This window comes from Bacteroides fragilis NCTC 9343 (genome assembly GCF_000025985.1).
Lineage (GTDB): Bacteria > Bacteroidota > Bacteroidia > Bacteroidales > Bacteroidaceae > Bacteroides > Bacteroides fragilis.
In genome coordinates this window covers 230,687-346,029 of the sequence record NC_003228.3, presented here as the reverse complement: position 1 = coordinate 346,029, position 115,343 = coordinate 230,687, and the positions used below count along the sequence as shown (strand labels likewise).

Here is a 115,343-nt window from a genome sequence, read left to right as displayed (position 1 = left end):
GGGGTCGTTCTCGAACTTCAAGAGCAGGGTACGCGAACGCTCTTCCCACAATTTCTCCGGCTGAGGTTCTTCTTTCCCGTTCACACAAACCCGTATCGGCTGTTTAGGGAGCAATATCCTCGAAGCGTTAGTCGTATGCAACGGGCTCTTGGCTACAAACGAATAACTTCGTTTTCCTGCCTTTTCATCGTATATCCTGGAAGCACCGCAAAGCACTTTCGCCTTTGCCCGTCCCGAAATCCGTTTGACATTATATAAGTAACCTTGTTCGCCCGGACGAATCACCTTATGTGTCAATACCGGAAGATCCTTATCAAACAGGTCGATATACACCCCCGAAAGTTCCATCGGAGCATCCGATACACTTTCGTCCAATACGGCAGCAATGGTATATGGTCCCCGTTCGAGCAGGAAACTGTTTTTCAGTTCTACTTCTTTCCCGGCACTCTTTCTGTAAGCAGCCGAAACCGCATCGAAATATTGCCAGTCATTTCCGCTTTTCAGCACAAAGTGTTTCGGATCTTCACGTATAACGGTCACCATACCTTTTCCACAAGGGTAAGTTCCGGCAGCAGGTACTCTGTCCAGTCCCAGTTTCTCGAACAAATGTTCCGAAGGAGCCTTATATTGATTTCCGTTGGAATTCCACCATTCAAGCACCGACTGATAAGGATCGATATCTTCGCCGCAATAGATCAGCGCTCCGCCTTTTCTCACCCAGTCTGCCAGAAAATCATGATATCGGGGTTCCATCGGTTTCATGTTCGAATAAGACATTACAAGCACCTTCAGCCCCTTGAATGTGTCGCCGAACGGAGTATTCTCCATGTGTACCAACTCCACCGGTATTCCTCTTTTCAATAACGGCAGGGTCTGTCCATAGAAACTGCTGAATTGCGGATCGTCATAGCCATCATGACCGGGGAAACGCTGAAACATCAGCGAATTTGCCATCAGTACCCCGATGCCGTGCGTACCGCTCACCTGAGTTTCCGAAGTCCGTATGTCGTTCAGCGTATTCACCATAATCTGCATCTGTGTGGAGTAGTCACGCGGAATACGTTCTTTCCGGTCTGTTCCCGCTACTTGGTACAGCCCCTGATAAATACGGTCCGGCCAAGGCATCACTTCGTATGTGTCTACCGCCGGATACATCAGTTGGGCGGCAAAAGTAGCCTGGTAATTTATTTTATAATCGAGCCAGTCTTTCGCCCGGTCCTCGATGGGGTCGGTCAGGAAGTACATCTTGCGGTTTAACGGGGCTGTCATCGATTTCATACATCCATATTCAAGAAAAGCATTCTCAAATACCCGTTCTTTCTTCACTCCGTCATAATAGTTCGGTTCGCGGGCGGTTCCCGTCCAGACCTGCGCGATATACCCATCCACACAATCCAGCGAAGCCAGGCTCGCTTCGGGACTTACGATCTGCCACGATGTATAGTTGACAAGTGAATGTGTAGGCACAAAGCACTTCACATCCAGTCCTTTCGATTTGCCGTACGTTTTGGCATACGTGAATATCTGATTAAGCGCGTTGTAGTACAGATAATATTTCAGTTTATTCGATAAGTAGGTATTCTCAGGAGATTCATGTTGAGCTCTCCACGGGAATCCATAATATTTTTGCCATTCGGATTTGAAGGCTTCACTGTATCCGCCCCGCATCCAAAATTCCGGTTCTTCCAGATAAATAGAAGTAATGCCCGCATCGATCACCCGTTTGATCTGCTTCTCCTGCATGTAACGGATGAAACTCTCAGTAGGCACAATATAGGGAATCAAGTGCCCGTGCGCAATCTCCCGCCCCTCGCGGTCGCGCTGGCCCTCTTTGAGGTGATCTTTCACCCCATCCCATTTTCCAAGAAAATAATCCTGATAATCTCCCCAGGCTACCCCTGTCATAAACTCGGCCCGGTATCCTTTGTCTCTCCACGATTGAACGCGTTGCTCAAAAGTAACGCCTTTCTTATCCAGCGTTCCGTATACCATCACGGCATCGGCACGCACATCTGTTTCCGGTTTCCACGACTCTGCTGTCTGGAAATTCGTTTTTGTGCCTGTGGCGGTTTGAGAATAGACGCCGCCACAGGCCAAAAACAAACCAATCAAAACTAATACCCTCTTACTCATGTGTTTGTGTTGTCACGTGTTTGTGTTGTTATTTGAATGGAGAAATCACTTGCATCAGTGCGGGACATCCGCTGGCATCATAGCTTTCCATCACACCTGTCGGGCAGGGTTTGGCTGCATCCTTGAATGTCACATTACGGTTTACATCCCGGTTGTTCCACGCCACGTCTATGTTGTGACGAAGCCAGTCCATATATTGGGGCTGATTGCCATCTTCTATCAGGCGAATGATGTACTGTGCAAAGATGGCAGCATAAATTCCCTGTTCCACTCCATTTTTGAACGGAAGCAATCCATCGGCATCACACATCTCGTTGCGGACGTAGTCGGCAGCCAGAACGGCATCGTCCAGATAAGCTTTCTCGCCGGTTGCTTTGTACAGCATCACGGCCGAACCGATAAATGTAGCCTGATTATAAAGTTGGGTTGTCCAGTCTATGTCCATACCGTTCTGTCTCTGGAAATGATAGTGCATATTGTCTGCTATGCGGCCTTTCTCCTTGTCGAAAAAAACATCCCTCGACCATGCATATACACTTTTTGCCTTTTCCAGATAATCGGGATCTTTGGTTACATTATAAAGAGTCATGGCGCCCACCGTAGTCGGATAGTTGATGCAAGCCATCTTTCCATCGTGCTTGAAGTTCCACCACAGGCCCCCCCTTTCTTTATCATACGACTCTTTCCAGACATGGTAGAATCCCGAAGAGGCATGTGCCAGGTATTTCGGGTCATTCGTGATTTCGTAAGCACGTGCCAGCGAAATAATCCACCACATCATATCATCATAAATAAACCATTCGATTTTATTGTCCCAATTGTATTTATCATATTGTTCGTATCCTCCCTGATACACCTCTTCTATCAACCGGCGATATTTAGGAGCCTTCGTACGTTTATACGCGTTCATAATCATATCCCAATAGATAGCCTGTACCCAGATGGCAGCTCTTCCTTTCATATCCGAAGATATGGCATACAACTTCATATCCGGATTATAAAAAGTAGAATGAAAAGCATCCATCGCCGTCGTCGCGTCTTTCTTTGTAAAATGCTTCAGGTTTCCGTCTGCGGGCTGATGTGCCCATGCCATTGCATTGGGAAGAAGTAATAAGATAGCTACTATGATCAGTACTTTGTTTTTCATGTTTTTGCCTCAGATTTTAAATTTTCATGTTACAAAGATTGGGGAAATATTGGAGAAAGGAGGATAATTATTATTCAATAAATAGCAAAAACTGACCAAAAACGGGGGATAAACCGATTACTATCAATAATGGAACATATGTAGCAGGCTTTTGACCGAAATTTGTCCATTCCATCCGTAAGGTCAGGAAACATCCGGTAATATTAAAAGAAATCATTTGTGGTTCTCACGGCTGAGGATGTGGCATCATTCACCACAGAGCCACACAGAGTTCCACAGAATCTTCCGAAACCGGACGTCTCTCATACGAAAAATGGTTCTTCTTCAAATTTGGTGGTAAATTCTTTATTTCTTTATTTTCAAGTTGATAATTGTCCTTTTTGCTTGCTTTAATAAGAAAAAACAGACACCGGCTGAATAAGATAGCTCAAGTTTCGGAAGTGAGTTTACGCCGTCTGAACCGGTATCTTCATCTTTATACCTTTTTTCAATTAACATTGTTAACGCCTTTTGCAAGTTGGCAGGTTCTTGTGCGCAAATAACAAGTCTTTTGCATTTAAAGAACTTCTTATTCACATCCAAAGAACAAGCTTTAACTCTGTGTTAAAACAAAGCTTTTGAGGACAGAAATCTTACTTCTTAAAGATATTGATTTTCAGATGGTTTAGTCTAAGATTAGCTTCTTCACCTCACGGATGGACTCTTCGGGCGAAAGCCGGGATACTTCCTTTTTTGTCAACTATAAAAGAGGGCTTACACGTCCGAAAACTGAATTAGATTCCATGAGTAAAAGAAAGCTTACCACCAAATTTGAAGAAGAACCATTTTGTTTTTCTCTATTAATTAGTTGGAAATGGTGCGATCTTTACTTCGTCCTGTATACCCGGGCCCATGAGTCCGGGTGCCTGTGCCCATGAATCCACGTACTCGGGCACGGCAGCCCGGGTACGCGGGACAAGATAAAGATTACGGAATAAGACGTAATATACAGGTATCCATACCATTAGAAGTAGGTAGCATACTGATGTTTACTCCCTTATTTGTGCCGGATAACAGGTGCTTTTGCTTGCAACGACGGTGTATCACCCTCTACAACAGGCCACCCTTTTTTCCAGTTTACACGGTCGAGCATCAACACTCTTCCTTCAGGATTGGCCACACTGACAGCGTGATAAAACACCCAATCCGCTCCTTTATCATCTGTTACGATCTCCGAGTTGTGCCCGGGACCCACGAATGCTTCATTTTTATCAATCAGCACTTCATGATGATTCTCCAGCATCGATTCCCCTTTTTTATCTACATAAGGGCCAAATAAGTATTTCGACCGCCCCACCACTGTGGTATACGTACTCTTTAATCCTTCACAGCAACGACCGATAGAGGCAAACAAATAGTAATAGCCTCCCCGTTTGTGAATATAAGTTCCTTCATAGGCTGTGCCTGCCACCTGCTGTGGTTTCATTCCTTCTTTCAGGGAGAGCCCGTCATCACTTAGTTCTGCTCCATAAATGCCATGAAAACTTCCCCAAAAAAGGTATTTCTTACCACCATCTTCTATATAGAAAGGATCGATACAATTCTGAATCCCTATTTCATTACTCCGGAACAGTTTTCCATGATCGGTAAAAGGTCCCTCAGGTTTATCTGCCGTAGCCACACCAATCCCGCAGGTCCACTCTCCACCCCAAACAGACATGGAGTAATACATCACATACCGATCACCGATTTTATTTATATCCGGTGCCCAAAGATTTCCTTTCGGCTCAAATGTAGGGCGGGTTTCATTGGTAAAAGCCGTACCCACAAAGCTCCAGTTTACCATATCTTTCGATCGGTGAATAGGAAGATTTCTGATATTTTCCGTTGCGTACAGGTAATAATAACCATCATCTGCCTTGATAACCGTAGGGTCGGGAAGGCTGTAATTAATAACGGGGTTGGAATACTGCTGTGCAATGGAAGGAACACAGAAAGAAAAAACAGTAAAAAGGGAAAATAAAAAGAATTTCATATCATTACAATAAAAAGATTACCTTATTTAAAGCTTTTAAAATGTAGGCAAAATAAGGGGAGTATCTCATTTATATTAATTTATTTTTAAAATACAGTCATATTTACAAACCATTATTATCTCTTAAGGAACCCACTTTAAGTCATACATTCTTGTTTCATATCGTTTAGTACCACTACTAGAACTTTCCCCATTATAATCAGCTTCAATCAAAAAACTTTCGGTCGTAGCTTCAAACTCAAAAGTGGAACTATCATCCATAAAGAAGTTTTCCGTATAAACAGGTAAGCCATTTGCACGATGGTCTATTCTAACATGTGAGCCCCGAATAACTGAAACTCTAATTGTTTTATTATTGATCAATTCTACTGATTGAATAATACCACTACCAGCGCCAGTAAGCAAAACTAATTGATAACCACTAAATTCCGTTTGCTCAATGCTAGAAACAATAGCCTCTACTTCTTCATTTTTCGATGTATTTGCCATTATATCTGTCATACTTGCAAATATTAATATTCCAATAAAATAACTTTTGTTCATAATACAATTATTTTAAGAGTTAATAAAAAGTTTATTTAAACAGAAAGGGTGCCAGGAAACCCGACACCCTCCCCACATTAAACATTGATATGAATTATTTCAGTCGGATTACTTTAGAGTAAATACCCTGATCAGAGCCTTTAGGCCAGATGCAAATACGACCGAACAATGTGCCTCTTTTCAAAGCAGTTTGGAACATACTATTATCCGTATAGTCTCTTGTGGCAAAAGTGTATAATTTACCTGTTTCATCGTAAGCATCCAAATTATCAGTTTCATCATAACGGTCTACATTATGTTCTGCATCATTCACAAACTGAGTAGTACTTAACATGAAAAATACCCGGTCAATTCCTCCACCTGCAACTTTTTCTACTTTAAAAGATGCATTTACCTTATTACCTTCTAAGGTCATCTGTGCATCTCTTACCAGATAATAAGGAGTAACTTCAACATCCTGCACTGTATTGCCAGCAACAGTTACATTGATAGTATCACGCCCTTCAGAAGTCCAAGGGCCATTTCCACTCTTTGTTATCATCTGATATTCACCATCAAACAAATTAGCAGAATACATACCATCTTGATTAACATACACATTAATAGGATCGTGTTTAGCATAACCATGTTGATAAAGCTGTAATTGTACAGCTTCATTGCCACGAAGTTGCAATGCTTCACCATTATACATCACACGACCTGTCAACATTGACTCAGGAGCGTCATAGTTGTCTTTCATACAACTGGTAAACATCATCGCTCCTAACAGCAATACTGAAAAAATCTTTGATATTGTTTTCATTGTCTCTTCTAATTTTAGATTATTGATACGGGTTTTTAACCAATTTCGGATTATTATTAATCCAACCATTGTCGATTTCTGAATAATACTGAACATCAGTACACTTCAGCGGTTTACGCCATAAATCTAATGTCTGCATATTCTTTTCTACAAATACCCATTTACCATTATTAGCATCCCCATCTGCAACTACACGGTAAGGCCATAAGCCAAGACGCTGTGCTGTACGATCATTTTCATTTCCAGTCCAAATATTATCAGCTTCCATCCAACGTTTCAAATCCCACCAACGATGACCTTCAAATGCAAATTCCACTTGATACTCATGCATAATTTTCTGGTGATCGATAGAAGTTAGAGACTGAATACCAGCACGTTCACGAACGGCATTGATATATTTCAGAGCTTCTACATCACTGTTATTACGACTCAATTCCCAAGAAGCCTCAGCAGCAATCAAGTAAGCTTCCGAAATGCGGAAATATACATTCCACATAGCTGATTTTGTACCTTGAGTACCGGCCAAAGGAGTTTTATCCAGATATTTACGAACGAAAAATCCTGTACGGTTAATTTCACGTTCATTACCTCCGAACGGACCATTATTGGCAGTAATCAATCGTCCTTGGGCATCCGTTTCATTTCTACGACCTGTTCTTTCTACCCATTGACCATTTACTTTGTTCAGTTGTCCAGCCTGTAATTCTATTAATTTTCCATCAAAAGTGGAGCCCGGTAAAAGAACTGTAGCCGCCAAACGTGGATCACGGTCTGCAAACAAATCCATCGGATCATCAAAGAATTTAGGATCATCTAATGTACCTATATCGAACTTTGCAGCTTTACCACGTTCTGATTCCGTTGCATCTGTTGATTCATAAGCCTCAACCAAATTCAATAATACAGACATTCTATCACTGCCAGTATCCTGTTCGATACTTTTAGGTAAGCAATTCTTTGTAAATTCATGACCATAGCCAGGAGTAGCATAGTCTCGTGTCCAAATAACTTCAGTATTACCACTTTTCTCACAAACTGCTTTAAAGAAGTTATCAGCCAAAGCTTCTGAAGTTTTATCAGCAGCTAACATCAATCTATATGGAGAAGCCGTACCATCTGCAGCTCCTTCGATAACCTCCTTTGCAGCAGCTAAAGCTGTACGATAATAGCCTTCTGCTTTATCTGCGGGTATACCTACTTCACCACCAGCAGTCCTCAATTGAGGATGTTCGGCCACCGTATTGTATGTAGCTAATGACGCTGCCGTAATTGCTGCACGTGCTTCCAACATTTTTGCTACCCAATAGTTTGCACGAGAATTATTTTTATTAGTCTGCTTACTCATCATAGCAGCCGCTTCCTGACACTCCTTAATAATGTAGTCATAAGTTTCAGCTTCAGTAGAGCGGGGAACCTGAATTGTAGTAATATCCATACCACCGGTATAGTCAAATACATCATCTCCTACAATTGGAATACCACCTAACCCACGGGCAATACAAAAATAAGTCCAAGCACGAATATAGCGAACTTCACCTTCATAAAGTCTCTTAGTCTCCTCATCTACAGCAGTAGATCCTTTAATGCCCTGTAAGAATTGATTCAAATTACGAATCAATGTATAGTCATAAGGACGCCATTTATTTCTGTCAATATTCTCCTCACTATTGTTATCATAATGAATAGCCTCATCCAGCATAAAATAATCTTCTACTGCTTCATTACGTTGTCCAAAAGTGATACGGCCATAAAAGTTAGCCAGAACAGATTTCACCAACGCCGGGTCAGCATACACCTGATCTTGTGTCATAATGTCGTTTGGCTTCGTATCCAGAAAGCCATTACAGCTACTCAACGATAATACTCCTGCAGCAGCAAGAGCCATTAAAAAATATCTGTTTTTCATTGTTTACTTAAAATTTGAGATTAATACCTAAGTTAACCACACGCATCGTCGGATAGTCCAAACCATTTGAATCGATGCACTCCGGATCCATAAAAGGTATATTACTGATAGAGAACAGGTTGGTTCCAGACACATATAAACGCAAATTACTGATACCAGCTTTCGCAACAATCCGTTTGGGCAAAGTATAACCAAACTCCAGATTACGCAGCTTAATATATTTCACATTATGCAGCCAGAATGTACTCTTATCATAAGCACTTGTTTCTTCATTATTCAAACGAATTAACGGATATTTTCCGGGAATCAACTGGCTGTCTGCATCCCAGATATCTGCCAGATGCCAAGCATCTTTAAATACCTCTTCCGGACTGTTACCATCATTCTGGAACGGACGAGCCGTTTCATATTGCTGTTGCCATGATGTCATACCCGAACCCGTCCAGTCCATTGCCAAATCAAAACCTTTCCAGCTTGCCGACAAATTAATACCAAAGTTGAGTGTAGGAGTACTATCACTACGGTAACCGATTGGACGCTCATCCATATAGTTTATTACACCATCACCGTTGACATCCTTATACATAATATCACCCGGAACAACTGTCTTGTTTCCTTTTCTATCGTTATCTATCGGATAAGTAGCAATCTGTTCCCAACTTGTAAAACGGCCAACAGCTTCATATCCCCAATTTACATAACCAACACGATGCCAAATACTGTTACGATAAACATCCCAAGAGTTGCTATGACGTGTATCATATTGTTCCCAATCCCAGAAACGTGAATAAGTCATATTAGCACCAACGCTATAATTGAAATCACTAACATGATCGGTCCAGTTTACCATTGCATCAAAACCAACATGTTTGTCCGATCTCAAATTTTCTTTTGGTAAAGAGAAACCTGCTTCATTTGGAATCAACACGTCATAACGAGATTCAGGAATTCCATCGCGAATACGCTGGAAGAAGTCTACCTGAGCATTCAAACGGTTATTAAAGAAGCCCATATCTACACCAATATCCAGGATCTTAGATTCCATCCATGATAAAGTTTTATTAGGTAAACCACGAGTCTCAGTTCCAACAACCCAATCGCCATCCAATACAGCACCACCGTTATTGTATTTATAACCAGGCAGGTAATCGAATGCAGCATAATCACTCACATTATCATCTCCAACCACACCGTATGAACCACGTATCTTCAAATTAGAAAACACGTTGGCAATCTTACTTTCTTTCCAGAAATTTTCTTCAGAGATTCTCCATCCCAAAGAGGCAGAAGGGAAGAATCCCCAACGATTTTCCGGTTTAAATTTCCAAGAACCATCCCAACGACCAATTAATTCGATCAGATAACGATCAGCAAAACTATAATTGATACGTCCTAACCATCCCATACGAGCTTCCGTATTGTTACCAGTATCATTATACTCCACAATCTCCTTAAAACGAATCAGATCCATACCGTTGGCAACCGGAACTGAATGTACCCATGATTTGGGGCGCTTACGTTGTGTAGCCTCAAAAGAAGCAACAGCATTGATAGAATGATTACCGAACCTACGATCAAAGTTCAACTGGAAATTAGCAAATTGATCCTCTACCTTCTCACGATTACGTTCGCGATAAGGATTATCCATAGCAGCCGTTTCATAATACTCACCCGTTTTTTCATTGTATCCATACAATTTGAATGTGTATTCCTGATTATCCAGTTCATTGTAAGCATAATAATAGCCCAACATACCTTTAGCCTTCAATCCTTTCAGGATTTCATATTCAGCAGTTGTTTGCATTTGAAGGACACGCCATACATCAGATACTTTACCACTGGTATCATAATTTAAAAGAGCAAAGTTTGTTTCTTTCTGGTCAGAGACAAGTTGTGGGTATAAAGGATTGTCGTTGGCATACGGACGCTTTGTAGGCTGATTCTTCATTGTTGCAAAACGAGGCAACCATGTATCATCCGCACCCGGAACACCCGGATGGTGACGATCTTCAATACGTCCATTCATCGTAGCACCAATCTTGAAACGATCAGAAATATTCATATCAATATTCATCTGGGCATTTGTACGTCTGAATCCACCGTAACCACGTACAGTCGCTTCTTGATCGATATGAGAAACTGCTACATAATAATTAGCCTTATCGGTACCTCCTGAAAGATTCGCACTAATATATGATTGAGGAGCAGTAATCCAAATATAGTCGCTCCAATCAAAACCCTGGTAGTTTTTCTCAGTACCGGCCATCCATTTTGCATATTCCTCTTTGTTGTACCTGCGATCATTGTCCGCCTTTTTAGCCCAAGTTTCTGCAGAGACATAAGCGTTCACATAATCTTTAGTCTTAGCTGGCTGAACATAACGTGAATTATGCTGCCAACCATAGTAAGCATTAATAGATACGGAATTCTTCGAATTACGCTGTCCTTTCTTTGATGTAACCACTACTACACCATTGGCAGCGCGCACACCATAAATTGCAGCAGAGGCATCTTTCAATATAGAGATAGATTCTATATCGTTAAAGTCCATGTTATTAAACTGTCCATCATCAGATACAACACCGTCAATTACATACAATGGAGCACCCATATTACGTATCTGTAGTTGTGTAGAAGCACCCGGACGTCCATCATTCTGACGGGTATTGATACCTGCTATTTTACCAACCAATGCACCTGATGCTGTTGTTGCATTGGAACGTTCAATGTCAGTAGAAGCAATTGCAGCAACGGCACCCGTCAGTGTTGCCTTTTTCTGTGACATACCGAAACCGGTAATAACGACTTCATCGAGTACTTTTGTGTCTTCCTTTAGAATAACTTTAACTGTGTTTGATGCGCCTACGTTTACTTTTTGTGTTGTGTAACCAATAAATGAGATTTCAAGTGTAGCTTTAGGGCCGACACTCAGCGAGAATTCACCGTTCATATCGGTGATGGTACCAGTTGTACTCCCCGGCTCTTTTACGTTAGCACCAATTACCGCTTCGCCATTGGCGTCGATAACTATACCCTTTACGGTCCGTTGTTGTTGAACGGAGTTCACTGCCAATACAGTTTCTGTTGCCGGGTTTTCGGCGCTAGCGAAACTGTAGGCACTTGGCAAAAGCGAAAAGGCAGCCATACAAAGTGGTATGCGCCACATTCTGCTACGACTTGCGAGCCAAAACATTTGTTCTTTTTTACGCATAGTACATAAATTTAAAAAACAGGTTCTATAAATCTTTAATGTATAAAAGCATCGTTATGGAAATAATCCTCGGAATATAAGACGGGATGTATTTCATAGTATAGCTTTTACGGTTTCGAAACATTGCAAAGGAAAGTTATTTTTAACTAATAAGACGATAATTTCCGTTCAATAAACAACAAAATCTGTTCTTTTCAACATTTCAATCCCCCTCACAGAGCTCTAAAAGCACATCTGAACAGATTCTGCTATTTATTGAACAGTATTTTTCATCTCCTTTCTGCGAATTTGGTCACCTTTGTATAATTCCTCATTTATTAATTAAATAATGTATTAAGCAAACATGAAATTACACATTGCTATGCTGGCAGCTACCCTGCTGTTGTCCGGAGGAGCCTCGTACGCTCAAGGGAACAAACAGGAGAAAAAGGCGAAAGCCTACATGGTGGCAGATGCCCATCTGGACACTCAGTGGAACTGGGATGTACAGACTACCATTAAAGAGTATGTATGGAACACGATCAACCAGAACCTGTTTCTGCTGAAAAAGTATCCGAACTATGTATTCAACTTTGAAGGCGGAGTGAAATATGCCTGGATGAAGGAGTACTATCCTGCACAATACGAAGAAATGAAAAAGTACATCGGGGAAGGCCGCTGGCACATTTCCGGAAGTAGCTGGGATGCAACGGACGCTCTGGTACCTTCGACTGAATCGTTCATCCGCAATATTATGCTGGGACAACAGTATTACAGACAAGAATTCGGAGTGGAAAGCACGGACATCTTCCTGCCCGACTGTTTCGGATTTGGTTGGACACTGCCTACTATCGCTTCGCACTGCGGCCTGATTGGTTTCTCTTCACAAAAGCTGGACTGGCGTGTGCATCCGTTCTATGGTAAGAGCAAGCATCCGTTTACAATCGGCTTGTGGAAAGGAATAGATGGATCGTCTATCATGCTGGCACATGGATATGATTATGGCAGAAGATGGAACGACGAAGACCTTTCAGAAAACGAACAACTGAAAGAACTGGCAGGCCGTACACCACTTAATACAGTATACAGATATTACGGTACAGGCGATATCGGCGGATCACCGACACTGGCCTCTGTCCGTTCAGTGGAAAAAGGACTTCGCGGAAACGGTCCGGTAGAAATTGTCAGTGCAACCAGCGACCAGCTTTACAAAGATTACCTTCCTTATAAGAATCATCCGGAATTACCGGTATTCGACGGTGAACTGTTGATGGATGTTCACGGTACAGGATGCTACACCTCACAGGCTGCCATGAAATTGTACAACCGCCAGAACGAATTACTGGGAGATGCGGCCGAAAGAGCTGCCGTAACTGCCGAATGGCTGAATCAGGCCAAATATCCGGGAAGCACCATCAATGAAGCATGGAAACGCTTCATTTATCATCAGTTCCACGATGACCTGACAGGAACCAGTATACCGCGTGCCTATGAATTTTCATGGAACGATGAACTAATCTCACTGAAACAGTTCTCCAATGTACTGACTTCTTCCATTCATGGTATCGGCAGGGAATTGGATACACGGGTCAGCGGTATTCCGGTAATCCTTTATAATGCACTCGGATTTGCGGTTACAGATATTGCGGAAATAGAACTTGACCTTCCAAAAGCCCCCAAAGGGATAACGGTGTACGATGAAAAGGGCAAAAAAGTATCGGCTCAGCTCATTTCTTATACCGACGGAAAAGCACGCATCCTGGTAGAAGCAACAGTTCCGGCTACAGGATATGTGGTATATGACATACGCACATCAGGAACCGGTGCAAGCAACGTCTCGACGAACGTCAATACCTTGGAAAACTCTCTGTACAAGATTACATTGGATAAAAATGGAGATATCGTCTCTCTGACTGACAAAAAGAACGGCAAAGAGCTGGTGAAAGCCGGGAAAGCAATCCGCCTGGCACTCTTCACTCAGAACAAGTCATACAATTGGCCGGCATGGGAAGTGTTGAAAGAGACAACCGACCGTACTCCGGTTTCGATTACGGATGACGTGAAAATAACTTTGGTTGAAGACGGAACTTTACGTAAATCGCTTTGTGTCGAGAAACGTCACGGAGAATCTGTCTTCCGTCAATACATACGTCTGTATGAAGGTAGCCGTGCAGAACGCATCGACTTCTATAACGAAATAGACTGGCAATCGACCAACGCATTGTTAAAAGCCGAATTCCCGCTCAATCTTGAAAACGAAAAGGCTACGTACGACTTGGGTATCGGCAGCATACAACGTGGCAACAATACCGAAACAGCTTACGAAGTATATGCACAATATTGGGCCGACCTGACCGATCGTGACGGAAGTTATGGTGTATCGGTGATGAACGACAGCAAATATGGATGGGACAAGCCGGATAACCATACGATCCGCCTCACCCTGCTCCACACACCGGAAACACGCGGAGGTTACGCATATCAGGATCATCAGGATCTCGGTCATCATACCTTCACCTACAGCCTGATACCGCATCAGGGAGCCTTGGATAAACCTGCCACTGTAGAGAAAGCCGAAAAGCTGAACCAGCAACTGAAAGCCTTCCGTACGGAAAAGCACAAAGGAAATGTCGGAAAATCGTTCTCGTTTGTCGCTTCGGACAACCGCAATGTATTGATCAAGGCACTGAAGAAAGCGGAAGAAACCGATGAGTATGTAGTACGCGTATACGAAACCGAAGGCCGGAAAGCACAGAGCGCCACACTGACCTTTGCAGGGGAAATCATCAGTGCCAGCGAAGCCAACGGTACAGAAAAGACAATCGGCAATGCAACTTTCGAAGGAAACAAGTTGCAGGTAAACATCACTCCTTATTCTGTAAGAACTTACAAAGTACGCCTCAAACCATCGGGACGTGAGGCGTCTCCGATCGAATATGCCGCTTTACCGCTTGACTACGACCGCAAATGTGCTTCTTATAATGAATTCCGTGGAGAAGGCGACTTCGAATCGGGCTATTCTTTTGCAGCCGAACTTCTGCCGGACTCACTGATAGCCGGTCAGATCACTTTCCGCTTGGGAGAAAAAGAGATTGCGAACGGAATGACTTGTGAAGGTGATACCTTGCAACTGCCTGCGGGAAACAAATACAACCGTCTCTATATCCTCGCCGCCTCTACCGAAGGAGACAATCAGGCCGACTTCCGCATTGGCAAGCAGACCGCTTCATTCGTTGTACCTTCTTATACCGGCTTCATCGGCCAATGGGGACATAAAGGACACACCGAAGGATACCTGAAAGATGCTGAGATTGCCTATGTAGGTACACACCGCCATGCATCCAACGGTGATCAGCCTTATGAATTCACTTATATGTTCAAATTTGGTATGGATATTCCGAAGGGAGCTACCAGCGTAATCTTGCCCCGAAATGAGAAAGTGGTTTTGTTTGCTGCTACTCTGGTTGCCGAAAATGAACCGGCTACAACCGTTGCCGGCACTCTTTTCCGCACCAATAACGTAGGTAATGCAGCTACTGCCGGAAATGATGAAGAAGCAGTACGCGAAAATATCCTGAAAAGAGCTAAAATCATTGCTTGCTCCGGATATACCAACGACGAAGAAAAACCGGACTTCCTGCTGGATGGTAAAACGGATACAAAGTGGTGTGACGTTTCGCAGACTCCGAACTACGTAGACTTCGATCTGGGTGAAGCACAAAACATCAGTGGTTGGAAGATGGTGAACGCCGGACAGGAAAGTCACTCATACATTACCAATGGTTGCTTCCTGCAAGGTAAAATGAACCCGGGCGATGAATGGACGACTCTGGATGCTATCGACGGTAACCATGCAAATGTCGTTTCACGTCCGCTGAACTATGACGGAAAAGTACGTTACATCCGTCTGCTTGTGACTCGTCCTACACAGAGCACCGGAGGCAGAGATACACGTATCTACGAACTGGAAGTTTATAAATAAACAGAAAACTGTAAATTCAATGACAATAGTGGCTGATAGTTGGAATACTGTCAGTCACTATTATCTTTTTTCACTACCTTTGTTCATTATGAAAATACATTCAGCATTAACTATTCTTTGTCTGTTATGCACCATCCATTGCGCAGCAGCCCCACAAAAAGCCGTAAGCGATACTCTTTTGTCAGCCCGGTTCAACCGGTATGCCCGTGAAAATCCGATAGAGAAATTATATCTGCATCAAGACCGTACCAACTATTATGCCGGAGAAACCATTTGGTTTAAAGTGTATCAAACACTCTCTTCCTCAGCAACCGAAGCCAGCAGGATTGTATACATAGATCTGTCAAATAGTAAAGGAGAAATTGTAAAACAAGTCAAGTATCCTTTGGCAGACGGAGCAGCCTCCGGTAGCCTTTCGATCCCGGAACATCTACACGCCGGCCATTATCAACTTCGTGCCTATACCCGATGGATGCAGAATTTTGATCCGGAGTTTTTCTTCCATCGTGAACTAACGATTTATGGAAATTCAGAAAAAGACAACATTCCCCAGCAGACAACAAAATTTAAACTGAGATTCTTCCCGGAAGGAGGAAATCTAATCAATGGACTCACCTCCCGAATAGCATTCGAAGTAGTGGATGCCAATACCGGAAAAGGGGTTCAAACAGAAGGGGTCATACTGAATGCCCATGGAGACAGTATCCGTAAATTTGCTACCAGTCACTTGGGCAAAGGAAGTTTCTTTTTCATCCCACAGAAAAAAGAAAAATACATTGCCCGTCTGGCAGGAGATAACACAGACTTTAAAATACCTTCGATAAGCGAGCAGGGGTTTGTGATGACTGTTAAACACCTGAAAGAAGCATTACGTATCTTATTGACTCAAAATATTGGCCCTTCAACCAAAAACTCGGTTTATTCACTTATCCTCCATCAAGAAGGACGGTTGATTGCCGTACTACCCGTCGATGGTTCGCAACCGCGTACACTTTTCGATTTGCCTTTAGATAAACTTCCTACGGGCGTCTTCACACTAACCCTGATCGATGAAGACTATCATGCCTATTGTGAAAGGCTGGTATTTACTCACTTTCCCGAAACACTCAACCTAAAACTTTCATCTACTATTTCGGTACAAGAAGGACATCGAAAAATGTCGGTGAATATCCGTAGTACTGATAAGAAAGGAATTCCCCAACCGGGTTCTTTCTCGCTGGCAGTTGCACAAACTTTTTTAGAGCAACCAACGATCCGTGACAACTTCAGTACCTACTTATTTCTTAGTAGCAACCTGAAAGGGCAAACGGAACAACCATTAAGCTACTGGAATCCGGAAGATACTGAAAGCCTGTCTAAAATAGAACTGCTATTGCTGACACAAGGATGGCGACGCTACTCACTTGAAGTTTTCAACCAGCCCGACAATCTCCCCCGATATCCTATGGAACAATCTCTCATCCTATCAGGAAAAGTGGAAAATATAAATAAACAGAAGGCTAAATCTGTTGAACTTCAGGCTATCCTACGTCAAGATTCACTCAAACAATTTATTACCTGTCCGTTGGATGGACAAAAACGTTTCAGCCTATCGGGAATCTCTTTTGAAGGAACAAAGGAAGTCATGCTCTCAGCCACCGACAAGAATGGGAAAACCTATCCGATCAAACTTGATGATTCCATTCCGGTTCCATCGGTGAAATATATGCCTTCTCCTTTTGCACCTGATAGTTCTTTTCATGTACAATGGGATATTACCAAGTCCTACATCCCCCAAAAGGAGATTGACAAACAGCTATTCGAATTAGGAGAAGTGAAAGTAACCGCACGAAAAAAAGATCCGATTGAAAAGCGGCGTCCTTATAGTGAAGGATTCGTGAAAACAAGTACTCAAGTGAAAGCAAGCAACAGTTTTGGAGATGTCCGTCAATTACTGAGAACAGTGCCCGGCATCACCATGGTTCCTAATCCGGATAAAACAAAGAGTAACTTACAGTATGCCCACATCAACGGACTTCCCGGAGGAACAGTAGCTGCCTTGGTACTGGATGGGTATATTGCCAAAGATCCTGAAGTTGTATATAGCATGGAGGCATCCAGAATCGAACGGGTAGAAGTCCTGCAACAGACGTCCACTCAGTTTGGAGGATTTAGCAGTTATGGAGGCACTATCGTATTATATAGCCGTCCGATACAAGGAGAAGTTATAGCAACGAATAATAAAATCTGCCAGTGGATAGGTTATAACCAGACAAAAGAATTTTATACTCCTACTCTTTCCGATCATTCATTCTTCGAACATTCGGAACAAAGAAATACACTGTACTGGAATCCTACAGTAAAAACCGACAAGGAAGGTAGAGCACAAGTATCCTTCTTTCTAAACGATCAGGAGAACGGAGAATACGTGATTCATTGTGAAGGCTACTCGGAAGAGGGATTGATTGGTACGGACTTCCGGGTTACAGAGGTGCCGGAACACCCTTGACAGCCACTTCATGCTTAAACCGACACCAACTTAAGTAGAACAGACAGGCAACATAACATCTCTTGGAAAGAAAAAAGGGTTGTATCCAAGCAAAACAAGCTTTTGATACAACCCTTGATAATAAACCCTAATTATATACCGGTTCTTATTACTTCTGCATTTTATCCATTAATACCTTCATCCAATAACCACCGATCACGGAACGTGCCTTGAAGCCGACAAACTTACCGCTATCGGTATGATGCCAGTCGCTCAGCGGAACACGTGATACGGTTTCATTAGCATACTTATATACCGGAGAAATAAATTTCTCGAAAGTAGCCTTATCAGAAGACATGGCAGCAGTCCACATAATCCAGTCGGATTTAGTATATTCCTTGCGGGAATCCAACGGAAGTCCATAAGGGTTTTGCAGTTTGGTCTGATAATAAGAAATTTCTTTCTCAATCACATTATTGGGGAAAAGGTTCAGATTCCACATCTTGTCCCAAACCATATTGTACTTCTGGCTCCAGGTATTCTCACGGTCGAATGCCAGACGATAATGATCACCCTCACGAGCCATTTGTTCCCATTTGGTAGCCATTGCTTTGGCTTTGGCAGCATATCGGTCGGCTACATCATCCATACCGAGCATACGGGCCATTTCACTGTAGGCAGCTACACCCATGATCGCTTTTACCGAAAGGTTGGCGTTATGTGCCCAGTGTCCGGCAAAGTCATCAGTACAGAGTTGGTTCTCGGGATCTTGTCCGTATTCCGCCAGATAATCAGTCCAAATGGTCAGTAAATCCCAATACTTCTTAGCATAGTCGGCGTTACCTTCTACCTTGGCAATAGCAGCAGCCAGGACTACCATATTTCCACCTTCTTCAATCGGCATGTCACCACCGTATACCTGTCCGTTAGCAATAGGATAAGTTCCCAGGTCGTGAGCCGGGAAAGGCTTGTTCCAACGTCCGCTGGCACTATATTCAAAGATACTGGTCATCATGCCTTTCTGCAATTCGGGGTTATAAGCCAGGAAGAGCGGAGCAGACGGATAAGTCAGGTCGACAGTATTGATACAACCGTTACTATTGTTCTCTTTAGAGAAGAAGAGCAAGTTACCATCCGCATCCTTGAACAGCTTATGGGCGGCAATCACCTGACGGTAAGCCAATGCACACAGTTCAGAGTATTCTTTGCCACCTGCTTTTTCTGCATCGTTCAGAATCATTTCGTCGTAAGCACGGCAACGTTCCATGACAGACGCATAGTTTGCTTTGGCACGCTCAAAGGCATCGAAGATGCTTACCTTACCATCATGCTTCCAGTAGGCCATGCGAGGTTGATAGAAGTATTCGATAGCATAAATATCATCGTAACCCAACATCAGGAAGCCGGATTTGCCATCGGTACCTACTTTACCCAGATCGTCAGTATAGGCCATAGCCGGCATCTGGTCGGCACGACGGGTCACGCACTCGGCTTGTGTAGGCAACAAAGAACCCTTGGTAACAAACTCGTTCTTCATGCCATAATAGTTACCCAGGCTAACAGCTGTATTGGCACCTATATTTCCTGCCAGATAAGCATATCCCCAATCAATACAGATACCGTCTCCTTTTCGTGCAAGGATAGGCTGGTCGATAGTCCCTGCCTGTACATAATTGATACCGTTACGGCGGATCACTTTCGAACGGGTAGGTTGCGTCAGTTCATTAATGGCAAGCTGCGGAGTGGTCTCCACATACATCTGCACATCATGTTGCTTTTTGTCCAGCGAACGAACGCGATAAGAAATATAATTAACGGGAGTAGACAACAAATCGAGGTCGTCCATCATCAAAGGTGCGGTAAACACCAGGTCCAGTTCCACCGGACCGCAAGTAAACGTGTAGTAAGTTTGTGTGGGGAGTACGCTTACCGATTTCTGGACGGCTGCCGTCTCAAAACCTGTCGTCTGTTTGTTCAGGCGATAAAGGCCGAAATCTACATAAGCACCTCCTGTTGTGTTGTGACAGTGTGCGGCAAGTACGTTTTTTCCTTTTTGCAGCTTCTTCTTGGCTGCATCCGATAGTTCGAGTAATACGTCGTTGTTCCATGAATAGTCTGTAGCAACCAGCTTTTCACCATTCAGGTAGAGTTCGAATACATCGTCGTGCGAATATTTCAGATAGATGGTTTCTCCGTTCATATCATCGTTAATCTGGAAATCGCGGCGAACCCAGATGTCCGGAGTAGTCCAGCGAGTATGGACACGAGGCATATCGGGAGTACCGAAAGCACCTTGTCCCTCTTTCCATCCGGCAGCATTGAACGAAAGGGCGTTCCATCCCGCAGCCGGCTCATCGAAAGTATAACTCCCCTGCCAGGTATCGGTATCGGTCATGGGTACAAGGGTTTCAAGATTCAATTTATCTTTCCCCATAAAGCGGTAAGTCTTCCCGTCTACACGGATAGCACCCAACAAAGGATGTTCCGTTCCGGTCCAGTGCATAGTGCTGCTTTCGTTCAGCGCATCTGTGGGCGACCAGATGGACAGATAGGGGTCGGAAGTGATGAGAGGCACCGCCGGCGCACGCAAAGCAACATTTCTACTTGCCTTATACAGGTCGGCTGCCTGCGCATTGCACAGCATACCGACTGCTAAAGCCATTGTGAATAGTTTTTTCATTATTTTATTTATTAGTATGTTTCAATCTAAATAGTATCCTTCAACAATCTTTACCTTAATCAAAAACCTGTGTACCTATCGACACCCTACTCTAATCACTTATTTAAAGAATTGCATATCTTTGTATTGATAGCTTTCACCTGAGCTTCATTCACCTTAATCACTTTACGGTCGTATGTCATCAGTCCGTTCACCTCCATTTCTACATCCGTAGTCTGTGTATAGACAGCAGCTGAGAAACCTCTTGAAATCAACCGATACAGTTCATTGCCGTATTCAACGTATTGTTTGGTTACTTCTTCGGGTGAATTAAACTTCACGTATCCCCAGTTGTGGTTCGGTTCCCAAAGATGTTCATTCAGTGCCAGGCCGATGCCGCCATATTCACCTAACACGGTAGCACGTCCGGCATCGTAGAAGTCAAGTGACGGATTGGGATAATGATGCAAGTCAAGAATATCACCGCAAGGGAAGTGATTACCGCCACTTGCCGGGTTCACCAAGCGTGAAGGATCATACTTCTTTGTCCATGTCGCGATATCTTCAGTCTTGAACTGTCCCCAACGCTCGTTAAACGGAACCCATACACCGATACAAGGATAGTTGTACAGATAATCCATGATTTCCTTCCACTCTTTGCGATAGATCTGTTCCGACTCCTCGCTACGATTCAGTTCATTGCCGGTGAAGTAGTTGTACATCTGCCACTCCGGTTCACGGTCGCCGTTCGGCATATCCTGCCATACGATGATACCCAGTTTATCACAGTGCGTATACCAACGTGCCGGTTCCACCTTCACGTGTTTACGGATCATGTTAAATCCGAAGTCTTTGGTTTTCTGAATATCATAAACCAACGCTTCGTCTGTCGGAGCTGTATACAGTCCGTCGGGCCACCATCCTTGATCGAGAGGACCGAACTGGAACACATCTTCATTGTTCAGCTGCAAACGTACAATTCCGTCCTTGTCACGGCGGGTAGAGTATTTGCGCATAGCTGTATAGCTATCTACTTTATCGGTCACTTTACCATTGCTCAACAGGGCAATCTGCATAGAATAAAGAGTCGGAGAAGCAGGACTCCACAGTTTGGCATCAGCAGGCATCTGAATGTCAATAGTCTGGCCGTTCAATCCTTTTCCGGTAGCAACCAGCTGTTTACCATCGAAAACCTTTACCTCGACAACTTCCGAAGGACAGCTGGTACTGGTAGTAACGTCCACTGTGAGTTTCTTACGGTCGATGTCCGAAGTCGTACGAACATTAGTAATATGACGTTCGGCCACAGGCTCCATCCAGACAGTTTGCCAGATACCGGTAACAGCCGTATACCAGATGCCTTCCGGACGGTTTACCTGTTTGCCACGAGGCTGAGGTCCGCGATCTGTCGGGTCCCATACCTTCACAACAAGTTTATTGTCTCCTTTAGTAGCCAAAGCAGCCGTAATATCGAGTGAAAAAGGAGTAAATCCTCCGGTGTGTTGTCCCACCTTAATGTCATTGACCCAAATATCAGCTTTCCAGTCTACAGCACCGAAGTTCAGCATCACTTTTTTACCTTTCCAGGAAGCGGGTACTGTGAAAGTACGCTGATACCAGAGTTCTTTGTCGGGGCCGACTTTCTTACCAACACCCGAAAGGCTGGACTCTATGGCAAAAGGAACCAGAATCTGACCTTCGTAAGCTGAAGGAGCAGCTCCTTTCTCGGTGATGGCATAATTCCACAAACCATTCAGGTTCTTCCACTCTCCCCGTTCCATCACCGGACGTGGATACTCGGGCAATACATTTTCAGGATTCACCTGCTCAGCCCACTTTGTCTTGATTTTGTCTCCTGCCGGTTTCCATTGTGCAAAAGCGGAAGTAGCTATCGACGCTGTCAGAACTGCAATTAAAATGCTCTTTTTCATTGTCTTCAAATTATGTTTAACCTATTAATGATGCAATACGATCCCCGGGACAGGTAGGCGGCTACCTGTCAGACTAAGGAAAAAATGTTCTAAATGACTATTTTATTTCAAAAGAGTACCCGAAGGTTTTGGCAAGGCAACCCCTGCACGAACCGGAATCCCTAAATCGGGCATTCCATGGGCATCCCATCCTATTTTTTGTATTCGCGGATTACGGGTTTCAGGACTCCCGGTGTCTCCATTGGTCACCTGACGGGCATGGTAAATCATATACCATTCAGTCCCATCGGGCGAGGGAACAAAGGAGAGTCCACCCGGACCATAAACTTCATTCTCCAACGATTGCTGAAATACCGGAACCGAACTCTTTGTCCAGGAAGCCGGATCTAACAAATCACTCTCGGCATCGGCAGTCAACATCCCGACACAGTAATAGGGTGACCACGAACCGCTGGCAGCGTAATATAGAATCAACGTCTTATTATCTTTCGAATGGAAGAACTGAGGCCCTTCATTCACATAAATGGGGTAAGCCGTACGGCTGCCATCCGGATTGACCCACTGCCGTTCCCATTCATACTCGGGTTTGGATATCAGGACACGGGGTGAATCGAGTGTCCACGGATCTTTCATCCTGGCAATATAGATACATTGAGTTTCGGCATTGGTTCTCCTTTTGGACCATCCGGACCAGGCCAGATAGCGGACTCCCTTATGTTCGAAAGTGGTGGCCTGTATCCCCCAATTCCATTCGGGATTGGTTATGATACTTCCTTTCATTTCGAACTTTCCCTCCATCGGGTCGGGTGAAGAGTTTTCAAGTACGTACAACTGGTGATTATCCGTATTGCCGTCGTCGGCTGCATAATATATATACCATTTATCATTGATATAGTGAATCTCCGGTGCCCAGAGATGACAACTGTTGGATGGATCCTGAGGCTTCCACACTATCTTGCAAACCGCATGAGCCATATCAGTGATATCGGACGTTTCCCAAAGCATGATCTTATCTTCCGTTCCATGGGTATAATAATACTTACCATTATGGAAAAGAGCACTCGGATCGGCCCCTTCCGGAAACAAAGGATTTACATATGTATCCTTTGCCGCACTTACCGACTCCTGTTTCTGTCCGCCGCTCTTGTTGCCACAACCGGCGCAGAAGAATAAGGTAGTAATAAATAGCAGGTAGATCTTTGTTTTCATAGCTTTCTGTTATTAAGATGCTACAAAGAAAAAACATTTTCGTTGAATAAAGGGATAAATACTGCTCAATAAACAAAAGAATCTGTTCTTTTTATACTTCTAATATTCACATAACCCGCATTTCGCATCGTATTGGTCAGTAATTGCTATTTATTGAATAGTTTGTGTCGCACATTTCATACAGAATTCACAAACTTTGTAGCATGATATCAGATGAAGCTACTGATTTGTATTGAAATAACCCCTAAATAATAACCATAAGTAAAAACACCCAAACATGAAAAAGATGAAAAGTCTGAAAGGAGGCTTGGCCGGAATCCTATTTACAGCCGGATTACTGGCAGCATCGTGTACTTCCGATCAATCATCGTCGGCAGTAACCATCGTGAACCGCCCCGACTGTACACAAACCAACGTAAACTATGTAGGAAACCGCTTGCCACTGAAACCGATGAATTTCATTAAACTGCCCGTCGGAAGTATTCAGCCCGAAGGATGGTTGAAGAAATATCTCGAATTACAGAAAGACGGTCTGACCGGTCACCTGAATGAGATCAGTGCATGGCTGGGCAAAGAGAATAATGCCTGGCTGACCAAAGGAGGAGATCACGGATGGGAAGAAGTCCCCTATTGGCTGAAAGGATACGGAAACCTGGCTTATATATTAAAGGATCAGAAAATGATTGATGAAGCTAAAGTATGGCTCGAAGGAGCATTCGCCAGCCAACAGCCCGACGGATACTTTGGTCCCATCAACGAGCGGAACGGAAAAAGAGAATTATGGGCACAGATGATTATGCTCTGGTGTCTGCAATCCTATTATGAATATTCAAATGACCAACGGGTAATCGACCTGATGACCAATTACTTTAAATGGCAGTTAAGTGTACCGGACGAACAATTCCTGGAGGACTATTGGGAAAACAGCCGTGGCGGAGATAACCTGTTAAGCGTATATTGGCTTTATAACCGCACAGGAGATCAATTCTTACTGGAACTGGCTGAGAAGATACACCGGAACACAGCAGATTGGACCCGCCCGTCGGCACTGCCGAACTGGCACAATGTAAACATCGCACAATGTTTCCGCGAACCGGCTACCTATTATATGATGACAGGAGATTCAGCCATGCTGAAAGCATCTTATAATGTACACAATCTGATACGCCGTACTTTCGGACAAGTACCGGGCGGTATGTTCGGTGCCGACGAAAATGCCCGCATGGGTTCTATCGACCCACGTCAGGGAGTAGAGACCTGCGGATTGGTAGAACAGATGGCTTCCGATGAATTGATGCTTTGTATGACGGGCGATCCGCTTTGGGCAGAACACTGCGAAGAAGTGGCTTTCAACAGTTATCCGGCTGCCGTGATGCCGGATTTCAAAGGATTACGTTACATCACTTGCCCTAACCAGACGGTCAGCGACTCAAAGAATCATCATCCGGGCATCGACAACCGGGGACCTTTCCTGGCAATGAACCCGTTCAGCAGCCGTTGCTGCCAGCATAACCACGCACAGGGATGGCCTTATTATGCCGAGCATCTGATTCTGGCTACTCCGGATAATGGTGTAGCGGCCGCCATGTATGCCGCCTGCAAAGCAACGGTGAAAGTGGGTGACGGAAACGAAATAACCCTTCACGAGCAGACGAATTATCCTTTCGAGGAAACCATCCGGTTTACGGTAAATACTCCGAAAGCTGTAAGTTTCCCGTTCTATCTGAGAATCCCTTCATGGACAGAGGGTGCAACTATCTTTGTTAACGGCAAAAAAGTAGCGGCTAACCCCGAAGCCGGACAATATGCCTGCATCAATCGCGAATGGAAAGACAATGACCAAGTAGAGATTCAACTGCCGATGCAACTTTCGATGCGTACATGGCAAGTGAACAAAAACAGTGTAAGCGTAGACTACGGTCCGTTGACAATGTCACTGAAAATTGACGAAGATTATGTGAAAAAGGACAGCCGCGCTACGGCTATCGGTGACTCTAAATGGCAGGAAGGCGCTGACGCCAGCCAATGGCCGACATACGAGATCTATGCAAAAACTCCTTGGAACTACGCATTGGTACTCGGTAAGAACGAACCTTTGAAAGACTTTAAAGTAGTACACAAAGAATGGCCGGCTGACAACTTCCCGTTCACGGTCGCAAGTACACCTATCGAGGTAAAAGCTATCGGACGCAAGGTTCCTTCATGGGTTATCGATCAATACGACTTGTGTAGCGAACTTCCTGAAATGGACGCTCCGAAAGGGGAAAAAGAAGAAATCACCCTGATTCCGATGGGAGCAGCCAGACTGCGGGTTTCGGCTTTCCCGAACACAAGAGAATAAAAGATACCCGGTGATAAACATTAATCGAAAGACACTCATGAAGAAAAAAAATACATTTACATATCTGCTCATCGGACTGGGCCTCTGCTTCTCTTCCTTGGGAAGCGGGCTCCGGGCCGATACCCCCGAGAACTATACCAACAACCGCTATCCATTGGTGCGCAAACCTTTGATGGAACTACCGTTAGGCAGCATTAAGGCAAAAGGATGGTTGCAGGAAATGTTGGTAAGGCAGAAAAACGGGGCAACCGGGCAAATGGACAAACTGTATCCGCTGGTGATGGGCGAACGCAACGGCTGGCTCGGCGGTGACGGTGATCAATGGGAAAGAGGACCATACTGGATTGACGGTTTACTTCCTCTGGCATATATCCTGGACGATGCGCAACTGAAAGCTAAAGTGCAACCTTGGATAGAATGGGCTTTAAAAAGTCAGCGGGAAGACGGTTTCTTCGGTCCGGCCAAAGACTATCCCGGAGAGGCCGGCATACAACGGGATAACTCTCACGACTGGTGGCCGCGTATGGTGATGCTGAAAATACTCCAGCAATATTATTCTGCCACGAACGATCAACGGGTCATCCGATTTATGACCGACTATTTCCGTTATCAACTGAAAACGTTACCGGAAAAGCCGCTCGGCAACTGGACTTTTTGGGCAGAGTTCCGTGCCTGCGATAATCTTCAGGCCGTATACTGGCTCTATAATATCACCGGTGATTCATTCCTACTCGATCTCGGCAAACTGATTCATCAACAAAGTTTCAGCTTTGTAGATATGGTGAACCGGGGAGACCTGAAACGTATCAATACGATTCACTGTGTCAACCTGGCACAAGGTATCAAAGAGCCTGTCATCTATTATCAGCAAGAGCCCGACAAAATGTATCTCGATGCGGTTAAACGTGCTTTTCGTGACATTCGCCAGTTCCACGGACAACCGCAGGGTATGTATGGTGGTGACGAGGCATTGCATGGCAACAATCCGACCCAAGGTTCAGAACTCTGCTCAGCTGTGGAACTGATGTACTCGCTGGAAAAAATGGTAGAGATCACGGGAGATATCGACTTCGCCGACCATCTGGAAAGGATTGCATTCAATGCACTGCCCACCCAGATTTCAGACGATTTTATGACAAAACAATATTTCCAACAAGCCAACCAGGTGATGGTATCACGCCACCGTCGCAATTTCGATCAGGATCACGGAGGAACGGACAACTGTTTCGGGCTGCTGACGGGATATCCTTGTTGTGCATCGAACATGCACCAAGGTTGGCCTAAATTCACCCAAAGCCTCTGGTATGCCACTCCTGACGGCGGACTGGCTGTTACGGCATACGCACCATCGGAAGTGACGGCCAAAGTAGCGGATGGGTGTACGGTAACTTTCAGTGAAGAAACCTACTATCCGATGGATGACAAAATAAGTTTCACCCTCCAATCAATGGACAAAAAACGGAAAGAAGTAAACTTCGCTCTCCAATTACGTATCCCGAAATGGTGCAAACAAGCCGGAATATCAGTCAACGGACAACTTCTTCAACATGCCGAAGGAGGCCGGATGGCCATTGTCAACCGCAACTGGAAAAAAGGGGACCGGGTGGAACTCCATCTGCCGATGGAAGTCACTGCCAGCACCTGGTATGAGAATTCGGTAACCATTGAACGCGGTCCGTTGGTATTTGCCTTGAAGATGGAAGAAAAATGGGAGAAGAAAGAGTTTGAAGAGCCGTGGTATGGTCCGTATTATTACTCAGTGACTCCTACCGAACCATGGAACTATGGATTGGTTGATTTCAATCGTAACAAAGCGAACGAACATGCCCGTGTAACGATTCATACGGAAAAGCAATCTTCCGTATTCCCCTGGAATAAGGAAAATGCCCCGATAGAAATACGGATGAAAGCAAGATTGGTACCTTCATGGAAACTTTACAACGAAATGGCAGGGCCTCAACCTTATTCTTTCTGTAGCGGAGGCGAAGGGCCGGAAACAGAAATCACCCTGATTCCTTATGGATGCACTACATTAAGAATAACGGAATTTCCGGTAGTGGGAGCCTCCCGATAGAGAGGTGAATAATCACTCCGAACCATTATAATAATAACTCAATATTCATACACAAGTCCTCCTTTCTCCCCTGCCTGCAAGTGGAGGGGAAAGAAGGACTCAAACACACAATTACAATGAAAAAACTTTTAGCAGCAGCAATGCTATTCATGCTGAACAGCTGGTCCTGTTTCAGTGCAGATACTCCGCGAGCGGAGTATCCCCGTCCACAGTTCGAACGGGAACAATGGCTAAACCTGAACGGGACCTGGACATTCGATTTCGATTTTGGTAAATCAGGAAAAGACCGCCGCCTGCAGTCGGCAGAGAAGTTTGATAAGAACATCACTGTACCCTTCTGCCCGGAAAGTAAACTTTCGGGAGTAGGCTATACCGATTTCATCGAACAGATGTGGTATCAACGCAATATTACCATCCCATCGGACTGGAATGGAAAAAAGATATTCCTGAACTTCGGTGCTGTGGATTATTGTGCGGAGATCTACGTCGATGGTAAATTCGTACAACGTCATTTCGGCGGTTCGTCTTCGTTTGCCGTAGATCTGACTCGCTATGTTACCCCCGGAAAGACTCACAATCTGGTGGTATTCGTACAAGATGATCTCCGTTCCGGACTACAAACCGGAGGAAAGCAATGCGGTAACTATTATTCGGGAGGCTGCTCTTATACCCGTACTACCGGTATCTGGCAGACTGTATGGATGGAAGCTGTCTCAACCGACGGTCTGAAGTCAGTATTCGTACGCCCGGACATCGACCAAAAACAGTTGATCATCGAACCGGAATTTTATAATGAATCGGCCAACACATTGGAAATCATCTTGAAAGACGGAAATAAAACCGTTGCCAAGAAAAGTGTAAATTGTGCCAACAGTTCGGTAGTAGTTCTGCCGGTGAAGAATATGAAACTGTGGTCGCCGGAAGATCCGTTCTTATACGATCTCGTTTATCAGGTAAAAGATGCCAAAGGCAACGTACTGGACGAAGTGAAATCATACGCCGGTATGCGCAAAGTGCACACAGCCAACGGACGTTTCTATCTGAACAACCAGCCTTACTTCCAACGTCTGGTACTCGATCAGGGATTCTATCCGGAAGGTATCTGGACAGCTCCGAGCGATGAAGATCTGAAGAACGATATCGTATTGGGAAAAGAAGCCGGTTTCAACGGGGCACGTCTTCACCAGAAAGTATTTGAAGAGAGATATTATTACTGGGCCGACAAACTGGGATACATCACCTGGGGAGAATCGGCAAGCTGGATGCTCGATGTAAACAAGGAGCTGGCTGCGCGTAACTTCCTGGGTGAATGGAGCGAAGTAGTGGTTCGTGACCGCAATCATCCCTCACTCGTAACCTGGACTCCTTTCAATGAAACCTGGGGTGGCGGTCCGGATGCTTATGTCCGCTTGGTACGTGACGTATACAACATTACCAAAGCCATCGACCCGACTCGTCCGGTAAACGACGCCAGTGGTGATAACCATGTGATAACAGATATCTGGAGCGTACACAACTACGAGCAGGATCGTGCTAAACTGACTGAACAGCTAAAAATGGAAGAAGGTAAAGAGCCTTACCGCAATGCGCGTGACAAGGACTTCCTGGCCGTTTACGAGGGACAACCTTACATGGTTGACGAATTCGGCGGTATCCCCTGGATGGCAGAGAAAGACCGCAAAAACTCATGGGGATACGGTGGTATGCCTGAAAATGCAGAAGCATTCTACAAGCGTCTGGAAGGTCAGATCGATGCTTTTATCGACTCACCGCATGTGACAGGTTTCTGCTATACTCAGCTGACTGACGTGGAACAGGAGAAAAACGGTATCTACTATTATGACCGTACTCCGAAATTGGATATGAAACGAATCAAAGCTATTTTTGAGAAAATAAAATAAAAGGAGTGCCTCCCTATAAGGGGACATTGCAGAAATCTGTTTACCTGTGATGGGATACTTTCATGAAAGGGAGGCTTTCAACTGTTATCTGCTATTTTATTATTTTGCAAATCAATAGTTGAGTCGTTGTCGGGTGTAGGGTATACAACCGGATAGTGGCCTGTAAAGACCGTACCCCCGACTCAACTACTGATTGCCATTATTTAAATACAAGTATGAGAAAATCATTCATTGCCCTCACCTTCCTGCTCGTTCCGGCTTGCCTGTCGGCACAGTTGGGAGGTAAAATCTACCTTCAGAGAGCCGATTCACTCCTTCAACGAGTACTGTCTCTTTATGAGGTAAAGAAGTATGGATTGCTGATGGAGACTTATCCACGGAATCCCAAACAACAAATTACATATACAGCCAACACCGGTTCGGAAGTTACTCAACAAGAAGTATCCTTCTTATGGCCTTATTCGGCAATGGTGTCAGGTTGCGTATCGCTTTATAAAACATCCGGCAACAAGAAGTACAAAAAACTGATGGACAAACAGATCAAGCCCGGACTCGACTTGTACTGGGATACCACCCGCCAGCCGGAATGTTATCAGTCTTATCCGGCCTTCGCCGGACAAAACGACCGTTACTATGATGACAACGATTGGGTAGCGATTGACTTTTGCGACTATTATGCCGTGACAAAGAACAAAGAGTACTTAAAGAAAGCCATCGCCCTGCACGACTACATCTACTCCGGGTGGTCGGACGAACTGGGAGGTGGAATCTACTGGTGCGAACAGAAAAAGGAATCAAAGAACACTTGCTCGAACGCACCTGCAACGGTTCTTTGCATGAAGCTCTACAAGTTGACCAAAGATAAAAAATACCTCGACCAGGCAATGGCAACTTACCAGTGGACACGCGATAATTTGCGCGATCCGTCGGATTTTGTCTATTGGGACAACAAGAACCTGCAAGGCAAGATCGGTTATGCCAAATATACGTACAACAGCGGACAGATGATTCAGGCAGGTGTACTGCTCTATCAGGCCACCGGTGACGAACAATACCTGAAAGATGCACAACAAACGGCCAAGGGATCTTACGAGCATTTCCTGAAACCGCAACCAACGGTAAAAGGAGAAATGAAGTTTTTCCCGTCTAGCCCATGGTTCAACGTCATCCTTTTCCGTGGTCTGAAAGCCCTTTACAAAGTTGACAAAAACGATACTTATGTAAAAGCTATGATCGACAATGCAGACTATGCCTGGCAGTACACCCGCGATGAAAACGGGCTGCTGAACAACGACTGGTCGGGCAACCGGAAAGACAAGTTCAAAAGCTTGCTGGAAAATTCCTGCATGATTGAACTGTACTCGGAAATCAGCGAACTCTAATATAGATTTACCACAGAGGACACGGAGTTGTAGCTTACTGTTAAACAAGTCAGCATATCTCAAAGAAGATTTCCTCTCATGCTCTCCGTGCACTTTGTGGTAAATTCACAACAGACCTGCACAAACCAATAATCTTACTAAAATGAAAGCAACTACCTCCTTGGCAACTTCTTGCCGCCGACTCCTGTTATGGGGAGTACTCACCCTTCAATGTCTTTTTAGCACCGCCCAAAAACGATTCACTGCCGATGTGGAACAACAAGCGGAAAAAATACTCTCACAAATGACCCTTGACGAAAAACTGTCTTATATAGGGGGTATCAATTGGATGTATACCCGTCCGCTGGAACGTTTCGGCATCCCCCGACTGAAGATGAGCGATGGGCCACAAGGGCTGGGAACACACGGGCCCTCTACTGCTTATCCGTGTGCGCTGATGCTGGCTGCCACCTGGAACGAACAATTGGCTACGGAATACGGAAGCGCCTTGGGTAAAGATTGCCGCGCACGAGGAGTACATGTCCTTTTAGGTCCTGCAGTCAACATTTACCGTGCTCCGATGTGTGGACGTAATTTCGAATATATGGGAGAAGACCCGTATCTCACTTCACGCATGGCAACCGGATATATAAAAGGCGTACAAGGGCAAGGGGTCATGGCTACCATCAAACACTTTATCGCCAATAACTCGGATTATGATCGTGATCATATCAGTTCGGATATTGATGAACGAACTCTAAACGAAATTTATTTCCCTTCTTTTCGGGCAGCCGTACAAGAAGCCGAAGTAGGTGCAGTGATGTCAAGCTACAATCTGCTGAACGGAATTTATACTACCGAACACCCGTGGCTGCTGAAAGATGTACTAAGACAGCAATGGGGCTTCAAGGGAATCCTGATGTCCGACTGGGGATCGACTCATCATTGCATCCCTGCCGTAAAAGGAGGGCTCGATCTCGAGATGCCTGCCGGAAGCAAGATGCAACCCGAAGAACTGAAGTACTACTTACGGACAGGTGATATCACAATCGAAACGATAGACGAAAAGGTACGCCACATCCTGCAAACTCTCCTTGCTTTCGGATTCCGGGAAACACAGCAGCCGGATACTCATATCCCACTGAAGAATCCGCAATGCGCCCAAACCGCTTTGAACGTGGCGAGTGAAGGCTTGGTATTGCTGAAGAATACCAACCAGATCCTTCCAATCCGCTCCGGCAAAGTGAAAACAATCGCTGTAGTAGGTAAAAACGCACAAGGATATGTTTGCGGAGGCGGCAGTGGTGAAGTACATCCGTTCCAATATGTATCCGTATTGGACGGTATACGCAAAGAAGCCGCCGAAAGAGACATCCGGGTAGAATATCTGGATGTATACGACTATTTACCGACTATTATTTTTACCGATACTGAAAGAAAGCAAAAAGGCTTCCGTGCTCAGTACTTCGATAACATGAATTTAGAAGGCACTCCGAAAGTGGAACAGACTGAGACGAAAATAAACTATTCCTGGTCGGGTGGTACGGGATTAAAAGAGATGCCCAAAGAGCAATTCTCCGTCCGATGGAATGGAACCATCTGTCCACAGGAAACAGATGAATACCTGTTCACCCTTGGCGGAGACGATGGATACAGACTATATATCGATGGAAAACTCATCGCAGACGAATGGCACGAAGGTGCTTTCCGCAATTCCACTTATCGTTGCATGCTGGAAGCCGGTAAAAAGTATGACCTGAAGATAGAATACTTCCAGAAAGGCGGAGGTGCTGCTGTCAATTTTATATGGAAACAGAAGAATGCCTCAAACAATTTATTCGTTGAAGCACTGAACCGAAACGACCTGGTAGTGGCTTGCATCGGATTCAACTCAGATACGGAAGGAGAAGGACGAGACCGTACCTTCGAACTCCCCGAAGACGAAGCACAATTACTGCAGAATACGCTGCAATCTAAACGTCCCGTAGTAGGTATCGTCAATGCAGGGGGCAATGTAGAGATGCAAAGCTGGGAACCTTCCCTGAAAGGACTACTATGGGCATGGTACGGAGGCCAGGAAGCCGGAACGGCAATCGCACGTACACTCTTCGGGGAGCTCAATCCTTCGGGGAAATTACCTATCACTTTTGAGAAACGATGGGAAGACAATCCCACTTTTCACAGCTACTACGATCCGGACGGAGACAAGCATGTAGAGTACGCCGAAGGTATATTTGTCGGATATCGTGGATACGATAAACTGAAACGGGAAGTACAATATCCATTTGGTTACGGATTGTCGTATACCCGTTTTAAACTTTCGGCACCGACTGTCGGTACTCCGAAAACGGACGGTTCGGTAACAGTCACCTGTAAACTCACCAACACCGGAAGAACGGCAGGCGCAGAAGTCGTACAACTTTATGTATCCAACAAAGATACGACAGTGGAACATCCGGAAAAAGAACTGAAAGGCTTCCGGAAAGTATATCTGGAACCGGGCGAAACAAAGAGTATAGAAATTACTGTTCCGGCAGAAGCATTCTCACATTATGATACGGGTAGCCGGAGATTTGTCATCGACCGGGGTAGCCACGACATCTTGTTAGGATTTTCTTCCCGGGATATCAAAGCAAAGATGTCGGTCGGGATTTCACGTTAAAATAGTCTAAACTTGAGCCGGACGTGTCTCCGTTCGTCCCAAAACGTGTTTAATTTGCAATATTGTTAAAACCCAAAGCCTATGAAACTCAAACATATCCCCTTACTCCTGTTGGTACTGACCTGCTGTCCGGCTTGTCAAAACAAGAAAGCTTCTGCCACTAAAGAGATTCCTTCCGAAGCTACTTATACCAATCCACTATTGGCAGTAGGAGCAGAACCATGGGCTGTCTTTCACGAAGGCAAATATTATTACACGCAAGGAGCCGAGAATAAAATTATCCTTTGGGAAACCAATGACATCACCGACCTGGAACATGCTGCCCGGAAAGAAGTATGGATTCCAAAAGAAATCTCCAACTCTTATCACCTCTGGGGACCGGAGATACACCGGATTGACGGGAAATGGTATGTTTATTTCGCAGCAGATGACGGCAACATGGACAATCACCACATCTATGTCATAGAAAACAGTTCTCCCAACCCGTTGGAAGGTGAATTTGTGATGAAAGGACGAATTAAAACTGACAAAGACGATAATTGGGCAATCCATGCCAGTACATTCGAGCATCAGGGTCAGCGTTATCTCATTTGGTGTGGATGGCCTAAGCGCCGGATTGAAACAGAAACTCAATGTATCTATATTGCCAGGATGGAAAATCCGTGGACACTCTCGTCGGACAGGGTGATGATTGCGGAACCGGAATATGAATGGGAACGTCAATGGATCTCACCTGATGGCAGTAAAACAGCTTACCCAATCCACGTCAACGAGTCCCCACAATTCTTTGAATCGAAGAACAAGGACAAAGTGCTGATATACTACTGTGCCAGTGGAAGCTGGACTCCCTACTATTGCATCGGACTGCTGACTGCTGATGCCGGAAGTGACCTGACCAATGCGGCATCCTGGAAGAAACAGGATACTCCTGTCTTTGAGCAGCAACCCGAAGACAGTGTTTTCGGACCGGGTAGTCCCTCTTTTGTCCCTACACCGGATGAAAAGGAATGGTACATGCTTTATCATGCCCGAAAAATCCCCAACGATGCACCGGGAGCAACAGACTCCCGTAGTCCCCGTCTGCAAAAAATAAGCTGGGATGCAAACGGGATGCCTGTTTTGGGAAAACCTTGCAAAGAAGGAACGCAAATTAAATAGTACAATCCGATTGATCTATTGTATACACAGTTATACATCCCCTCTTTGTCAATACCCTCTTTACTCTCCTTTCAGTTGATGGAAAAAGAGTAAAGAGGGTACTGATTGTTTAAGCGGTGACAGCCATCTATCCCCTGTAGTGCATCATATATCTTGGGATAATGCGGAGTCCGCACTTGTATCAATGATAATCTTTCGGCAATACTCCAAACTGAATCTTAAAGCATTTGGCAAAATAGGACGAAGAACTGAAGCCGATTTTCTCACACACTTCGGTTATGCGCACTCCGCTTTTCAGCAGCTCGGCAGCTTTATTCAAACGGATAGTCTTCAGGTAATCATTGGGCGGCATACCGGCCAAGGCCTTTATCTTACGATAGAAATTGGAACGGCTCATATTGAGTGACTCTGCCAGTGTATCAACGGAGAAGTTCTCGTCCGAAAGCTGTGCCTCGACTGCTGCCCGAACCTTAGCCATCAATTCACAATCTTTCTGAGACACAGAATATTCTACCGGGCTGATAGGGGCAGCCCCATTGCCACCTGATAATTCAGCCATCATTTTATGGAAGGCTTGACGCAGCTTCAGCAAATTCTCAATCTGCTTGCGTAACTGACGGATAGAGAACGGTTTTTCAATATATACGTCGGCACCACACTCGAAGCCTTCCACCTTGGCTTCCAGTGTCGTTTTTGCAGTTAACAGGATGACAGGTATATGGGAGTATTCAATGTCCGACTTAACTTTTGCCGTTAACTCCAGACCGTTCATCTCCGGCATCATCACATCACTGACAATCACATCCACTGTCTCGTTGGCAAGTACCTCAAGTGCCTGCCGGCCATTCTGAGCTTTCAAGACTTTAAACCAGGTACTCAGAGATTCCCGGGTCAGATTCAGCAAGTCGACATTATCTTCCACCAACAGAATGGTAAATTTACTGCCCGATAACTCGGTACCCTGTTCTTCGTCAGCCGCTTCCCGACCATCCGGTATCACTACTTCCGGTTCTTCGGATACAGCCTCTTCACCCCAAGGCAAAGTGAGAACAAAAGAGGATCCACCATATACACTATCTTCAAGGCTCAACGTACCATGGTGTGCTTCAGCCAGTGATTTGGAAAAAGCCAAACCGATACCTGTACCTACTGCTCCCGATTTTCCGTCTTTCACCTGGTAGAACGCCTCAAATACTTTCCGCTTTTCAACATCCGGAATACCCGGACCGTCATCACTCACCGAAACCCGGAAGCCTTCATCGGAAGAGACTAATTTGATATCGATACGGCTTTGGGCATATTTTACTGCATTACCTATCAGGTTGACGATAATTTTGCAGACCTTTTCACGATCGACCGAAGCAAAGATCTCGCCTTCCGGCAGATCGAGCATCACTGAGATGCCTTTCAGTTCGGCGGGACTCGTAAACTGGCTGTGAACATCACTTACCAATTGGTTGATATCACACTTCTTCAGACTCAACTGCACCCCACCATTTTCCATTTTTTGAAAGTCGAGCAACTGGTTGGTAATCCCCAAAAGGTAATTGACATTCCGGTCGATTACCGATAAGTACTTGGCATCCCGCCCTTCTCGTTTATCTTCCAATAGTTTCTCAAGAGGAAGCCGGATCAGACTCAGTGGAGTACGGATTTCATGCACCAGATTAATAAAGAAACTGATCTTCGACTTGTAGACCTCTTTTTCTTTCGTAGTCTGGTACTCTTCCATACGACGTTTGTATTTCTTCTTCACATGCCGGTTCCAATGCCAGCCTGCATAATAGGCAAGACCGAGGAGGAGAAGTGTATAGACACAATATGCCCATATAGTCAGCCACCATGGAGGCGTGACTACAATCAGCAAGGAAGTAGTCTGGTCATTCCATTTATGATCGTTGTTCGAACCCCGTACCTCAAACTCATACTTGCCCGGAGGCAAATTGGTATAAGAAGCCGTATTCTGTTCGGAGTTAATAACCCACTCTTTATCTACTCCTTTCAGGCGGTAAGAATAACGGTTTTTCAAAGGATCTTCGTAACTCAAGGCTACAAAGCTCACAGAGAAAGTATTATGTTCGTAAGGTAACGTTATGGTTTCCGCACGATAGAGGGGACCTTTCAGATGAAGAATATCCTGCACCAGCCGTTCATCCGTCGTATAAGGCAGGCGTATTTCGGTGATATATACGGAAGGGATGTACTGATTATCCATGAATTGATCGGGGACAAAAGAATTGAAGCCACTGATTCCGCCGAAATAGAGTTTACCACTTGCTGTTTTCAATGAAGATTGGGCTGTAAACTGATTGCCTTGCAGTCCGTCATTCACCGTAAATTGGCGGAAATGCTGCTTTGTGATCGGATTGATCGTTATCAACCCGGCATTACTGGATATCCAGAAGTCACCGGTCTTGTCTTGTTCAATGGAGTAGATGACCCGGTTGGGCAATATTGTATTATCCGGATCGAAATCAATAAATGTTTCGGTCTTCGGATCGAACGAACAAAGTCCGCCTCCATTGGTACCAACCCACATGGTACCTTTCAGATCTTCAAATAATGTAATTACGGAATTATTAGTGATGGTAGTCGAATCATTCCTTTCATGCTGGAAATGTTTCCAATGCCCGTTCCGGGTATTAAAACGAAACACACCGCTGTTGGATGTACCAATCCAAAGATTGTCGTACATGTCTTCCAGAATATCAACCACAGAGACCATTGACCCTACTGTGGTAATTGTCGAGAAATTGTCTTCCCGGGGATTGTAACGACACAGTCCCCAACTGGTTCCTACAAAAATATCCCCGCTTCGATCTTTATATACTGCCAGGACATCGTCACTGCAAATTGTGTTCGGAGTATCCTGCAGATGATTGTACGATTTCACATGGCCGGTCCGGAGGTCGAGTACCTTCAACCCTTCGGCATAAGTACCAATCCACAAACGCTCGCCATCCAACAACAAAGAACGTATGTCGTACTTCTTATCCACGCCTCCGCCTATCGGATAAGCGGTCAGTTGATGAGTGGAGACATCGAAGAAACACAACCCATCACGAGTACCCACCCAGATATCCCCAGCAGCATTTTCGCAAAAAGGACCTACTACTTTTCCGGCAGCCACACCTCCATCCCGATAAACAGGAGGATAATAATCGAATCTTTTAGTCGGTTTAGCCAGATAATTCACTCCTCCCAAATTAGTCAACACCCAGATTCCACCTTCTGCATCGCGCATCATTGCATTGATAGACTGGTCGCTCAAGCTTCTGGGATCTGACGGATTATCGATTCGTGAGAAGTTTTTATCATGTAAGTCAAAAAGGTAGAGCCCATTGTCGGTACCCACCAGAAGCTCTGTTTCCGAGTAGTTCAGCAGACAACGGATCGCACCGAAATTCAGATGGGATGCATTATAGCAGTCCAGGTTGCCGGTACGCTCGTTCAGACAGTACAACAAGTTGCTCCCCGCACCGAACCAGATATCACTCCGGATATCGAGCAAACAGTTGATACGATAATTATCGGGATTATTGCCGGCAGACAAAAGAGGATAGGATTGCAGGAATTTACCGTTTTCATCGAAGCAAAGCAAACCTTCCTGTAAAGAAGAGGCATAGATATGTCCAGAGTTATTCTCACAAACGTCCCATACGAAAGAGGTCTGAAGACTATTCTGTGTCAACACATCCGTTTGAGGATTATAAACAAATAATCCTTGTCCCAAAGTGGCAATCCAGATCAAACCGCTTTCGGACTTTATTATTTTCTTTATCTCACTACTGATAAAAACGCCATAGCGGGTCTTCTTATCAAAATAAGTGAAACGATCGTATTCACGGTCGTAGATATAAAGTCCCCAGTTGGTTCCGACCCATATATTGTGGTTCTCTTCCTCAAAAAGTGCCTGCACAAAGTTGTTCTCTAGCGAAAACTTATCATTCAGGACATTTCTGTAAACCTTGTTACCACGTCCGTTATAGCAATTTAAACCGTCGCTCGTTCCCAGCCATATAAAGCCATAGCTATCTTGCATGGCGCACCAGACTGTGTTATGTGATAATCCGTCTTCTACCTGATACTTCTTAAAAGAAAAATAGGAGAATGCCTGTAACGGTGTTATCCCAAAAGCAAATAAGGTAATTAGTAGAGTGATGATTCGCATGTGTTGTATTCATTTAAGATTAAAAAAACGACTTGTTGTTATGTATGTGCATAATCTGTCTGAAAGCATTTATCGGTTCAGCCATGGCTCCGGATTCAGTTTGTCCCTCTCCCTGCGCAACTGGAAATGAAGAACAGTCCGTCCATTGTCACTACCATCCGAGAAAATCGGACCGATAGCCTGCCGGGTCGTCACCGTATCACCGGATTTCACGGAAGCGGATGAAAGATTACAATATACCGAGATATAATCACCATGGCGTATCAGTACATTGAAAAGTCCGTTCAATTGGAACACGGCAGCCACTTTTCCATCAAAAATAGCACGGGCCTGTGCACCCGGTTTCCCTTGTATATCAATTCCTTTATTATCAAGTTTTACGTTACGTAATCCTTCCACAGCATATTGTCCGTAATGGCTGGTAATAATGTAGGGTCCCGTAATAGGCATCGGCAATTTACCTCTGTTACTTACAAAATTACCCGAGAGTTCACGGTCGGCCTTGCTCATGGTGAAACGTTCCAAAGGTTCTGCTTTCTTCTTTGCTGGAACCGTACCGCCTCCCGTCGAAGACGATTTACTTTCTTTGGCAGCTGCTTTCCGACGGGCCGCCTCTTCCCGGCGAGCTTCCTCTTCAGCACGCTTACGTGCACGTTCTATCTCTTCGGCAATCAGCTTATCAATTTTTGCATTTAGTTGGTTGGCCTCACGCCGTTTCTTACTAATCTCACTTTGCAATCCTTTCTGTTTCTTTTGCAAACCGGCAACGATCTCACGTTTTTCTTTTTCCTGTGCTTCCAGTTTAGCCTTTTCACCTTCCCGTTCGCGCAACAGATTTTCTTTAGCAACCTTCACCTGCTGAAGCTCTTTCTTTTTACGATTCACCTGTTCTTGCTTCTTCAGGATCTCCTCCCCCTGCAAACGCTGATAAGTGGCATACTCCCTCACATAACGAAGGCGACGATAGGTCTGCCCGAGACTTTTAGCAGAAAAGATAAACATCAACTTCTCCTCAACCGACTTATTCTTATACAAATACTGTACGGAAGATTCATACTTCTTCTTCTTATCCTTCAGATCCCGCTGGAGTCCCCTGAGCTGCCGCTCTAATCCGGCAATCTCTCGGCCTACAGCCTCCACATCATTGTTTATGGCAATGATATAGCGCTTTCTCTCCTCTATTTGTCCGGTAAGGACAGCAAGTCCGTTCAACTGGCTACCCACATCTTTCTTTGTGTTCTTCAGCAATGACTCAGTCTCCGCAATCTGTTGTTGCAGGGCACCACGTTTACTTTCCAGCTCTTTGATCAGTTTATTGGACTGAGCTGAAATCGTAGTTGTCAGACAAAGACAGCTTATCAGAATCAAAAGAAAGCGATTCATAGTTTCATCAGCATTTTTAGCAGATCCTCCAATGCTACTTGAGTGTATCTGGACGATACCTCAGTAGGTATTAATTCGAATTCGGCAGTCGAGAAATCAGATAGTCTCACCTTTGCCTTTTCCAGAGATGGAATTCCCAATTCACGTCCTGTGAGCTCCTTTTTCTCACCCGGAAGTGAAGCTTTGAACAAAAGTTTCTCCAACCGGTCAAAATCAGCATTCTCGGGCAGTATTCCCTTTAGCTCATCACGGGTTGCCCGCACATAACGTTTATTCATACGGTCAATCAGTAACACCTCATCCGGGGTAACTTCCATACGCATTACTTCCGAGCGGAATACCGGCATCAGGACAGATAACTGGATCCGTTCACCGCTTTTCATCTTCATGCTGCCGCTTACGGTCATACTGCCGTTTTTGTTGGGCACTGTCAGTTGCAGTTTAGATGACAGATAAGCCGGTTCTACCGGTGTAGTCTTGACCACCTTTGATGTTTTACAACCTGCAAGCAGAACTACCATAAGTAGCAAAGGCAGCAGGTAAGACTGTTTAATGACAGTTTGTTTCAACTTACTTCCTTTCATTCTGCAATGTATTTCTTTTTTTCTATTTTCTGTTTAAGTGTTTTCGATTCAGTGCCCAGTTCCAGTGCTTTCTTCCAATATTTCAAAGCACCTTCTACGTCACCGGTCATAAAATAGATATCCCCGCAATGTTCAAACACCACGCTGCTCTCTTCTTCCGGTTTGGTATTCTTGATGGCATCGTCAATATAGATACGGGCCTCAGCATAGTTTCCCTTCTCAAAAAGAATCCAGGCATAAGTATCCAGATAAGTAGCATTGTTCGGTGCGGCTTTTACGGTTTTATAGCTCATCTCCTCTGCCTTATCGAGATCTCTGCGCTCTACCGATAAATAATAAGCATAATTATTTAGTGCACCTATATTGGACGGGTTGTAAACCAAAGCTGAATCATACGCTGCATATGCCTCCTTCATCAACTTCTTGGTATGATATACATCACCTATAATTGTATAGAAATCGGAGACCATTTGCTTGTCACTCTCCGGAGTGACATGTTCTAGTGCTTTCCGGCTGACTTCCAGTACATCGTCCCAATGTTCGGCCTGATTATATGCAATAACCAGATAAAAATAAAACTCCAAGGCATCCGGAGTTGCCTCAATCCCCGGCTCACAGATCTTAATCACCTGCTCATAATCATTCTTCCGGATGGCGGAACCTAATAAAGTCATGCGTGCTGCTTTATTGGTAGGATCTATCTGTACTACTTGCTCCAATACCGGAATAGACTGTGCCTCCATTCCTTTGGATAGCAGATACTGTGCATAAAGCATCGGAATTTGCACATCATCCATATCCATCTGCATCATCCGGTCAAAGAGTCCGATAACCTGTGTACTGTCTTTTCCCTCCTGTTCGCTCTGGACGATAAACTGCCTCATCACATTCACCTTTGTATCCGAAGGAACTTTCCGGTTCAGTAGCAAAGTATCCATCTGTTGTTCAAACAGTTCTTTCTGTCCGGTCTGCTCGTAATACGAAGCCAATGAAAACAATGCCATCGGATTGTCCGGTTCTGCGGCAAGTACTTTCTTATAAGTATCATAAGCTTCCTGCTTCTTGCCATTCTGCATATAGACATCTCCCAGAATCACCTGATAGCGGTAGTCCATCGGATACTCATTGACCAAGCTCTCTATTTCTTCAAAAGCCTTTTTGTCGTCCTTCATTTGCAGATAGATACGAAACTTCTCCATGGTGATCTGCTCATTCTTTCCCGTTTTTTCCTCTATACGGTTCAGGGTAGAAATAACTTTACCATAGTCTTCCTTCTGATTATATAAATCGAGCAGGTTGAACAACGGATCTTGTTTAGCGGGAAAACGCGTTGCCATCTTTTCGAGTATTCCTATCGCTTTTTCTTTCTGATCCTGCTGTTGGTACAGACCGGCCAATGCCTGACTATACCAATAATTATCAGGGGCATAAGCGACTGCTTTCTCCAATGCCTCTTGTCCTTGCGGCGCTTGTTTAAGGAAAAGATAATACTGGGCAATCTCGTATAGAGCTGCCGAACCGGTCGGATTGATGGCCAGGCAATGCTGCAACAGGTCGAAAGCAGCCGTATACTCCTTTTTCACTTTCAGGCGCGATGCTTCAAGAAAGAAATAGTCATATTTACGTTGCTGCTCCGGAGTGAGATTTATTTCCTGAACGGCAACTTGCTCCGATTGTTTCTCCACCTTGCGGGATGAACCGCAGGAAGCCAACAGAAGCAGCAGCATTCCGAAAAGCAATTTATTTATTTTCATTTTACTACAATTATTGATTCGACCGAACATCTATCCTCTTCCGGTATGTCCGAAACCACCCGCGCCACGTTCCGTTTCGTCCAGTACCTCAACTTCTTTCCATACAGCTTGTTCGTGGCGCGCAATGACCATCTGTGCAATACGCTCCCCATCTTCTATGACAAACGTCTCAGCCGAAAGATTTACCAGGATGATGCAAATCTCACCACGGTAATCTGCATCGATGGTACCGGGAGAATTCAGCACAGTAATCCCTTTCTTCAAAGCCAGTCCGCTCCGAGGACGAATTTGCGCCTCAAATCCCTGTGGCAGAGCTATGAACAGTCCTGTAGGAACCAGGCATCGTTGCATGGGAGCCAAAGAGATAGGTTCGGAAATATTAGCGCGGATATCCATTCCTGCAGAAAGTTCGGTCGCGTATGCGGGAAGCGGGTGCTTCGATTTATTGATTACTTGTATGTTCATATTCAGTCTGTTTACTATTTAACGGGCGAAAATACGCAATTTGAGCCTAAAATTCATACTTTTGCAGTTAAATAATGTGCAAATACCAAATTGTAAAGATCATGATGGACTGGAAAAGATTGATTTCAGCTAAGCGTTTCGGCATGGAAGAGTTTCACGAAGAGCGTCAGGAAAACCGTTCGGAGTTTCAGCGGGACTATGACCGTCTTGTCTTCTCCGCCCCTTTCAGAAGGCTTCAGAATAAAACCCAGGTTTTTCCCCTTCCGGGCAGTATTTTTGTTCACAACCGACTGACACATAGCCTTGAAGTATCTTGTGTAGGACGTTCGTTAGGCAACGATGTATCGAAAGCGATCCTCGCCCGACAGCCCGAACTGCAAGACTCTTTCCTGCCCGAGATCGGTTCCATCGTCTCTGCCGCCTGTCTAGCGCACGACCTGGGTAACCCTCCTTTCGGTCACTCCGGTGAAAAGGCCATTTCTACCTTCTTTTCAGAAGGAAAAGGAGCTCAGCTCCAAGAGAAGCTCTCACCGATGGAATGGAATGATTTGACACATTTTGAGGGGAACGCAAATGCATTCCGATTGTTGACACACCAATTCGAAGGACGTCGGAAAGGTGGATTTGTCCTGACTTATTCAACCTTGGCCTCTATCGTAAAATATCCTTTTTCATCAAGCCTCGCAGGAAATAAGTCCAAATTCGGATTCTTCACCACCGAAGAAGAGGGATTTCGCCGTATCGCAACGGAACTGGGTCTTATTCAGCTCAGCGACCGTCCTTTAAAATACGCACGCCACCCGTTGGTCTATCTGGTAGAAGCTGCCGATGACATCTGTTACCAGATGATGGATATCGAGGATGCCCATAAATTGAAAATCCTCACTACAGAAGAAACCAAAGAACTGTTGTTAGCTTATTTCGCAGATGAACGCCAGACACATATCCGAAAAACGTTCGATATTGTCAAAGACACGAACGAACAGATCGCTTACCTCCGCTCATCAGTTATCGGGTTGTTGATAAAGGAGTGCACTCAGGTATTTTTAAATAACGAAACCGAAATACTTTCAGGAACTTTTGAAGGGGCTCTGATCAAGCATATATCAGAACGTCCGGGAAAAGCATACAAGCATTGTTCGGAGGTATCTTTCAGCAAGATTTACCGTTCACGGGATGTATTGGACATTGAGCTGGCGGGGTTCAGGGTTATCAATACACTCCTTGAATTGATGATCGATGCCGTCACTTCGCCGGAGAAGGCTTACTCACAGCTGCTCATTAACCGCGTATCGGGACAATATAATATAAAAGCGCCTGCACTCTACGAGAGAGTACAGGCGGTGCTCGATTATATTTCGGGCATGACCGATGTCTTTGCCCTGGATCTTTATCGCAAAATCAACGGGAACAGTCTTCCTGCGGTGTAACGACTTTCGGTGTGAAAACCTTATTCACCCCGGAAGTTATCTGGCAATCTTCCGGATCGTTTTTCACGAACGATTCGATATGACGCATCCGTTTCTCTTCAAGGATTTCGTCAACGGCAATCAGGATACCGGTCTCTTCTACATCTCCAAAACCGTAATTGATAGCCGTACCAAACATACGCATGGTCGGACTGAGACTCATATAAGCATTCACTAACGGTGGAATATTAAAACCGAGTTTACGGATCTCACCGTTAAGTATCCGGTAGTCATCCTTAAATGAATCTTTGCAGAAAATCCTTGCCAGTTCAGCCTCATCCGTCTCCATTTCCAGCGGTTTCATCGGAGTGATAAGTCCGTCTTTATCTCCAAAATGCTTCTTCAGGAAGTAAAGGATCATGTCTCTTCCCTGACGGTGGTAACTGGGATACATCGTTACTTTACCAAAGAAATATTTTACATTTGGCATCACAACCGTCAATGCCCCCAATCCGTCCCACAGATTATCCAAAGCAAATAGCCCCTTGCTCCCGGCACGGGTTGACTGATATTCCAATGTAACGAACGAACGCCCGAGTTCAATAGTGGTAGGCAGGAATTCCTTCACAAATCTATCCGAAAAATTGAACATGTGCGAAGTAGCAAGAACCGGAGCACCATGCTCGTCAAAACGCACATCCGTCCCCAGAATATACCGATAGCCTCCTAAAATTTCTTCTGCCTCAGGATTCCATACAATCAATTGTTTATACGGATTCTCCATCGTATCATACTCATCGATATCCATTGACAGCCCCGTACCGCCTCCTGCAGCCCGAAAGGCAATCTCACGCAGACGCCCGATCTCCCGCATAATATTAGGAGAGTCCTGATAAGTAATAATGTATATCTGATTATTACTCTTATTGGTCATACGCAATCGCTTGTCTTCAGTCAACTCAGCTATAATCAGCTCCTTGCTTACCGGTTCAATAACTTCTTCCATATACTTTGTTAGTAGTTGTTCCTTAATCTGTTACAGTTTATACACGATATCTTTCACATATTGTGCCCACTCTGCCGGAGTTTTCGACTTATCGAATGTTTGCCACGGAATGGGTTTTCCGAAAGTGACGGTGAATGTTTTATGGCGATTTTTCAGCATCTCGTCCGCCAGGTAAAGCATAGCAATATTAAACTTAATCCCCAGTGCCTTGCATAAATTAGCCAAATTATAAAAGAAATCAGAGTTACGCCCTTCAAAATGGACAGGAATCACACCGCGCTGAAACTGAACACTTTTTACGATAAATGTTTTCTTCCAGTCAAGATCGCGAATCACTCCGTTCTGCCGCCGGGAACAAAGTCCAGCGGGAAACATTATCAGTTGATCGTCCGACTTGAATCCGGCTTCTACCATCTTAGGAAAATCTTTTGCCTGTTTGCCTGTTTTATTAATAGGAATGCACAACGGTGCCAAGCCATGAAGGTTCATCAGCAAATCATTCACCAGATACTTCACCTTCCCATCGAAATGACGTCCCAAAATATATCCGAGAGAAACACCGTCCTGTCCTCCCAGCGGATGATTGGACACGAACGTATATAAACCGTCTTTCGGAATATTTTCCAGACCTTTCACCTCCAACTTTGCATCCAGAAACTCAAGACAAGCCCCCAGAAAATCGACTCCCACTTTATCTTTCGAATCGCGCAGAAAAACATTTAATTCTTCCTGATGTACAATTCTCTTCAGATAGGAGACGACAAACTTTGGTATGTACTTGTAGTGCTTCGGAGCTTTCGTCTGAAGTATCTTATCAATATCTATTAAAAATAAAGAGTCGTCAGCCATTCTTTTTAGATGAAATGATTGCGCAAAATTAACTGTTCTTTTTTATTAATCGCAATAAATCGGTAGAAAATACAGATTTTGTCCCATCAAAAAAGGGTAAAAGAGGTCGTTTATCAGAAAAAGAGGATGAAAAAAGAGAGGTGAGAAGGCTAATTATCAAGCAATAAAGAACGACACACAAAAGAAGACCATACCTGGGGACGGGATTTTCTAACTCCTCATCCGTCGGTATGGCCCCACTCATATTCAGGCTCAGGTATTCTATTTAATCATGGTGATGTTCATCATGGTGATGTTCTCCCTCTTCACCTCCTTCCACGCTTAACACAATATTACGTACTACATAAGTTTCATTGCCCGACTGATCTAAACAGTAAACCATCAGGTGATAGTTTCCCGGAGTGGCGTCAGCCGGTATTTTAATATCATGGTTATGTACGTATGCATCTTTCTGTCCGGCCTTATCCGTATAGGTCCTTTCAAATGTAAAAGGCTTGGTTATTCCTGCTTCCGATGCCCTGGTATGCGAATGACCGTCAAAGTTGTTGTGAATATTAATCTTATAGGAAGCAATCGCTTCATTATCGTGAAGATTCATCTCAAAATGTACTCCATGAGAACTTCCGATCCTTAATATAGCGCCTTCTTCAGGTTCCAGCAGATCAATGACGGGTTTTATCGTATCACCTTCGTCTTCTTTAGAGCATGACACGAACAGAAAAGAAAAAAATAAGATACTGATTATTGACAAATAATTTTTTGTTTTCATTTTAATAAACTTTTAAATGGTACTTTAATTAAAATCTGAAAGTTCCGTCCCGGTTCGGGGATTTCTACTTTCCGGTAAAAACTAAGATGATTAAAGTATTTGGCACCGGATAAATTCCGGGCTGATAAAGTCACCTCGACCCATATATCCCCTATCCGGAGGTTGGCAGATACTCCGGCATTCAACAGCTGCGCTCCGGGAGTGGGATCTTCATTTCGTGCCACCCGGTGTTGTGCGGCAATATGCTGTACCTCACCATAAATGCTGAACTCTTTATATCGCCACGTCAGTGTATTGCGGAGTGAAGCAGGAGGCGAGAAACTTAGAGGAATATGTTCATCGCAATTATAAGTATAGACATATTCTCCACTGACACGATAGTTAAAGTGTCGGAGGAAGTCAATGCCCACTGCAGCCTCACCGCCCGCAAACAGGGCTTCCGCACCGGTGTACCGGTAAATCTGTCCGGCATGGGGCAGTATCGACCATTCTCCGGTAGGCCGAAGAAAAATATAATTGCTGAACCAGCTGACAAATGGTGACAAACTTACCGACAACGGCCCATTTTCATAGGTATATGAAACATCAAACTGCCAACCGCGTTCGGAAGCAAGCGCTGCATCTCCCTGTTCATGCCGGAAAGTGCCGTGATGAACTCCGTTCGATGCCAATTCATTGGCTCCCGGCAACCGGAAGCTATGGCCGACATTTACCTGAAGAAGATGACCTCCGGAAGGACTCCATACCAACCCCAGTGAACCGGAATAATCGCCAAAATGGCGACGAACGGGGTAACTACGCCATTCATACTTCCGGATAAATTCATCACCATAACCCTGCTCCCGCAGATATATTGCCAAGTAAGGATCGGTATAAGCGGATGCATCTATCTTTCCGTAATCATAGCGAAGTCCTCCACTGAAGGACAGAGTGGGTCCCGGACGATAAGTGGTCATCCAGAAAGCCCCTGTGGTAAATCTCCGGTAAGCAGGCAAAAGAAATGAATAACCGGCAATCGTATTCCTCTGATATTGTACATCCCATCCTGCCGTGTGTTGCCATACGGCAGAAGCAAACAACTTCAGCTTAACAGCAGAACTATAAGTGTTCAACGTAAAAGCCAGTTCCTTATCCGGATCTTTGTCCGGTACAGGCTGAGCATCATAATGAGTATGAAACCGGCTCCACTCCTCGCGATGATTCTTCTGAAAGCCAATATCCCACGTCAGCGCCCATTTATCGTACAAAAGGCTCTGCCGGGTAGAAACTTTCAAGTGATTCACCTGGCTGTACGGAAGTTCTATGTTACGGCTGTCCCCGTCATCCTGCAAACGCGACACATCGGGAATGCCATGTGCACCGGGAAAGAACCCTGTTTTCTGAAAAACATTACTCACCCAATAAGAAGAGACATACCGTTCTTTTCTAAATCCGGCAGCCCAACTGACATCTCTCTCAAAACCGGCTGTATTTTTAAGCCTTCGGTGATAAACAGGCATACGTTGGGTGAGGTAGACAATAGTATCCGTCGGAATACGATAATCCCCAAAGTGTTGTTCCGAATACCTTGCCCAGGTATACCAGGCATCTTTTTTGATCCCAAGCATCAGTGAACCTCCCAATGTACCGTTGACGGATTTCCCCAACAAGCTCGCTTCACCGAATAACCGGTTACCCGCAGGCAATGGTAATGGAACAAGTTCAATAGCCCCTCCCATTGCATCACTACCATACAATAAGGAAGCAGGACCTTTGCGAATACTTACCTGACCGGCATTAAATGCATCCAGCTCGAGTCCATGATCGGCTCCCCATTGTTGTCCCTCCTGCTTAATCCCATTTTCTACAACCGAAATCCGGTTGAATCCCATTCCGCGAATCATAGGTTTAGAAAAGCCCGAACCGATATCCATGGAATGTACTCCCGGAAGTGTTCCAAGAGTTTGTATCAAGTTCCCTGTGAAGTGTTCACGCAGAAACTCTTTCCCTACCACCTCCATATGCCATGTGGAGTTCTTATTCTTCAGATGCTGATAACTCTCCGTCACCACCACTTCAGATAAGGACACGGCTTTCAGTGAATCGGGCTCTTGAGCATGCAAGGTAGAGATTAAACATAACCCTCCCAGCATACCCGAAAAAAATCCGATACGCATACTTAAATCGTCTTAGTTAAATAAAACAGAGTAAGAAGACAAACGGTAAATTAAATCCAGTCTGCCTTCGCAATTTAAACGATATGATAAAAAACAGGAGGAGGTCCGCGAAGATAATGCGGATAGAAAGCGATAGAAAGCTTTTTATCCTGAAAAGTTCCACTCTCCCATTTTACGTAAAGGGGCGTATAAGTCAGAAGAGTAGAAGGGGTTTCAATAAATGGAGAAAGCATAAACTGACAGATGGGACAAGTCTCACATGTGTGATGGGACTTTCCGGAATGTGCGTCTGTACAGGTTATCGAAGTTTCTTCGGAATGATTATGAAAAACCTTCACGACAGACAAGGGCATAAATGTCATCAGTAACATCCATGCAAGCCAAATCCTATGTCTAGTATTTCTCTTCACACCCATTCATATTTAAACCGACGCAAAGATAGAAAACCCAGCGTCCCAAAAACACCCAAAAACTATCAAAATACACCCAAAATCTATCATTTGACAGTTTTTACCCTGTTTAAAGCTTAATTTTCCCCCGTCACTGTCTAAAAAATGCCGTAAACTTGCATCATCGAAAAACAACGAATATTCACAATTTAAAAAGCAACGTTATGAAAAGTTTAAGCTTCAGAAAAGATTTAATTGGAGTTCAGGAAGAGCTACTTCGCTTTGCATACAAACTAACAACCGACCGTGAAGAAGCAAACGATTTGTTGCAGGAAACCTCTCTTAAAGCGTTAGATAACGAAGATAAATATACTCCCGACACTAACTTTAAAGGATGGATGTACACCATCATGCGCAACATCTTCATCAATAATTATCGCAAAGTAGTACGCGATCAGACTTTTGTAGATCAGACCGATAATCTTTATCATCTGAGTCTTCCGCAAGAATCAGGACTCGACAGTACCGAAAGTCGTTACGACTTAAAAGAGATGCACCGCATCGTCAATTCATTACCCAAAGAATATAAAGTGCCTTTCTCTATGCACGTTTCCGGATTCAAATACCGTGAAATAGCTGAGAAACTGGACTTGCCGCTCGGGACAGTAAAGAGCCGTATCTTTTTCACCCGCCAGCGTTTACAGGAAGAACTGAAAGACTTTAGACAATAGGCCACATGCATTGTCGATTTCTATAAATCATTTTAGTGCAGATTTTTAGTTGTGTATCAAGGAGCAGAAAGAGAGTGATTCCCTTTCTGCTCTTTTTATTATCCGGCATTTTTTAAACGATACTTCAATAACACAGGATTACTATCTTGATTAATGACCTCTCTCAAAGAATCAAACCCTGCTCTATATTTTTCTTTCACAGGAGAATCCGGAGACAATATAACATCGAACATCTGCATCAACGTGCTTACTGAATATAAGTCCTGCCAAATAAGCAAAACGAATCATTAAACCTAACACTTCAACTAATTAAACCTACACCTTCCTTGTATATCTCCATTATTTCACATACCTTTGTCTAAAATTAAGGTATTAAAACATCCGGATGTTATATATCAAAACACCCGGATGTTTTATATCAGAACATCCGGATGTTATCTATTAAAACATCCGGATGTTTTCAGATATAACTTATAGATGTTATATACCTATATAATAAGAGGCAAAAAGGAAATGTATTCATATTAAAAACCTAAAATACTAATGTCCATCAATTACGCAGTTACCAAGAAAGTAGACAAGAGCAAAGGTATCGCCAAAGAACGATATTATGCCACTACACGCGCTTTACAGAAAAAACCCGTAAACAGTGTACAAATTGCTAATCAACTCGCAGAAAGAAGCTCTCTTCAAAACGGAGACGTACTCTCTGCACTTACTCAATTATCGGATATTATTGCCGCTCACCTGAAGGAAGGGCGTACTGTTTCCATCGATGGATTGGGCAATTTCTACCCCAGTATCACCAGTGAAGCAGTGGACAAACCGGAAGAATGCACCGCCAACAAAGTATGGGTATCCCGTATTTGCTTTAAGGCCGCACCCGCTTTCCTGAACAATGTGCGGAAAACCGATTTTGTCAGCCTGCAACTTAAATACGGACGCAAGTCTGCAAAGTCACAAAACGGTTCCGACAAGGAGACAACCGATGTTATCCCCCACCAGCAAAGCATCTCTGAAGATTCTTCATTATCAGACGAATAAGCAATTAACAATCGGTTGAAAACTTCTCAAAAAGTTTTTGGTGGAAAATTGTGGGGAATTGTGGGGAAATACCTACTTTTACGGTCGCTTATTATAATAAGGTGAAATGATACGTTTTTTAGGCAATATTGAAGCAAAGGCGGACGCGAAAGGAAGAGTTTTTATCCCCGCCCAATTCAGACGGCAACTACAGTCCGGCTCTGAAGACAAGCTCATCATGCGCAAAGACGTATTTCAAGACTGCCTGGTGCTCTATCCGGAAGAGGTCTGGAATGAAGAACTGGACGAACTTCGGCAGCGACTGAATAAATGGAACGCCAACCACCAACTTATCTTCCGCCAGTTCGTCAGTGACGTCGAAATCATCACGATGGACGGCAACGGACGTATACTGATACCGAAACGCTATCTGCAAATCACCGGTATACAAAGCGACGTACGCTTTATCGGGGTAGACAATAAGATAGAAATCTGGGCGAAAGAACGTGCGGAAAAACTCTTTATGGAACCCAAAGCATTCGGAGCAGCCCTGGAAGAGATTATGAAAGAAGAACGGAGAACAACGAACAACGAGCTAAAATGAAAGAAGAAGAAACAACATATCACGTACCGGTACTGCTAAAAGAAAGTGTAGATGCCATGAACATATCTCCCGACGGGACTTACGTAGATGTCACCTTTGGCGGTGGCGGACATTCCCGCGAGATACTTTCACGGCTCGGAGACGGAGGACGCCTGCTAGGATTCGACCAGGACGAAGATGCCGAGCGCAACATTGTAAATGATCCGCATTTTACTTTTGTACGAAGCAACTTTCGTTACCTGCACAATTTTCTACGTTATCACGATATCGGAGAGGTAGACGCTATATTGGCTGATCTCGGCGTCTCTTCCCACCACTTTGACGACAGCGAACGGGGATTCTCTTTCCGCTTTGACGGGAAACTGGACATGCGCATGAACAAACGTGCAGGCATTACGGCTGCCGATGTGGTAAATACATATGAGGAGGAACGCCTTGCCGACATTTTCTACTTGTATGGCGAACTGAAGAACAGCCGCAAACTGGCATCTGTCATTGTGAAGGCACGCACCGGACAGAAAATAGAAACGATCGGTGAGTTTCTTGAAATCATAAAGCCTCTCTTCGGCCGCGAAAGAGAGAAAAAAGAGTTAGCTAAAATTTTTCAGGCACTCCGCATTGAAGTGAACCAGGAGATGGAAGCCCTGAAAGAGATGCTGATGGCCGCGACAGAAGCATTAAAGCCCGGAGGACGACTGGTGGTAATCACTTACCACTCACTGGAAGACCGCATGGTGAAAAACATCATGAAAACCGGCAATGTAGAAGGCAAGACCACACAGGACTTTTTCGGCAATTTACAGACACCTTTCCGCCTGGTAAACAATAAAGTGATCGTACCCGACGAGGATGAGATAACACGCAATCCCCGGTCGCGCAGTGCCAAGTTGAGAATAGCCGAGAAGAAGTAAGGGAACAGAGTGAAACAAGAGAAGTGAAATGGAAGATAAAGAAGCAAAAAAGAAGAAAAGCAACTCCCTGAAAAGTATTCTGGGAGGTGATATTCTGGCTACCGACTTTTTTCGCCGCCAGACTAAATTGCTGGTACTGATTATGGTGCTCATCATTTTCTACATTCATAATCGCTACGCAAGCCAGCAACAGCAAATCGAAATAGATAAGTTGAAAAAAGAACTGATCGACATAAAATATGATGCACTGACACGAAGTTCGGAATTGATGGAAAAAAGCCGTCAGTCGCGGATAGAGGATTATATATCGACCAAAGAAAGTGACTTGCAGACATCAACCCATCCACCTTATTTAATCAGTACGAAATAGAAGATGGCTGTAAACAAGAAAAATATAATGACCCGCTACTTCTTCGTCATCCTGTTGATGGGACTGATAGGAGTAGCCATTGTTGTCAAAGCAGGCATCACGATGTTTGCCGAACGACAATACTGGCAGGATGTGGCCGACCGTTTCGTCAAGGAGAATGTAACGGTGAAACCCAACCGCGGAAACATCATTTCGTCCGACGGCAAACTGATGGCCAGTTCGCTGCCGGAATACCGTATATATATGGACTTCAAAGCCGGTGGAGTAAAAAAAGACACCATGCTGATGAATCATCTGGACGAGATATGCGAAGGACTTCATAAAATATTCCCTGATAAAAGCGCTTCGGAATTTAAGACTCACCTTAAGAAAGGGCGCAAACAGGGAAGCCGTAACTATCTGATTTATCCGAAGCGTATTTCATATATTCAATATAAAGAAGCTAAACGCCTTCCGGTGTTTAACCTCAACAAATACAAAGGCGGATTCCATGAATTGGCTTATAACCAAAGAAAGAAACCTTTTGGTTCACTTGCCGCCCGTACGTTGGGTGACTTATATGCCGATACGGCCCAGGGAGCTAAAAATGGTATCGAGTTGGCTTTTGATTCTATCCTCAAAGGACATGACGGAATTACTCACCGGCAAAAGGTGATGAATAAATACCTGAACATTGTGGATATTCCTCCGGTAGACGGTTGTGACCTGCTTTCTACCATCGACGTAGGCATGCAGGATATCTGCGAGAAGGCATTGACCGATAAACTAAAAGAGCTGAATGCCAGCGTAGGTGTGGCCGTATTGATGGAAGTGGCAACCGGCGAAGTAAAAGCCATTGTCAACATGACGAAAGCCGGAGATGGCAATTATTACGAAATGAGGAATAACGCTATCAGCGATATGCTCGAGCCGGGATCAACATTTAAAACAGCTTCTATCATGGTGGCCCTTGAAGATGGCAAGATCACTCCGGAAGACGGTATAGATACGGGAAACGGTATCAAGATGATGCACGGTCGGCCCATGAAAGACTGGAACTGGTATAAAGGAGGATATGGCTACCTGACGGTTACGCAAATTCTGGAAGTATCTTCCAATATAGGAACTTCGAGCATTATCGAAAAATATTATGGAAGTAATCCGCAAAAGTTTGTCGACGGACTGAAACGAATGAGTATCGACCAGCCCCTCCAACTGCAAATAGCAGGAGAAGGCAAACCCAACATAAAAGGTCCTAAAGAGCGCTATTTTGCAAAGACCACTCTGCCATGGATGAGTATCGGCTATGAAACTCAGGTACCTCCCATGAATATACTGACATTCTATAACGCCATTGCCAACAACGGAGTTATGGTACGGCCGAAGTTTGTGAAAGCAGCCATTAAGAACGGAGAAATAGTGAAAGAGTATCCTACGGAAATCATCAATCCGAAAATCTGTTCGGAGCGGACCTTGAAGCAGATTCAGGAAATTCTCTATAAGGTGGTACACGAAGGTCTGGCTGCTCCGGCAGGTTCCAAGCAATTTGCCGTTTCGGGTAAAACTGGTACGGCACAGATCTCACAAGGTGCCGCCGGATATAAATCGGGACGGGTGAACTATCTGGTCAGCTTCTGCGGATATTTCCCTTCGGAAGCTCCGAAATACAGCTGCATCGTTTCTATACAGAAACCGGGACTTCCCGCTTCGGGAGGTTTAATGGCAGGTAGCGTATTCAGCAAAATAGCCGAAAGAGTGTATGCCAAAGATTTACGCTTGGACATCAGGAATGCAATCGATACCAATACAGTAGTGATTCCCGATGTAAAAGCAGGCGAAATGATAGAAGCAAGGCAAGTATTGGAAGGCCTAAATATCCAGACACAGGCTGAATTTAAGGCTAAAAAGAACAAAGAGGTGTGGGGACATGCACAGGCAGCCCCCAAAGCAGTAATCCTGCAGGGAAAAGAACAATTACGCAACTTTGTGCCCAGCGTAATAGGTATGGGTGCCAAAGACGCTGTATACCTGCTGGAAAGTAAAGGATTGAAAGTAACCCTGTCGGGAGTCGGCAAAGTAAAGAGCCAGTCGTTGCCCCAGGGAACTACCATCAAGAAGGGACAAACCATCAGTATCCATCTGAATTGATTATTATAGATTAAGGTATGAAACTAAAAGAGATTCTAACATCTATCCAACCGGTGAAAATTACCGGAAATCAGGATATCGAGATAACCGGGGTTGACATCGACTCCAGACAGGTAGAGTCCGGCCATCTGTTTATGGCCATGCACGGCACACAGACCGACGGACATGCCTACATTCCGGCAGCGGTTGAAAAAGGTGCCACGGCCATTCTTTGTGAAGAGTTACCTGCAGAACTTGCAGAAGGAGTTACCTACATTCAGGTTGCCGACAGCGAAGATGCCGTAGGAAAAGCAGCTACGACTTTCTACGGAAATCCGAGCTCAAAATTGGAACTGGTAGGCGTTACCGGAACAAACGGAAAGACAACGATTGCCACCTTATTATATAATACGTTCCGATACTTCGGCTATAAAGTGGGATTAATCTCCACGGTATGCAATTATATAGATGATGAAGCCATCCCTACCGAACATACCACTCCCGACCCGATCACATTGAATCGTTTATTGGGACGCATGGCGGACGAAGGTTGCAAATATGTTTTCATGGAGGTCAGTTCACACTCCATCGCACAAAAAAGAATCAGCGGACTGAGATTTGCCGGCGGCATCTTCACCAACCTGACACGCGATCATCTGGACTATCATAAAACAGTAGAGAACTACCTGAAAGCAAAGAAGAAGTTCTTCGACGATATGCCTAAGAACTCGTTCAGTCTGACCAACCTGGACGATAAAAACGGACTGGTGATGACACAGAACACCAAGTCGAAAGTATATACTTACTCTCTCCGCAGTCTGAGCGACTTCAAAGGAAGAGTACTGGAATCTCATTTCGAGGGGATGCTTCTCGACTTTAACAACCATGAACTCGCAGTTCAGTTTATCGGAAAATTTAATGCATCAAACTTACTGGCTGTATTTGGTGCTGCCGTATTGCTGGGCAAGAAAGAAGAGGACGTGCTGGTTGCTCTCAGTACGCTGCATCCGGTTGCCGGACGCTTCGATGCCATCCGTTCTCCACAAGGATATACAGCCATTGTAGACTATGCACACACACCGGATGCCCTGGTCAACGTCTTGAACGCCATACATGGAGTACTCGAAGGAAAAGGCAAGGTAATTACCGTAGTAGGTGCAGGCGGTAACCGCGATAAAGGGAAACGCCCTATCATGGCAAAAGAAGCAGCCCGGGCAAGCGACCGAGTCATCATAACTTCGGATAATCCCCGTTTCGAAGAGCCGCAGGATATCATCAACGACATGCTGGCAGGCCTGGATACTGAGGATAAGAAAAAAACGCTAAGCATCGCAGACCGTAAAGAAGCTATCCGCACGGCTTGTATGCTTGCAGAAAAAGGAGATGTAATTCTGGTTGCCGGAAAAGGACACGAGAATTATCAGGACATCAAAGGAGTGAAGCATCACTTTGATGATAAAGAAGTTTTAAAAGAGATTTTTTCATTGACTGTTTAAGCAGATCTGATTGAAACACCCCCGCTTATAAGCACCGGATGTTATTCAATCGAAAAGCGTAAATCGTCTAACCGTAAATAAAGTTATGTTATACTATCTGTTTGAATGGCTACACAAACTCAACTTTCCGGGTGCCGGAATGTTTGGGTACACCTCGTTCCGTGCATTGATGGCTATCATCCTGGCACTGCTTATTTCCAGTATCTGGGGAGATAAGTTCATCAATCTGCTGAAACGGAAACAGATCACCGAGACGCAGCGTGACGCCAAAATCGATCCGTTCGGCGTCAATAAAGTAGGAGTGCCCAGCATGGGGGGTGTCATCATTATCGTAGCAATCCTGATCCCCTGTCTGTTATTGGGGAAACTGCATAATATCTATATGATACTGATGCTGATCACCACCGTCTGGCTGGGATCTTTAGGATTTGCAGACGATTATATAAAGATATTCAAAAAGGATAAAGAAGGGCTTCACGGTAAATTCAAAATTATCGGTCAGGTGGGTCTCGGCTTAATTGTCGGACTGACTCTATATCTGAGTCCGGACGTAGTGATTCGTGAAAACATAGAAGTTCAGAAATCGGAAAACGAAATCGAAGTAATACATGGCACTCACGATCTGAAATCTACCCAGACCACGATTCCTTTTTTCAAAAGCAACAACCTGGACTATGCCGACCTTGTAGGCTTTATGGGAGAACACGCTCAAACAGCCGGATGGATTTTGTTTGTCATTATCACCATCTTTGTCGTGACAGCCGTGTCAAACGGAGCCAACCTGAATGATGGTATGGATGGTATGGCAGCAGGCAATTCCGCCATCATCGGACTAACGCTGGGCATATTGGCTTATGTATCGAGCCACATCGAGTTTGCGGGTTACCTGAATATCATGTATATTCCCGGAAGTGAGGAACTGGTAATCTTTATATGCGCCTTTATCGGAGCATTGATCGGTTTCTTATGGTACAATGCCTATCCGGCCCAGGTATTCATGGGGGATACAGGCAGTCTGACCATTGGAGGTATCATTGCGGTATTTGCCATTATTATTCACAAAGAATTGCTAATCCCGATTCTCTGCGGTATATTTCTGGTTGAAAACCTTTCAGTACTTCTGCAGCGCTTCTATTATAAAGCCGGAAAAAGAAAGGGTATAAAACAACGCCTCTTTAAGCGGGCCCCGATACACGACCATTTCCGTACTTCGATGAGTCTGGTAGAGCCGGGATGCAGCGTAAAGTTTACGAAGCCCGATCAGTTGTTCCACGAATCAAAAATCACAGTCCGCTTCTGGATTGTAACCATCGTGCTGGCAGCTATTACAATTATAACACTGAAGATTAGATAACAGAAGTGACGAGCAACAGGCTATGAGCTACAAGTGCCTGCCGCTAATCACAAAGTATGAACCTAAAACTTGTAGCATAAAGAAAAAGATCTATCGACGGATCGACAAATTCCGGTTGATAAATCGAAACCTAAAAATCATGAAAAGAATTGTAGTATTAGGAGCCGGTGAAAGCGGTGCGGGAGCAGCCGTTCTGGCCAAAGTAAAAGGATTCGATACTTTCGTATCGGATATGTCTGCTATCAAGGATAAGTATAAAACTCTCCTTGACGGCCATGGCATTGCCTGGGAAGAAGGCCGACACACAGAAGAACAGATTTTGAGTGCTGACGAAGTTGTGAAAAGCCCCGGAATTCCTAATGACGCCCCACTGATTCTGAGATTGAGAGAACAGGGCACACCTATCATCTCGGAAATAGAATTTGCCGGCAGATACACCGATGCCAAAATGATCTGTATCACCGGCTCGAACGGAAAGACGACCACAACCTCGCTTATCTATCACATTTTTAAAAGCGCAGGACTAAATGTGGGACTTGCCGGAAACATCGGTAAAAGCCTGGCATTGCAAGTGGCCGAAGAGAAACATGATTATTATGTAATCGAATTGAGTTCATTCCAGTTGGATAACATGTATAACTTCCGTGCCGATATCGCTGTATTGATGAACATTACGCCGGACCATCTGGACCGGTACGACCATTGTATGCAGAACTATATTAATGCAAAGTTTCGTATTACGCAGAATCAGACTTCGGAAGACGCGTTTATCTTCTGGAACGATGACCCTATCATCAAACGTGAACTGGACAAACATGGCATTCGTGCCCACCTGTATCCATTCTCGGCAATCAAAGAAGAAGGATCTATCGCCTATGTGGAAGACCATGAAGTAGTAATTACCGAACCGATCGCTTTCAATATGGAACAGGAACAGTTGGCCCTGACCGGCCAACACAATCTTTATAACTCTTTAGCCGCCGGTATCTCCGCCAACCTTGCCGGTATCACCAAAGAAGATATAAGGAAAGCGCTCAGTGACTTTCAGGGGGTAGAACACCGCCTGGAGAAGGTGGCACGCGTACGTGGCATTGATTTTATCAATGACTCCAAAGCAACCAATGTAAACTCTTGCTGGTATGCCTTGCAGAGTATGACTACTAAAACGGTATTGATTCTCGGAGGAAAAGACAAGGGAAACGATTATACGGAAATAGAAGAACTGGTACGGGAAAAATGCTCGGCACTGGTCTACCTGGGATTGCACAACGAAAAGCTTCATGAGTTTTTCGACCGTCTCGGACTCCCTGTAGCCGAAGTACAGACCGGCATGAAGGATGCCGTAGAAGCGGCTTACAAGCTGGCGAAAAAGGGCGAAACAGTATTGTTGAGTCCATGTTGCGCCTCCTTTGACCTTTTCAAAAGCTATGAAGACCGTGGCGAACAGTTTAAGAAGTATGTAAGAGAATTATAAAAATCAGAGTCCTGAGCCATAAAAGGTTCAGGCTCCGAAGAGCTAAAAACTTAAAGCAGTGGATCTATTAAAGAACATATTCAAAGGTGATAAGGTAATCTGGATTATTTTCCTTTGCCTCTGCCTCATCTCTATCATAGAGGTGTTTAGTGCTGCCAGTACGCTGACTTATAAAAGTGGCGACCACTGGGGACCCATCACACAACATTCCATCATCCTGATGGTAGGTGCGGTCGTAGTGGTCCTGATGCACAACATCCCTTATAAGTGGTTTCAGGTGTTTCCGGTTTTCCTCTACCCTATTTCGGTAGTATTGCTGGCTTTCGTAACTTTGATGGGAGTCATCACAGGTGACCGTGTGAACGGAGCCGCCCGCTGGATGAGTTTTATGGGGTTACAGTTCCAGCCTTCAGAACTGGCCAAGATGGCAGTAATCATCGCGGTTTCTTTCATTCTATCCAAAAAGCAGGATGATGAAGGGGCCAATCCGAAAGCTTTTAAGTATATCATGATACTGACCGGACTGGTATGTATGCTTATCGCTCCTGAAAACCTTTCGACAGCTATGCTGTTGTTCGGAGTAGTAGTATTGATGATGTTCATCGGACGTGTTGCATTCAAGAAGTTAGCCATGTTATTGGGCGGTCTGGCATTGGTTGGCTGTCTGGGAGCAGTATTTTTGCTGGCCATACCGAAGGATACCGATATCCCGTTCCTCCACCGGTTTGACACTTGGAAAAGTCGTATTACCAACTTTACGGAGAAAGAAGAAGTTCCGGCAGCCAAATTCGATATTGACAAAGATGCCCAGATAGCTCATGCACGCATTGCCATCGCTACCAGTAACGTGATAGGTAAGGCACCGGGAAATTCCATTCAGCGTGACTTCCTGAGCCAGGCATTCTCCGATTTCATCTTTGCCATTATCATTGAAGAGTTGGGGCTGGTAGGAGGCGCCTTTGTAGTCATACTCTACATCTGGCTATTGGTCCGGACAGGCCGAATCGCCCAAAAGTGCGAACGTACATTCCCGGCATTCCTCGTCATGGGTATTGCCTTGATGTTGGTATCACAAGCCATATTGAACATGATGGTAGCCGTCGGACTATTTCCTGTAACAGGACAACCTTTACCGCTAATCAGTAAAGGAGGTACAAGTACACTGATCAACTGTGCCTACATTGGCATGATACTGAGTGTCAGCCGCTATACCGCTTATCTGGAAGAGAAAAAAGAAAATCCTGCTCCTCTGCTCACCCAGAGTGAAGGAAATGAGACGATTGCAAGCGAGGCACAGACTGCGGCCGAACCTACAGCAGAGGTTTTAAACAGTGATGCTAAATTTGAAGAGTAATATGAATAAAGAAAATAATAAAGAAGGACAGGGTGATGCCTTAAGAGTCATCATCAGCGGTGGTGGTACCGGAGGGCATATCTTTCCGGCCGTATCCATTGCAAACGCCATAAAAGAGTTACGTCCCGATGCACAAATCCTGTTTGTAGGAGCCGAAGGCAGAATGGAAATGCAACGAGTACCGGATGCAGGCTATCAGATTATCGGATTGCCTGTAGCAGGATTCGATCGTAAACATCTGTGGAAAAATGTCGCCGTATTATTAAAATTGGTACGCAGCCAATGGAAAGCACGAAACATTATCCGGCAATTCCGTCCTCAGGTAGCAGTAGGAGTAGGCGGATATGCAAGCGGTCCTACTTTAAAAATGGCGGGAATGATGGGAGTACCTACTTTAATACAAGAGCAGAATTCATACGCCGGAGTAACCAATAAACTATTGGCACAGAAAGCACGAAGAATTTGTGTGGCGTATGACGGAATGGAGAAATTCTTTCCTGCCAATAAAATCATTATGACAGGTAACCCGGTACGTCAGAATCTGCTGGCGGAAAAACCGGAACGTGAACAGGCTATTCGTTCTTTCGGGCTGAATCCGGAAAAGAAGACCATTCTGATTTTGGGTGGAAGCCTGGGGGCACGCACCATCAATAACACATTGATTGCGGGATTGCAACTGATTCGCCGGACTACAGACGTGCAGTTCATCTGGCAAACGGGAAAGATTTATCATCAACAAGTGACAGAAGCTGTAAAAGCAGCGGGAGAGATACCCAATCTGTTTGTAACGGACTTTATCAAAGATATGGCTGCCGCTTATGCTGCTGCCGACCTGGTTATTTCACGTGCCGGTGCAGGGTCTATTTCCGAGTTCTGCCTGCTGAATAAGCCCGTTATCCTGGTTCCGTCTCCTAATGTGGCAGAAGACCATCAAACCAAAAATGCTTTGGCTTTGGTGAATAAACAAGCAGCCATCTACGTAAAGGATGCGGAAGCAGAAAACAAACTATTACCGGTAGCACTGGAAACGATCGCCAATGCCGAGAAGCTGAGCGAACTCAGTGAAAACATTGCACATCTGGCTTTACCGGATTCTGCTGTCGTTATTGCAAAAGAAGTTATAAAATTAGCGCAACAATCATGAATATAGAAACGATTCAATCTGTATATTTTGTCGGGGCAGGCGGTATCGGAATGAGTGCCCTCGTCCGCTATTTTCTTTCTAAAGGAAAAGTAGTGGCAGGCTATGACCGTACTCCCAGTGAACTGACTCAACATCTTATAGAAGAAGGAGCACAGATCCATTACGAAGAGAATATCGATCTCATACCGGAGGCTTGCAAAGACAAAGCTACCACATTGGTAGTCCTGACCCCTGCCGTACCTCAGGAACATGCCGAATTAACTTACTTCCGTGATAATGGATTCGAAATACAGAAACGTGCACAAGTACTGGGCACCATTACCCGTTCCAGCAAAGGACTTTGTGTAGCCGGCACACATGGTAAAACCACTACCTCAACGATGACGGCCCACTTGTTTCATCAGTCACATGTAGGTTGTACTGCTTTTCTGGGAGGTATTTCCAAAAATTACGGAACGAATCTACTACTCTCTTCAACCAGCCCTTATACGGTGATTGAAGCAGACGAATTTGACCGTTCATTCCATTGGTTGTCTCCTTATATGTCTGTCATTACCGCAACCGATCCGGATCATCTGGATATTTATGGCACCGAACAGGCTTATCTGGAAAGCTTTGAACACTACACCACACTGATTCAGCCCGGAGGAGCACTGATTATCCGCAAAGGCATTTCCCTACAGCCGAAAGTGAAAGAGGGAGTGAAGATGTATACTTACTCACGTGACGAGGGAGACTTTCATGCTGAGAACATTCGCATCGGAAACGGAGAAATCTTCATTGACTTCGTAGGGCCTGACATTCGTATCGACAACATTCAGCTAGGAGTACCGGTAAGTATAAATATAGAGAATGGTGTCGCTGCGATGGCACTTGCCCACCTTAACGGAGTCACACCTGAAGAGATCAAACAGGGAATGGCCAGTTTCCGGGGTGTGGACCGCCGGTTCGACTTTAAAATCAAGAATAACCGGATTGTATTCCTGAGTGACTACGCACATCATCCATCCGAGATTAAACAAAGCGTGATGTCCATGCGTGAGTTGTACCGGGACAAAAAGATCACTGCGGTTTTTCAGCCACACCTCTATACCCGTACCCGCGACTTCTACAAAGATTTTGCCGACAGTCTGTCTTTACTCGATGAAGTGATACTGGTAGATATCTATCCGGCGCGCGAGCAACCTATTCCGGGAGTAAGCAGCCGGCTGATATATGACAACCTACGTCCGGGTATTGAAAAAAGCATGTGCAAGAAAGAAGAAATACTCGATGTACTGAAAGCAAAACATATCGAAGTATTAATTACATTGGGAGCAGGAGACATAGACAACTATGTTCCGGGTATTTGTGACTTATTGTCCCGAAGAATGGTTCCTTCGGACAATTAATTTGTAAATCGTCAAAACAATAAATTTCCTTATGATAAAAAGAATTCTTCTGACCATCGTCATGTTACTTCTCATAGCCTACCTTATAGCAGCTGTGACAGTGTTCAACGACAAACCTGCCCATCAGGTATGCCGTGACATGGAATTAGTGATCAAGGATACACTCAATGCCGGTTTCGTTACCAAGAACGAGGTGGCTGCCATCCTGCAGAAGAAAGGCATTTATCCCGTTGGAAAGAAAATGGACCGGGTACACACCAAAACATTGGAAAAAGAGTTGGATAAACATCCACTCATCAATGAAGCTCAATGCTATAAAACGCCAAACGGCAAAATTTGCGTGGAAGTAACCCAACGCGTACCGATTCTCCACATCATGAGCAGCAACGGTGAAAACTACTATTTGGATAACAAAGGAAAAATGATGCCGCCCGATGCAAAATGCGTAGCACACCGGGCAATTGTCACCGGAAATGTAGAAAAGTCGTTTGCAATGAAGGATTTATATAAGTTTGGTGTATTTTTGCAAAACAATCCGTTCTGGGAAGCCCAGATTGTACAGATTAACGTGCTGCCCGGAAAAGAAATCGAATTGGTTCCCCGGGTAGGCAATCATATTATCTATTTGGGTAAACTGGAACATTTTGAGGATAAACTGAAACGCTTGAAGACCTTTTACGAAAAAGGGCTCAACCAGGTGGGATGGAATAAATATTCGCGTATCAGCCTGGAATTTGGAAATCAGATTATCTGCACAAAAAAGAAACAATAATTTGTAAACAGCTAAACGTACCTTTGTGTTAAAGAGATAAGTCTATAATACGAAAGGGAATAAAATAGGATTTTATATGGCAACAACAGATTTTATCGCCGCTATTGAACTGGGTTCATCGAAGATAGCCGGTATAGCCGGAAAGAAGAATAGTGATGGAAGTATACAGGTATTAGCTTATGCCAGGGAGGATTCGTCTTCTTTCATCCGGAAAGGAGTGATCTATAATCTGGATAAAACGGCACAAAGCCTGACTTCAATCATCAATAAACTGGAGGGGGCTCTCAATAACTCAATTGCCAAGATCTATGTGGGTATCGGCGGACAATCGCTCCGTACGGTGCGCAATGTGGTAAGTCGCGATCTTGAAGAAGAAACTATTATTTCTCAGGAACTGGTCGACTCAATCTGTGATGAGAACCTCGAGATACCACTGATCGATATGGATATACTGGACGTTGCTCCACAAGAATACAAAATAGGAAACAATCTTCAAGCCGACCCTGTCGGTGTAGCCGGAAGCCACATTGAAGGGCGTTTTCTGAATATTGTAGCACGTGCTTCGCTCAAGAAAAATCTGGAACGCTGCTTCGAACAGGCTAAAATAGAAATAGCAGACCTATTGATCTCACCTCTGGTTACTGCCGATGCAGTACTGACGGAAAGTGAAAGACGCTCCGGCTGCGCACTGATCGACTTTGGTGCCGACACATCTACCATTTCCATTTATAAGAATAATATCCTCCGCTTCCTCACTGTGCTGCCGCTAGGAGGAAACAGTATTACCCATGACCTCGTCTCTCTTCAGATGGAAGAAGAAGAGGCCGAACGTTTGAAAATCAGATATGGCAATGCTTTCTACGAAGAGGAAGAAGGCGAAGAACCTGCTACTTGCCAATTGGAAGACGGAAATAGAACGATAGAGTTAGGTAAACTGAATAATATCATCGAGGCACGTACCGAAGAGATTATCGCGAACGTATGGAATCAGATTCAACTTTCGGGATATGACGACAAACTTCTGGCCGGACTCATCATCACCGGAGGGGCCGCCAACCTGAAAGACCTGGACGAGGTTCTACGCAAACGGAGTAAAATAGAGAAGGTGAGAAACGCACGTTTCGTACGCAATACCATCCATGCAGACGAAGACGTTGTGAAGAAAGACGGTACACAAAACACCTTATTCGGACTGCTTATTGCGGGCAACGAAAACTGTTGTTTATTGGAAACACCCGCTCCACAGCCGCATATACAACCTCAGCCCCAGCCCGAACCGGTGAACATGTTTGAAGAAGACGAAAGTCTGAAGGAACAGGAAGCCGCTGCCCGCGCTGCCAAGAAGAAGAAAGAAGAAGAAGAGAAAAAGCGGAAAGAAGAAGAAAAGCAACGCAAGCTGGAAGAGAAGAAAAGAAGGGAAGAAGAGAGAAGAAATAAACCTAACTGGTTTAAATCGACTTTCGACAAACTCTCTAATGAAATTTTCTCTGACGAAGATATGAAATAAAGTGATAATTCATAATACAATATAATATGGACGAGATAGTACAATTCGATTTCCCTACAGATTCACCGAAAATCATCAAAGTGATTGGTGTAGGAGGTGGTGGAGGTAACGCCGTCAACCACATGTACCGGGAAGGCATACACGACGTAACATTCGTTCTCTGCAATACCGACAACCAAGCATTGGCTGAGTCTCCCGTACCGGTCAAACTGCAACTGGGACGTTCCATCACACAAGGACTCGGTGCCGGAAACCGTCCGGAGCGTGCACGTGATGCTGCCGAAGAGAGCATCGAAGACATCAAAACTCTGCTGAACGATGGTACCAAAATGGTGTTTATCACTGCCGGAATGGGTGGAGGAACCGGAACCGGAGCCGCTCCCGTCATCGCCCGTATCGCTAAAGAGATGGACATCCTGACTGTCGGAATCGTTACCATCCCTTTCATTTTTGAAGGCGAAAAGAAAATTATTCAGGCTCTGGACGGTGTAGAACGCATCGCACAACATGTAGATGCTTTGCTGGTGATCAACAACGAACGCCTGCGTGAAATCTACTCCGACCTGACTTTTATGAATGCATTCGGCAAGGCAGATGATACGCTATCAATCGCAGCCAAGAGCATAGCCGAAATTATCACCATGCGAGGTACGGTCAACCTGGACTTTGCAGATGTGAAAACGATTCTCAAGGACGGCGGTGTAGCCATCATGAGTACCGGATTCGGCGAAGGAGAAAACCGTGTGACCAAAGCAATAGACGATGCACTGCATTCACCTCTGCTCAATAATAATGATATTTTCAACGCCAAGAAGGTAATGCTGAACGTCTCCTTCTGTCCTGCTTCCGAATTGATGATGGAAGAAATGAACGAAGTACACGAGTTCATGAGCAAATTCCGCGAAGGTGTGGAAGTGATCTGGGGTGTAGCTATGGACAACTCACTGGATACGAAAGTAAAGATCACCGTATTGGCTACCGGTTTCGGTGTAGAAGACGTACCGGGCATGGACGACCTGCACGAAAAACGCAGTCAGGAAGAAGAAGAGCGACAGTTGCAACTGGAAGAAGAGAAGGAGAAGAACAAAGAGCGCATCCGCAAAGCATACGGTGAAAGTGCCAGTGGAATCGGAACACGCAATCTGCGTAAACGCCGGCATATCTATCTCTTCAATGCAGAAGACCTGGATAACGATGACATCATCGCCATGGTAGAGGACTCTCCTACTTACTTACGCGACAAAACAACTTTGGGTAAAATCAAAGCAAAAGCCGCACTGGAAGAAGAGATAGCAACAGAAGAGGCTATAGATGACAGTGGAGTTATCACATTTTAATTAAAGTAAAATATCGAATCATTAACCCGGATTTACCAATTGTAAACCGTAAATCGTTAAATCATAATAACATCATGGATTTATTCGAAAGAGTCAGCGAAGACATTAAAAACGCAATGAAAGCGAAAGATAAAGTAGCTCTCGAAACTCTCAGAAATGTAAAAAAGTTCTTTTTGGAAGCTAAAACAGCTCCGGGAGCTAATGACACCCTTACAGATGCAGATGCACTGAAAATCGTGCAAAAACTGGTAAAACAAGGTAAGGATGCCGCAGAAATATATATAGGACAAGGTCGTCAGGACTTAGCTGATGCAGAATTGGCTCAGGTGCAAGTTATGGAAACTTATCTGCCTAAGCAGATGAGTGCCGAAGAATTGGAAGCCGCACTGAAAGAAATTATTGCTGAAGTAGGTGCTACCAGCGGCAAAGACATGGGAAAAGTAATGGGAGTCGCTTCTAAAAAACTGGCAGGATTGGCCGAAGGACGCGCGATCTCAGCTAAAGTAAAAGAGTTATTGGGATAAGTCTCAAAACAGAAATACTTTCTACCCCCGGATGCAAGCCAGACTCGCATCCGGGGTATTTTGTTTATGGCTTGTCTATAATATATATCCCTCCAATATGCATGAAGCACTAATCAAACAGCTCCTTCAATACATCCAGTGATTTCAGTATAGGAAAATCGGGAAGATGCAACCGGTAATATTCATTAATAATAGCCAGACAACGGGCTCTTTCTGTGCGGTTCATTCCAAAAAGATGCATGGTTTCATAATTCATACGCATCAACTGCAACAACCGTCCGGCTTCATCGGGCTGTATATAAGAAGAATGCAGTTGAGGACGAACGGACGTAAAAGTGGCATTCAACATATCAAAATAGTCACCCGCATGATAATCGTCCAGGTTGGGGTACAGCCCCAAAAAGCGTGAAAGACGCATCAGAAATACCAGATGGAAATTAGCAAAACTAATCTTACAGGTATCCAACCATAATATAGAATGTTGTAAATAGGCAAACAACGGACGGTTCTCAGCCTCCTCACGAATGGCACGATAAAGAAATTCAGCGAGAAAAAGAGCGATAGCCGATTTAAAAGGATCATAGGGAATAGAAGTAAAGGGACTGAAAGATTTGGCCTCCTTAATTCTAAAAAGTGAAGTATTCGGTCTGTAATCTGCCTCAAATTCGATTAAAGCCAATGGTTGAAACAACACCGATTTGACAGTAGCCTTCTTAGAACGAGGCACGGTGACCAAAAAGGACGCACGCCCTGACAACTCAGTATACATCTCTACGATATTCGATGTATCGTTATACTTTAATACATGAAGAACGATTCCAACCGTTTTTTGCAACATAGCTCTAACTTTTCTTTCCGGTAACAAAGCTACAAAAAAAGAGGAAATGGACAATCGAATACTACTATCTCAAAAAAAAATCATTCTTTCGCCAGAAAATAAAACAGCAAATAAGAAATTGATTATCAACACATAACCTAAATAAAAACGAAAAACCATCAAAAATAATCAGAAAATTTTTCCGCGAATAGTTTGGTAGTTTCAAAAAAAGCCCTACCTTTGCACTCGCAATCGGGAAACAACGATACAGAACGAAAGCAAAGTGAAACAAAAAGAGCAGAAATGCTCAAAACAGGATGGCCCGTTCGTCTATCGGTTAGGACGCAAGATTTTCATTCTTGAAAGGGGGGTTCGATTCCCCCACGGGCTACAATTAAAAAAATAAACGAATTAAAACAGATTAGTCGAGATGGCAAATCATAAATCATCAATCAAGAGAATCAGACAAGAAGAAACTAGAAGACTTCGTAACAGATATTATGGTAAAACCATGAGAAATGCTGTTAGAAAACTTCGTTCAACTACTGACAAAGCAGAAGCAACTGCTATGTATCCGGGCATCGTTAAGATGGTAGACAAGTTAGCTAAGACAAACGTTATTCATAAGAATAAAGCTAACAATCTGAAATCTAAGTTGGCCATTTACATCAACAAGCTTGCTTAAGAAATAAGATATATAACAGACTCTATATAATATTAGAAGCCGGACTTTTCAGTTCGGCTTTTTATGCTTTCAATTACCCGGTCGGGTTTATTTTTAATTCTTCTTTTTTCACTCTTCATTCTTCTCTAACTCAGATATTTTCACTATATTTGCTCTGTTATTATAATTAGGAATCAAATTATGAGCGAAGAACAGAATCCCACCAATAACGGGTCTTATTCAGCAGATAGTATCCAAGTATTGGAAGGACTTGAAGCAGTTAGAAAACGCCCTGCGATGTACATTGGTGACATCAGCGTAAAGGGACTTCATCACTTGGTATATGAAATTGTCGACAACTCTATCGACGAAGCATTGGCCGGTTATTGCGACCATATCGAAGTAACTATCAACGAAGACAACTCTATCACCGTACAGGATAATGGACGTGGTATTCCGGTAGATTTCCACGAAAAAGAGCAGAAATCTGCCCTCGAAGTTGCCATGACCGTACTGCATGCCGGAGGTAAGTTCGATAAAGGTTCGTACAAAGTATCCGGAGGTCTTCACGGTGTAGGTATGTCCTGTGTGAATGCATTGTCTACACACATGACTACCCAGGTATTCCGCAACGGTAAAATCTATCAGCAGGAATATGAAATCGGTAAACCGCTTTATCCCGTTAAAGAAGTAGGAATAGCGGACCACACAGGAACCAAACAGCAATTCTGGCCCGATGACAGTATCTTTACCGAAACCATTTATGATTATAAGATTCTGGCTTCACGTTTACGTGAATTGGCTTATCTGAATGCCGGTCTGCGCATCTCGCTGACAGATCGTCGCGTAGTGAATGAGGACGGCAGTTTCAAACACGAAACTTTCTATTCGGAAGAGGGTTTAAGAGAATTTGTACGTTTCATCGAATCGTCACGCGAACACTTGATTAACGATGTGATTTATCTAAACACAGAGAAACAAAACATCCCCATCGAGGTGGCTATCATGTACAATACCGGATTTTCAGAAAATATCCATTCGTACGTCAATAACATTAATACTATAGAAGGTGGTACGCATCTGGCAGGTTTCCGCCGCGCCCTGACCCGTACACTGAAGAAATATGCAGAAGACAGCAAAATGCTGGAGAAAGTTAAAGTAGAAATCTCCGGCGATGACTTCCGTGAAGGTCTGACAGCTGTGATCTCTGTAAAAGTAGCTGAACCCCAATTTGAAGGACAGACTAAAACTAAGTTGGGAAACAACGAAGTAATGGGTGCTGTCGATCAGGCGGTAGGCGAAGTACTAAACTATTATCTGGAAGAACACCCGAAAGAGGCTAAAGCAATTGTAGACAAAGTGATTTTGGCTGCTACTGCACGCCACGCCGCCCGCAAAGCGCGTGAGATGGTACAGCGTAAATCTCCTATGTCAGGTGGCGGTCTTCCGGGTAAACTGGCCGACTGCTCGGACAAAGACCCGCAGAAGTGTGAGTTATTCCTCGTCGAGGGAGACTCTGCCGGCGGTACAGCTAAGCAAGGTCGTAACCGTGCATTTCAGGCTATTCTTCCACTACGCGGTAAGATTCTGAACGTAGAGAAAGCCATGTATCACAAAGCGCTTGAAAGCGAAGAAATACGCAATATATACACGGCACTGGGTGTCACTATCGGAACGGAAGAAGACAGCAAAGCTGCCAATATTGATAAGCTGCGCTATCATAAAATCATTATCATGACCGATGCCGACGTCGATGGATCACACATCGACACACTGATCATGACTTTTTTCTTCCGCTATATGCCACAGATCATCCAGAATGGCTATCTGTACATTGCCACTCCCCCGCTCTACCTTTGCAAAAAAGGAAAAATAGAAGAGTATTGCTGGACAGATGCGCAACGCCAGAAGTTTATCGACACTTATGGTGGCGGTTCGGAAAATGCAATCCATACACAGCGCTACAAAGGTTTGGGTGAGATGAATGCCCAGCAGTTGTGGGAAACGACTATGGATCCGGAAAACCGTATGCTGAAACAGGTTAATATCGACAACGCAGCAGAAGCCGACTATATCTTCTCCATGTTGATGGGTGAAGACGTAGGTCCACGCCGCGAGTTCATTGAAGAAAATGCAACGTATGCAAATATCGATGCATAATTCGTAATATAAACACCAACCTCACATCTTACAACGAAGAAGCGCCGGCGCTGAAGGAAAATCCTTCGGACCGGCGCTTTTCTTTGAATTCCTCCCGGGCTTATCGAGGTTGTCGTCCCAATACTACTCGTCGGAAACGATTAACAATCTCATTGCCCATATTCATGCGGGTACTATCCACCCGATGTACCGCAGCAGGGGTAACCGCATCCTTATATTTGGCCTTACCTATACGGAACTTCATTTTGTCCAGATTGCCCGAAATATTCACTCCCGCTTTAAACGGCAACGGAGACTTCAAGATGGAGATGTGATAGTTAAAGTTCATATCTAATCCTTGCTCACCTCCAACAGCAGCTTTATAACGGTCTATCTCTACCAGGAAAGGATAGACGGTCACATTACCGTCGTGTACCGTCACATTGACAGAGATACTATCGAATACATTCTCTTTTTTATTCTTAAACATCAACATCTTTGAGATCTCAGCAAAGGTTTCACCATCCATCAGGACCAGGCTGTCTCCTTTGATGTGAATGGCCGAACGCAGAGTGGGGATACGGATATTCATTGCCGAATCCAAACGGGCATCGGCAGCAACATCAAACATAACCCGGCCCTTGAAAGAACGAAGCATAGGCACTATCGTATCGAGTGCAGGAACAAAGTCGACCAGCTTCGCAATATTGATGTTTCGGATCTTAAAATCAAAACCGGCATATCCGCCGCGGGGACTACCGGCCTTATAGACCATCACAGCCTTCATATCGGCATCGAGGGCACGTATTGAAAGATCTTCCAGATGTATGGCCTGATTCTTAATATCTACCGCTCCATGTACATTCTCAAACAGCATTTTCTCAAAAATGACCTTCTTCAGATCTGTTTGTAATTCAAAATCTATATTTCGGGGAATCACAAACAATTTCATCTCCGAAGGTACGCTGTCGGTAAGCACTTCCGTAGTATCCTCGGGGAAAGAAAGAGAATTAATCAACTGATTACAATCGATCAGATCAGACGTAAGAGACAAATGTGCCGTCAACTTCTCTCCTTTCGTCATTGCCCTGTAAACACCCATCATATCGCCTGTAGCCGTCATATTGGAGCGTCCGATACGGACAGAAGCATTCTTTAAAGTAATCTTCGGGCCATCCACCGTCACCGCTGTTTTTGACATGCGAATAGGCAAGCCGAATTCCGGCGTACGGAAACGTAAGCGATTGAACCCAACAATCCCTTTAGGCATCCACAGGGAGTCATTCAGCTTATCAGCCTTCATCTTGATGCCCGCCACATTCATAGCCATGCGAGTTCCTGCCGCACTGAAGAAAAGCGAATCGGCACGAAGTGAAAAATCAATCGCCGGCTTCGTTACATCCACCTCCTGAGGCCCCAGTGCAGCTTGTGCTTTTGTACGGGCACTGTATAACTTTATAGAATCGCCCATCGAAGCACGGAGCTTACTGACCTCCATATCGCACTGCAAAGAGACAATGCGGTTGGTATCCTGCGGATTAGTCGAAGAAACATTGGCAACCAACCGTTCGATGTCAGAAGAGAGAAAACGGCTTCTCAACACCAGTTTACGGACATCCATCTGCGCCTGCAAGGTTTCATTATCACGGAAACGGAAAGTAGCATTACCTAGAAAATCGAAATCCTTAGCAGTATCCTTCAATTCAAAATCTTTCAATTCAAGTTTGCCTCCCAACTTCATGCGCCCGATATCCTGCTTCTTCAAAGTAGAAAGGCGGCACTTCATTCCCATATCCGCATCCAGTTTTCCCGTGATTGTCACGCTTTCCTGCAATGGAAAGGTTTTAGCCAGTGCATCCAGGTCGACAGTCGACTGGGTATGGAAAGTAATCAACGGATCATCCAGCAAATCGTCTACCTTCGCATCGGCCAAAACTTCAGTATGCGCCCCTTTAAAATGGAATATTTTCAGGTTTAGATACGAAGGCTGATGACGCATCAAGTCGACATACGCATCAAAATCTGCCGTTACCTCATCAATACCGTATGGCAAATCCTTATATTGTGCCGAAGCCTCTTTGATACCGATCTTGAGTGAAACGGCAGGCAACTTTTTGTCACCATACACACCCCTCACCCTACCGCTAACGGTAACTTCACCTTTAGCCGAGACTTTACTGTCCTTCACATACGATTTCGGAATCATCCGCAACACCGTCTCCATCGAAGGGGCATGCAAACCATATTCCAGATCCATACCGATTGTCTTCGCCACGGTATCCCGCCGGAAAGTTCCGTTTACATCCAGCCGGATACCATTCACATCGAGTTCCGTATCCTTCAGTTTCCAGACAGCTGTCTGCCTGTCCACCATAATATCTGTCCGTAAAGAAGTAGCTATCTTATTGACCAACAGTTCTCCCTGCTGCCAGAAAAGAATATTTTTGTTGTCAAATTTCAACCCTAAAGTAGAAATACCCTTTGTCAGCGAAAGCCTCAACTTCAGATTAGCATCATCGATGCGTGAGTAAATATCCGTATTCCGATCATCGAAAACAAGATTGGCATGTTTGAGTTCTATATTCCGGATATCAATCTCACTATTAAAATCGGTCGATGCAGTATCGGCCGGTATCGTATCGGCCGATGCACGGGTTACCTCCCAATTGGCTTTCCCGGCTTTATTCCGGTAGGCATATACAGCTACCTCTTCCAACGAAAGATTGTGAACAACAATGCGATTTTCCGTCAAATATGCTATCGGGTTGACGGTCAGCACACATTCCTTGAAAGACAGTAACGAATCGGTTTTGCACCAGCTACTATCATTCAAGGCTTTAGACACCAAACTACCGTTCTTCACCTTCAATCCGAACTGTGGGAAAGTTGAAAAGAAAGTCAACTCTACGCTCTCCATATCCAGGTGTGCATTCAGAGTCTGATTGGCAGCATCCAGCACCACCGGAGTCAGCTTCTTCGGAGTTACGATGAAATTAATCACAAAAGCAATGGCAACAAGCAGCACCAAAAGAACTGTTCCCAACGTGATGCCGCTGATCTTAAGTGTTTTCTTTACCTGTCTGTTCATATCATCCCTCTATCCTGCAATTCTTTTACCGCAATCTCCAGTTCATCATACCACTCCTTACCGAATTTACGAATCAACGGCTCCTTCAGGAAGCGATAGACCGGAACATTCTCCTTTTTACCCAACAATACAGCAGCCTTACATACATCCCAACGATGGTAATTCACTGCCTGATAAGGTCCGTAATTGCCTACCCGTATAGGATACAGATGGCAAGACACCGGTTTATAAAAGTCTGTTTTTCCTCCCCGATATGCTTTCTCGATGGCGCAATAGCAATACCCCTTTTCATCGTAACAAGTAAATACACAGTCTTTGCCATTCACAATGGAGGTCACCAGATCACCGTCCCGATCGGTATATACCACGCCTTGCTTATCTATTACCGCACGAGCTTCGGGCGACAGTTCATCCCAAACAACCGGAAGCACCTCTTCCAATTTCTCCACCTCTTCCAGTTCTACCGGAGCCCCGGCATCACCTTCAATGCAACACTCACCTTTACAGGCATCCAAGTTGCACACAAACTTCTCGCGAAGCACATCCAGGCTCACAACAACGTTGTCTATTTGAATCATAATTATCGGTTTATATTATACAAGTTACCTAAGTGTAAATAGAAGGAATCTCTCAAGTTTTTCATACTCTTAAAGAGATATTCAGATCTGATAGTAAAGCCACCTGAGTTTGATAGATTATCATGTAAATTAGAATATTGACAAACAAATAATTAGCGATAAAATTTATAATCTTATAGTGGCTAATTGCATAACAGATCATCTATTATCACTACGTTTATTAAAGACAAAGTTACAGAAATATATGGTTCGACAGATCGTTTTCGCCGGGAATTTGCATAACAAGAAGATAAAACGTATCCTAAAAGACAAAAACAATTACGCTTTCTCATGCCGGATACGAATCATCTGCAATCATGACACAGGATATGTAATGATAATCATCCGCTCACCACTCTCTTCGAGTAACTGATAGCTACCTTGGAAAGTTTCTAAGTACAGCCGATTGATAGTATGCAAAACATCAAACTCCTTTTCACTTTCGGCAGTCATAAAAATGGGGCTGTTTACAACTTTAATTTGCAAATAATCCTCGCTTGGGCGGGACAAGATGAACTTCACCCTGAAAAGCCCCTCACTTTCTTCGGGATATTTTAGCACAGAAGCAAGCATTTTCATAAACCAGGTGGTATCCACATCGATCAGCAGCATATCCGGTTCCGTGTGTAAATCAACTTTCGTTCTATTTTCAGTTTGCATCTCCACCATCAGCCTGGCATCGGTACATAACTGAACCACATCATACTCCTCTACCACAAACTTCATCATTCCCGATTCTAATCGGGCAAGGTCCAGCACATTGAATATCAGGCCAATCAGTTTTGAAGCACACTTCTTGATTGTTGCAGAATACTCCTGCTGTTTTTCCTGTTTCAAATTCGTCTCCCGGCACAGGCGGTCAGACAATTCCACCACAGTATCCAGAGGAACCCGTATTTCATCTGTAATGTTCCGCAAAAAAAACTCTTTCATCTTATCGGTTGCTACGACCACGGCATACGATTCCGCCATTTCCTTCTGAGATTTCACCAACTCTCCCCGAATCCGGATCAAGCGTATCACTCCCCACACCAACAAAACAACAAACAGAGACAATCCTACTACCGCCACTTGCAAAAAGCGCTTCTCTCCCAATTCTTTGTCAAGCAAAGCTTTCCGGATACGATAGTTGGCCTCCACCGTCTCTTCATTCATCCGCAAAGTAGCTTTATTTACAGAATCGCACATCACAGCCGCTGTTTTATAAGTCCGGGCAGCCTCTTCATATCGGCCGGCATCCACATAGGCATCTCCCATTATTCTCCGAATCTCGATCTCATACATAGGCTGAGTACCCTTAAAAGCAGCCAATGTACGTTCAAATTCAGGGAAACATCGTTCCCAGTCCTGTCTTAAATAATAATATCCCGCCCAAGAAAAGTGATAATTGACTGCTGTAGCCGAAAAACAGTCATCATCATAAAATTTGGCAGCTTCATTGAGATGTATCCACAAAGGATCTGCGTCGACCATGCCCAGATAAATCTTGCAATACATCAACTCGATGGTCAACAGAGTAGATCTGTACACTCCAAGCATAGACGGCTTTTTCTTAATTACTCCGTCAATCAATTGCCGTTGTGCTTTCAATTCTCCAAGAGCCTCCTTATATTTATCTTTCAGGTAATAGGAACTCGCCAGATATCCATGTACCATGAGTTTGTCCCCGAAAGTCGTTCCTTCAATCTCAAGTGCCTTCAGATACTGTTCGATTGCTTTTTCCGTATTTCGCGCGAAAACATACGACTTTCCCTCCGTGATATATGACAAAAACACTCCACGGTCGACATGCAAACGCACAGCTTCTTCACGCATCTTTCTCGATTCAAGAATGGCATACTCCGTGTCCCCCTCCGATCCCTTCAACTGGAGCACATAATGCAAAGCCAGAAAATAGTTGTCATATTTCTTATAACGATAACACGCTTCCCTCAGGGTGGCACACGTCTTTTCCATATTCTCACCGTCCATCCTGAACGTATAGTAACGAAAAATCCCGTATTGGAGTTCCAACTCACCCTCCACATCTTTTATCTCCCGGGCAAACACCAATGCCGAATCCAGTAACTCCAACGCCCAGCTTTCTTTAACGTGTCCCATTGCAGCCTCTTTCGCAAAAACGGTCCGAGTGGTGTCGGCAGGCATCGACCGATAGACATGAAAGATACTGTCACGCAGTACACGATCACCCGAATTGGCAGCCGACATAAACAAGGCGGCACCGACCAAACCAAACAATAGAACAACCAGTCTCTTCATCGGTTTTCCTCCTGTTTCAAAGGGTGAGTAAAAATAAAACGGGCCCCTTTGCTATAAGTGGAGTCAACCCGGATGTCTCCTCCCATACGATTAATGATCAGCTTACAGATAGGCAGCCCCAGCCCTGTACCCTGGATGCCTTCATTGAGTTTTTCGAACCGACTGAATACAGCCTCTTGATTTTCAAGGGGAATTCCACACCCGGTATCCGTTACCATAAACTCAGGTACCCCAGCTTCATTTATCCGCAATGTCAATGTGATATATCCCTCCTTCGTAAATTTTGTAGCATTGACCAGTAGGTTGATCAACACTTGCTGGAGCCTGCACGGATCAGTTTCCATTTCCAAAGCAGACAATTCTGTCTCAAAAATCATCTCCGCAGAAGTCTGTTTGATATTTCTCAGCATCTCCACCACATTCCGGCATAAAGCCACCACCTCATGCGGAACCACGGAGAATCTCATATTTGCCACATCCAGACACGAAACATCGACTACGTCATTTACCAAATGCAACAATAAATCGGAGTTTAACCTGATCACGTCATTACACTGCGCACGAACTTCATCGTCAATTCCCGGAGTAATCAAAATTTCAGAGAAACCTGCCAACGCATTTAAGGGAGTTTTTATCTCATGGCTCATATTGGAAAGAAATACGCTCTTATTACGGACAGACTCTTCGGCCAGCCTTTTTGCCTTTTGCAACTCTTCTCTGGAAAATAGAAGTTTTCTCTCCGCTCTCCTCAAATAGAGAAGTCCTACGAATAACAAAACGACCAGACATAGAATGGTGATAAACACCAATTTCCATATTTTCTTCTGCTGCATTCCGTTTTGTAAGTCCAACTCGTCAATGGAATATTGTTCACGCATATCCTCAACATGCCGGCCGGCATAATCCACAAACAAAGAATCTCCTTTCGTAATCAATTCCTTATATGTCAGTGCTGCATCCTGAAAATCCTTCTCTTGCATTTTCTGCTCTGCACGATGCCAGTTTATGCTATCCACAGCCCACTTTTCAGAAGCAAGGGATACGGACAATCCACATACAACGAACATCCCTGACAATATAAGCTGTTTCATCTTTATATTTTGTGTAAGGTTAGCAAAGATAACTCATTAAATATGAAGCAACAAGCATTTAGATAAAAAAGAAGTGTCTTCAAGAGGTATAAGCCTCCCGAAAACACTTCATTTTATGCTGATAGCTATTGTAGTAAAAAGCTATTAATTATTTAATCAAATTGCAACCTGTCATCTCAGCCGGTTGAACCATATCCAAAATATGCAGGATGGTAGGCGCCACATCTGCCAAACGTCCGTCTGCCACTTTCGCTTCTTTATTCTCTGTCACGTATACACAAGGTACAGGATTCAAAGAGTGAGCCGTATTCGGGGTACCGTCTTCATTCAAAGCATGGTCAGCGTTACCATGATCGGCAATGATGATAGCTTCGTAACCTTGAGCTTTGGCTGCTTCAATGGTATCTTTCACACACGCGTCTACGGCAACTACCGCTTTCTCGATAGCTTCGTAAATACCGGTATGACCTACCATATCACCATTGGCATAGTTCACCACGATAAAGTCATATTTATTCTCGTTGATGGCAGCCACCAGTTTATCTTTCACTTCATAGGCACTCATCTCCGGTTTCAAGTCGTAAGTTGCAACTTTCGGAGACGGAACCAGGATGCGGTCTTCGTTATCATACGGAGTTTCACGACCACCGTTAAAGAAGAATGTTACGTGAGCATATTTCTCTGTTTCGGCAATATGAAGCTGTTTCTTTCCGTTAGCAGCCAGATACTCGCCCAACGTATTAACCACGTTTTCCTTATCGAACAAGATATGCACACCCTTGAACGAAGCATCGTACGGAGTCATACAGTAGTACTGCAATCCCGGTATTGTGTGCATGCCTGCTTCCGGCATATCCTGTTGGGTCAAAACTACAGTCAGTTCTTTGGCACGGTCGTTACGGTAGTTGAAGAAGATCACCACGTCACCTTCTTTGATAGTACCGTCTACACCGGCATTCACAATCGGTTTGATAAACTCGTCTGTTACCCCTTCATCATAAGATTCCTGCATAGCCTGCACCATGTCGGTAGCTTTCTTACCAATGCCGTTTACCAGCAGGTCATACGCTTCTTTCACACGTTCCCAGCGTTTGTCACGGTCCATAGCATAATAACGGCCAATGATGGAAGCCACTTTACCGGCAGACTTGGCGCAATGCGCTTCCAGTTGTTCGATAAAGCCTTTACCGCTCTTCGGGTCTGTGTCACGTCCATCCATAAAGCAATGAACGAAAGTGTTCTCAATATTATATTCTTTAGCAATATCGCAAAGTTTGAACAGATGGTCCAGAGAGCTATGTACGCCACCATCCGAAGTCAGTCCCATAAAATGAACATTCTTTCCGTTTTCTTTTGCGTAAGAGAAAGCTGAAACGATCTCCGGGTTCTTCAGGATGCTGTTGTCACGACAAGAGAGGTTGATTTTCACCAAATCCTGATAAACTACGCGTCCTGCGCCGATATTGAGGTGACCCACTTCCGAGTTACCCATCTGTCCGTCGGGTAAACCTACGTTTTCACCGCTGGCCTGTAACTGAGAGTGAGGATAGGTCTCCATCAGATAATCCCAGTAAGGAGTAGCAGTGTTGAAGATTACGTCATCTTTCCCGTGGTCGCCTAATCCCCAACCATCAAGAATCATTAAAAGGGCTTTCTTACTCATAATATTCTAAAATTAAATTGTCGTTCTATTTTTCGGGTGCAAAGGTACAAAAAAGTTAATTACGAACACGTTTAATCTATGTTAAGCAATCTCCCCGCCGGACAAAAAGGAAGAAAAAATGCCGCAGATTTGAAATGATTTCCTTATTTTTGCGCCGCTTTAAAAATAAAACAGAATATGGACGATTCAAACCCGCGAACGTACAACAGTATTAACTAACACGAACAGAGTCATTCTGCGGTAATGCCTCTGCTCGGACATTAACAAACGAAAGGAGGCAATAAGATGAGAACATATCTTTATTGTGAGGCCGGCTTTGTGGAAAAAGCACAATGGCTTCCTAACAGCTGGGTCAATGTAGTATGCCCGGACAGCAGTGATTTCAAATTCCTGACCGAAACCCTGAAAGTTCCTGAATCTTTTTTAAATGACATCGCCGATACCGACGAACGTCCGCGTACGGAAACGGAAGGCAACTGGTTGCTGACCATACTGCGTATACCGGTCCAGAACGCTCAAAGCAGTATCCCTTATACCACCGTACCCATCGGCATCATCACCAACAATGAAATCATTGTTTCTGTGTGCTATCATCAGACGGATATGATTCCCGATTTCATCGAACATACCCGCCGGAAAGGCATCGAAGTACGCAATAAGCTCGACTTGATTTTCCGACTGATCTACTCTTCGGCTGTCTGGTTCCTGAAGTATCTGAAACAGATAAATATAGACATCACCGCTGCCGAGAAAGAACTGGAACGAAGCATCCGAAACGAGGACCTGCTGCGATTGATGAAGTTACAGAAGACACTGGTCTATTTTAATACTTCCATTCGTGGCAATGAAGTGATGATCGGCAAGTTGAAAACCATCTTTCAGGATACCGATTATCTGGATGAAGAGTTAGTGGAGGACGTGATCATTGAACTGAAGCAGGCATTCAATACGGTCAACATCTACAGTGACATTCTCACCGGAACCATGGACGCCTTTGCATCCATCATCTCCAATAATGTGAATGCGATCATGAAACGTATGACAAGTCTTTCCATTACATTGATGATCCCCACGTTAATAGCCAGTTTCTACGGCATGAACGTAGACATACATCTTGAGGAGATGCCGCATGCCTTCCTGCTGATCATCCTGGTATCCGTATTCCTGTCTGCCCTCTCCTTTGTGATCTTCAGAAAGATAAAGTGGTTTTAAGGAAAGTTTATTTTGAGAACAATTCCAACTGTCCGTCGCCCAACAGATTGAAAGTCATGCGATGATACGGAGTAGTACCGTGCCCGGCAATAGCCGCACGGTGCTTTTTCGTAGGATAACCTTTGTTATGCTCCCAGTCATAACATGGGAATTCCTGATGCAGTTTGTTCATGTAGTCATCACGATAAGTTTTGGCAAGGATAGAAGCAGCAGCTATCGAAAGATATTTGCCATCTCCCTTTATAACAGTAGTATGAGGTATGTCGGGGTACTTCTTGAAACGGTTTCCATCGATCAGCAGATGCTGAGGACGGGTTTTCAGCCGGTCTACCGCCCGGTGCATGGCGAGAAACGATGCATTCAGGATGTTTATCTTATCAATCTCTTCGGGCGAAACAATGCCGACGGCCCAGGCAACCGCATCCCGCTCAATCACTTCGCGCAAAGCATATCGCTGCTTCTCCGACAACTGCTTGGAGTCATTCAACAATTCATTCTCAAAATCTTTCGGTAAGATAACGGCAGCAGCATAAACCGCACCTGCCAGACAACCGCGTCCGGCTTCATCACAACCGGCTTCTATCAGTTCTTCGTTTAACCAGGGTAAGAGCATCGTTTCTTTTATTTAACACGGCAAATGTAATCAATTAAACGGAAATGAACAAAAGAGTGAACCGAATCTCATCTTACTATCCAGAATAAGAAGATCTCCCTTTTCAGCCAAAAGATGAAGAAGGCAAGCATCCGTCATCCCATCTATAACACATGAAGAATAAGAGAATAAACGTCCGTCATAATAACTTTATCTCAGCCCGCATGCCTGTGCTCACAAGCCCGCGTACACGGCCTCATGGGCACAGGCATGCGGGACGGAGCAGGAGTCAAGCCATAATCGCTAAAGATATAAAGGAAAACAAAATGCTATTAACCACATTTATCCTGAAAGAAGGAACAACATCCATCTCACCATCAACCGTTTAACATTGAATCCGCCTTAAAAACAGAGGGTGGAAGATGGAAGATCAAAGTATATTTTCTGTAGGAAAGGAATAAGATACTTCATTCCCGATTAATCAGATGCAGTTCGGTACGATTAAAGTCGGACAATCGCACCTCATAAACTCCGGCATCTCCTAACTTGCCATCGATCCCTTCACTATATCCACCCACTATAATCAATTTATCATCAGTGCAATACAGTCCCCCCTCCCGTAATTTCAGATCAATTTGATATGCTTTTATCTCGTTGGTATATAAGTTATACACTTGTATCACCCCATTTTCTAAAATATAAACCTTATCTCCACCACGAGCCAGAGCTGCCTTACCGACCGAGAACCATAATTTTCCTCTTTTCCTCCACAAACCGGTAATCAAATCATAAGTAAGTATATCTGATAGAGTCCTTTGTCTATATCCTCCGAATAAAAAAACAGTATGTCCCACAAGAATCCCGTTTGTTTCCATCCCCAAAGGCATTTTTCCTGCCTCATACCAAACACCCTCCTTCAAATCAAGCATGTGTATCTTATCTGAATATTTTTGCCATCCGTTCTCAATCCGATAAGTAGATCCTCCCATAACAATCAACTTATCATCGTAAACAAATGCAGCTGCCGAAGCAGCTTGATGTGGATTTACCGGATCTGTCAATAATGTATCCCGATGGATATCATATATCTCCACTGTTTCATCAAGATACTCAATCTTCCGATTCGTTGAAAAACGTTTTCCACCTATAACATAGATTTTACCATCATTGTAAAGAGCCGAATGGTAAGCACGTTCTCTTAACTTTTTATTTATGATAGTCCAAGTATTTGATATAATATCATAGACATATATTTTATTACTATACTTTTCATAAACAAACCCTGATGGCAATCCTCCGGATCCTGTTAAACTAAAACCCATTGGAGGTTTTATCTGAGATCTATCTCCACCTGTAAGATAAAGCTTCTTCTCCAATGAAATCATTGCAAACGAATATAGCGGTACAGGCATCGATGATATTTGTGTATATGGTAAACGTAAATAAGATTTCTTTATGCCATAAACCGTCACTTCTCCCAAAGCAAAAGGTTCTTCTTGCAATAGAATCACATTTTTCTTTTGCAACAAAGAGGTTACGGAAAAACGTTTTGTACAATATCCGACAAAAGAAAAACAAAGAGTATCTGCATCTCGTAGTAACTCTCCATTATTTATCATAAACTCACCCTTTTTATCCGCAACAGATACTCCTACCCCCAAATCAGTATAAATATTTGCTCCAACTAAAGGCTGCTTCGTTTTTGCATCGACAATTCTACCTCCAACTTGAGAGAATAAGCTGGAACTGTCAAAAAAAGTAAGGAATATTACCAAGGTCAAGTACTTCCCCATTTCTATAAATTTTTGAAGAAGGTATTCCAAAAGTTTCCTTTTCTTCCATACCTTCTTCAATTAAATACTCTACTAAGAAACTGTTTTGAATGTATCATCTATGTTTTGAACGACTTTCCGGTCTATTTCAAAACTCTCGGGATTCACTTCAAAACTCGTATTTACCACAGATGAATATCGCCAGCTATCAATAGATTAAGCTCGTTCGATGAAACTCCGTGTTACTCTGTGGTGAATGATGTCCCTTCTCAGAACAGGCTCCAGGCAACAGTTAATCCTGCCATAACAATAGCAACCATGCTCATCAGTTTAATCAGGATATTCAGGCTCGGGCCGGACGTATCTTTAAATGGATCCCCTACCGTATCACCTACCACAGTAGCCTTGTGCACCTCGCTACCTTTACCTCCAAAATTGCCTTCTTCCACATACTTCTTCGCATTGTCCCATGCTCCACCGGCATTGGCCATGAAGATAGCAAGTACAAAACCACTACTCAGTCCGCCAATCAACAGTCCCAATACACCGGGAACACCAAATATTAGTCCGGTAAGGATTGGAGCAATGATGGCAATCAGAGAAGGCACTACCATTTCCCGCTGTGCTCCTTTTGTAGAAATAGCAACACAACGTTCGTAGTCCGGTTCGGTTTCCCCGGTCAGGATACCTTTCATTTCACGGAACTGGCGGCGTACTTCATCTACCATATGTCCGGCAGCACGTCCGACTGCATTCATAGTCAGACCACAGAACAGGAATGCCATCATCGAACCGAGAAACATACCGGAAAGTACCTTCGGATTCATCAAATTTACCTCATAATAGTTCATAAAATCCACAAAGGTAGCATTGGCCGTACTGATCGTGTCTCCATTCGGAAAAGTAAGTACCAAATTACCAAGACGAGTCAACCCAATGCGGATCTCCTCAATATAAGAAGCCAGCAATGCCAGCCCCGTAAGAGCAGCCGAGCCAATGGCAAAACCTTTTCCGGTAGCAGCCGTTGTATTTCCCAACGAATCGAGCGCATCGGTGCGTTTACGCACCTCCTTACCCAAAGAGGACATCTCCGCATTGCCACCGGCATTGTCGGCTATCGGACCGTAAGCATCCGTAGCAAGCGTAATGCCCAATGTAGAAAGCATACCGACAGCAGCAATACCGATGCCGTAAAGTCCCATTCCCACATTATTGAAATCAAAACCGGAAGCCAACAGATAGGAAGCAATAATACCGATTACCACCGCCACCACAGGAATAGCTGTGGACAACATGCCGAGTCCTATACCCGAAATGATGACTGTAGCAGGCCCCGTTTTGCCACTTTCACTCAATTTCTGAGTAGGCCGGTAAGATTGGGAAGTATAATATTCCGTCGAACGGCCGATAACAATACCCACAACCAATCCTACAACTACCGCACAAGAAATCCACATCCAATTGTCCAATTGTAATAACCACAAGATAAAAAAAGTGACTGCTACAATCAAAGCCGAACTCAAGTTTGTCCCCCAAGCCAGCGAACCAAGCAGATCTTTCATGGTAGCATTCTCTTTAGTACGTACTGAAAAAATACCGATTATAGAAAGAATGATGCCGATAGCGGCAATCAGCATCGGAGCAATTACAGCTTTAAACTGCATAACCGTATCGTCCGTATGAATAAAGGCGGCCGCACCCAAAGCAGCCGTTGCCAAAATGGAACCGCAATATGACTCGTATAAATCGGCACCCATTCCTGCCACGTCACCCACATTATCACCTACATTATCAGCAATGGTGGCAGGGTTACGCGGATCGTCCTCGGGAATACCGGCCTCAACTTTTCCCACAAGATCGGCTCCCACATCGGCAGCCTTTGTATAAATGCCACCTCCCACACGGGCAAAAAGCGCCTGCGTACTGGCACCCATACCAAAAGTCAGCATCGTAGTAGTGATGATACAGAGTTTATGAGTGGGTGTCAGCACATCGGCAGGTATCGCCCAATTGAGCAACAGATACCAAAAAGAGATGTCGAGCAGTCCCAGGCCGACTACTACCAGTCCCATCACAGCTCCGCTTCGGAAGGCTATTCGCAATCCGGCATTCAATGACGTACGGGCAGCATTAGCCGTACGCGCCGATGCGTAAGTAGCTGTTTTCATTCCCAAAAAGCCGGAAAGACCGGAAAAGAAACCTCCGGTCAGGAAAGCTATCGGTACCCAGGCATTCTGCACCTGAAAACCATAAGCCATTACAGAGAACAGAATCACCAGTCCGAGAAATACCCAGCCAACGATTTTATACTGCTGTTTCAGATAAGACATAGCGCCCCGACGCACGGCAGCGGCAATCTTAATCATTTGTGGAGTACCTTCGCTCTCCTTCATCATTTGTTTATGAAAATAGAGCGCAAAACAGAGAGCCAGAACAGAGGCAAACGGAACAAGCCAAAAAAGAATGCTATCCATAGACGTACAATATTTAGAGGTTTAACGAAAGTCTAAAAGTATTGAATCTAAACGAGATAACCAAATATTTTCGACTTTTGCTGATCTCCCGCCTCTAAAAAACGAATACAGGCACTATGCACTTTATTTCTCTTCCTTCTTCACATAGAATGCCGGACAACGGCTATTCAGGAAAATGATTTTACCTTCGCGGAAAGTCAGTCTGCCATAACGTTTATAAAGTAATTTTCGGTGTTGTTCATCGGAAGCCCCTTTTCGCTCCACCAATGAGTCGGACATCACAAACCCGGTACTACTTAATTTTAGGGTATACCAGATACGAGGATTCTTATCACGGGTCACCCGACGTCTATTCACCCGATAAGTTTCGGTACCACTCGTGACGCGCTTTGTGAAGATATGCACCGTATCCCGATAATGGAAACGCAATCCATCGTAATATACCTTTTCCGGAGATTCTGAAGAACTCTTCCTCTCCCACAACTTTATATCATACACCGAATCGTTGACCGGACTAATTGACAAACGATAATCCTGTGTCATGAGTCCGTCCGCCCGGTGAATTCTGTGTTCTCCTATCATTTCGTCGGGAATCGGGCGCCTGTGAGGTGTGCAGGCGGCAAACAAAAAAAGAAGCACAAACAAAGCTCCCTGAATTAGCTTCATACCTGTTTTCATCCTGTTTTATTTTAAGATCCTCAAAATTACATATTTTTATTTATGTAACAACAAAGTACCGGAATGATATTTCCACTACCCCGGAAGCTCTTTTAAAAGCCACTATCTGCCGGAGAACGCTTAAGAAACAGAGCTCTGAACCACAAACATCCATTTGTTTCTTCCCGTTTCATTTGTGAATATAATGAAGTTTATCTTACTTTGCACACACAATGCATATTTCATAACATCAACAACAATACCATGAAAAAATTACTTGCAACATTACTGATTCTTGTAGCTTGTATTCATGTCAATGCACAAGAGTCCAGACAGATTCGCATCTCGACAGATCGGACGGACCTTATCCTGGAAGTTGCTCCGGACGGACGTCTGTATCAATCTTATCTGGGTGACAGACTACTGAACGAACAAGACCTGAAAAACCTTTCCGGCTCCTCACGAGGATGGGAAGTCTATCCGGGTTCGGGTGGAGAAGATTATTTCGAACCGGCTGTAGCCATTACGAACAACGATGGCAATCTCAGCACGATCCTGCGTTATGTATCTTCGGAACAGAAAGCAGTGGAAGGTGGAACAGAAACCATCATCCGGATGAAAGATGACCAATATCCGGTGGACGTCACACTGCACTATGTAGCCTATCCTAAACAAAATGTCATCAAAACATGGAGCGAGATCAAGCATCAACAAAAGAAGCCGGTCGTGTTATGGCGTTATGCTTCGACAATGCTTTACTTCTCAAACCAAAAATATTATCTCACCGAATTCAGCAGTGACTGGGCTAAAGAGGTGCAGATGAGTACACAGCAATTGCAACCCGGCAAAAAGATTCTCGATACGAAGTTAGGTAGCCGTGCTGCCATGCACATGCAACCTTTTTTTGAACTCGGACTGGAACAGCCCGCTCAGGAGCATCAGGGACAAGTAGTATTGGGCACCATCGGATGGACAGGCAACTACCAATTTACTTTCGAAGTGGACAATGAAGGCAACTTACGAATCATCCCTGCTATCAATCCATACGCCTCGGACTATCAATTGAAAGCAAACGAAACATTTACCACCCCGGAGTTTATCTTTACGTTGAGTAACAACGGTACGGGTGAAGCCAGCCGTAACCTGCACAATTGGGCACGCAACTACCAACTGAAAGACGGCAAGGGAGACCGAATGACTCTGCTTAATAATTGGGAAAATACTTACTTCACCTTTGATGAAGAATTACTGGGCAAACTGATGAAAGAGGCCAAACACCTGGGCGTAGATATGTTCCTGCTCGACGACGGATGGTTTGGCAACAAACATCCGCGCAACGATGACCATGCCGGCCTGGGCGATTGGGAAGCGATGAAAAGTAAGCTTCCCGGAGGAATCCCTGCATTAGTAGAGAAAGCGAAAGAAGCCGGTGTCAAATTCGGTATCTGGATTGAACCGGAGATGGTGAATCCCAAGAGTGACCTGTTCGAAACACATCCGGAATGGGCTATCCATTACCCGAACCGGGAAACTTATTATTTCCGTAATCAGTTGGTACTTGACCTGAGCAATCCTAAAGTACAAGACTTCGTGTTTGGTGTCGTAGATAAGATTATGACAGAGAATCCCGATGTAGCCTTCTTTAAATGGGATTGCAACAGTCCGATTACTAATATTTATTCGCCTTACCTGAAAGATAAACAAGGACAGCTCTACGTCGACCACGTGCGCGGTATATATAATGTATTGAAACGGGTAAAAGAGAAATATCCTAATGTGCCCATGATGCTTTGCTCCGGTGGAGGTGCACGTTGTGATTATGAAGCACTGAAGTACTTCACCGAATTTTGGTGTTCGGATAATACCGATCCGGTAGAACGCTTATTCATTCAGTGGGGCTTCTCACAGTTCTTCCCGGCCAAAGCGATGTGTGCACACGTAACAAGCTGGAACAGCAAAACAAGTGTGAAATTCCGCACCGATGTTGCCAGTATGTGTAAACTCGGTTTCGACATCGGACTGAAAGACATGAAAGCAGATGAACTTACTTATTGCCAGGAAGTAGTAGCCAATTATAAACGCTTGAAACCTGTCATTCTAGATGGTGATCAATATCGTCTCGTATCTCCATATGATGGCAACCACATGGCAGTGATGTATACTGCCCCCGATGCTTCGAAAGCCGTCCTCTTTACCTACGACATCCATCCGCGTTTCGGCGAGAAACTACTACCGGTAAAGCTCCGGGGGCTTGATGCCCAAAAGATGTACCGGGTGAAGGAAATTAATCTGATGCCGGGTCGGAAATCCAATTTGTCGGGTAATGAAAAAATCTTCTCCGGTGACTATCTGATGAAAATAGGATTGAATGCATTTACAACTTCACAAACCAATAGCCGGGTAATAGAGTTGGTAGCAGAGTAATCTTACTACGATAAACCTACAAACAGATACCAAAGGCGGGACACCTGACAGTGTTCCGCCTTTCATTTATGGCTAACACAAAACCTGCAAATAGCAGCAAGTAAAAGTGATCGAGCTTTTAAATACCATATATTATTAAATTAAGAAGCGAAACAATGTAATAAATATTAAGAAAAGAAGTTTATATTTTATATTTTTGCAGCGCACATATGGTAACCATTACTCTATATATGAACAACAACATAGAATATATCAGCAAGATAAAGAAAGGAGAAGAGACTTCTTTCCGTCATTTTGTTAATAGCTATTCGAAAGACTTGTTCTACTATGCACAGTGTTTCGTACGAAGCAAAGAAACCGCTGAAGAAGTAGTCAGCGACGTCTTTCTGGATGTATGGAGACACCGGGAAGAAATAGATGAAATCAAGAATATAAAAGCTTGGTTGCTCACATTAACTCATAACAAAGCCATCTCCTATCTGAGAAAAGCGGAAAATTCAAGTGAAATTGCTTCATGGGAAGAAATAGATGATTTTCAAATAATCGGAAATCTGCAAACTCCCGATGAAGAGATGATCAGCAAGGAAGAGATAGCTCAAATCAATAGCCTCATTCAAACACTTCCTCCAAAATGCAAGGTAGTCTTCGCTCTTGCCAAGATAGAGCGCCTACCCTATAAAGAAATAGCCGATATGCTGAATATCTCGGTTAAGACCATTAACGTCCACGTTGCCAAAGCATTAGAGATCATTTCAAATGGTCTGAAAAAATAAATCAGAAAATAATCTAAAAAAAATGGAATCCGAATAGGACATTCTCAAGTAAACTGCGTCTTTATTAATGTAATCCTATTAAAATAATGAGAAAGAATAAGTTTAAATCATTTGCTTCACGCCTGAATAAGGATGGCGATCATCCGGAAAAGATATCATTTGAATCTCCGGAAGAACAAGCCGAATATGATAAGCTCGACTTTCTCTGGAACCGATGTCTCCCCGAAGAAACGGGTGAACCGGATATATGGGCAAAAGTGCAGGCAAAAATAAATGCCGACAACACCCCGGTCCGTCTTGCCTTGAAGAGCAATAAGACGGCAAGGTTGTTCAGTATTCTGAAATATTCGGCAGTTGCAGCTTCTGTAGCCCTGTTAATAGGAGCCGGCTGTTTTCTTTTATTGAATGATGAAGAGAGACATGATCTGAATAAAATAGCACAAAGTCTGCAAACAGAAATTCCACAGGATATAAAAGAAGTTACGCTGGTGGTTTCGGATCAAAAGAAGATAGAATTGGACAATAATGCCCAGATCGTCTATTCGGCAACAGGTCAGGTGCAGGTCAACTCTAATAAACTTGTGGAAGATGACATTAAAGAGGAATACAATCAGATTATTGTCCCGAAAGGTAAGCGTTCACAGATTGTCTTAGCCGATAACAGTAAAATATGGATCAATTCCGGGAGTAAAGTTATCTATCCCCGTGCATTTGAAGGGAAATACAGAGAAATTTATGTGGAAGGAGAAGTGTATCTGAACGTAACACATGATACTTCGAAACCGTTTATCGTGAATACTTCCGGATTTGAAGTACGCGTTTTGGGTACATCCTTCAACATATCGGCTTATAAAAATCAGGAAAAAGCCGCAGTCGTATTGGTAGAAGGTTCGGTCAATGTAAAAGACCAACAAAATCATCATATAAAGATGGTACCTAACGAGAAAGTAGAACTTAATCAGGAAGGTATATCAGGAAAAGAAAAAGTAAATGCCCGTGATTATATCAGCTGGATTGACGGGATATGGACCTTGCAGGGAGAAAGCCTAAAGCAAGTTTTGTTACGGCTGCAAGATTATTACGGACAAAACATCCGGTGTGATGCTGAGATAGAGAACGAACAAATGTTTGGTAAACTCTTTTTAAATGATGATTTAAATCAGGTAATGAAGTCAATTCTATCTATCTTGCCTGCCGAATACACAATGAAAAACAATGTAATCTATATAGAATAATACAAGTAAAATAAACAAATGTTTAACCTTAAAAAACACACATTATTATGTAGAAAGAAAGCAGATAAAAAAAGAAAATCGGATAATACGCCCATATTATCCGACTCTAATGACTTTTTATTAAATCACAAACTTTTAATGATTAACTAAAATCAATGTAAATGTATGAAAAAGAAAGCAATTCCTTGTCATAAGGCAGGGAGGATTACGTCCTTTTTTTTATTAATTAGTATTTTTTTACTTATACCGAGTATCACTACTCCGGTTTATGCTGTAGAAACTTATACCCAGCAAACTGTTTTTACGCTTCACGCAACTAATAAAACAGTAAAAGAAGTGTTTGAATACATCGAAAAAAACAGTGAATTTGTCGTTTTGTATTCAAAAGATCTTTTACCTGTACTGCAGAAGAAAGTGTCTGTTTCGATAGATAAACAGAATGTAGAATCGATTTTGAATATCTTGTCTAAAGAAGCGGGATTGAAGTACAACATCAACGACCGTCAGATCACAATTACCAAAGCTACGGCAGAAGCACCTCAACAGGAAAAAAAAATCAAAATCACCGGTCAGGTTCTTGACGAAAACGGAGAAGGGATTCCGGGAGCAAATATCGTAATAAAAGGCAATAGTACATTGGGAACAGTAACCAATGTCGAAGGGAACTTTACATTAATGGCTCCGGAAAATAGCACATTAGTAGCCTCCTTTATCGGATATACCCCTGTTGAAATTCTGCTAAAAGGGAAAAAGATAGTTGTTTTCAAATTGGTACCTGACGCCCAGAGTCTGGAAGAAGTAGTGGTAGTAGGATTCGGAACACAGAAAAAAGCCAGTGTTGTAGGTGCTGTACAATCCATCAAACCGGCTGAACTTCGAGTACCTTCCAGTAACCTGAGTACATCATTTGCCGGACGTATAGCAGGCGTGATTTCTATGCAACGCACCGGTGAGCCGGGTGCCGATGGAGCAAACTTCTGGATACGCGGTGCCGCAACCTTCAGTGGAACGACTGATCCTCTGATCTTCATCGATGGTGTCGAAGTTTCGGCAGGAGATATGAACGCTATTCCCTCGGAAGCTATCGAAAACTTCTCAATATTGAAAGATGCCTCGGCTACAGCCCTCTACGGAGCACGCGGTGCCAATGGTGTCATCCTGATCACTACCCGAACCGGTAAAGATCTTGAAAAAGCACGCATCAATGTACGCATCGATAATACATTTACCGCACCGACACGTACACTCAAACTGGCAGATGCAGTAACAGCCATGAAATTGAGAAATGAAGCCATTCTGACCCGTAACCCGGATGGTACACCGGCTTTCTCAGATGATAAAATTCAAGGAACGCTTGAAGGCAGAAATCAGTATGTATATCCCAACGTTGATTGGTTCGACTATATGTTTAAAGACTACTCCATGAACCAATCAGCCAACCTGAATGTAATGGGTGGTACAAAGAAAGTAGACTATTTCATCAGCGCCTCCATCAATAATGATAATGGTATGCTGAAAAAAGATCCGAATAACACATTCGACAACAATATACAGAATCTTCGCTACTCGTTCCAAAGTAACGTGGGAGCATGGTTGACATCAAGTACCAAAGTAAATGTGAGAATCAACTCGCAAATAGTCAATTACAATGGTCCGTCAACCAGTATGGACGATTTGTATAAATACGTAATGGAAGCTCCGTCAATGTATTTTGCACCTGTATATCCGAATATCAACCGTGAAGATCACACTATATTCGGAAACAAATCAGGTGGTCCTATCGGTTCCGGAGGATTCAGTATTTATCGCAACCCTTATGCAAGTATGGTACAAGGTAGTTCTAAGCAAAGCGCATATACCATTAATACGGCTTTCGAACTGGAACAGAAACTTGACTTCCTTACCAAAGGATTGAATTTTAAAGCACTGGTTTCTTTTAAAAACTGGTCGAAGACGACTGTCAATCGCTCCTTTTCACCTTACTTTTATGAATTGCAGAATCCTCAGGAGCAAGAAGACGGAAGCTATCTTTATGATTATAACTCTATCAGTAAGGGACGTACCGCTCTTGAGACATCGACTTCCACTACTGGAGACCGTCTGATGAACCTGCAGGCTACACTGAACTATCAGCGCATGTTCGGTGATAAACATGATGTCGGAGCAATGTTGGTATATCTTCAGCGCGAATACAATCTGAACAATCCTGACAATAACTATTACAATACATTGCCGGAACGTAATCAGGGGCTGGCCGGACGTGTTACCTATGCTTATGACGGACGCTATTTGGCTGAATTCAACTTCGGCTACAATGGTAGTGAGAACTTCGAAAAAGGAAGCCGTTATGGATTCTTCCCTTCACTCGCTGTCGGCTATCTTATCTCCAACGAGAAATTCTTCGAACCATTGACAAAAGTTATCTCCAACTTAAAAATACGCGCTTCGTACGGATTGGTAGGTAATGCGGATATCGGCTCCAACCGTTTCCCCTATCTTACTAAAGTAGATTTGGGTGGAGCCGGATTTGTATTCGGTGACCAGTGGCAAACCTCATCTAACGGAGCTACCATCACTACTTACGGAGCTGAAAAGGTGACATGGGAAATCGGTAAAAAGTATAATGTAGGATTCGACCTGGGATTATTCAACAAATTAAGCCTCAACGTAGATTTCTTTAGAGAAGACCGTAAAGACATCTTCCTTAGACGTAATACAATCCCTGCAGAAAGTGGTATCACCGGAGATCTCCGACCCTATGGTAATCTGGGTAAGGTACGCAATCAAGGCGTTGACATGTCATTGGACTATAATCACGCTGTCAGCAAAGACTTCATGATCTCTGCCAAAGGTACTTTCACATACGCTAAGAACCAATATATGGAAATAGACGAACCGGACTACGAATATGCATACATGTCACAAGTAGGACGCCCCCTGAATCAGTATAAAGGCTATATTGCATTAGGACTCTTCAAAGATCAGGAAGAGATTGACAACAGTCCAAAACAAATACTAACCGGAGTTGTGCAACCGGGTGATATTAAATATGCAGACCTCAATAATGACGGAAAGATCGACGGAAACGATCAAACTTACATTGGTAATCCGGAATTACCCCAAATCAGCTATGGTCTGGGAGTCAGTATCCAGTACAAAAAATGGGATGCTTCCATCTTCTTTCAAGGAGTAGGCAAAAGAAGCATCATGTTGAGCGACATCCATCCTTTCGGTGGAGAATCGTATGGTGTCATGCAATTTGTTGCCGATAATCATTGGACAGAGGCAAACCCGAACCCCGAAGCAATGTATCCGAGACTGACAAACGGGAAAAACAACAATAATAACCCCAACTCTACTTACTGGCTGAGAGATGGTTCGTATATCCGACTTAAAAACGTGGAATTAGGATACTCTTATAAATTTTTACGTGCCTATATCAGCGGACAAAACCTGCTGACATTCTCTAAATTTAAATTATGGGATCCGGAGCTCTATACCTCAAACGGATTAAAATATCCGACACAAATCATGGGTTCCATCGGTTTACAGTTCACTTTTTAAAAATCTGAATAATTATGAAACTAAAAAATATAATTGTAGCTTTACTAATCGGAGCTAGCTTACACTCTTGTGATTATCTGGACATTGTACCCGATGACACCCCTATTTTGGCTGATGCGTTCAAGAACGAACAGACTGCCGAGAACTTTGTCTTCGCCTGCTATTCTTTCATTCCCAATTATCTGAACTTCCGTCAGAACTTCAGTTGGTGCACAACTCCGGAAACTGTCGGATCTGCCCACTGGACCACTACTTGGTTCACCTTTATGAGAATGCAACAAGGATTGTACAATTCTGCTGATCCGATCATTGATGTGTGGCAAAGTTCATACAACGGTATCCGCCAATGTTATACGTTCTTGGATAATATTGATGATGTAAAGCCATCACAAATCTCAGAGGCAGACCTCGCAGCCAAGAAAGTACTTTGGAAAGGTGAAGTAAAATTTCTGATTGCCTACTACCACTACCTGCTATTACAGAACTACGGTCCTATAGTCATACTGGACGAAGCAATCCCTCTTAATGCACCCAAAGAAGAACTTTTCAAGCCGCGTGTACCCTATGATGAATGCGTTAGCCGAATTGCTCAAATGTTCGATAATGCCTCTGCCGACCTGCCTATGACAGTGAAAGCTTCCAACTACGGTCGTGCTACAAAAGTCATTGCACAAGCACTAAAGGCAAGAATGTACTTGTACGCAGCCAGCCCACAGTTCAATGGGAATGCTGATATGTATAAGAATTTCAAGAACAAGGACGGACAGTTGCTCATGAACCTGACTTATGACAAGAATAAATGGAAAACTGCCATGGACGAATGTAAAAAGGCAATCGACATGGCACATCAAGCCGGAGCAGAATTGTATAAGTATACAAAGAAAGGTAATCTGCCGGAATTCAACCAAGCCATTGCCAATGCACGTAACCTGGTTGTAGACGCATGGAATAAAGAACTGATCTGGGGATATAGTGGCTGGAAAGAAACATGGGCCGATGGAAACTCTATTCAAACACACGTAATTCCCAAAGGTATCAGTACTTCCTCGGGAGCACCTTATGGAGCTTTAGGTGCAACGGCTTTCAGTGCGGACATGTATCTGACCAAGAACGGACTTCCGATAGATGAAGATCCGGAGTTTGATTATGCACATCGTTTCACAGTAGCCGAAGGGGATTCGGTAGCAGTTCTCCATCGCAACCGTGAACCACGTTTCTATGGTTCTATCGGCTTCAACCGCGGGGACTACCTGATCAACGGAGACACCATTAACCTCAAAATGCGCTTCAAAGAGCAAAATGGAACACGTGATGCGGGAAGTGACCAATTATATGGATCGTATGCTATCGCCAAACTGGCTCATCCAGAAACTTTTGTTAGTGGTACCAGCAACTCTCTGGTAGCTTTCCCTTTCCCTATCATCCGCTTAGGAGAATTGTATTTGGACTATGCAGAGGCTTACTTTGAATACAATGGAACACTGGAAGGAGATGCACTTACTTACTTCAACCTGATCCGCCAGAGAGCCGGTATTCCTAATGTAGAAGTTTCCTACAAAGGACTTCCGTCCGGAGACAAACTTCGTGAGGTAATTCATCGTGAAAGAACCATAGAGCTGATGTTCGAAGGACATATGTCATACGACTATCGCCGTTGGCTGATTGCCCTGAAAGAATGGAGCGGTATGGAAAATGGTATGATCGGATTGAACTCTTACGGTACAACCAACGAAGAGTATTATAAAAATGCACGTTTGGATGCTCAACCATTCATCTTCAGGGATGAACAGTATTTGAGTCCGATCAAACAGGATTACCTGAATGTAAATTCAAATCTGGTCCAGAATCCGGGTTGGTAATTCATCTTTCCTAATAATATAAATTAGCCTGTATATACCTACCACCGGACAGGGATATACAGGCTATTTTACCTTACAAAAACAACACCTTATGAAAAAGAAGAAAGTTACTACTTATTGCTGCCTCCTGTTATTGGCAAGCTTTTTCACAACTGTCACGGCACAAAACACAAATACTCCCATGATGGGGTGGAGTTCATGGAACACCTTCCGAGTACATATTAATGAAGAACTAATTAAAGAAACAGCTGATGCCATGGTCAACCGGGGTCTGAAGGATGTAGGCTATGGATATGTGAACATAGACGACGGATACTTTGGAGGACGAAATTCGGAAGGACGTCTTTTTGCCAATAAGAAAAAATTCCCGAATGGGATGAGAGTCCTGTCCGACTATATTCATTCAAAAGGATTGAAAGCCGGTATATATTCTGATGCGGGCAGCAACACTTGTGGCTCCATCTATGACGCAGATACACTCGGTATCGGTGTAGGACTTTGGAAACACGACGATATAGACTGCCAAACCTTCCTCAAAGACTGGGGATATGATTTCATTAAAATAGACTGGTGTGGCGGTGAAGCAACCGGACAAAGTGAGCAGCAACGTTATACGGATATCTACAAAGCGATCAGACGGACAGGACGGACAGATGTTCGATATAATATATGCCGTTGGCAGTTTCCGGGCACTTGGGCTACCCAGTTGGCAGGTTCCTGGCGAATCCATACAGACATCAATCCACGATTCACAACAATCGACCGAATCATTGAAAGAAATCTCTACTTAGCACCTTACGCAAGCCCGGGGCACTATAATGACATGGATATGCTTGAAGTAGGAAGAGGGCTCACGGAAGACGAAGAAAAAACTCATTTTGGAATATGGTCTATCTTGTCCTCCCCGTTAATGATCGGATGCGATCTTCGTACAATTCCTGAAAAAACTTTATCGATCATTACCAATAAGGAAGTGATCGCATTAAATCAGGATTCATTAGGTCTGCAGGCTGAAGCCATTGAACGGGGAAAAGACTATCTGATTTTATCAAAAGCCATTCAGAAACGTGAAGGCAAACTACGTGCAGTAGCACTATATAACAGAAGCAATACAGATCAGCAGATCAGAGTCGATTTCGATAAGCTCTATTTATCAGGGGATGTACGAGTGAGAGATCTATGGAACCATCAAGAAATGGGAACATTCACCGATTACTATGAAACGCTAGTTCCTGCACATGGAACAGCTTTAATAAGACTTGAAGGTAGCAAACGTCACGACCGGACATGTTATGAAGCTGAATATGCTTTCATGCAAGAATTTCTGCCAGACAACAAACAGGCAGCTCATTTTACACCAAAATCAGGAGCCTCAGGAGAATATATTATGAAAAATCTTGGAAATTCACCTTCCAATTGGGCAGAATTCAGAAACGTGTATATTAGCAAAGGAGGAGATTATCAACTTAAGTTAACTTATTATTCAGGTGATAAACGCGATATCCAAATAGCTGTAAACGGAACAGAATATAAACAGTCTAACCTTTATTCCGGTACATGGGATCAAGCAGCTACAACAACTATCAAGGTTAAACTTCGCACAGGCTATAACACGATACGTCTGTATAATTCGTACGGGTGGGCACCCGATATTGATAAAATGGAAATCATCAAAGGTCGTTAACAATAGGTAAACATATAATCCATACGAGTGTTACAGACTTCCGTAACACCCGTATGGTCTTTATGATTACTTTGTTATTCCAAGAACACAGCCGTCCCACTAGCAGTTACCATCAACATACTGCCACTTCCCCCAACTGTTTCGTAATCCAAATCAACTCCGATCACAGCATTAGCGCCCATTTGGCGAGCCTGTTCAGACATTTCTTTCAAAGCAGTATCTTTTGCCTCACGAAGCACTTCTTCGTATGAACCGGAGCGTCCGCCTACTATATCACGAATACTGGCAAAAAAGTCACGGAAGACATTGGCACCTATAATAGTTTCTCCGGACACAATGCCATAATAAGTGGTTATTCGTTTTCCTTCGATGATTGGAGTGGTTGCTAATAACATAATTCTTGTTTCATTTAGAGGTTTATATTAATATTAGACGATAAAGAAAGAAAAAGGTTGCAGGAATCCTTCATTTATTATCTATTTATACGGATCGGTCGTTGGAAGTAATACTGTACGGCTCCGCCTTCCCTTAGTTGACGGAGGAAAAACAGACCTCCTCCCCAAAAGAGTTAAAGACAGAGTCCTAAAGTCATTCAACACATTTCAGCAAGCCCCTATCAAACATAAAAAATGTCGCAAAAGCAACAGCTTTCACGACACTTCAATATCTGTCAGAATACACATGCCTCAGAACATCTTACTGACCCGTTCGATACCAGCTACAAGAGCATCAACTTCCTCTTTTGTATTATACACGGCAAATGAGGCGCGAACCGTACCTTCAATGCCTAAACGACGCATTAACGGTTCTGCACAATGGTGTCCCGTACGGACAGCAATACCCAATCGATCAAGCAAGGTACCCAGATCCAAATGGTGTATATCGCCTACCAAGAATGAAATTACACTGCTTTTATGCTCAGCCTCACCAAAAATACGCATATTCGGAATTTCTTTCAGCCGTTGCATAGCATAAACTGTAAGCTCATGTTCATGTAATGCTATTGGGTCTAAGCCAATACCTGTGACATAGTCCAGCGCTTTGGCAAGCCCGGTAGTGGCAATATAGTCTGGGGTTCCAGCCTCGAATTTAAATGGTAATTCACCGAAGACAGTCTTTTCAAATGAGACAGACTGAATCATTTCTCCTCCACCCTGATAAGGCGGAAGACGTTCGAGCCAATCTTCCTTTCCATATAAGACGCCTATTCCGGTAGGCCCATATATTTTATGACCTGAGAAAACAAAGAAGTCAGCATCCAAATCCTGTACATCCACCTTCATGTGAGGAATGGATTGAGCACCGTCAATCATAACAGGTACTCCATGAGCATGTGCCGTGGCAATCATCTCTTTCACCGGATTGATTGTTCCCAGTACATTGGACACTTGGGTTACGCTGACAATCTTAGTACGTTCAGAAAAAAGATTTTCGTACTCTTCAAGTAACAGCTCACCTTTATCATTCATCGGAATGACTTTAATCGCAATCCCTTTACGGGCCGCCAACAACTGCCAAGGTACGATATTACTGTGGTGTTCCATCACTGAAACAATCACCTCATCACCCTCTTGCATGAACTCTTCACCAAAACTGGAGACAATTAAATTAATGCTCTCCGTTGTCCCGCGAGTGAAAATGACCTCACGAGTACTACGGGCATTAATGAACTGACGTACAGTCTCACGTGAAGCCTCATGCAGCTCCGTCGCCTGCTGAGACAAGAAATGAACTCCCCGATGTACATTCGCATTGACCGAATAATATTCGTCTACAATCGAATCGATCACCAGGCGAGGCTTCTGAGTAGTCGCACCGTTATCTAAATAAACCAAAGGCTTGCCATATACCGTACGGCTAAGTATGGGAAAGTCCTCACGTATCTTATGAATATTCATTTTATCACTGATTATTTGCAAATAGAACATCCCTGGCACTTATTCAGTTCACCGCGGAAACGTTTTTCAACCAACAAATGCAGACGATCTTTCAACGCCTCCAGACGAATGGTATCAATCACCTCGTTGACAAATGCAAACATCAGCAACAGACGGGCCTCCTTTTCGGCGATACCACGAGCACGCATATAGAAAAGAGCGTTTTCATCCAGTTGACCTACAGTAGCTCCATGAGAGCATTTTACATCGTCGGCATATATCTCCAGTTGCGGCTGAGTATACATACGGGCATCACGAGTAGCACAGAGGTTACGGTTTGTCTGCTGAGAACTGGTATGTTGCGCATCAGGACGTACCAGTACCAAACCGGCAAAAGCTCCCACAGACTGATCGTCAAGAACATATTTAAACAACTCATTGCTGGTACAATTCGGCACGGCATGATCTATCGAGGTATTATTGTCCACGTGTTGGTTTTTATCAGCAATGGCCATACCACAAAGATTGATCTCGGCACCTTCACCGGCAAGGGTAACTTCTGTCGTATTACGGGTTGTCCCGTTATGAAGTGTCATTCCATTAAGCAATACATTGCTGTTTGCTCCCTGTTTCACATACAAATTACTGAAACGCACTGTACTGGTATGAGTCTCTTCCAATTCATAAAGATCGAAAACGGAGTTCTCTTCTGCAAACACTTCAATAACTTGAGTTGCCAAGAAGTTTACATTATCCATTGCATGATCGCAAATAAGCAAACGGGCCTGAGCCCCTTCTTCAAGGATAATCAACACACGGCGGTTTACCATGAAATTAACATCCGCACGAAGTATATTGACCAGTTGAATAGGTCTATCGACGATCACATTCTTCGGAACATACATCAATACTCCATCCTGTGCAAAAGCTGTATTAAAAGCCGTAACCGCATCTTTCGAAGTATCAGCCAACTTACCATAATACTTCTTCACAAGTTCCGGATGCTGTTCAGCCATATTTCTCAAACTACCGAAGATAACTCCTTCAGGCAATCCGGACTTAGGAAGCGCCTGATTGTAGAATGCATCGTTCACTACAAAAAACAATGAAGTGCTCATGTTCGGAACATCACATTTAAACACTTCATAAGGATTCACCGGAATGGGCAGCCGGTTCAAGTTCAACCCATAATCCGGCTCAAAGAATTTACTGACATCCGTATATTTGTATTTCTCTTGTTTCCGTGTAGGAAACCCCTGACGTTCGAAATCAGCAAAAGCTGTTGCCCGGGGGGCATTCAACGCCTCAGCGCTATGACGACAGATCATCGCTTCACACTGAGAAAAGAGATCTATATATTGCTGTTCTGCATTCATAATTAAACTCATTCTCCTAATTCCTTCTTAATCCAATCATATCCCTTCTCTTCCAACTCAAGAGCGAGTTCCGGACCGGCAGTCTTTACAATACGTCCTTTGTAAAGAACATGTACAATGTCCGGCTTTATATAGTCCAGCAGACGCTGATAGTGGGTGATGACAATACAACTGGTATCGGGAGTTTTCAGTTTATTTACTCCTTCGGCTACAATACGAAGCGCATCGATATCGAGTCCGGAATCAGTCTCGTCTAAGATACTGAGACGGGGTTCGAGCATAGCCATCTGAAAAATCTCATTCCGTTTTTTCTCTCCACCCGAGAAACCTTCATTTACCGAACGATTGGCCAATTTATTATCCAACTCGACCACTGCACGCTTTTCACGCATCAATTTCAAGAACTCACTGGCTGTCAAAGCGGGTAATCCTTTGTACTTACGCTGTTCATTGACAGCAGCACGCATAAAGTTCACCATGCTCACGCCCGGGATCTCCACCGGATACTGAAAACTAAGAAAAATACCTTCGTGACTGCGATCTTCAGGGCTCAATTCCAAAAGATTTTTACCATAGAACGTGATGCTTCCTTTCGTCACTTCGAAAGCAGGATTACCTACCAGAACAGACGAAAGCGTACTTTTACCCGAACCGTTAGGTCCCATAATGGCATGTACTTCGCCCGGCTTCACCGTCAGGTTAATGCCTTTCAATATCTCTTTGCCGTTAATGCTGGCATGCAGGTCTTTTATCTCTAACATGATCTTATCAATTATTTCATTATCTATTCTTTTCCAAAAATAACCTCGTCCAACCATTGTAATATGGAATTTCCGTCCGTCTGCGTAATAGTAAAAGGGAAGTTAACCTTTACCCCTACACTTACGGTCTGCCGCATCCCATTGCTACGTACAAATCCGGTTCCACGAGAATTGGTCTTCTCTATCTCTCCACTTATCTTTCCGGCAATGCCCATCCGGAAATTATATTCCAAGGTGAGAGCAAGACAAGAAAGAAAATATATATCAGCTCCCACCACAGGAGAAACTGTGAATAATGGTTCTTTAATTCGGTATCGATAATCGTAATCTTTACGAAACTCTTGCCTTGAAGGATCGTAATAACTGCTACTGCCCATCCCCTCCTGCCTTCGTGGAGAGAGGTTCCATCCAGTAGAAAGTCCCCCATAAGGTTGGATTGCAAACCGTTGTGGTAAGAAATAATACCGCCCTCCTATTTCCAGATTACTCATTGAGGCAGAAATACCTGGATTCAAACCTATTTCTTCACCTGTATATCCTCCTTTCAGGGAGAAACGGGTATAAGGAATATAATACTCCAACATTAAAGTATGTATATGTCCTGCAGAAACAGCTTTTCCCGAAAGTGTATTCTTTGTGACTATCGGCCAATTTCCTCCCCAAGAGCCACTGATCGCCCACCTCCTTTCTTGATCGTCAAGGTTTTGTGCCAGTACTACACCAACATAGGACAGGAATATCAATAGCCAACCAACACGTTTCGTCTTCATTATCCTACACTGCCTTCAAGAGAGATCGTAAGTAGTTTCTGAGCTTCTACGGCAAATTCCATTGGAAGTTTATTAAGTACCTCCTTAGCATAGCCGTTTACGATCAATCCAATGGCATCTTCTGTAGAAATACCACGCTGATTACAATAAAATATCTGATCCTCACTAATCTTACTGGTAGTCGCTTCATGCTCTACAACTGCCGTTTCATTATGGATATCCATGTAGGGAAAAGTATGTGCACCACACTTATCACCCAACAGCAATGAGTCACACTGGCTATAATTACGGGCATTATCAGCCTTTTCAGCTACACGGACCAACCCACGGTAAGAGTTCTCGCTCTTCCCGGCAGATATACCCTTGCTGACAATCGTACTACGGGTGTTCTTACCTAAATGAATCATTTTAGTACCTGTATCTGCCTGCTGATAATTATTCGTCACAGCTACAGAATAAAACTCTGCAGTAGAATTATCCCCGGAAAGAATACAAGACGGATATTTCCATGTAATAGCCGAACCTGTCTCAACCTGGGTCCATGAAAGTTTACTGTCTACTCCTTTGCAATTGCCACGTTTTGTCACAAAATTATAAACTCCACCTTTGCCTTCGGCATCGCCCGGATACCAATTCTGCACGGTGCTATATTTCACTTCCGCACGATCATGTACCATGATTTCGACAATAGCAGCGTGTAATTGATTCTCATCTCTCATTGGAGCTGTACACCCCTCCAGATAGGAAACATAGCTATCGTCATCAGCCACAATCAATGTACGTTCAAACTGACCGGTATTGGCAGCATTAATACGGAAATAAGTAGAGAGTTCCATAGGACAACGTACCCCCTTGGGGATATAGACAAAAGAACCGTCTGAGAATACAGCCGAGTTTAATGCCGCGAAGAAGTTGTCTCTATACCCAACAACAGATCCGAGATACTTTTTCACCAAGTCGGGATGTTCACGCACAGCTTCACTGAATGAGCAAAAAATAATACCTTTCTCCATCAGTGTTTCCTTAAAGGTCGTTTTCACTGACACAGAGTCCATCACTGCATCCACAGCCATACCACTCAATGCCATCTGCTCCTCCAGTGGAATGCCGAGTTTATTGAATGTTTTTATCAATTCCGGATCAACTTCATCCATACTCTTCGGGCCCTCCTTCTTTTTCGTAGGATCGGCATAATATGAGATTGCCTGATAGTCAATTTCCGGTATACGCAAATGTGCCCAAGTAGGCATCTCCAGCGTTAACCAATGACGATAAGCTTTCAGACGGAACTCCAGCAACCACTCCGGCTCGTTCTTTTTAGACGAGATCAAACGTACCACGTCTTCATTGAGTCCCTTCTCTATGATATCTGTATGTACCTCCGTAGTGAAGCCGTATTTATACTTCTCCTGCGTGAGTTCTTTTACATATTTATTGGGTTCTTCTTGTTGCATCATTTTTATTTGAATATATATTGTTGTGTAACCTCTTTTGCTGCGGGAAAGAAGATCCCCGCAAAGCTTTCCATAGGATAATATAACAAGGACTGCTCCTTCTTTGTTTGGCTAATCAACTGACTATCGGAGTCTATAAACTGAATGACACAGATAACCAAGCTCACCAATAAAAGATATTTCAAAGCTCCGAGCCCGGCTCCAAGCATGCGATTCAGCCAGCCAAGTGAAACCGCCTCCAATGCCTTGGTTAATACTGAAGCCACCAATGTAAAGATTAGCGGCACAGCGATCCAGATAATGATAAATGCCAGTATCTGCGCCACAGTCATGGAGTCGGTCACCGTAGGGCATAACTTCACAGCCAGTGAGGTGTACAAAGCTTTTGCTGCCAATAGCCCCACAATTAATCCGAGAATGGAAGCAAGCTGCCGGATAAAGCCCTTCATAAATCCGACAATAACACCGGCTCCAAGAGCAATCAGTATGATAATATCTATGGTCGTCATTCTATGTAAAACGAAAACGGAGACACGGAGTTGTAATCACTCTGTGCCTCCGTATATTTTCAGTTTCGTGAGAATTATAAAGTTTGCTTCACTTCTACTTCTTCGTAAGTTTCAATCATATCACCTACCTTCAAATCGTTGTAGTTAACAAGACTGATACCACATTCGAAGTTTGTACCTACTTCCTTCACGTCATCTTTAAAGCGCTTCAAAGCATTGATGGAACCTGAGAAGATTACTATACCATCACGGATCAGACGAGCCTTATCCGAACGTTTCACCTTGCCCTCTTTCACAACAGCACCGGCTACTGTACCCACCTTAGTAATGTGGAATACCTCACGCACTTCGATAGTAGCAGTTACTACCTCTTTCACTTCCGGAGCAAGCATACCTTCCATAGCAGCCTTCACCTCTTCGATAGCTGCATAGATAACAGAGTACAAACGTATGTCCACACCTTCCTGTTCGGCAAACTTACGTGCGGAAGCCGATGGACGTACCTGGAATCCAATAATAATGGCATCCGAAGCAGCTGCTAATGTCACATCCGATTCCGAAATCTGACCTACAGCCTTATGGATCACATTTACCTGGATCTGTTCGGTAGACAGCTTGATTAACGAATCACTCAAGGCCTCGATAGAGCCATCCACGTCACCTTTCACAATTACGTTCAGTTCCTGGAAGTTACCCAGCGCAATACGACGTCCCACTTCATCCAGTGTTAACAGTTTCTGAGTACGCAGCCCCTGTTCACGCTGTAACTGTTCACGTTTATTGGCAATCTCACGGGCTTCCTGATCAGTCTCAATCACGTGGAAAGTATCACCTGCAGCAGGAGCACCATTCAAACCCAGAATCAATACCGGTTCCGATGGCCCTGCCTGGGCTACACGCTGGTTACGTTCATTGAACATGGCTTTTACACGGCCGTAGCTTGTTCCGGCAAGTACAATATCACCCACCTTCAGCGTACCGTTAGAGACCAATACAGTCGCAACATATCCACGTCCCTTATCCAAAGTTGATTCGATGATAGAACCCGTAGCATTACGATTCGGATTTGCCTTTAAGTCGAGCATTTCTGCTTCAAGAAGTACTTTCTCCATCAGTTCAGGAACTCCGAGACCCTTCTTAGCCGAGATATCCTGTGACTGATATTTGCCACCCCACTCTTCTACGAGATAATTCATCTGAGCCAATGTCTCTTTAATTTTCTCGGGATTAGCATGAGGCTTATCTATTTTATTAATAGCAAATACGATAGGAACACCTGCTGCTGCTGCATGATTAATGGCTTCCTTGGTCTGGGGCATTACATCATCATCGGCAGCTACAATAATAATTGCGATATCGGTCACCTTTGCACCACGGGCACGCATTGCAGTAAATGCCTCATGTCCCGGAGTATCGAGGAACGTAATCTTACGTCCATCTTCCAATGTAACATGATATGCACCAATATGCTGTGTGATACCTCCGGCTTCACCTGCAATTACATTTGCTTTACGAATGTAGTCAAGCAACGAAGTTTTACCATGGTCTACGTGTCCCATGACTGTAACAATCGGAGCACGATGTTCCAGATCTTCCGGCGCATCTTCCTCTTCAACAATGGCTTGGGCTACTTCTGCACTGACATATTCAGTCTTAAATCCAAATTCTTCAGCCACAAGATTAATCGTTTCTGCATCCAGACGCTGATTGATAGAAACCATCATACCAATGCTCATACAAGTTCCGATAACCTGATTTACAGATACGTTCATCATGCTTGCCAATTCATTAGCAGTCACAAATTCTGTCAGTTTCAGTACCTTGCTTTCTGCCATTTCCTGATCTTCCAGTTCCTGCATACGGTTGGACGCCATGTCACGTTTTTCTTTACGATATTTGGCACCTTTGTTCTTACCTTTGCTTGTCAGACGAGCCAACGTTTCTTTAACCTGCTTTGCTACATCTTCTTCGCTTACTTCCTGCTTTACTACAGGCTTTTTGAAGCGGTCTTTATTATTGTTATTACGGTTTCTATTCTGTCCGCCGCCACCTTGTTGATTTCCTCCACGGTTATTATTCGTACGCTCACTGTTTGGAGTAGGGTGTGCAAAATTAGAAGCAACATTGTTCACATCTACTTTTTCCTTATTATTGTTGATGCGATTACGTTTCTTCTTACCGTTAGGATCAAGGTTTTCCTTACCAACGACCTTAGCTTGTTTACTATCTTCTTTACGGATTTCCTTGATGATGGCTTCCTTCATCTGTTTCTTCTGATCCTGACGAAGCTTTTCCTTCTCTTCACGCTCTTTCCGCTTTTCCTCTTTCGATTTCTTCTTCGGACGTGTCGACTGATTTAATGCAGCCAAGTCAATCTGCCCGATAACATTAATCTTAGATACAAACTCAGTCGGACGGATCTTAAATACGCCCTCCTCTTCCTTCTCTACTGGAGTAACCGGTGCTTCTGCTACCGGTTTCTCTTCTTTCTTCTCTGTTTTTTCTGGAGACACCACGACTTTTGGTTCTTCTTTCTTGACTTCCTCAACCACTTTCTTTTCTGTTTCAACAGGCTTTTCAACCACCACCGGTTTCGGTTCTTCTTTCACCGGTTTCGGTTCCGAAGTAGCAGGAGTCACAGTGACTTCTTCTTTTTTCACTTCGTTTACAACAGGCTTAACCTCTTCCGCTACTTTCTTTTCCTCAGCAGCTACAGGTTGTGGTTTTGGCTCTTCTTTCACCGGTTCTTTCTCAACCTTCCGGTTCAGTTTATCTAAATCAATTTTTCCGACAGGTTTAAACTTCGGACGCACATCTTCCGGAATGACCGTCTTAATCACATCGTCAGCAACAGTCTTCTCCGGTTCCTTCTTATCATAACCATCGATAGAAACAGATGCCTTGTTGCGATCTTTGTTTTGACGTTCCTGAATGAAACGTTCCGATTCAAGTCTAAGGTTCTTATCTGTGCTGAACTCTTTCACGAGCATAGCATACTGCTCCTCGGTAATTTTCGTATTCGGGTTTGCCTCAACGGTATACCCCTTCTTTTGCAAGAACTCAACTACCGTCGCGATTCCTACATTTAAATCTCTTGTAACTTTGTTTAACCTTATCGTCATATTTTAATTTAAAGAATAATGGAGAAAGAATAATTTGATAATCGTTCAATATGCCAATGTGCCAATTCCTATACGCCCTTTCTTTTTATTGGCATATCGGCACATCATCGCATTGATCTATTATTCATTATCTTCAAACTCCGATTTCAAAATGCGTAATACCTCGTCCACCGTTTCTTCTTCAAGATCCGTTTTTTCAATCAGCATTTCGCGAGGTGCATTCAATACAGACTTAGCCGTATCAATGCCAATAGCCTTGATAGCATCGATCACCCATCCGTCGATTTCATCTCTGAACTCGTCCAAATAAATATCTTCATCCTGCGCGTTTTCATCCAACTCACGGAACACATCAATGGTGTACTCAGTCAACATACTGGCCAGTTTAATATTCAAACCGCCTTTACCAATAGCCAACGATACTTCTTCCGGTTTCAAGAATACTTCTGCTTTACGTTCTTCTTCATTCAGACGAATAGAAGAAATCTTAGCCGGGCTTAAAGCACGCTGGATAAACAATGAAATATTAGATGTATAATTAATCACATCAATGTTTTCATTGCGAAGTTCACGTACGATGCCATGAATACGACTTCCCTTTACACCTACGCAGGCTCCTACAGGGTCAATTCTGTCATCATAAGATTCTACCGCAATCTTGGCACGTTCACCGGGAATACGGGCAATCTTTTTGATGGTAATCAGGCCATCGTTTATTTCAGGCACTTCCATCTCGAACAAGCGCTGCAGGAAAACCGGAGAAGTACGCGAGAGGATAATTTTCGGATTGTTGTTTTTGTTGTCCACGCGTGCCACCACTGCACGGGCAGTTTCTCCTTTACGATAAAAATCGCTTGGTATCTGCTCTGTTTTCGGCAACAATAACTCGTTTCCTTCATCGTCAAGCAACAACATCTCTTTTTTCCAGATCTGGTATACTTCTGCGTTGATGATAGTACCTACTTTATCAATGTATTTATTATAAATACTGTCCTTTTCAAGCTCAAGAATTTTAGAAGCCAGTGTCTGACGAAGATTCAAAATAGCACGGCGACCGAACTTAGCGAAAATCACTTCATCGGTTACTTCTTCACCCACTTCGTAAGAAGCATCGATTTTTTGTGCTTCAGTCAACGAAATTTGCATATTCGGGTTAGTCAAATCCTCGTCTGCCACTACCTCACGGTTACGCCATATTTCAAAGTCACCCTTATCCGGATTCACAATTACGTCGTAATTTTCATCAGTGCCAAACATTTTCGCGATCACACTGCGGAACGACTCTTCGAGCACGCTTACCATCGTGGTTCTATCGATATTCTTCAGTTCCTTAAATTCCGAAAATGTATCAATCAAGCTGATTGTTTCTTCTTTCTTGGCCATAATTATTTAAAACTAATTAAGTATTTAGTATATTTTATATCATCATAGGTGAAGGTTTCATCCTCTTCTACCAATTGAGGACGTTTGGCTCCTTCGGGTTTTACTTTCTTTTGTACGGTCACAACAAACTTTTCTTCATCAGCATCTTTCAAGACCCCGCTCAGTTTGCGTCCGCCTTTAGTCAGCACTTCCACCTCCAGGCCGATGTGGTTATAGTACTGTTGCAATACTTTAAATGGCTGTCCGATTCCGGCAGAACCTACTTCCAGCTCATAATCTTCCTCTTCACGGTTCAGTTTCGACTCAATGAAGCGACTCAACTCCACACAGTCTTCAATCCAAACACCTTCTGCATGGTCAATTTCGACCACAATCTTGTCATCAGGGCTGACGGTCACTTCTACCAGAAAATAGTCTTTATCCTCCAGCCATTCTTCAACAATCTGACAAACAGTTCTTTTTTCTATCATTGATTAACTATTAAGAACAAAAAAAGGAGCTTAATCGCCCCTCCACCTTTCATCCGTTTCGGGTGCAAAGATATAAATAATCTGTTCGACTACAAAATATTAGAGAAAAAAAAGAAATGATAAGAAAAAAACAGGAACTATCTACATTTCAATCGACCATAGAAAATATAATTATTGTCGCTATCTTGAATACTTTCCATCAATTCGCAAATAGGCGACTTTGTTGAATGTCAACTTGCTTACAATTTAGAGAAATTTCCTAAAGACCTTTTTCCCTGCGCAAATAAAGAAGAAAACAAGTTGATTCGCACTACATCATAAACCTTTATAAACAAGACTATTACCATCTTTCATCCGATCTTTACTCCGGCCCGCATACCCGGGCCCACGAGCATAGGCATACGGGCTCGGATAAGATTCAGCCCTTTTTCACTAAAGACACGAAGGGAAACACAATGCTTTTATAGACATAAGCAGATAAGACAATAGATACATTATGCTATATACCAAGCTATTGCACTTGCTTTCTCTACTAAAATGAAAGGTGGAAGATAATACCCTCCTATTATCAAATTTTCATTAATGCCATATCTGTAGGAACAGAGAAGAGTGTTTCTTCTGCCGATGATACTTGACTACAAGAGCTTAGCAACATTAGCAGAAGAAAACATTTACTCAAAAATTTAGCCAAACGATACATTAAACTCTTAATGATATTAGCCTCGTTCAGCTTTTATCTTCTTCACACGTGCACACGTACGATGTCCATAAATGATAATCACTACGAAACAGATAAAAGGAAGTATGAAAGACAAGTTTACAGCAGGCATACCCAACAATGTATGTTGGTCAATAATACAAGCCTGTAATGGTGGCAACACAGAGCCTCCCAGAATTGCCATAATCAAACCGGCAGCCCCAAATTTGGCATCATCACCCAAACCACGAAGAGCAATGCCATAAATCGTGGGAAACATTAGTGACATACAAGCCGAAACAGCTACTAAACAATACAATCCCCATATGTCTTGCAAAAAAATCACACCTAACGTAAAAGCACCACCCGCAATCGCAAGAATCTTGAGAAGCATCCCCGGATTCAGGTAGCGAAGAATAAATGTACACACGAAACGGCTTATGCAAAAAATAATCATAGCAATTATATTATATTCCTGGGAAAGCACTTCAGCAGCCTTCTCCTCCATTCCCTGCGACATAAACAAGCGCGTTCCATATTGGATAACAAAAGTCCAACACATAATCTGTGCACCTACATAAAAAAATTGTGCTATGACTCCTTCTCTATAATGGGGAATTTTAAAGATACGCTTCAATGTGGGTATAAAATCAATATTATGGTTCTTATCGCCATTCTTAGGCATTTTAACGGCACGTATCACAAAAAGCATCGCTAGAATTACTAATCCTATAATCAGATAAGGAGCAATCAACACAGAGAGATCCGACTCTTTCAATACTTCAAACTCTGCCGGAGACAATTGGCTGCGTTCTACCGTATCCATAGGATTCAGACGCGCCTGAATGAAATTCATGGCAACATACATGCCGAGCAATGATCCCATCGGATTAAACGACTGCGCCAGATTCAATCGTCGGGTCGCCGTCTCTTCTGTACCCATCGATAATATATAAGGATTAGCACTTGTTTCCAGAAACGAGAGTCCACATGTCAAAATAAAATAAGCGAGCAGAAAAGGGTAATAATCGCCTGTCATCTTTGCTGGGAAAAACAGCAAGGCACCCAAAGCATATAGCCCCAGTCCCAACAGGATACCGGCTTTATAAGAGTATTTGCGAATAAACATTGCAGCAGGAAAGGCCATTGCAAAGTATCCCCCGTAAAAAGCGACTTGTACTAGTGCTCCATCAGTGACGCTCATACGGAATATTTTCGAGAAAGCCTTCACCATTGGATTGGTAATATCGTTAGCAAACCCCCATAGAGCGAAACAAGAGGTCACTAAGATAAATGGTAGGATATAACTTACTCCATCTTTATGGAGAATGGAACGGTTGGTGTTTTTCATGAATTGTCGGGTTATTCAGGATAATATACCTGAGGTTCTACACTGTTTATGATAATTTCTTTTAATTCTTCCCAAGAATCGACTTCGCCTTGGGCTTTTGCCTGCACTAAAATATTGCCGATAGCAGTGGCTTCTACCGGACCGGCATACACAGGAATACCTAAAGCATTGGCAGTAAGCTGATTTAGCAGACGGTTCTGGCAGCCTCCTCCAATAATATGAAGCTGTTTGACCGGTGCCGGCAGACATCGATTCATCTGCTCTACTCCCAATTTATAACGATATGCCAATGACTCGATAACGCAACGAACAAATTCTCCTTGAGAGACTGGTGTCCGTAAATGGTGCTTATGACAATACTTAATGATCGACTCTTCCATATGGTCGGGATTGCAAAAAGCAGAATCATCCACATCAATCACCGAACGGATATCCGACACTGTAGCTTCAGCTATTGCACAATCATAACTGATTTCCTTTCCCTGTTCTTTCCATTCAGCCATCAAACGTTGTAAAATCCAAAGCCCAGTTATGTTTTGTAGAAAACGTATCTTACCTTGTATTCCGCCTTCATTCGTAAATCCGGCCACACGTGCTTCTTCTGTCAGAATCGGTTGATCTACCTCTGCCCCGAGTAAAGACCAGGTTCCCGAACTGAGATAAGCCCGATTGGGTTCATTGGAGGGAACGGCAAATACGGCACTGGCTGTGTCATGCGAACCAACAGCAACGACATTGATACATCCCAAACCGGTTTCATCTGCTATTTCCTGCTTCAATTTGCCACGGACAGTTCCGGGAAAAACGATTTCACCAAAAAGCTGACGGGGTAATCCCAACTCACTGATCAAGTTATCCGACCAATTACGCTGACGAGCATCCAGTAGCTCTGAAGTAGAAGCGATACAATATTCATTGTTCGCTACTCCGGTAAGAAAATAGCTGAACAGGTCAGGCATAAATAATAGCTTATCAGCCACCCGGAGTTGCACATCATCATTCTGCTTCATACTATAAAGTTGAAACAGAGTATTGATAGGCATCACCTGAATCCCGGTTTCAGCGTAATGAACAGTCTGATCAATCTGTTTAAACACTCTTTCAGGTATACCATCCGTACGGGAATCACGATAACAGACCGGGTTGCCCAGCAACTTACCATCCTTATCTATTAACCCAAAATCAACTCCCCAGGTGTCAATAGCCATACTTTTTACTTCGTAGCCTTTCCGGGCAGCGACACGAAGTCCGTTTTTCATTTCTTCAAAAAGAGAAAGAAAATCCCAGTAAACACAGTTTCCAAGTTTTATCTGCCGATTGGCAAAACGATATACCTCTTCCAGTTTTAGCTTACCTTCGGTAAGGGTACCGGCCATAATCCGACCGCTACCTCCACCAAAGTCAGCTGCTAAGTAAGTACTCATAAGCTGGTAGTCATTATCTATTTTGTTTTCTTTCCCAATACATATACCTCCAAGTCATCAATCTCTTCCGGCGTCAAGACCGAATAGTCCCCTCCGGATTGAACTATGATACGGCAAGCCATCTCAAAGAAAGTAGCACGTTCGTATACCTGATCAAAGTCCTTGCCACATACCACCTGCCCATGATTAGTCAGCAATACAGAATTATGTTCTTTCATCGCTTCCACAACAGCCTTGGCAAGCGCCGGAGAACCGGGACGGTAGTAAGGAATAATAGGAATCTCTTTACCTACATGACAAGGGATCTCCGCAGTTACATTGAAGTTAGATGGTTTATTTTTCATACAAGAAACAGCCGTAGCATATTCCGACTGAAAATGCAAAACGACATTTACATCCGGACGCTCACGAAGAATCCCCAGATGAAAGGTACTTTCCATGGAAGGTTTCACACCGTTTTGAGGCGTACCCGTAGCAATATTACAAATGGATACTTTCTCTTTCTGCAAATTCGGCACCCAAGAACCTGTTCCGGAAACAAGCGCTTCTTCACCGATTCTCCATGAAAGGTTACCGCTACTGCACAACATCAATTTGGCATCGCCATAGCGATGTGCCTGAGCAAGGTATTGCTCGATATGTTCATTGGTTATCATAATGCTTTCTTATATAAATCAAGAATAATTTCTTTTGTTACTTCCCGTGGATTGCCCGGCGTACATACATCAGCAAACGCTGCTGTGGCCAGACGGTCAAGATCACTTTCCTGAATACCCAAGTCCGACAAGTGTTGCGGAATATTGACCCTCAAAGATAATGTTTTTACAGCTTCGACTGCTGCTTCTGCCGCCTTTTCTTTAGTCATGTCAGTAGAATACACATTCATCGCTTTAGCTATCTCAACATATTTGTCAAGAGCTGCAGGAGCATTGAACTCCATAATAATGGGCAATAATAGAGCATTGGCCACACCATGAGGAATATCGAAAATAGCTCCCAACGGATGTGCCATACCATGCACAACTCCCAAACCTACATTCGAAAAAGCCATA

General features: G+C 43.9%; 79 protein-coding genes and 1 tRNA gene (2 of these 80 running past the window's edge). 35 read left to right on the top strand and 45 right to left on the bottom strand.

Annotation, left to right across the window (positions count from 1 at the left end):
• The 8 genes from BF9343_RS01375 to BF9343_RS01340 all read right to left on the bottom strand — a co-directional run.
• On the bottom strand, positions 1-2,133 hold the 5' portion of the coding sequence (locus BF9343_RS01375) for a hypothetical protein (RefSeq protein ID WP_010991977.1). Its footprint begins 30 nt before the window's first position; the window shows 2,133 of its 2,163 coding nt (coding positions 1-2,133); it begins with the start codon at positions 2,131-2,133; its stop codon lies beyond the left edge, outside the window.
• A 28-nt stretch (positions 2,134-2,161) separates the two neighbouring features.
• On the bottom strand, positions 2,162-3,280 hold the full coding sequence (locus BF9343_RS01370) for a glycoside hydrolase family 76 protein (protein WP_010991976.1): 1,119 nt from the start codon (positions 3,278-3,280) through the stop codon (positions 2,162-2,164).
• A gap of 345 nt (positions 3,281-3,625) precedes the next feature.
• On the bottom strand, positions 3,626-3,856 hold the full coding sequence (locus BF9343_RS23855; protein WP_041926293.1) for a hypothetical protein: 231 nt from the start codon (positions 3,854-3,856) through the stop codon (positions 3,626-3,628).
• 460 nt (positions 3,857-4,316) lie between these two features.
• The gene (locus BF9343_RS01360; protein WP_010991975.1) at positions 4,317-5,294 is read right to left on the bottom strand and encodes a family 43 glycosylhydrolase; all 978 of its coding nucleotides are present in this window, start codon (positions 5,292-5,294) and stop codon (positions 4,317-4,319) included.
• A gap of 123 nt (positions 5,295-5,417) precedes the next feature.
• A complete protein-coding gene (locus BF9343_RS01355; RefSeq protein ID WP_010991974.1) occupies positions 5,418-5,837 on the bottom strand; it encodes a hypothetical protein in 420 nt (139 codons plus the stop codon).
• Positions 5,838-5,931: 94 nt separating this feature from the next.
• On the bottom strand, positions 5,932-6,639 hold the full coding sequence (locus BF9343_RS01350) for a DUF3823 domain-containing protein (RefSeq protein WP_010991973.1): 708 nt from the start codon (positions 6,637-6,639) through the stop codon (positions 5,932-5,934).
• A gap of 19 nt (positions 6,640-6,658) precedes the next feature.
• Entirely contained in the window at positions 6,659-8,545 is a 1,887-nt protein-coding gene (locus BF9343_RS01345; RefSeq protein WP_010991972.1) for a RagB/SusD family nutrient uptake outer membrane protein, read from the bottom strand.
• A gap of 7 nt (positions 8,546-8,552) precedes the next feature.
• Positions 8,553-11,756 (bottom strand): SusC/RagA family TonB-linked outer membrane protein, encoded by a 3,204-nt coding sequence (locus BF9343_RS01340; protein ID WP_010991971.1) that lies wholly within the window; start codon positions 11,754-11,756, stop codon positions 8,553-8,555.
• Between the two features lie 343 nt (positions 11,757-12,099).
• Between BF9343_RS01340 and BF9343_RS01335 the strand changes: the two genes are divergently transcribed.
• Both BF9343_RS01335 and BF9343_RS01330 read left to right on the top strand, forming a co-directional pair.
• Complete coding sequence (locus BF9343_RS01335) at positions 12,100-15,717, top strand: glycoside hydrolase family 38 N-terminal domain-containing protein (RefSeq protein WP_010991970.1); 3,618 nt, start codon at positions 12,100-12,102, stop codon at positions 15,715-15,717.
• A 19-nt stretch (positions 15,718-15,736) separates the two neighbouring features.
• The gene (locus BF9343_RS01330; protein ID WP_010991969.1) at positions 15,737-18,205 is read left to right on the top strand and encodes a TonB-dependent receptor plug domain-containing protein; all 2,469 of its coding nucleotides are present in this window, start codon (positions 15,737-15,739) and stop codon (positions 18,203-18,205) included.
• Positions 18,206-18,353: 148 nt separating this feature from the next.
• Here the strand turns inward: BF9343_RS01330 and BF9343_RS01325 are convergent, their stop codons facing one another.
• From BF9343_RS01325 to BF9343_RS01315, 3 genes are all read right to left on the bottom strand, one after another.
• Complete coding sequence (locus BF9343_RS01325; RefSeq protein WP_010991968.1) at positions 18,354-20,864, bottom strand: glutaminase domain-containing protein; 2,511 nt, start codon at positions 20,862-20,864, stop codon at positions 18,354-18,356.
• Positions 20,865-20,959: 95 nt separating this feature from the next.
• The gene (locus BF9343_RS01320) at positions 20,960-22,774 is read right to left on the bottom strand and encodes a glycoside hydrolase family 2 protein (RefSeq protein ID WP_005784059.1); all 1,815 of its coding nucleotides are present in this window, start codon (positions 22,772-22,774) and stop codon (positions 20,960-20,962) included.
• A 102-nt stretch (positions 22,775-22,876) separates the two neighbouring features.
• Positions 22,877-23,983 carry a glycoside hydrolase family 43 protein gene (locus tag BF9343_RS01315; RefSeq protein ID WP_010991967.1) on the bottom strand — a complete coding sequence of 369 codons (1,107 nt, stop codon included), beginning with the start codon at positions 23,981-23,983 and terminating at the stop codon, positions 22,877-22,879.
• 277 nt (positions 23,984-24,260) lie between these two features.
• Between BF9343_RS01315 and BF9343_RS01310 the strand changes: the two genes are divergently transcribed.
• From BF9343_RS01310 to BF9343_RS01285, 6 genes are all read left to right on the top strand, one after another.
• A complete protein-coding gene (locus tag BF9343_RS01310) occupies positions 24,261-26,324 on the top strand; it encodes a beta-L-arabinofuranosidase domain-containing protein (protein ID WP_005801853.1) in 2,064 nt (687 codons plus the stop codon).
• Between the two features lie 37 nt (positions 26,325-26,361).
• Entirely contained in the window at positions 26,362-28,398 is a 2,037-nt protein-coding gene (locus BF9343_RS01305) for a beta-L-arabinofuranosidase domain-containing protein (protein ID WP_010991966.1), read from the top strand.
• A gap of 116 nt (positions 28,399-28,514) precedes the next feature.
• Positions 28,515-30,299, top strand: coding sequence for a glycoside hydrolase family 2 protein (locus BF9343_RS01300; protein WP_010991965.1), 1,785 nt, complete (start codon positions 28,515-28,517; stop codon positions 30,297-30,299).
• A 215-nt stretch (positions 30,300-30,514) separates the two neighbouring features.
• A complete protein-coding gene (locus BF9343_RS01295) occupies positions 30,515-31,681 on the top strand; it encodes a glycoside hydrolase family 76 protein (protein WP_005801858.1) in 1,167 nt (388 codons plus the stop codon).
• Between the two features lie 142 nt (positions 31,682-31,823).
• On the top strand, positions 31,824-34,322 hold the full coding sequence (locus BF9343_RS01290; protein ID WP_010991964.1) for a beta-glucosidase: 2,499 nt from the start codon (positions 31,824-31,826) through the stop codon (positions 34,320-34,322).
• A gap of 81 nt (positions 34,323-34,403) precedes the next feature.
• Positions 34,404-35,480 carry a glycoside hydrolase family 43 protein gene (locus tag BF9343_RS01285; protein ID WP_005784046.1) on the top strand — a complete coding sequence of 359 codons (1,077 nt, stop codon included), beginning with the start codon at positions 34,404-34,406 and terminating at the stop codon, positions 35,478-35,480.
• A 181-nt stretch (positions 35,481-35,661) separates the two neighbouring features.
• Here the strand turns inward: BF9343_RS01285 and BF9343_RS01280 are convergent, their stop codons facing one another.
• The 5 genes from BF9343_RS01280 to dut form a co-directional block, all read right to left on the bottom strand.
• Positions 35,662-39,651, bottom strand: a complete 3,990-nt coding sequence (locus BF9343_RS01280; protein WP_010991963.1) for a hybrid sensor histidine kinase/response regulator transcription factor — start codon at positions 39,649-39,651, stop codon at positions 35,662-35,664.
• A gap of 69 nt (positions 39,652-39,720) precedes the next feature.
• Positions 39,721-41,034: a murein hydrolase activator EnvC family protein gene (locus BF9343_RS01275; RefSeq protein ID WP_010991962.1), complete on the bottom strand. Its 1,314-nt coding sequence runs from the start codon at positions 41,032-41,034 to the stop codon at positions 39,721-39,723.
• Positions 41,031-41,618, bottom strand: coding sequence for a DUF4292 domain-containing protein (locus tag BF9343_RS01270; protein WP_005784040.1), 588 nt, complete (start codon positions 41,616-41,618; stop codon positions 41,031-41,033). Before BF9343_RS01270 ends, BF9343_RS01275 begins: the two co-directional genes overlap by 4 nt.
• Complete coding sequence (locus BF9343_RS01265; RefSeq protein ID WP_010991961.1) at positions 41,615-43,372, bottom strand: tetratricopeptide repeat protein; 1,758 nt, start codon at positions 43,370-43,372, stop codon at positions 41,615-41,617. Before BF9343_RS01265 ends, BF9343_RS01270 begins: the two co-directional genes overlap by 4 nt.
• 30 nt (positions 43,373-43,402) lie before the next feature.
• The gene (gene dut, locus BF9343_RS01260; RefSeq protein WP_005784036.1) at positions 43,403-43,837 is read right to left on the bottom strand and encodes a dUTP diphosphatase; all 435 of its coding nucleotides are present in this window, start codon (positions 43,835-43,837) and stop codon (positions 43,403-43,405) included.
• Between the two features lie 101 nt (positions 43,838-43,938).
• Here dut and BF9343_RS01255 point away from each other — a divergent pair, with 101 nt between their 5' ends.
• A complete protein-coding gene (locus tag BF9343_RS01255) occupies positions 43,939-45,267 on the top strand; it encodes a deoxyguanosinetriphosphate triphosphohydrolase (protein ID WP_010991960.1) in 1,329 nt (442 codons plus the stop codon).
• Here the strand turns inward: BF9343_RS01255 and BF9343_RS01250 are convergent.
• From BF9343_RS01250 to BF9343_RS21765, 5 genes are all read right to left on the bottom strand, one after another.
• Positions 45,239-46,252, bottom strand: a complete 1,014-nt coding sequence (locus BF9343_RS01250) for a GNAT family N-acetyltransferase (RefSeq protein ID WP_005784031.1) — start codon at positions 46,250-46,252, stop codon at positions 45,239-45,241. The genes BF9343_RS01255 and BF9343_RS01250 overlap by 29 nt on opposite strands.
• 30 nt (positions 46,253-46,282) lie before the next feature.
• Entirely contained in the window at positions 46,283-47,101 is an 819-nt protein-coding gene (locus BF9343_RS01245) for a 1-acyl-sn-glycerol-3-phosphate acyltransferase (protein WP_010991959.1), read from the bottom strand.
• A 265-nt stretch (positions 47,102-47,366) separates the two neighbouring features.
• On the bottom strand, positions 47,367-47,870 hold the full coding sequence (locus BF9343_RS01240) for a DUF4625 domain-containing protein (protein WP_005784028.1): 504 nt from the start codon (positions 47,868-47,870) through the stop codon (positions 47,367-47,369).
• Entirely contained in the window at positions 47,867-50,026 is a 2,160-nt protein-coding gene (locus BF9343_RS01235; protein ID WP_010991958.1) for a TonB-dependent receptor, read from the bottom strand. Before BF9343_RS01235 ends, BF9343_RS01240 begins: the two co-directional genes overlap by 4 nt.
• Positions 50,027-50,100: 74 nt before the next feature.
• Positions 50,101-50,442, bottom strand: a complete 342-nt coding sequence (locus BF9343_RS21765) for a hypothetical protein (protein WP_005784025.1) — start codon at positions 50,440-50,442, stop codon at positions 50,101-50,103.
• Positions 50,443-50,639: 197 nt separating this feature from the next.
• On the opposite strand from BF9343_RS21765, the gene BF9343_RS01225 reads away from it, so the two are divergent.
• From BF9343_RS01225 to BF9343_RS01150, 16 genes are all read left to right on the top strand, one after another.
• The gene (locus BF9343_RS01225) at positions 50,640-51,146 is read left to right on the top strand and encodes an RNA polymerase sigma factor (protein ID WP_005784022.1); all 507 of its coding nucleotides are present in this window, start codon (positions 50,640-50,642) and stop codon (positions 51,144-51,146) included.
• Positions 51,147-51,689: 543 nt separating this feature from the next.
• Entirely contained in the window at positions 51,690-52,190 is a 501-nt protein-coding gene (locus tag BF9343_RS01220; protein ID WP_005796726.1) for an HU family DNA-binding protein, read from the top strand.
• A 106-nt stretch (positions 52,191-52,296) separates the two neighbouring features.
• Positions 52,297-52,773 (top strand): division/cell wall cluster transcriptional repressor MraZ, encoded by a 477-nt coding sequence (gene mraZ, locus BF9343_RS01215; protein ID WP_005801871.1) that lies wholly within the window; start codon positions 52,297-52,299, stop codon positions 52,771-52,773.
• Positions 52,770-53,684, top strand: a complete 915-nt coding sequence (gene rsmH / locus BF9343_RS01210) for a 16S rRNA (cytosine(1402)-N(4))-methyltransferase RsmH (protein WP_008769221.1) — start codon at positions 52,770-52,772, stop codon at positions 53,682-53,684. Before mraZ ends, rsmH begins: the two co-directional genes overlap by 4 nt.
• Before the next feature lie 28 nt (positions 53,685-53,712).
• Positions 53,713-54,054, top strand: a complete 342-nt coding sequence (locus BF9343_RS01205) for an FtsL-like putative cell division protein (protein WP_005784014.1) — start codon at positions 53,713-53,715, stop codon at positions 54,052-54,054.
• Between the two features lie 27 nt (positions 54,055-54,081).
• Complete coding sequence (locus BF9343_RS01200; RefSeq protein ID WP_005796729.1) at positions 54,082-56,181, top strand: penicillin-binding protein; 2,100 nt, start codon at positions 54,082-54,084, stop codon at positions 56,179-56,181.
• Between the two features lie 17 nt (positions 56,182-56,198).
• Entirely contained in the window at positions 56,199-57,656 is a 1,458-nt protein-coding gene (locus BF9343_RS01195; protein WP_010991957.1) for a UDP-N-acetylmuramoyl-L-alanyl-D-glutamate--2,6-diaminopimelate ligase, read from the top strand.
• Between the two features lie 85 nt (positions 57,657-57,741).
• A complete protein-coding gene (mraY, locus tag BF9343_RS01190) occupies positions 57,742-59,010 on the top strand; it encodes a phospho-N-acetylmuramoyl-pentapeptide-transferase (RefSeq protein WP_005796732.1) in 1,269 nt (422 codons plus the stop codon).
• A gap of 139 nt (positions 59,011-59,149) precedes the next feature.
• Positions 59,150-60,484, top strand: coding sequence for a UDP-N-acetylmuramoyl-L-alanine--D-glutamate ligase (murD, locus tag BF9343_RS01185; protein ID WP_010991956.1), 1,335 nt, complete (start codon positions 59,150-59,152; stop codon positions 60,482-60,484).
• Positions 60,485-60,542: 58 nt separating this feature from the next.
• Positions 60,543-61,838 carry an FtsW/RodA/SpoVE family cell cycle protein gene (locus BF9343_RS01180; RefSeq protein ID WP_010991955.1) on the top strand — a complete coding sequence of 432 codons (1,296 nt, stop codon included), beginning with the start codon at positions 60,543-60,545 and terminating at the stop codon, positions 61,836-61,838.
• A 1-nt stretch (position 61,839) separates the two neighbouring features.
• Positions 61,840-62,982: an undecaprenyldiphospho-muramoylpentapeptide beta-N-acetylglucosaminyltransferase gene (murG, locus tag BF9343_RS01175; protein WP_005784003.1), complete on the top strand. Its 1,143-nt coding sequence runs from the start codon at positions 61,840-61,842 to the stop codon at positions 62,980-62,982.
• Positions 62,979-64,373, top strand: coding sequence for a UDP-N-acetylmuramate--L-alanine ligase (gene murC, locus BF9343_RS01170; protein ID WP_005784002.1), 1,395 nt, complete (start codon positions 62,979-62,981; stop codon positions 64,371-64,373). Before murG ends, murC begins: the two co-directional genes overlap by 4 nt.
• A gap of 31 nt (positions 64,374-64,404) precedes the next feature.
• A complete protein-coding gene (locus tag BF9343_RS01165) occupies positions 64,405-65,145 on the top strand; it encodes a cell division protein FtsQ/DivIB (RefSeq protein ID WP_010991953.1) in 741 nt (246 codons plus the stop codon).
• A 76-nt stretch (positions 65,146-65,221) separates the two neighbouring features.
• The gene (ftsA, locus tag BF9343_RS01160; RefSeq protein WP_005783999.1) at positions 65,222-66,652 is read left to right on the top strand and encodes a cell division protein FtsA; all 1,431 of its coding nucleotides are present in this window, start codon (positions 65,222-65,224) and stop codon (positions 66,650-66,652) included.
• A 26-nt stretch (positions 66,653-66,678) separates the two neighbouring features.
• The gene (gene ftsZ / locus BF9343_RS01155; RefSeq protein WP_005783997.1) at positions 66,679-67,989 is read left to right on the top strand and encodes a cell division protein FtsZ; all 1,311 of its coding nucleotides are present in this window, start codon (positions 66,679-66,681) and stop codon (positions 67,987-67,989) included.
• A 74-nt stretch (positions 67,990-68,063) separates the two neighbouring features.
• Positions 68,064-68,513, top strand: coding sequence for a GatB/YqeY domain-containing protein (locus BF9343_RS01150; RefSeq protein WP_005783995.1), 450 nt, complete (start codon positions 68,064-68,066; stop codon positions 68,511-68,513).
• A gap of 109 nt (positions 68,514-68,622) precedes the next feature.
• Here the strand turns inward: BF9343_RS01150 and recO are convergent, their stop codons facing one another.
• A complete protein-coding gene (gene recO / locus BF9343_RS01145; RefSeq protein WP_005783992.1) occupies positions 68,623-69,351 on the bottom strand; it encodes a DNA repair protein RecO in 729 nt (242 codons plus the stop codon).
• Between the two features lie 298 nt (positions 69,352-69,649).
• Here recO and BF9343_RS01140 point away from each other — a divergent pair.
• The 3 genes from BF9343_RS01140 (at position 69,650) to gyrB (ending at position 72,154) form a co-directional block, all read left to right on the top strand.
• A tRNA-Glu gene (locus tag BF9343_RS01140) sits at positions 69,650-69,721 on the top strand.
• A gap of 39 nt (positions 69,722-69,760) precedes the next feature.
• A complete protein-coding gene (rpsT, locus tag BF9343_RS01135) occupies positions 69,761-70,015 on the top strand; it encodes a 30S ribosomal protein S20 (protein ID WP_005783989.1) in 255 nt (84 codons plus the stop codon).
• Between the two features lie 180 nt (positions 70,016-70,195).
• The gene (gene gyrB, locus BF9343_RS01130; protein ID WP_005783987.1) at positions 70,196-72,154 is read left to right on the top strand and encodes a DNA topoisomerase (ATP-hydrolyzing) subunit B; all 1,959 of its coding nucleotides are present in this window, start codon (positions 70,196-70,198) and stop codon (positions 72,152-72,154) included.
• A 100-nt stretch (positions 72,155-72,254) separates the two neighbouring features.
• Here the strand turns inward: gyrB and BF9343_RS01125 are convergent, their stop codons facing one another.
• The 5 genes from BF9343_RS01125 to gpmI all read right to left on the bottom strand — a co-directional run bounded on the left by BF9343_RS01125 (position 72,255) and on the right by gpmI (position 80,851).
• Positions 72,255-75,221: an AsmA family protein gene (locus BF9343_RS01125; RefSeq protein WP_010991952.1), complete on the bottom strand. Its 2,967-nt coding sequence runs from the start codon at positions 75,219-75,221 to the stop codon at positions 72,255-72,257.
• Positions 75,218-75,799, bottom strand: a complete 582-nt coding sequence (locus BF9343_RS01120; RefSeq protein ID WP_005783983.1) for a DUF3109 family protein — start codon at positions 75,797-75,799, stop codon at positions 75,218-75,220. Before BF9343_RS01120 ends, BF9343_RS01125 begins: the two co-directional genes overlap by 4 nt.
• Before the next feature lie 354 nt (positions 75,800-76,153).
• A complete protein-coding gene (locus BF9343_RS01115) occupies positions 76,154-78,097 on the bottom strand; it encodes a tetratricopeptide repeat-containing sensor histidine kinase (RefSeq protein ID WP_010991951.1) in 1,944 nt (647 codons plus the stop codon).
• A complete protein-coding gene (locus BF9343_RS01110) occupies positions 78,094-79,188 on the bottom strand; it encodes a sensor histidine kinase (RefSeq protein WP_010991950.1) in 1,095 nt (364 codons plus the stop codon). The genes BF9343_RS01115 and BF9343_RS01110 overlap by 4 nt, the downstream gene beginning before the upstream one ends.
• Positions 79,189-79,336: 148 nt before the next feature.
• Positions 79,337-80,851, bottom strand: coding sequence for a 2,3-bisphosphoglycerate-independent phosphoglycerate mutase (gpmI, locus tag BF9343_RS01105; protein ID WP_010991949.1), 1,515 nt, complete (start codon positions 80,849-80,851; stop codon positions 79,337-79,339).
• Between the two features lie 285 nt (positions 80,852-81,136).
• On the opposite strand from gpmI, the gene BF9343_RS01100 reads away from it, so the two are divergent.
• Complete coding sequence (locus BF9343_RS01100; protein ID WP_005783972.1) at positions 81,137-82,063, top strand: magnesium transporter CorA family protein; 927 nt, start codon at positions 81,137-81,139, stop codon at positions 82,061-82,063.
• A 7-nt stretch (positions 82,064-82,070) separates the two neighbouring features.
• Here BF9343_RS01100 and BF9343_RS01095 read toward each other — a convergent pair whose 3' ends face one another.
• The 4 genes from BF9343_RS01095 to BF9343_RS01080 all read right to left on the bottom strand — a co-directional run bounded on the left by BF9343_RS01095 (position 82,071) and on the right by BF9343_RS01080 (position 87,579).
• On the bottom strand, positions 82,071-82,676 hold the full coding sequence (locus BF9343_RS01095; RefSeq protein WP_005783970.1) for a ribonuclease HII: 606 nt from the start codon (positions 82,674-82,676) through the stop codon (positions 82,071-82,073).
• Positions 82,677-83,122: 446 nt separating this feature from the next.
• Positions 83,123-84,448, bottom strand: coding sequence for a Kelch repeat-containing protein (locus BF9343_RS01090; protein ID WP_010991947.1), 1,326 nt, complete (start codon positions 84,446-84,448; stop codon positions 83,123-83,125).
• 248 nt (positions 84,449-84,696) lie between these two features.
• Positions 84,697-86,901, bottom strand: coding sequence for a sodium-translocating pyrophosphatase (locus tag BF9343_RS01085; RefSeq protein WP_010991946.1), 2,205 nt, complete (start codon positions 86,899-86,901; stop codon positions 84,697-84,699).
• A 123-nt stretch (positions 86,902-87,024) separates the two neighbouring features.
• Positions 87,025-87,579: a hypothetical protein gene (locus BF9343_RS01080; RefSeq protein ID WP_010991945.1), complete on the bottom strand. Its 555-nt coding sequence runs from the start codon at positions 87,577-87,579 to the stop codon at positions 87,025-87,027.
• A gap of 243 nt (positions 87,580-87,822) precedes the next feature.
• Between BF9343_RS01080 and BF9343_RS01075 the strand changes: the two genes are divergently transcribed.
• The 6 genes from BF9343_RS01075 to BF9343_RS01050 all read left to right on the top strand — a co-directional run bounded on the left by BF9343_RS01075 (position 87,823) and on the right by BF9343_RS01050 (position 99,097).
• A complete protein-coding gene (locus tag BF9343_RS01075; protein WP_010991944.1) occupies positions 87,823-89,982 on the top strand; it encodes an alpha-galactosidase in 2,160 nt (719 codons plus the stop codon).
• A 230-nt stretch (positions 89,983-90,212) separates the two neighbouring features.
• The gene (locus BF9343_RS01070; protein ID WP_032560661.1) at positions 90,213-90,755 is read left to right on the top strand and encodes an RNA polymerase sigma-70 factor; all 543 of its coding nucleotides are present in this window, start codon (positions 90,213-90,215) and stop codon (positions 90,753-90,755) included.
• An 86-nt stretch (positions 90,756-90,841) separates the two neighbouring features.
• Entirely contained in the window at positions 90,842-91,990 is a 1,149-nt protein-coding gene (locus BF9343_RS01065) for a FecR family protein (protein ID WP_010991942.1), read from the top strand.
• 165 nt (positions 91,991-92,155) lie between these two features.
• On the top strand, positions 92,156-95,554 hold the full coding sequence (locus BF9343_RS01060) for a SusC/RagA family TonB-linked outer membrane protein (protein WP_010991941.1): 3,399 nt from the start codon (positions 92,156-92,158) through the stop codon (positions 95,552-95,554).
• Between the two features lie 14 nt (positions 95,555-95,568).
• The gene (locus BF9343_RS01055; RefSeq protein ID WP_005813804.1) at positions 95,569-97,413 is read left to right on the top strand and encodes a RagB/SusD family nutrient uptake outer membrane protein; all 1,845 of its coding nucleotides are present in this window, start codon (positions 95,569-95,571) and stop codon (positions 97,411-97,413) included.
• 91 nt (positions 97,414-97,504) lie between these two features.
• Complete coding sequence (locus tag BF9343_RS01050; RefSeq protein WP_010991940.1) at positions 97,505-99,097, top strand: alpha-galactosidase D; 1,593 nt, start codon at positions 97,505-97,507, stop codon at positions 99,095-99,097.
• Positions 99,098-99,171: 74 nt separating this feature from the next.
• Here the strand turns inward: BF9343_RS01050 and BF9343_RS01045 are convergent, their stop codons facing one another.
• The 14 genes from BF9343_RS01045 to fucO all read right to left on the bottom strand — a co-directional run.
• Positions 99,172-99,492, bottom strand: coding sequence for a heavy metal-binding domain-containing protein (locus BF9343_RS01045; RefSeq protein ID WP_005779329.1), 321 nt, complete (start codon positions 99,490-99,492; stop codon positions 99,172-99,174).
• A gap of 291 nt (positions 99,493-99,783) precedes the next feature.
• Positions 99,784-100,995, bottom strand: coding sequence for a cysteine desulfurase (locus tag BF9343_RS01040; RefSeq protein ID WP_005783932.1), 1,212 nt, complete (start codon positions 100,993-100,995; stop codon positions 99,784-99,786).
• 11 nt (positions 100,996-101,006) lie between these two features.
• Positions 101,007-102,350, bottom strand: coding sequence for a Fe-S cluster assembly protein SufD (sufD, locus tag BF9343_RS01035; protein ID WP_008769207.1), 1,344 nt, complete (start codon positions 102,348-102,350; stop codon positions 101,007-101,009).
• A gap of 8 nt (positions 102,351-102,358) precedes the next feature.
• On the bottom strand, positions 102,359-103,111 hold the full coding sequence (gene sufC / locus BF9343_RS01030) for a Fe-S cluster assembly ATPase SufC (RefSeq protein WP_005783928.1): 753 nt from the start codon (positions 103,109-103,111) through the stop codon (positions 102,359-102,361).
• Between the two features lie 23 nt (positions 103,112-103,134).
• The gene (locus BF9343_RS01025) at positions 103,135-103,881 is read right to left on the bottom strand and encodes a hypothetical protein (RefSeq protein ID WP_005796779.1); all 747 of its coding nucleotides are present in this window, start codon (positions 103,879-103,881) and stop codon (positions 103,135-103,137) included.
• Positions 103,881-105,335, bottom strand: coding sequence for a Fe-S cluster assembly protein SufB (sufB, locus tag BF9343_RS01020; protein WP_005783924.1), 1,455 nt, complete (start codon positions 105,333-105,335; stop codon positions 103,881-103,883). The genes BF9343_RS01025 and sufB overlap by 1 nt, the downstream gene beginning before the upstream one ends.
• 5 nt (positions 105,336-105,340) lie before the next feature.
• Complete coding sequence (locus tag BF9343_RS01015; RefSeq protein ID WP_005783922.1) at positions 105,341-105,844, bottom strand: CvpA family protein; 504 nt, start codon at positions 105,842-105,844, stop codon at positions 105,341-105,343.
• Positions 105,845-105,918: 74 nt separating this feature from the next.
• Complete coding sequence (gene infB, locus BF9343_RS01010; protein WP_005783920.1) at positions 105,919-108,966, bottom strand: translation initiation factor IF-2; 3,048 nt, start codon at positions 108,964-108,966, stop codon at positions 105,919-105,921.
• A 120-nt stretch (positions 108,967-109,086) separates the two neighbouring features.
• Positions 109,087-110,349: a transcription termination factor NusA gene (gene nusA, locus BF9343_RS01005; RefSeq protein WP_005783919.1), complete on the bottom strand. Its 1,263-nt coding sequence runs from the start codon at positions 110,347-110,349 to the stop codon at positions 109,087-109,089.
• 2 nt (positions 110,350-110,351) lie between these two features.
• Positions 110,352-110,819: a ribosome assembly cofactor RimP gene (gene rimP / locus BF9343_RS01000; protein ID WP_005783918.1), complete on the bottom strand. Its 468-nt coding sequence runs from the start codon at positions 110,817-110,819 to the stop codon at positions 110,352-110,354.
• A gap of 716 nt (positions 110,820-111,535) precedes the next feature.
• A complete protein-coding gene (gene fucP / locus BF9343_RS00995) occupies positions 111,536-112,867 on the bottom strand; it encodes an L-fucose:H+ symporter permease (protein ID WP_008769204.1) in 1,332 nt (443 codons plus the stop codon).
• An 11-nt stretch (positions 112,868-112,878) separates the two neighbouring features.
• Positions 112,879-114,291 (bottom strand): rhamnulokinase, encoded by a 1,413-nt coding sequence (locus BF9343_RS00990; RefSeq protein ID WP_010991939.1) that lies wholly within the window; start codon positions 114,289-114,291, stop codon positions 112,879-112,881.
• 17 nt (positions 114,292-114,308) lie between these two features.
• Positions 114,309-114,947, bottom strand: coding sequence for a class II aldolase/adducin family protein (locus BF9343_RS00985; RefSeq protein ID WP_005783908.1), 639 nt, complete (start codon positions 114,945-114,947; stop codon positions 114,309-114,311).
• Positions 114,944-115,343, bottom strand: partial view of a lactaldehyde reductase gene (fucO, locus tag BF9343_RS00980; RefSeq protein ID WP_005801896.1) — the 3' portion only. Its footprint extends 755 nt past the window's final position; only the last 400 of its 1,155 coding nucleotides appear in the window; the start codon falls outside the window, past its right edge; its stop codon occupies positions 114,944-114,946. Before fucO ends, BF9343_RS00985 begins: the two co-directional genes overlap by 4 nt.

Bases quoted from the DNA above. Each gene is read 5' to 3' on its own strand.
- BF9343_RS01025 (WP_005796779.1), bottom strand. From the start codon at position 103,881: ATGAAGACGAAACGTGTTGGTTGGCTATTGATATTCCTGTCCTATGTT.
- BF9343_RS01080 (WP_010991945.1), bottom strand. From the start codon at position 87,579: ATGAAAACAGGTATGAAGCTAATTCAGGGAGCTTTGTTTGTGCTTCTT.
- BF9343_RS01200 (WP_005796729.1), top strand. From the start codon at position 54,082: ATGACCCGCTACTTCTTCGTCATCCTGTTGATGGGACTGATAGGAGTA.
- BF9343_RS01335 (WP_010991970.1), top strand. From the start codon at position 12,100: ATGAAATTACACATTGCTATGCTGGCAGCTACCCTGCTGTTGTCCGGA.
- BF9343_RS01350 (WP_010991973.1), bottom strand. From the start codon at position 6,639: ATGAAAACAATATCAAAGATTTTTTCAGTATTGCTGTTAGGAGCGATG.
- BF9343_RS21765 (WP_005784025.1), bottom strand. From the start codon at position 50,442: ATGGGTGTGAAGAGAAATACTAGACATAGGATTTGGCTTGCATGGATG.
- BF9343_RS01325 (WP_010991968.1), bottom strand. From the start codon at position 20,864: ATGAAAAAACTATTCACAATGGCTTTAGCAGTCGGTATGCTGTGCAAT.
- mraZ (WP_005801871.1), top strand. From the start codon at position 52,297: ATGATACGTTTTTTAGGCAATATTGAAGCAAAGGCGGACGCGAAAGGA.
- BF9343_RS01315 (WP_010991967.1), bottom strand. From the start codon at position 23,983: ATGAAAACAAAGATCTACCTGCTATTTATTACTACCTTATTCTTCTGC.
- BF9343_RS01300 (WP_010991965.1), top strand. From the start codon at position 28,515: ATGAAAAAACTTTTAGCAGCAGCAATGCTATTCATGCTGAACAGCTGG.
- BF9343_RS01095 (WP_005783970.1), bottom strand. From the start codon at position 82,676: ATGCTCTTACCCTGGTTAAACGAAGAACTGATAGAAGCCGGTTGTGAT.
- BF9343_RS01345 (WP_010991972.1), bottom strand. From the start codon at position 8,545: ATGAAAAACAGATATTTTTTAATGGCTCTTGCTGCTGCAGGAGTATTA.
- BF9343_RS01320 (WP_005784059.1), bottom strand. From the start codon at position 22,774: ATGAAAAAGAGCATTTTAATTGCAGTTCTGACAGCGTCGATAGCTACT.
- BF9343_RS01265 (WP_010991961.1), bottom strand. From the start codon at position 43,372: ATGAAAATAAATAAATTGCTTTTCGGAATGCTGCTGCTTCTGTTGGCT.
- BF9343_RS01120 (WP_005783983.1), bottom strand. From the start codon at position 75,799: ATGATTCAAATAGACAACGTTGTTGTGAGCCTGGATGTGCTTCGCGAG.
- dut (WP_005784036.1), bottom strand. From the start codon at position 43,837: ATGAACATACAAGTAATCAATAAATCGAAGCACCCGCTTCCCGCATAC.
- BF9343_RS01150 (WP_005783995.1), top strand. From the start codon at position 68,064: ATGGATTTATTCGAAAGAGTCAGCGAAGACATTAAAAACGCAATGAAA.
- BF9343_RS01115 (WP_010991951.1), bottom strand. From the start codon at position 78,097: ATGAAGAGACTGGTTGTTCTATTGTTTGGTTTGGTCGGTGCCGCCTTG.
- mraY (WP_005796732.1), top strand. From the start codon at position 57,742: ATGTTATACTATCTGTTTGAATGGCTACACAAACTCAACTTTCCGGGT.
- nusA (WP_005783919.1), bottom strand. From the start codon at position 110,349: ATGGCCAAGAAAGAAGAAACAATCAGCTTGATTGATACATTTTCGGAA.
- BF9343_RS01310 (WP_005801853.1), top strand. From the start codon at position 24,261: ATGAAAAAGATGAAAAGTCTGAAAGGAGGCTTGGCCGGAATCCTATTT.
- BF9343_RS01220 (WP_005796726.1), top strand. From the start codon at position 51,690: ATGTCCATCAATTACGCAGTTACCAAGAAAGTAGACAAGAGCAAAGGT.
- BF9343_RS00990 (WP_010991939.1), bottom strand. From the start codon at position 114,291: ATGAGTACTTACTTAGCAGCTGACTTTGGTGGAGGTAGCGGTCGGATT.
- BF9343_RS01055 (WP_005813804.1), top strand. From the start codon at position 95,569: ATGAAACTAAAAAATATAATTGTAGCTTTACTAATCGGAGCTAGCTTA.
- ftsA (WP_005783999.1), top strand. From the start codon at position 65,222: ATGGCAACAACAGATTTTATCGCCGCTATTGAACTGGGTTCATCGAAG.
- BF9343_RS01070 (WP_032560661.1), top strand. From the start codon at position 90,213: ATGAACAACAACATAGAATATATCAGCAAGATAAAGAAAGGAGAAGAG.
- murC (WP_005784002.1), top strand. From the start codon at position 62,979: ATGAATATAGAAACGATTCAATCTGTATATTTTGTCGGGGCAGGCGGT.
- BF9343_RS00985 (WP_005783908.1), bottom strand. From the start codon at position 114,947: ATGATAACCAATGAACATATCGAGCAATACCTTGCTCAGGCACATCGC.
- BF9343_RS01015 (WP_005783922.1), bottom strand. From the start codon at position 105,844: ATGACGACCATAGATATTATCATACTGATTGCTCTTGGAGCCGGTGTT.
- BF9343_RS01235 (WP_010991958.1), bottom strand. From the start codon at position 50,026: ATGCGTATCGGATTTTTTTCGGGTATGCTGGGAGGGTTATGTTTAATC.
- BF9343_RS01255 (WP_010991960.1), top strand. From the start codon at position 43,939: ATGATGGACTGGAAAAGATTGATTTCAGCTAAGCGTTTCGGCATGGAA.
- BF9343_RS01245 (WP_010991959.1), bottom strand. From the start codon at position 47,101: ATGGCTGACGACTCTTTATTTTTAATAGATATTGATAAGATACTTCAG.
- BF9343_RS01290 (WP_010991964.1), top strand. From the start codon at position 31,824: ATGAAAGCAACTACCTCCTTGGCAACTTCTTGCCGCCGACTCCTGTTA.
- BF9343_RS01165 (WP_010991953.1), top strand. From the start codon at position 64,405: ATGATAAAAAGAATTCTTCTGACCATCGTCATGTTACTTCTCATAGCC.
- BF9343_RS01355 (WP_010991974.1), bottom strand. From the start codon at position 5,837: ATGAACAAAAGTTATTTTATTGGAATATTAATATTTGCAAGTATGACA.
- BF9343_RS01050 (WP_010991940.1), top strand. From the start codon at position 97,505: ATGAAAAAGAAGAAAGTTACTACTTATTGCTGCCTCCTGTTATTGGCA.
- BF9343_RS01370 (WP_010991976.1), bottom strand. From the start codon at position 3,280: ATGAAAAACAAAGTACTGATCATAGTAGCTATCTTATTACTTCTTCCC.
- murD (WP_010991956.1), top strand. From the start codon at position 59,150: ATGAAAAGAATTGTAGTATTAGGAGCCGGTGAAAGCGGTGCGGGAGCA.
- BF9343_RS01100 (WP_005783972.1), top strand. From the start codon at position 81,137: ATGAGAACATATCTTTATTGTGAGGCCGGCTTTGTGGAAAAAGCACAA.
- BF9343_RS01205 (WP_005784014.1), top strand. From the start codon at position 53,713: ATGGAAGATAAAGAAGCAAAAAAGAAGAAAAGCAACTCCCTGAAAAGT.
- fucP (WP_008769204.1), bottom strand. From the start codon at position 112,867: ATGAAAAACACCAACCGTTCCATTCTCCATAAAGATGGAGTAAGTTAT.
- BF9343_RS01285 (WP_005784046.1), top strand. From the start codon at position 34,404: ATGAAACTCAAACATATCCCCTTACTCCTGTTGGTACTGACCTGCTGT.
- BF9343_RS01085 (WP_010991946.1), bottom strand. From the start codon at position 86,901: ATGGATAGCATTCTTTTTTGGCTTGTTCCGTTTGCCTCTGTTCTGGCT.
- BF9343_RS01330 (WP_010991969.1), top strand. From the start codon at position 15,737: ATGACAATAGTGGCTGATAGTTGGAATACTGTCAGTCACTATTATCTT.
- BF9343_RS01195 (WP_010991957.1), top strand. From the start codon at position 56,199: ATGAAACTAAAAGAGATTCTAACATCTATCCAACCGGTGAAAATTACC.
- BF9343_RS01065 (WP_010991942.1), top strand. From the start codon at position 90,842: ATGAGAAAGAATAAGTTTAAATCATTTGCTTCACGCCTGAATAAGGAT.
- rimP (WP_005783918.1), bottom strand. From the start codon at position 110,819: ATGATAGAAAAAAGAACTGTTTGTCAGATTGTTGAAGAATGGCTGGAG.
- gpmI (WP_010991949.1), bottom strand. From the start codon at position 80,851: ATGAGTAAGAAAGCCCTTTTAATGATTCTTGATGGTTGGGGATTAGGC.
- sufD (WP_008769207.1), bottom strand. From the start codon at position 102,350: ATGAATGCAGAACAGCAATATATAGATCTCTTTTCTCAGTGTGAAGCG.
- murG (WP_005784003.1), top strand. From the start codon at position 61,840: ATGAATAAAGAAAATAATAAAGAAGGACAGGGTGATGCCTTAAGAGTC.
- BF9343_RS01225 (WP_005784022.1), top strand. From the start codon at position 50,640: ATGAAAAGTTTAAGCTTCAGAAAAGATTTAATTGGAGTTCAGGAAGAG.
- BF9343_RS01280 (WP_010991963.1), bottom strand. From the start codon at position 39,651: ATGCGAATCATCACTCTACTAATTACCTTATTTGCTTTTGGGATAACA.
- rpsT (WP_005783989.1), top strand. From the start codon at position 69,761: ATGGCAAATCATAAATCATCAATCAAGAGAATCAGACAAGAAGAAACT.
- BF9343_RS01040 (WP_005783932.1), bottom strand. From the start codon at position 100,995: ATGAATATTCATAAGATACGTGAGGACTTTCCCATACTTAGCCGTACG.
- BF9343_RS01075 (WP_010991944.1), top strand. From the start codon at position 87,823: ATGAAAAAATTACTTGCAACATTACTGATTCTTGTAGCTTGTATTCAT.
- sufB (WP_005783924.1), bottom strand. From the start codon at position 105,335: ATGCAACAAGAAGAACCCAATAAATATGTAAAAGAACTCACGCAGGAG.
- BF9343_RS01110 (WP_010991950.1), bottom strand. From the start codon at position 79,188: ATGAAACAGCTTATATTGTCAGGGATGTTCGTTGTATGTGGATTGTCC.
- BF9343_RS01360 (WP_010991975.1), bottom strand. From the start codon at position 5,294: ATGAAATTCTTTTTATTTTCCCTTTTTACTGTTTTTTCTTTCTGTGTT.
- BF9343_RS01295 (WP_005801858.1), top strand. From the start codon at position 30,515: ATGAGAAAATCATTCATTGCCCTCACCTTCCTGCTCGTTCCGGCTTGC.
- BF9343_RS01275 (WP_010991962.1), bottom strand. From the start codon at position 41,034: ATGAATCGCTTTCTTTTGATTCTGATAAGCTGTCTTTGTCTGACAACT.
- BF9343_RS01270 (WP_005784040.1), bottom strand. From the start codon at position 41,618: ATGAAAGGAAGTAAGTTGAAACAAACTGTCATTAAACAGTCTTACCTG.
- ftsZ (WP_005783997.1), top strand. From the start codon at position 66,679: ATGGACGAGATAGTACAATTCGATTTCCCTACAGATTCACCGAAAATC.
- rsmH (WP_008769221.1), top strand. From the start codon at position 52,770: ATGAAAGAAGAAGAAACAACATATCACGTACCGGTACTGCTAAAAGAA.
- gyrB (WP_005783987.1), top strand. From the start codon at position 70,196: ATGAGCGAAGAACAGAATCCCACCAATAACGGGTCTTATTCAGCAGAT.
- BF9343_RS01060 (WP_010991941.1), top strand. From the start codon at position 92,156: ATGAAAAAGAAAGCAATTCCTTGTCATAAGGCAGGGAGGATTACGTCC.
- BF9343_RS01305 (WP_010991966.1), top strand. From the start codon at position 26,362: ATGAAGAAAAAAAATACATTTACATATCTGCTCATCGGACTGGGCCTC.
- recO (WP_005783992.1), bottom strand. From the start codon at position 69,351: ATGTTGCAAAAAACGGTTGGAATCGTTCTTCATGTATTAAAGTATAAC.
- BF9343_RS01125 (WP_010991952.1), bottom strand. From the start codon at position 75,221: ATGAACAGACAGGTAAAGAAAACACTTAAGATCAGCGGCATCACGTTG.
- infB (WP_005783920.1), bottom strand. From the start codon at position 108,966: ATGACGATAAGGTTAAACAAAGTTACAAGAGATTTAAATGTAGGAATC.
- BF9343_RS01340 (WP_010991971.1), bottom strand. From the start codon at position 11,756: ATGCGTAAAAAAGAACAAATGTTTTGGCTCGCAAGTCGTAGCAGAATG.
- BF9343_RS01250 (WP_005784031.1), bottom strand. From the start codon at position 46,252: ATGGAAGAAGTTATTGAACCGGTAAGCAAGGAGCTGATTATAGCTGAG.
- BF9343_RS01045 (WP_005779329.1), bottom strand. From the start codon at position 99,492: ATGTTATTAGCAACCACTCCAATCATCGAAGGAAAACGAATAACCACT.
- BF9343_RS01090 (WP_010991947.1), bottom strand. From the start codon at position 84,448: ATGGGGAAGTACTTGACCTTGGTAATATTCCTTACTTTTTTTGACAGT.
- BF9343_RS01240 (WP_005784028.1), bottom strand. From the start codon at position 47,870: ATGAAAACAAAAAATTATTTGTCAATAATCAGTATCTTATTTTTTTCT.
- sufC (WP_005783928.1), bottom strand. From the start codon at position 103,111: ATGTTAGAGATAAAAGACCTGCATGCCAGCATTAACGGCAAAGAGATA.